The sequence below is a fragment of the Pseudoxanthomonas sp. 3HH-4 genome (assembly GCF_006716465.1).
Taxonomy (GTDB): domain Bacteria; phylum Pseudomonadota; class Gammaproteobacteria; order Xanthomonadales; family Xanthomonadaceae; genus Pseudoxanthomonas_A.
Window position 1 is genome coordinate 57,672 of record NZ_VFPB01000007.1, and the last position, 115,343, is coordinate 173,014.

Here is a 115,343-nt window from a genome sequence, read left to right on the forward strand (position 1 = left end):
GGCGATTCCATGCCGGCGATCGCGTTGCCGGGGCTGGACGGAAAGATCGTCGATCTGGCGGCCACCTACCGTGGCAAGCGCCTGCTGATCAACGTCTGGGCCAGCTGGTGCGGCCCGTGCATCGAGGAAATGCCGGAACTGCAGCGCTTCGCCACGACCCAAGGAACAGAGGGCGTCCAGGTGGTGGGTCTGGCGCTGGACACGCCTGAGGGCGTGCAGGACTTCCTGTCCCGCGTGCCGGTCGGCTATCCCATCGTGCTGGATACGCCCGGTCCGGCCGACGCCAGCGTATGGCTGGGCAACGCCAAGGGCGTACTGCCATACACCGTGCTGGTGGGAACTGACGGGAGGATCGAGCGCCAGAAGGTCGGGCCCTTCCAGCAAGGCGAGATCAGCAGGTGGGTAGACTAGGTTCGCGTGGGAAGTTCATCGAATCTGCTGCCATCATGGCGCGACCACGCTCCGACAAGCGCGCCGTCGCGGTGTGCTGCCCCTTGCAAGTCCTTGATCCGAGATGGGTCTCCCCGAAATCAAACAATCGCTTAAAACGAGCCAAACTTCGGCGAACTGGACAGCATCGCCGGCTTCAAGCAGACTGCCGCCCTTCCGCTGGAGACGCGAATGGCGAAGCTGCTGGTCCTGCATGGCCCCAACCTCAATCTGCTCGGCACCCGCGAGCCGGAGGTCTATGGCCATGCGACGCTGGCGGACATCGACCGGTCCCTGGCGGCACAGGCCCAGGCCGCCGGCCACCAGCTGGACAGCTTCCAGTCCAATGCCGAGCATGCCCTGGTCGACCGCATCCAGGCCGCGCGCACCGACGGCACGGCCTTCATCCTGATCAACCCGGCCGCCTTCACCCACACCTCGGTCGCCATCCGCGACGCACTGGCCGGCGTGGCGCTGCCCTTCATCGAAATCCACCTGTCCAACCCTCACAGCCGCGAGCCGTTCCGCCACACCAGCTATCTCAGCGACAAGGCGGTCGGCGTGGTCTGCGGCTTCGGCGCCGACAGCTACCGCTACGCTCTGGACGCCGCCCTGCAACGGCTGCCCGCCTGACCCCTCATTTATCTTGTTCCGCGCGCGGAACATCGTTCAACCACGAGGCTCCCATGGATCTCCGCAAAATCAAGAAACTGATCGACCTGCTGGAAGAGTCGAACCTGGCCGAAATCGAGATCAAGGAAGGCGAAGAATCCGTGCGCCTGGCGCGCACGCCCAAGGGCGGCTACGCCGTGCCGGCACCGGCCCCCGCCGCCTACGCCGAACCGCGCCCCGCCGCACCGATGCCGATGAGCTCGCCCACCGAAGCCTCAACCGGCGGCACGACCAAGGCCAGCAACGCCCTGCCGGACGGGCACGTGGTGCGTGCACCGATGGTCGGTACCTTCTATGCGTCGCCGTCGCCGGACAAGCCTGCGTTCGTCGCCGTCGGCCAGCCGGTGAAGGCCGGCGAGACGCTGGCGATCATCGAAGCCATGAAGATGTTCAACCCCATCGAAGCCGACGTCTCCGGCACCGTGCTGTCGATCCTGGCCGAAAGCGGCCAGCCGATCGAATTCGATCAGCCGCTGTTCGTGATCGGCTGAGGCCCGCACCATGCTGGACAAAGTCGTCATCGCCAACCGGGGTGAGATCGCGCTGCGCATCCTGCGCGCCTGCCACACCCTGGGCATCCGCACAGTCGCGGTGCATTCCACCGTCGACCGCAACCTCAAACACGTGGCCATGGCCGACGAGTCGGTCTGCATCGGCCCCGCCGCCTCGAAGGACAGCTACCTCAACATCCCGGCGATCATCGCCGCGGCCGAAGTGACCGACGCGCAGGCCATCCATCCGGGCTACGGCTTCCTGTCGGAGAACGCCGACTTCGCCGAGCGCGTGGAACAGTCCGGCTTCATCTTCATCGGCCCCAAGGCCGACACCATCCGCATGATGGGCGACAAGGTGGAGGCGATCCGCGCCATGCAGGCCGCCGGCGTGCCGTGCGTGCCCGGCAGCGGCGGGCCGCTGGGCGAGGACATCGTGGCCAACACCAAGATCGCGCGCGAGATCGGTTACCCGGTGATCATCAAGGCGGCGGGCGGCGGTGGCGGCCGCGGCATGCGCGTGGTGCATGTCGAGGGCGCGCTGAAGGCCGCCATCGAGACCACTAAGTCCGAAGCCAAGGCGGCGTTCGGCAATGGCGAGGTCTACATGGAGAAATTCCTGGAGAATCCGCGCCATGTGGAGATCCAGGTGCTGGCCGACGGCCAGGGCAACGCGATCCACCTGGGCGAGCGAGACTGCTCGATGCAGCGCCGCCACCAGAAGGTGGTGGAGGAAGCGCCCGCTCCCGGCATCACCGACGAACAGCGCGCGGAGATCGGCAAGGTCTGCGTGGAAGCCTGCATCCGCATCGGCTACCGCGGCGCGGGCACGTTCGAATTCCTGTATGAGGACGGCCGCTTCTACTTCATCGAGATGAACACCCGCATCCAGGTGGAGCATCCGGTCACCGAGCGCATCACCGGCATCGACCTGGTCTGCGAACAGTTGCGCATCGCGGCCGGGCAGAAGCTGACCATCAAGCAGTCCGACATCGTGCTGCGCGGGCATGCCATCGAGTGCCGCATCAATGCGGAGGATCCGGACACCTTCATGCCGCACCCGGGCCTGATCCAGCACTTCCATCCCCCGGGCGGTCCCGGCGTGCGGGTGGATACGCACATCTACGAAGGCTACCGCGTGCCGCCCAACTACGATTCGATGATCGCCAAGCTCATCGTGCACGGCCCGGACCGCGAAACCGCCATCGCCCGCATGCGTGTGGCGCTGAGCGAGATGGTCATCGATGGCATCAAGACGAACATCCCCTTGCAACAGCGCATCATGCGCGACCAGGGATTCCAGGCCGGCGGCCAGAACATCCACTACCTGGAAAAGCGCCTGGCCGAGCGCAAGAGCAAGACGATCTCGCTGGTCTGAGGCGGTGATGCATCGCCCCTCGCATCCGCACGGGGCGATGCATGTGGCGGAAGGCGGCTGCAGGACATCATCGACGACGGACGCCTTGCGTCCGCACAAGAAAGAAAGGCCGGGATGTCGCCATCCCGGCCTTTCATTGTCTGTGGCCATCGGTGGCCTGAGGCTCAGCGCTCTGCAGGCGCCCGCTGTGTGCCAGGCACCGTCCGCACGCCGAGTGGCGAGGATGGATCGGTGATCCGCACCAGTTCCGAAGAGCCGTCCGCCCATACCACCCGGATCGTGCTGCCTGGCGCCAGCGTGGAGAACGGTGTGCCGCTGCGCGCGCGATAGAGCGCAGCGACCTGGCTGGCGCCGAGCCGGCGCGCATCATCCGGCGCGTGGATCGTCATGTGGCCCACGCGCGTGAGATCCCGGTACTCCGGATCACGCGTCTCGATGACGATCGTGGCGGCAGCGGCGGCATATGCCACTACAACCAGACCCCAGACCAGAAGATTGGCTCCCGGCCGCGTGTGTTTGTATTTCATCCGTCAGCTCCCGCGTGGGACAACAACGTGCCCACCATCTCGTCAACATTGTCAGCTCCCTGTCGCGGCACGCCTGCGTCGCGCGCGAAGGAAGTGAAATCCTGTGATTCATCCTGCGAGCAGACGCCACCGTTCACGCAGTAGTTCGTCATCATCGAGCCATGCGGGCTGCAATCCATGCCCAGTTCGCATGAGGCGATGCGCCAGGCGATCTCGCTGAGTTCGCTACCCGATATCTCGCCCAGCGTGTCGCGCCGGCCACTCGCGCTCGTCCCCATGACCGGGGCGATGGCGAAGAAGGCGAACGGATCATCCGAATCGAGCACGCGCTGGACCAGTTCGCGCCGATAGTCATCGTCGTCGCGCAATGGCTGATCCATCGCCAGCAGTGCCGCCTCGGCTGCCAGACTGCCCGCGCGCGCCGCCTGCTGGCGCTGGGTGAGGATGGTCGGCAACGACAATCCGTCCTGCGGCACGAACCTGGCGCATCGCTGCTGCACGCGCTGGCGTGCGGAAAGCATCGCGTCGCCGTTGGACAATCCCAGCGTTGCGATGACGCGCGAGTCCTGCGCGTAACCGGCCGGGTCCGCGGCAAATCCCGCGCAGTAGTCCAGCACAAGGCTCAACAGCCACATGGCATCGGCATCGCCGGCGGCCGACAGCGCGAGCAACTCGCGCGAGTAGGCGAACAGATCGGTGCTGTCCTCGAACGCGCGCCGCAGCGGCGACAGCATGGGCGTCGAATGCGCAGCGACAGGGCGCAGGACAGCGGGCGTGGTGGACGGCGGGAGCGCTGTCGTCCCGGCCGGGGCGGGAGCCGCATCGTCCGTCGGCATCGCGAACGGCGCCAGCCCCGCCTGGCGCAGCGGCATCCACGCCAGCGCCACCAGCAGGCCCACCAGCATCATCGGCAGTAGCAGCTTCCGGGGCACCTCCGCATTATCCCGGTGCATCCCAAGCGGTTCAACGCGAAAACGCCGCGTTCAGCACGCCGGCCACGCCTTCCGTCGCCTGCCTTCCCGGGCCTTCGCCTGAACGCGTGAGACAATACCCGCCTTCTCCGCTTCCCGCGCCCCACGCCATGCCTTATCTGGAGCTCTCCCTGCGCTGCACCGAAATCGAGCAGCCGCGCTATGAGACCGCCCTCGAGGACGTCGGCGCACTCTCGGTCACGCTGCTGGACGCGGATGCGGACACCGGCCATGAACGGGCCATCCTGGAGCCCGGCGTAGGCGAGACTCCCCTGTGGAAATCGCTGGTGCTGACCGCATTGTTCGATGCGGATGCCAACGCGCTGACGCTGCTCGCCGCCCTGGAATCCTTCGATCCCGGGCTGGACTGGACACAGGTGGGGTTCCGCAAGGTCGAGGACGAGGACTGGGAACGCGCGTGGCTGGACCAGTTCAAGCCCATGCGCTTCGGCGCCCGTACCTTCATCGTGCCCTGGAACCACGAAGTGCCCGCGGAAGCCGGCGACGATGCCGCCATCGTGCGGCTCGATCCGGGCCTGGCGTTCGGATCCGGCACGCACCCCACCACGGCACTGTGCCTGCATTGGCTCGACGGGCTCGCCGATGACGGTGCGCTGGAGGGCCAGCGCGTGCTCGACTTCGGTTGTGGTTCCGGCATCCTCGCGCTCGCCGCCTTGAAACTCGGCGCCGCGCAGGCCGTGGGCGTGGACAACGATCCGCAAGCATTGCTTGCCAGCGCCGACAACGCGCAGCGCAACCAGGTGGATGCGAACTTCAGCGTCTACCTGCCCGAGGACGAGCCGGTGATGACCTATCCGGTGGTGGTGGCCAACATCCTGGCCTCGGCGCTGGACGCACTGGCCGACGTCCTCGCCGCGCGCGTCGCCCCTGGTGGCCGCATCGCACTGTCGGGCATCCTCAAGGGACAGGAAGACGAACTGCTGGCCCGCTACGCGACGTGGTTCGATGCCCTGGTGGCCACGCAGGACGGCGACTGGATGCGTATCGACGGCATCCGTCGCTGACGCCACCCTCCGCCGCGTCCGCGATCACAACACGCGCGCGGGCGTGCATGGTTGAATAGGAGCCATGTTCACGGCCTGTCCGCATTGCCAGTTCCTTGTCGCCCGCGACCGGCATACCGATGCCGTGCCCGCAGACTGTCCACGCTGCGGCAGACCATTGGCCACGGCGGACGAAGCTGCGGTACCTGCATCGCCAAGTCTCGCGACCTTCCTGAACCCTGCAGCAGCCGGCGCGGAAGCATCGTCAGGCGCGCGATCGGACGACACGCTCACGACAACACTGACGGCAGGGGAAGAGGCAGCTTCGCGAGATACCACGCCAGAAGCGCCAGACGTAGCAATACCCGCTGTTGACGCGCCCGACATCACCGCGCACGCGGCAGATGCGGCATCACTGGAAGGCGCGACGCCGATCAATGACGTCCCGGTCGATGCAATGCCAGAGGACGCAGCGCCCTCCACCATAGAGCCGGCACCCGTCACCGCCGGCGCACCCACGCGCAAGGCAACGGGTCCCAGGTTCCTGCAACGCACGCGCACCATGCCGGTGCACGCAGCCCGCGCACGCTGGCAATGGGTTGCCGTGGGTGCACTTGCCACACTGCTGTGTGTGCAGGTCGTACTGGCCGATCGCGCCCGCCTGGCGACACAGGCAGGATGGCGACCCCTGGTGATGGTGCTGTGCGCCGCGTTCCGCTGCGACGTACCGATGTGGCACGAACCCAGCGCCTTCACCATGCTGAGTCGTGATGTGCGGCCGATCACCGGCCAGGCGGGAACATTGCAGGCACAAGCGACGTTCCGCAACGAAGCACGCTGGGAACAGGGTTGGCCGGTGATCCTGCTGACACTGAAGGATGCCGATGGCCGCACCCTGGGCGCGCGTGCGCTGGAGCCGCGCGACTATCTGCCGCAGGATGAGGTGTCATCGTCCATCGGCCCCGGCCAGAGCGCCCAGATGGCCGTGCTTGTGCGCGAGCCGAGCGCGAACGTCGTCGCGTTCTCCTTCGACTTCCGTTAAGCGCGTCGGATTCATCAAAAAGCGGATGCGCGCGCCGCGCTCAGGCGCTAGACTCGTCCCCCCGCCGAATACCCACAAGCACATGGCGGGCATCCGCATCCGTTGCACCAGGGGATCCGATTGAACGCTGCCTCCACCCGTCAGGACACGCCACGCGCCACGTCGCGCCCGCCGCTGCGCGAGCATGTCGCCGTGTCCGTCCGCCGCTACCTGCGTGACCTGGATGGCTGCGAGGCGGACGACGTGTACGAGATCGTGCTGCGCGAGATGGAGATCCCGCTGTTCGTGGAAGTGCTCAACCATTGCGAAGGCAACCAGAGCCGCGCCGCGGCCATGCTGGGCATCCATCGCGCCACCCTGCGCAAGAAGCTCAAGGACTACGGACTGGCCTGACAGGCCGTCCGGCCGAGGGCCGGGCGTGATGGTGCGGCGCGTTATAATTCGCGCCCCGATCCGTACCGCCGTCCCCATGACCCTCGATTTCCAGCCCGTGCGCCGGGCGTTGCTGTCCGTATCCGACAAGACCGGCCTGCTCGACCTGGCCCGTGCCCTCGCCGCCCGCAATGTCGAACTGCTGTCCACCGGCGGCACTGCCAGGACATTGCGTGACGCCGGCCTGTCCGTGCGCGATGTGGCCGAGGTCACCGGATTCCCGGAAATGATGGACGGCCGCGTCAAGACGCTGCACCCCAAGGTGCACGGCGGCCTGCTGGGCCGTGCCGGTACCGACGACGCTGTGATGGCCGAGCACGGCATCGGTGCGATCGACCTGCTGGTGTTGAACCTGTATCCGTTCGAATCCGTGACGGCGAAGGCAGACTGCACGTTGGCGGACGCGGTGGAGAACATCGATATCGGCGGTCCCGCGATGCTGCGCTCGGCGGCGAAGAACTTCGCACGCGTCGCCGTCGCGACCGACCCGTCGCAGTACGCCGGCCTGGTGGCCGAACTCGATGCGAACGAGGGCGCGCTGTCGGCGAAGACACGCTTCGCGCTGTCGGTCGCCGCCTTCAACCGCGTGGCCCAGTATGACGCCGCGATCAGCAACTATCTGTCCGCCGTCACCGACACCTCGGGCGAGGTCCCAGTGCGCGCCACGTTCTCGGCGCAGGCCAACGGCAGCTTCGTCAAGGTCATGGATCTGCGCTACGGCGAGAACCCGCACCAGCAGGCTGCGTTCTACCGCGACCTTTATCCGGCGCCCGGTTCGCTGGCGACCTTCACGCAGCTGCAGGGCAAGGAACTGAGCTACAACAACATCGCCGACAGCGATGCGGCCTGGGAATGCGTGCGCCAGTTCGACGCGCCGGCCTGCGTGATCGTCAAGCACGCCAACCCCTGCGGCGTGGCGGTCGGCGTGGCTTGCGGCGATGCCTACGAACTCGCCTACGCCACCGACCCGACCAGCGCGTTCGGCGGCATCATCGCGTTCAACCGCACGCTGGATGCCGCGACGGCGAAGGTGATCCTCGACCGCCAGTTCGTCGAGGTGCTGATCGCGCCGGACTACGAGCCCGCCGCGCTCGACTACGCGGCGAAGAAGGCCAACGTGCGCGTACTGCGCATTCCGCTGGCGCCGGCATCGACCGGCTTCATCGATACCAAGCGCGTCGGCTCCGGCCTGCTGCTGCAGACCGCCGACGACCGCGTGGTAACGCGCGACGAGCTCAAGGTGGTCACGAAGCTCGCGCCGACCGATGCGCAGTTCACCGACCTGCTGTTCGCGTGGAAGGTGGCGAAGTTCGTGAAATCCAACGCCATCGTCTACGCGAAGGACCACCGCACCATCGGCGTCGGTGCCGGCCAGATGAGCCGCGTGTACTCCGCGCGCATCGCTGGCATCAAGGCGGCCGACGCGAATCTCGTGGTCGAAGGTTCGGTGATGGCCAGCGATGCGTTCTTCCCGTTCCGCGACGGCATCGACGCCGCGGCGGCCGCCGGCATCAAGGCGGTGATCCAGCCGGGCGGCTCCATGCGCGATGGCGAAGTCATTGCCGCCGCCGACGAGCACGGCATCGCGATGGTCTTCACCGGCGTGCGGCACTTCCGCCACTGAAGACAGGGCACGATGATGCCGCCCTGGCGGTCGTCATCGGCCCGGCAGCCTTCTCCGCTCGTTGACCAGTACGGAGCATCACCACGGCCATGAAGATCCTTCGCGCCCTTTCCGCCATGCCCGTCACGGCGCTCGTCGTCCTCGCGCTTGCCGGCTGCGCAGACACGCAGGCGAGTCTGCAAGAGGCGCGCACGAAGGTCGCGGCCACGTTGCCCGCGCCCTACTTCGAGGACCTGGTGACCGAATCGGTCGCCATCGAGGGTGACCGCCTGGTGCTGCTCATCCGCAGTCCGAAGGGGAGCGCCGCCAGAACCCGCGAGGCCCCCGGTTTCGACACGCTGAAGGAAAGCGAGCAGATCGCGCTGCGCGAGCTGTGCACGCAGCCGGCGATCATGCCGCTGACCGACACCGACGCCGTCCTGGTGCGTCGTTTCGTCGACCGTCACGACGCCGTTTTCTTCGATGTCGAACTCCCCGCGCGCGCATGCGCGACACCGCCGACGGATGCGCCGGCCCAACCATGAGGAATACCCCTTGAAAGTCCTGGTCATCGGTTCCGGCGGTCGCGAGCACGCGCTGGCGTGGAAGCTGGCGCAGTCGCCACGCGTGGACGAGGTGATCGTGGCACCCGGCAACGCGGGCACCGCGACGGAGGCGAAGTGCTGCAACGTCGCGGTCAAGGTCACCGACATCGACGGTCTGCTGGCCTTGGCGCAGGAGGCAGGCGTGGGCCTGACCGTGGTCGGTCCCGAAGTTCCGCTCGTGGCCGGCGTGGTGGACCGCTTCCGTCTGGCGGGATTGCGTGTTTTCGGTCCCACCGCCGCTGCGGCGCAGCTGGAGGGCAGCAAGGCATTCGCCAAGGATTTCCTGGCGCGCCACGGCATCCCGACCGCGTTCTACGCCGTGCATACCGAAGTGGACGCCGCGCTCGCGTACCTCCGCGAGAAAGGCGCGCCGATCGTGGTCAAGGCCGACGGCCTAGCCGCCGGCAAGGGCGTGATCGTGGCGATGACACTTGAGGAAGCCGAGGCGGCGGTGCGCGACATGCTGTCGGGCAATGCGTTCGGCGATGCCGGCGCGCGCGTGGTGATCGAGGAATTCCTGGAGGGTGAGGAGGCCAGCTTCATCTCGATGGTCGACGGCACCACCGCGCTGCCGATGGCCACCAGCCAGGACCACAAACGGGTCGGCGACGGCGACACGGGCCCCAACACCGGCGGCATGGGGGCGTATTCGCCCGCCCCGGTGGTCACGCCCGAGGTGCACGCACGCGTGATGCGCGAGGTGGTGAACCCCACCGTGCAGGGCATGATCGCCGATGGCGTGCCGTTCACCGGTTTCCTGTATGCCGGCCTGATGATCGACGCGCGCGGTGCGCCGAAAGTGATCGAGTTCAACGTGCGCTTCGGCGACCCCGAGACGCAGCCGGTGATGCTGCGCCTGCAGTCGGACCTGGTGGACTTGGTCGAAGCCGCCATCGACAGCCGGCTCGACGCTACCGAGGCACAGTGGGACCCGCGTCCCTCGCTCGGCGTGGTGATGGCCGCGTCGCCCTATCCGGACACACCGATGACCGGTGACGTGATCACCGGACTGGACGAAATCCCCGCGACGGCCAAGGTCTTCCATGCCGGGACCGCGCTGGATGCGGAGGGTCGCGTCGTCAGCGCGGGGGGCCGCGTGCTGTGCGTCGCCGCGCTCGGCGACTCGGTGTCCGATGCACAGCGCAACGCCTACGCCGGCGTGGACAAGGTGCGCTGGACCAACGAGTTCCACCGCTCCGACATCGGCTGGCGCGCGATCGCGCGCGAACACGCGAGCGCCTGACCGGCTATCGCGCCTGCACGAAGTTCGCCGCGTGCTCGCGTGGCGCGCTGCGCAGGTACTGCGGCGCGACCGCGATCTTCGCGCCCAGCGCCACCGCTGCATGCCATGGCCAGCGCGGGTCGTACAGGATGCCGCGTGCTAGCCCGATGGCATCGGCCCGGTCCTGCCGCAGGATGTCTTCGGCCTGTTGCGGCTCGGTGATCAGGCCTACCGCGATCACCGGCATCGCGACCTGCTGCCTGATCGCCGCCGCGAACGGCACCTGGTAACCCGGCTCAAGAGTGATCTTCTGCGCGGGATGGAGGCCGCCACTGGAGACATGGATGAAGTGGCAACCGCGTGCATCGAGCGCCTTCGCGAGCGCGATGCTCTGCGCCAGGTCCCAGCCGCCCTCCACCCAGTCGGTGGCGGAAACGCGGATGCCGACGGCCATCGTGTCGGGCACCGCCGCCTTGACCGCATCGAACACCTGCAGCACCAGCCGCATGCGGTTCTCCAGCGTGCCGCCATATGCATCCTCGCGCCGGTTGCTGAGCGGCGACAGGAATTGATGCAGCAGGTAGCCATGCGCGGCATGGATCTCGATCAGATCCAGACCCAGCCGTACCGCACGCAGCGCGCTGTTGGCGAACGCGGCAACGATGGCATCGATGCCCGCCTGGTCCAACGCCAGCGGCGGATGCTGGCCTTCGCTGTAGGCGAGCGGCGATGCGGACACCGTTTGCCAGCCATGCGGTGCATCAGGCGCGATCTGCGCGCCATGATCATCCCAGGGACGATGGGTGGACGCTTTTCGCCCGGCATGCGCCAGCTGCACGCCGATCGGCATGGAGGAGTAGCGGCGTGTCGCTGCCAGCGCCCTGGCGAATGCGGCTTCGGTCGTGTCATCCCACAAGCCGAGGTCGGCCCAGCTGATGCGCCCACGCGGTTCGACGGCGGTCGCTTCGATGATCGCCAGCCCGGCGCCGGACTGGGCCAGATTCGGCCAATGGAAAGCATGCCAGTCGGTGGCACGGCCATCTTCGGAGGAGTACTGGCACATCGGCGCGATGACGATGCGATTGGAAAGCGACAGCGGCCCCAGGGCGAGGGGCGAGAACAGGCGACTCATGGAGGAACAAGACCGGACGACGTGGGGCCGCCACTATCCCCCCGCCTCCACCACCCATCAACGCCACCGACGGAACACTGTCGGGCGCGACGGCACGCACCGCCATCGCGATTTGCTAGGCTGCGCGGCAACCCATGGAGGGCGCATGTCCAGCTACAGCCAGTTCTCGCTGCTGAAACAACGACGGTTCCTGCCGTATTTCACCGTCCAGGCGCTGGGCGCCTTCAACGACAACGTGTACCGGCAGGCGATCATCGCGCTGCTGTTCTTCCTGGGCGCCAGCGATGGCGAACTTTCGCTGTACGCCACGCTGGCGCCGGCGATCTTCATCCTCCCCTACTTCCTGTTCTCCGCCATCGCGGGCCAGTTCGCCGAGAAGCTCGAGAAGCATCGGCTGATCGTGATCACCACGACGATGGAAATCGTCATCATGTCGCTGGCGGCGATGGGCTTCCTGCTGCAGAACATGCCGGTCCTGCTGGTCGCGCTGTTCTGTACCGGCGTGCAGTCCACGCTGTTCGGGCCGGTGAAGTATTCCGTGCTGCCCTCGATCCTCAAACCAGAGGAACTGACTGGCGGCAACGGACTGGTCGAGATGGGCACGTCGATCTCGATCCTGTGCGGCATGATCGCCGGCGGCATGATCTTCCAGGTGGCCGGGGCGTACGGGCCGCAGGCGGCCGCCATCGCCATCGTGCTGCTCGCCGTGCTGGGCAACGTCGTATCGCGACTGATCCCGCGCATGGACGCGGGCGCGCCCGACCTGGTCATCCGCTGGAACCCAATTCCCGAATCGCTGGCCGTGCTGCGCATGGCGAAACAGCAGTTGGCCGTGCGAAACGCCATCCTCGGCGTGTCATGGTTCTGGTTCTTCGGCACGTTGCTGACCTCGCAGTTGCCGGCGTACGCGAAACTGCACCTCGGCGCCGCCGATGGTTCGTCGACGCTGTACGTGTTCGCGCTGGCGCTGTTCTCGGTGGGCACCGGCATCGGTTCACTGCTGTGCGAGAAGCTGTCCGGCCGCACCGTCGAAATCGGCCTGGTGCCGGTGGGCGCGTTCGGCATGACGGCGTTCCTGCTCGATCTCTACTTCGCCCGGCCGGGCACCGCACCCACCAACGGCCTTGGCGTGGCCGAGTTCGTCCGCCAGGCCGGCAGCGTGCGGATCATGATCGACCTGATCGGCATCGGCATGTTCGCCGGCATTTTCGTGGTGCCGCTGTTCGCGCTGATCCAGAGCCGCACGGCGAACTCGCGGATGGCGCGCGTGTTCGCCGCGCTCAACATCCAGAACTCGGGCTTCATCGTGTTGGCCGCGCTGGTCGGCCTGGGCCTGCATGCGCTGGGCTGGAGCGGTCCGCAGATTTTCCTGGCGCTGGCCATCGCGAACGCGCTGGTGGCGATCTGGATCTTCACCATCGTGCCCGAGTTCCTGATGCGGTTCCTCAGCTGGCTGTTCGTGCGCGCGTTGTATCGCCTGCGCCTGCACGGCATCGAGAAGCACGTACCCGATGAAGGCCCTGCGCTGATTGTCTGCAACCACGTCAGCTACATGGACGCGCTGATCCTGTCGGCGACGATTCCTCGACCGGTGCGTTTCGTCATGTACTACCGGATCTTCCAGATCCCGGTGATGAGCTGGATCTTCCGCACGGCCAAGGCCATCCCGATCGCCGGCGCGCGGGAGAACCCGGAACTGATGCGGCGTGCATTCGAGGAAATCGACGCTGCGTTGGCGGCGGGCGAGATCGTCGGCATCTTCCCCGAAGGCGCGTTGACGAAGGATGGCGAGATCGCCGCGTTCAAGTCCGGCGTGGAGAAGATCCTGGAGCGCCGCCCGGTGCCCGTCGTGCCCATGGCGCTGAAGGGGATGTGGACCAGCATGTGGAGCCATCGCGACAATCGGATGGGGCGCATGCGCGTGCCCCGCCGTTTCCGCGCGCACGTGGACGTGGTGGCCAGCGAGCCCCTGGACGGCGCCGCCGTGACCGCCGAGGTCCTGGAGGCGCGGGTGCGCGCGCTGCGCGGGGATGCGGCGTGATGGTTTCGCCGGCTCTGCCGCTCGGTTAGTCTATCGGGGGGACTGCGGGGGCATGACGTTGCCGCCTGCCGAGAACATCAACGACGTTTCACCTGCCTTCGGAAGACCACCATGAGTGCCACGCCGCCGCTGCCATCGCAGCACGCGCCCTATGTGCCCAACCATCTGGTGTGGGCCATCTTGAGCACGCTGTTCTGCTGCCTGCCGCTGGGCATCGTCTCCATCGTGTTCGCCGCGCAGGTGGATGGCAAGCGCGCCGCGGGCGATCTGGCGGGTGCGCTGGATGCGTCCAGCAAAGCCAAGCTATGGGCACTGGTGTCTGCGGCCTGCGCACTGGTGCCGTTGGTCCTGTATCTGTTGTTCGTTTTCTTCATTGGCGGTGTCAGTCTGCTGGGCGGACTGAGCGGCTGAAGCCCACAGGAATCTCCAGATGAATGCGATGCCTCCTCTTCCCGACGCCGCTCCCCAGAACATCCCGAACCATCTGGGCTGGTCGATTGCCGTCACCGTGATCGCCGCCTTCGCGACGTTCTGCACGTGCTGCGGTCTGGGCGCCATTCCGGGCGCCATTGCCATCTTTTTTTCCACGCAGGTCAACAGCAAGCTGCGTCAGGGCGATCTGGCCGGCGCGCGCAGCGCTGCCACGGTGGCAAAGATCCTTTGTTGGGTGACGGTGGGGCTTGCCCTGCTGTGCGTTGTGTATCTGGCCTGGAGCATCCACAGTGCCGGCGGCATCGACCAGTTCGAAGTGATGTTCCGGGAAGCTGTTGAGCAGGCACAGCGGCAGCGTTGACGCCATGACGAATGTGTCCCTACAACGTGCCGGCATCGCCATTGCCAGTCTGGCAGGCATGTCGGCATTGGTGGCTGGCGTCTGGCTGCTGCGTACATTCGACCCCAACGCGGTGGGCAATCCTTTTCCTGCCTGCCTGTTCAAGACTCTTACCGGCTTCTACTGCGCAGGCTGCGGCGCCACCCGCGCGCTCCACGCCCTGGTGCACGGCGATATAGGCAAGGCGTTCTCCATGAACCCCCTGCTGGTGTCCGTGCTGCCGCTCCTTCCGGTGCTGGCGGCCTGGTCGCTGGGCTGGCGTCCCGCGTGGCTCCATCCGTTCGTGCAGCGCGTCTCTTCCCCTATCCTGTGGCTGCTTTTGCTCTCGGGATTCTGGATTCTCCGCAACCTGCCCTGGATACCGTTCGCCTGGTTGGCGCCGGGCTGACGCCTGTTGCACGCTGCCCTTGCGATCACCGTCCACTTACGCTTCCACCCCCCCAAACCCTCAACATCCTCAAGGAGCCAAGCACATGAACACGAATTCGCAGTACGTCCCCAACCATCTGGTGTGGGCGATCCTCTCCACCCTGTTCTGCTGCCTGCCCCTCGGCATCGTTTCGATCGTGTTCGCCGCCCAAGTCAACGGCAAACTGGCCGTGGGCGACATGGCGGGCGCGCAAGAGGCATCGGACAAGGCGAAGAAGTGGGCCATGTGGTCCGCGATCGCGGGCGTGTCGCTGGCGGTGCTCTACATCATCTTCATTTTCGCGATGGGCGGCATGGCAGCAATGTCCCAGTAAGGGACACCGCGTCAAAGCGCAAAAAAGCCCGCTCCTGCGGGCTTTTTTCATTCGCGGCCGTCAGCTGACCCAGCCACCGATCACGAACACCGCGAGCAGTGCCAGCCACAGCAACAGGATGCGCCAGACCAGGCTCATCGCGTCGCGCAGCTCGGGCAGTTCGCGCATGGCCTGGACCATGCCTTCCTCGGCGTATTCCTCCGCTTCCTCGGCCAGTTCGCAGCGCACGCTGGCGCGCGCGACATAGCCCAGGAATCCGGTGCCCAGCTGGAAACGGGTGCCGCCGGCTTCGCGCCAAGCGGTGAACACCGTATCGAAGTTGCCGACCAGCGCCATCGCCAGCGTCATCAGCTGCGCGACAGGCCAGTCCAGTACGGTCTTCAACGCGCGCGCGCCAAGGCGATTCTCTTCGGGCAACGTCGAGGCGCATTCGTCCTGCGTCGCCAATACCGACAGGCGATAGAGCACCGCGCCGACCGGGCCCAGCAGCAGGAACCAGAACAGCACGCCGAACCAGCGCTGCATCGCGTTGACGAACACCGCCTCCACCAGCGCGGGCCCATCCAGCGTCGCTGCTTCGCCAGTCAGCCCGAGCCGGGCGATCGCGGCGCGACGGGTGGATGCATCGTGCGCATCGATGACCGCCTCGACATCCACATCCAGGTCCCGTGGACCCCAGGCATAGACCAGGACCACGATGTCGAACAGCAGGCCGGGCAACCCGTACAGGGGACCATCGAGCATCCATTGCAGCAGCGCGACCACCAGCAACACCGGCACCATGGCCAATACGATGCCGTAGCGCGCCTGCCAGACGCCCGCGCCGCCGGAGCGCTCGCCCAGCCAGCGTAACCATGCGCCATACCATGCGTACTGGCGGAACGATGCGACCAGCGCGGGTGCCACATGCCCCAGCACCAGCGCAAGCACGACGGCGACGAGCGTGATCGACATGCAATTCCTCCGAGCCGGGATTCTAGCGCGGCTGCCTGTTAATGCCCGGTCTTGTCGGGGATCTTCGAGTCGCGCGTCGCGCGCATGCCGGCATGCCAGTGTTCTATCAGCGCGCGCGCGATGGAGATGGACGGCGACAGCAGCAGCCCATCGCCCGTGTTGTCGTCTCCTCGCGCGAGTGCCGCATCGATCTCGTCGAACGTGAACCAGCGCGCGTCCTCGAGTTCGCCGTCCACCTGGGGCGGATCGGGTTCTGCATCGGCGCAGAAGCCCAGCATCAGCGCGCCCGGGAACGGCCACGGCTGTGCGCCGAGGTAGCGGCAATCGCGTACCCGCACCTGCGCTTCTTCGAGCACTTCGCGGGCAACGGTCTGCTCCAGCGTCTCGCCGGGCTCCACGAAGCCCGCGATGACCGAGTAGCGACGCGGCGGCCACGATGCCTGCCGGCCCAGCAGCAGGCGCTCGCCATCGCTGACCGCCACGATGACGGCAGGATCCACGCGCGGATAATGATCCTTCCCGCACTGCGTGCAATGGGCGATGTAACCCGCGCGGCGGAACGTGATGGCGCCGCCGCATGCGCTGCAGAATTGTGTCGACGACTGCCAGTGCAACAGGGCTCGCGCCATGGCGAACACGCCTGACGCGAAGGCAGGCCACGCCGCGGCTGCGGGCCGCAGATCCAGCCATGACGGCGCCTGCACTGCATGGTGCCGGGCATGCGCCGCGAACCATGCCACGCCGTCCTTCAGGCCCAGGAACAGGCTCGCGCCCGGCCCACCGCCGAGCGACGCACCTTCAGGTGCCAGCAGCTTGCCGTCCACGTCGACCATGGCGCGCCCGTCATCGTCCAGCAACATCACGCGGGCGGCCGGCCACAACGCGGTCAACGCCCCGGTGTCGTCGCGCAGCGCGTCGGCGCGATCCAGCGTATCGCCCGCGAAGGCGAAGCCGGTGAGCGGCGTGCCAGAGGAGACGGGACCTGTCACGGAACGCGGCAGGCCGGCATTCACATGCTGAAACTGCTGCCGCAGCCGCAGGTGGTCTTGGCGTTGGGGTTGCGGATGACGAACTGCGCACCCTGCAGGCTTTCGCTGTAATCCACTTCCGCGCCCATCAGGTACTGCAGGCTCAGCGGATCGACCAGCAGCGACACGCCATCGGTATCCACGGCAACATCGTCGTCGGCACGGTTCTCGTCGAACTCGAACCCGTACTGGAAGCCCGAACAGCCGCCGCCCTGGATATAGACGCGCAAGGCCAAGGCATCGTTGCCTTCTTCCTGGACCAGCTCGCGCACCTTGGCCGCCGCGGCAGGCGTGAAGTTCAGCGGCCGATCGATGGACTGGTAGTCCGGAGCGGCGGCTGCGGTCGGCAGGGAAACGACAGTGGTCATGGCGGAAGGATGGGGGCTGGCGGGAGGCAGTTCAAGCTCAACGTGTGCCGGTGCTGCCTTCGCCTGCGCCTTCCTTGGCCGCCGCCTGCGCCCACGGGAACGATTGCTCGACGGCTGCGCCGCTCTGCGGCACCACGCGGGCGATCACGCGGACGGGCTTGAAACCCGGCGGCAGCAGCAGATCGCCTTCGACCTGCTGGAAGTACTTGAACGAATACGGCACGCCGGGCGCATTGGGCTGCTGCCGCAGATCGGCCCACCCCAGGCGGCGCAGCTTGCCCGCCTCGGTGCCCTCCACCGATACCAGCAGGCGGCCGGCGTTGACGGCGCCGCGATTGAGGTTCTGCGTCAGCGTGGCGGTGAAGTGCCACGCCTGCTCGTCCTGCGGCTGCAGCGTGAGCTCGTGCACCGACAGGCCACGGCGCTGCGCGGTGGCACCGACGAAACGCTCGTAGAAGGCCACGTCGGCGCGCAGGCCGGCGATTTCCTCATCGCGTTCGGACAGCGTCGCCTGCAGGTCGCGGTTGGCGTCGCGGCTGATCTGGTCCGAGCGTGCCAGCGTGGCGCTTCGCTGCTCCAGCATCTCGATGCGCCGCTGCTGCTCGCGCGACTGCGCTGCCGTGGGGGCTTCGCCCGCATGGCGCGCGAATACTTCCCAGAGGCCCCAGCCGCCAAACGAAAGCGCCGCCACCAACACGGCGATCAACACCGGCCACCCCACCAGCCTGGGCGGCGGGACACTTGGCGGTACGGGCTGGGGATTCATGGTCGCAGGATAGCGCGACCGATCCCAGCGGGCTCTGAATGCCCCCCGTCAGGCGTCGGCCGTAGCCCACGCTTCCGGCAAGGCGGCACCATCATGCGACGGCGATCCCGCAGGCAGGGCATCCGCATGCACCAGGCGCCCAGTCAACTGCGCGCCCGCACTCATCTCGACGACCTTGTAATGCAGGTTGCCCTGCACGCGCGCCTTGGCGGCCAGCTCGATCCGGTCGAAGGCGTGCACATCGCCGGTCATGCGGCCGTTGATGACCACCACGGGCACCTGCACTTCGCCTTCGATGCTGCCCTGCTCGGCCAGCGTCAACACGGCGCGCTCCCCGGCTTCGGCGATGACCTTGCCCTGGATATGGCCTTCCACGTACAGGCCGCCACTGAACACCACGTCGCCACGGATGGTGACCTGCGGCCCGATGAGCGTGTCGATGGCGCCCACGTCGGGGCGGATGGGCTTGGTCTTGAACATTTCACTTGCCTCCTGCGGCTGTGGCGGTCTTCCAGTCGAAGGCCTGTTCCACCGCCGCGTCTCCGCCATTCAGCGTCACCTTGACGCGCTGAGGCGTGAACCCGGGCGGCAGCATCACGTTGCCATCCAACTGCTGGAAATATCGGAAAGAGTAGGTCTGTCCCGGCGCGCTGCGCTGCTGGTGCAGTTCGTCCCACTGCACCGCGGCCAGCTTGCCTTCGCGCACGCCTTCCACGGCGAAGCGCATCTGGCCCTGGCTGATCGCGCCACGGTTCAGCGTCTGCGTCAGCATGATCTGGTAACGCCAGGTTCCGCCCGCCTCAGGTGCGAATTCGGCCACATGCACGCTCAGGCCCTTGCGCTGGCTGGTCGAACCGACCAGCCGCTCATAGAACGCCACATCGGCCCGCAACGCAGCGATCTCCTCATCACGTTCGGCCAGCGCATCCTGCACTTCGGCGTTGGCCGCACGGCTGATCTGATCGGAGCGGGTGAGCGTCGACTCGCGCTGGCGCAGGTTGCGCAGTTCGCCGCGCACTATGGCCAGCTCACGTTCCGCCTGTACGCGATTGGCATCGGCCTTCGCCAATCGCGGTGCGGCGGTGTAGCTGGCGGCGAACCACATGGCCACCAGACTGCCTGCCCAAGCCAGGCCGAACAGCAAGGAGGCTCCACGACGACGCACAGCCGCGTCACGCGGCACAACCCTGAAGCGAGATGGAGCAGGTGCAGACATGACGGACATGCGGCATGCGGCGCTCAGCCGACAGCCAGACGGGACCCCTATACTCGCCGCAGTGGCGCGAGCCCATGAGTCTAACGGGAGTAGCCGGCATGTCCGAAGCGCATCTTTTCGTAATTGGGATCCTGTTGGCATGGATGGCCGGGATCCGCGTCTATCTCACCGTTTTCGGGCTGGGCCTCGCCGGGGCACTGGGCTGGCTGGATCTGCCGCCCGCCTTGCAGGTGACCGAATCCTGGTGGGTGCTGGGGACCTCCGGCGCGCTTGCGCTGACCGAGTTCTTCGCCGACAAGATCCCGGGCGTGGACTCCGGCTGGGACCTGCTGCAGACCCTGGCCCGCGTGCCGGCAGGCGCGTTCCTCGCCGCCGCCACCCTGTCCCCGGATGGCCAACTCAGTGGCGGGGCGCTGGCGGCGGGTGCCGGCGTGGCGCTCACCAGCCATCTGCTGAAGAGCGGCTCACGTGCCCTGATGAACACCTCGCCCGAGCCGGTCAGCAACTGGACCGCCTCGGTGGCGGAAGATGCCGTGGTCGTGGGCGGCCTCGCGATGGCCTTTGCGCACCCCTGGATTGCGTTGTTCCTTGTGATCGGAGTGTCGCTGCTCATCGCGCTGGCGGTCTGGTGGGTCTGGCGCAGCGTGTCGCGCGGACTGAAACGCTTGCTGCAGACAGCGCCTTCAGCTCCCGTGTCGCCCCCGACCTCCGGCCCGTGACAGGCGTCGGCGCATCGGGGATCATGGGTCTGCCTCACTCGTGAACTTCGTCGCATAATGAGGCTCAGCTTGGGGAAGCCTGATGTCCGCCATCGACTCCACATCCCGCCCGCAGGATGAGCCTTCACGCTCGCGCCTGCGTGCAGAAACCCCGCCGGCACATTATTGGCGCCGTTGGGTGGACGATGCCGCCCCCGAAGACGCGGCCGAACCCGGAGCCGGAGAGCCCGTCGAGATGACCAGCCAGTCCTCCATCCCCCCCGAGCCGCCGGCAACATCCACACCTCCACGAGCCGCGGTTGCCGCGACGCCTGCTGGACCACCCTCTGAACCCGTCGATCCGGAATCGCCCTACCGCGTGCTGATCGTCGAAGACGACCGCGGCCAAGCCCTGTTCGCCCAGAGCGTGCTGCATGGCGCTGGCATGCAGGCCGACGTGCAGATGCAGTCCGATGGCCTGCTCGACGCCATGCGCCGCTTCCGTCCCGACCTGGTGCTGATGGACCTGCACATGCCCGGCCGTGATGGCATGTCGCTGACCATGCTGCTGCGGCAACAGCCTGAATACCTGCACTTGCCGATCGTTTTCCTGACCGGCGATCCGGACCCGGAACGCCAGTTCGAAGTACTGGAAAGCGGCGCGGACGACTTCCTCAACAAGCCGATCCGGCCCCGCCACCTGATCGCGGCGGTGTCCAACCGCATCCAGCGCGCGCGCCAGCGCAGCCAGGCCCAGCAGGCGCCGCGGCCCTCGCTCAACACCGATACCGGCCTGCCCACCCGTACCTTCGTGCTGCAGCAGCTCGGCGAGTCGTTGCAGCGGCAGGGGCGCGGCGGGCTGTTCTTCGTCGAGGTCAACAGCGCGCTGAGCCTGCGTGAACGCTACGGCTATGCGGTGTTCGAGCACCTGATGAGCCAGGCCGGGCGCCAGTTGGCTGCCGCTGCGTCGCCGCACCCGGTGGCGCGATTGAACGACAACAGCTTCCTGATGCTGGCCGACAGCGTCGACGAGGCGACCCTGGCCGCCCTGGCACAGCAGTTGCGCGACGGACTTGCCGGGCATGACTTTGAAACCCGCCCCAACGAAGTGCTCAAGCTTCGCGGCTCGATCGGCTACACCGCGCTGTCCCTCGGCTTCGCCGACGCCGGCAGCGCGCTGGAGGCCATCGAACGCGCGGTGCTGCAGGCCCGCCTGAAGTCCGACAGCCTGGCCGAGTACATACCGGCCCAGGTCGACGACGACGCCCCGCGCATCTCGCTGGAGGATGGCCAGTTCGAGCTGGCCTACCAGCCGATCGTGGCGGTGGCTGGCAACGACCAGGCGCAATACCAGGTGCTGTTGCGCATGCGCCAACCCGACGGTTCCCTGTTGCCCGCGTCGCAGGTGATCCCGGCGGCCGAACTCGCGGGGGGTATCTCGCAGATCGACCACTGGGTGCTGGAACACGCGCTGTTCGTGCTGGCCGAGCGACAAGCGGCGGGACCGTCACTGCGCCTGTTCGTCTCGCAGTCGCCGCGCTCGCTGGCGCGCGAGTCGCATGCTCCGTGGCTGCTCGACGCGCTGCGTGCGCGCGGCATCGAGGGCACGTCGCTGGTCATCGACCTGCGCCTGTCCGACGCCCTGATCCATACCGTCACGCTGCGGCAGTTCTGCCAGCAACTGATGCCTGCAGGCGTGCAGTTCTGCCTCAGCCAGTTCGAGCCCGGAGTGGAAGCCGACGCCCTGCTGACGCAGCTGCCTCTGGGTTTCGTGCGTGTCTCCAGCAAGTACGCCAGCGCCCACGCCGATCCGGTCCTGCGCGACCAGTTGCGCGGGATCATCGACAACGCCCACCGCCAGGGCCTGCAGGTGATCGGGCAGCAGATCGAAGATCCCCAGGCCGCAGCAGCCATGTGGATGGGCGGTGTCGACTTCATCCAGGGCAATCTGGTGCAGGCGGTCGGCAGCGAACTCGGTTTCGACTTCCACAACGCGGTGCTGTAACGATGCCCACCACCGGACGGATGCCGGTGATGCCGTGGGTGACGGCGACGCTTGCCGCGTCGTCGGTCGCATCGATGGGCCTGCACTGGGCAGGCATCGCGGGGCCTTGGCTGCCCGTCGCGCTCGGAACAGGCGCGGCGGGGCTGGCAGCGGCCATCGCCACCGGACTGCAATCGCACAACGAAGCCCGCCAGCGCGCCGGTGTGCAGGCGCGCGCGGCGATGGCCGAATCCGAGCGCGACAGCCTGCAACGGGACCTCCATCGCCACGACAGGCTGGAGCAGGAGCTGATGCGCGCCAAGCAGGCCGCCGAATCGGCTGCGATGGCGAAGGGCGAATTCCTGGCCACTATGAGCCACGAGATCCGCACGCCGCTCAACGGCATTGTGCCGATGCTGGAGATGCTGTCGCGTGCGCCGCTGGCACCGGACCAGCGCGAGATGCTGAGCACGGCCACCGCCTCCTCGCACCAGCTGCTGCGGATCGTGGACGACATCCTCGACTACTCCAAACTCGAAGCGAACAAGCTGGAGTTGGAGATCACCGGGTTCAACCTGCGCGAGCTGCTCGACAGCGTGCTGCAGCTCATGTATCGCCCCGCCGAGAACAAGGGGCTGCGGTTGAGCCTCCAGTTGGATCCCGCGGTACGCCTGCCCGTCCGTGGCGACCCGGTGCGGTTGCGCCAGGTGCTGACCAACCTGGTCGGCAACGCGATCAAGTTCACCGAGCGCGGCTCGGTCACGCTGGTCGTGCGGCGGCTCGGCGAAACCGCCGCGCAGCACCTGCTGCGCTTCGAGGTACGGGACACCGGCATCGGCATCGAGGAAGATGCGCGCCACCGCCTGTTCCATTCCTTCAGCCAGGCCGATGCGTCCACCACCCGACTGTATGGTGGCACCGGGCTTGGCCTGGCGATCTGCCGGCGCATCGTCGACCTGATGGGCGGCCGCATCGACGTGGTTTCGGAGATCGGGCGCGGCTCCACGTTCTGGTTCGAAGTGCCGCTGATGAAGGTCATCGGCGACCTGCGCCAGCGCGACAACGGCGCGCTGGACCATGGCCGCGTACTGATCGTCTCGCCCGATGCCCGACTGCGGCAGCGCCTCACCCTGCTGGCCACCAACTGGGGCATGCAGCCGATGGCGGTGGAAACCACGCAGGAAGCGCTTGACCGGCTGCGCATGGTCAGTGAACAGGCGCAGCAGGATTATCTGGCGGTCCTGGCCGACATCAGTGGCATCCGCAGTACCGCATTGGCGCTGCACCGCGCCATCGCACGCCGCCCATCGCCCGATCCGCTGCGCCTGGTCTGGCTGTACGGCGACGAGACCGTCCCGACCGAACTGCACCCACGCAGCACGTTGCTGTCGCGGCAGTCGCCGGATGCGGACCTCCGCGCAGCGCTGACCGGTGCCGCGCCGGAACATGATCCGGACGTGGTTGCCATTGCCATGGAAGAGATATTTCCTGAAACCGGGAACGCAGCCCCGCTGCCTGACCCCGCGTTCCCGCGCACAACCGACGCCCGTGAGAGGCAAGCAGCGGTCGCTCCCGCAACGCATGAAGCGGAGGCGCCCACTCCGGGCCCGGAACCCGCCGTCGTCAGTGCCATGCGCACCGAGCCCCGCCTGCTGCTGGTGGAAGACAATCCGGTCAACCTGCTGGTGGCGCAGAAGCTGCTGTCCGCGCTGGGCTTCAATTGCGAGACCGCAGCCAATGGCGACATCGCCATCAAGCGCATGCAGGTGGAGCACTTCGACCTGATCCTGATGGACTGCCAGATGCCGGTACTGGACGGCTACGCCGCCACGCGGCGGTGGCGCGAGTCGGAGGCGCAGCGCACCGAAGGCGTCCCCCGCCTGCCCATTGTCGCGATGACGGCCAATGCGATGGCCGGGGATCGCCAGCGCTGCCTGGACGCCGGCATGGACGACTATCTCGCCAAGCCGGTGTCGCGCGAGCAACTGGAAAGCTGCCTGCACCGGTGGCTGCCGGACCGCATGAACTTCGTGTTGCGCAATGCCGCGCTCGTGCCCGCCGCAGAACCCGCGCCGCCGGCCCCGGCCGTCGCCACCGCGCGCGCGCCGGCGCCGAGCTTTCCGGTGCTGGACCAGACCATGCTGGAGGAACTGCGCGAGATTGCAGGTGACGAGACCACGCGCATCATCACCATCTTCCTGGAAGACGCGCCACGCCTGATCGGTACGCTGGAGAAGGCGGCTGCCGTGCCCGATCTGGATGCCATGCGCGATGCCGCGCATACGCTCAAATCATCCAGCGCCAACGTGGGCGCGATGGCCTTGTCGGCCGCTGCCAAACGCGTGGAACTGGGCGCACGCGCCCGCAAGCTGGAGCGCCCGGCCGTCGCCGTGGCACTGGTCATCGCCGAGTACGCGCGCGCGCGCATGGCGCTGCAGGGCTACGCGGCGCAACAGCTCGGCAGGCCGCTGTTGCCGCCGACGCCAGCGACCGGTCAGTCGTCGCCTTCGAGTTTGGTCAGCAGGTAATTCGGCTCGCCGATACGGTCGATCACCGACAGCTGCGTTTCCAGCCAGTCGATGTGCTCCTCTTCGGAATCGAGGATGTTCGCGAACAGCTGCCGGCTGACGTAGTCGGCCACCGATTCGCAGTACGCGATCGCCTCGCGCAGCAGCGGCAGCGCTTCCTGTTCCAGCGCCAGATCGCACTCCAGGATCTCGCGTGGGGTTTCGCCGATGCGCAGCTTGCCCAGCGCCTGGAAGTTGGGCAGCCCATCAAGGAACAGGATGCGCTCCGACAGCTTGTCGGCATGCTTCATCTCGTCGATGGATTCCTTGTACTCGTGCTCGGCCAGCTCCTTGAAGCCCCAGTTCTTCAGCATCTTGGCGTGCAGGAAGTACTGGTTGATCGCGGTGAGCTCGTTGTAGAGCGCCTTGTTGAGGTACTCGATGACCTTGGCGTCGCCTTTCATGGCCATGCTCCGTGGGCGGAAGAACGGCAAAGGTTAGCCCGTGCACGCGCGCCGTGACGGAACGCGAATCGTGATCATTCTGGAGGGATACCGTCCCCGCCGACAGGTGGTCGCGCGGACGTCAGGCTGCGTGCGAGAGCGTCAGGATGGGAAACAGCGGCTCACGCGACGCAGGTTGCGCGGCCTGCAGTACGTCCATCGCCATGTCCAGACAGCTGCCGCAGTTGGCGCCCGCGCCCGTGCGCATGGTCAGCTCGGCCACGGTGGCGCATCCCGCGGCGGCGGCTTCACGGATCTGGCGGTCGGTCACGCCGTTGCAGATGCAGACGTACACGGTGGCGGTGGCAGTGCGGCGGGCACGGGATGGCCCGACGCCATTTCACCCAAGATGAGAATGATTGTCAATTCTTGACGGGTTCGCCGGTACCGCCCCGTTTACGTGCCGGCCGGTCACGGCCACGCCAGCGGTTCCCGTCCACCGAAGCCCGGGGGGCGGGCAGTTGCGGGGGGATCGCTTGCGGGCCCGCGACCCCGCGGGCGAACGAGGCCAAGTGCCCCAGTGCGCTGGCGTACACGCGACGCTTGAACATGACCACGTGTTCGAGCGGATACCAGAAATCCACCCAGCGCCAATGATCGAATTCAGGGCTCTCGGTGAGGTCCAGGCGGACGTGGGCTTCGTCGCCGACCAGGCGCAGCAGGAACCAGACCTGCTTCTGGCCGATGCAGACCTGGCGTTCGTTGCGGCGGATGGCGCGGGACGGCAGGCGATAGCGCAGCCAGCCGGGCGTGACGCCCAGAACTTCCACATGTTCGGGCAACAGGCCGGTTTCTTCGCGCAACTCGCGGTACATGGCCTCGACCGGGGTCTCGTCCGTGTTCATGCCGCCCTGCGGGAACTGCCAGCCATCCCGGCGCACGCGCCGTGCCCAGAACACCCGGCCATCAGGCCGCATCAACACGATGCCGACATTGGGTCGGTAGCCGTCCGGATCGATCACGATGCGGACTCCTAAAATCTACTGTCCCCGACTCTGCCACGCCCCGCCGCAGGCGACAAGCGCGGCCGCCCGGCTTGACAGGCAGGGGGTCGAAATGAAGAATACGCGGTTCACGCGGCTATGTAGCTCAGCCGGTTAGAGCACAGCACTCATAATGCTGGGGTCGGTGGTTCGAGTCCACCCATAGCCACCACGTGATAGTACGAGCAAGTCCAACTAAGGCCGGAAAGCCCCGATATATCAAGGCTTCCGGCCTTTTTTGTGTCCCGAGTAGTCCGAGGACATCCGTTGCAAGCCGGCGGTAAGGGGCGGTAACTTTGGCGGTAGGCGGCATACCGCCAAAACTGTTACCGCCAAGGCCGTTACCGCATGCCGCTGACCGATACTGCCATCCGCAAAACGAAACCTGAACAAAAGCCGCTCAAGTTGCGCGACGGCGGCGGTCTTTACCTAATTCTCCGACCAGATGGCGCGCGCTGGTGGAGACTGGATTACCGGCGCCCTGTCTCAGGCAAGCGGAACACCCTTAGCCTGGGCACCTACCCTGACACAGGCCTCGCAGAAGCCCGCGCCGAGCGCGATCGGGCTCGCAAGCAGCTCGCCGCAGGGATCGACCCCGGCGAGCACCGGAAGGCAGAGCAATCTGCCGGCGTCGAGCGGGCCGGCAATAGCTTCGAAGTCATCTCACGTGAATGGCTGGCCGTGAAGGCGCACGGCTGGACCGACAGCCACCATGCCAAGCAAAAGGTGCGTCTTGAAGCTCATGTCTTTCCCTGGATTGGCAAAAAGCCGATTGCAGAAGTCGGAGTTTCGGATCTACGCCCCTTACTGACCCGTATGGTTGAGCGCAGTCATCATGAGCAGGCTCATCGGGTCATGGCAGCGATCAGCAGCGTGTTCAAGTACGCCGTAGCTACCGAGCGAGCCGACCGCAACCCAGCTGCGGACCTGGGTGCGGCCCTGCCATCACGTCGGAAGCGCAGCTTTCCCACGATCACAGATCCGAAAGAGGTCGGCGGACTTTTGAGGGCGATGGATCGATACCGGGGTGAGCCTGCTACCTCTGCGGCCTTGAAGTTGGCCCCAATGACCTTTGTACGTCCCGGCGAACTCCGGGGCGCCCGCTGGGCTGAGTTCGACCTTGATCATCCTGATGGCGCGCGCTGGGTAATTCCAGCTAGCCGAAGGAAGTTGCCAAAGGCCGACAAGGAGGATCCGAACACCGAGCCACACGTTGTGCCGCTCGCAGAGCAAGCGGTAGCCATCCTCCGAGATCTACAGCCACTCACGGGACATCGGGAGTACGTCTTCCCCGGGGTGCGCGACCCCAAGCGCTGCATGTCCGAGAACACGGTAAACGCTGCCTTGAGAAACCTTGGCTACGATGGCAACACCATTGTTGGCCATGGGTTTCGCCACATGGCCTCCACTCTGCTCAACGAACTCGGATTCAATCCGGACGCGATCGAGCGTCAGCTCGCCCATAAGGGGCAAGGCGTACGGGCGATCTATAACCTCGCCAAGCATATGCCTGAACGAAAGAAGATGATGCAGGCGTGGGCGGACTATTTGGACGCGTGCAAAGCGATGGGAATAGAAGCGCGGCTCGATTCCAAAGCAGCCTGATTTCATCAGAGGCAAGTCCGCTTCCGGCCAGAAGCGGACGTCGGGAGACATCAAAAAGACAAGCCGATCCGCGAATTAGGCTCCCTCAGAATGGAATATGAGGCTGCAGTGTGGCCAACATTCGTTCGACCCAAATCACTTTTTGATGTTGAAGCGTAGGAAGAGGATGGAAATACTTCCCCTCCTCCCCCGGCTTGCTCAAGCCTGTAACTCTCGAATGTGGAGCAAGTGCCGTAACTGCGCGACAGATCAGGGGAGTTAGATCATTGCTAACCCCCCAAGCGCAAACTATAGGCGCCCTGGACCCTCTCAATAAATGGCGTGCCAGCTGATGTGATCTGTCCGATGAGAATACAGAATGCGACGTGGTGCCGGTCTCCTCTTCAAAAGCTGTATAGCGATCCACAAATGATGCGCTTTGCGGATCCCGAAGGTCTGAAAGATTTATGACCCTAACGACCCTCCATTCCATGAAGTGCATGACACGCATCAACTGGTACTGTGTAGTATCCGGCGCTGTGGGAACCAGCGCGTCTGTCAATCCAGCGACGCCCTCTAAGGAGACTACGTAGTCTTGTTCTGAAAGAGGCTTAGATGATCCAGGATTCATCATGACGAAGACCGCGTCAGCTAGGTCGTACTGACTACAGTCACTTGTTCTAATCTCGAGAACGCTTCGGCACTTCACTGGCTCCTTTCCAAGTACCGCCAATGAATAGAAGTGACCAAGCACTTCAAACTTGCTTTTCAAGTCTCTTGCCGGGATGAAGGTAACTTTCATCTGTGACCTGACCTCTTAACCAAGCGAGACTTCGGCTTGAAAGATTGTTAGCCCTCATCCCTTACAGAAGAAGCCTAGCGCTAAGCACTTGGGTAGAGTTCCTCGGGAGCCCGAGCTTACGATCTCATACGAGTCAGTAACGCCATGACTGTAAATCGATTTTACGTTTCTGCTGTGCTCGTCATCCAGACAGTAGATCAATATTCGCTCTAGATCATCGATTCTCTTTTTGGTGACCTTGCCTGCGTCTACCTTGACGGTTCCATATCTCAGAAAAATGCGGTGCTTCGGGTGGTTCCTGACAATTCCAGCATACCTAGCGTGGTGATCGGGTTGTTTCAGGCGCTTTTGGACATACTGCTTGTAGGTCTTCCCGAGATAAATGAATTTGTGCTTCTTGTCGGAGAAGCGTGCCGTGATCATGTAAAGGTTAGCGGTTTCGTCATGTTCAGACCCTTCGTCACGTGCTCTCTCATAGGGGATCGGCTTACTCCACGCAATGCAAACGCGCCAGAAGTCATCTTCGAATACCGGATTCAATTTACGCTCCCCTTTAGCCTCAACCATCAATCGTCCGGATCCTGGTGCCCGGCTCTACGCTTCTCCACAGCAACCAGGATGTCCCTACATCGTCATTATTTCGCTCGACGTTAGGGTCGCAGAGTTGGCCTCACAAGCCAAGGCATCAATGGAAAGGAGAGTGGCGAGCCTCCGGATCACGGGCGCGCTGCGCGATACCGCTGGACAGCATACGATCGGGCCGGTCGGCGCGATCGCACTGCACTCGGGTTCGCGCACGCTGACCGTAGGTCCTGGCCCCGAAGAAAACGCTGGGATATTCCTGCAAGATCGCAACACGCTCGATTGCGTTGAGACGTCGAGTGGGCCCAAGCTGGTCTTGACCCTTTATTGCGACCGTCGGGCCTGCGCGCCCGTGGACTACCGCGTCATCGACCCCAGCAATGCACAGATCATCAGCAGGCAGGATACCTTCGACGAATGTGATGCCATGTGCGCAGAAAGCGCTCTAGGCACGAGCGTGCCCAGAGAGTAAGGGAGAGGTAAGTTCGACCTTCTTCTTACGTCTAGGATAGCGCCCGCCCCACTACTTGCGTCTGCGGGCACCTGCTCTGGTGCGATCACGATATTGTCTTTCTGTTGCGATACGGACACGTCAAGCGCTACTGTCGGTGAAGCAACCAATCCTTCACGGCCTTACTGCTCACCACCCTACTAGCCTTCGCGTGCGAACCAGCCCCCTCCCTTGAAGGCCAGAAGCGAGCCGACTCTTAAACAGCCGGCTCGCCAGTATCGACGCTCGGCCGGCTCGGCCTAGCCTTCGCCGATGTGCCACGCAGCGAGATCAAGAACGTCGCCAGAAGCTGGAATCTCGCGTATCTCGAGATGGGCAATGATGCTCGGAATTATGTGCCTGACGATCAAGCCCAAGGGAAGATCCGTAGCCGCACGCCAGTGAGACCCCATCCGAAGAGCGTTCGCGGACTCGAAGCCCAAGTGCTGAAGCGCTTCATGCATTTCGTTATGCGAAAGATCGATCGAAGTATTGAGAACGGGCTTGTCTGTTCGCCAAACATCAATCTTCTTGCCGGTAGCAACACCATTGGAAGCCAAGTCGGCACGCAAGATGAGGTTCTGGATGACCACAGCCCAGTCTTCTTTGCGGATAAGAAAATACCTCCACCACTCATGCACTTCTTTCGAAGTCAGCATCTCGAGACGTCTCTTCAATCGCTGCGCACGATCCGTCCTCGCCTTCTCATACCGAGCAAGCGCCAGCGGGTCTTCTGGTGGCGGGTTGAACGCAGTTTCCGCAAGTTCAATCTGGAATTCGACCGTCTTGCCTTGGATGGCATGCACAGCACAGCGCATGGCAAGGCTATCAATAGCCTCATCGGTTCCAAGGAACTTGTTCTCAACGCCAAGAACGATCTTCTCGATCGCATCACTGACAATAGGCGCAGGCACAGTTCCCACCGATTCTTGGCTTGCGGATATCTGCTGCCGTATCTGCTCAAGTATGTCCAAGACTTCACGGTGTGACACATGAAGCATCGCTTTAATGCTCACCGCGGTCGAAGCGTTTGATTCGAGAATTTTTACAACTTCCGCCTGCCTATGATCAGCAAGCCAGTCCTTGAACTCTTCAAGACTCGCCTCTTTGCCGGACTGGCGTTGCATCAGGAACTCAGCAGCAAGCGAAACTATCGACGCAAAACCTGAAATCGGATCCATATAAGTAACACTCCTGAATTATGGCGGCCGTGACGGATACTCGGCCGGCAACAGAACTTAAGACGCCCCATGCAGCGGTACGCACCCCCGCCAAGGCACGATTCTAGGACTGGGACAACCTGTCCAACAAGCATGTCCAACTATGGAATAGGACTACTACGCCTCGTAAGGATCGGCGCTCTTCCGTCGCTACCCAACGGGAGCCATCAAGTTAGCTGGATCTCCGCCCTCAAAGTGAGCATCTGCAACCGTCCTGACGCTACTGGATTGAACATAAGCGATCTCAGTTCACTCGCCACACCGGCGATTCCTGGATACATGTAGGAGTTGGAGATTCCCAGCACTCGAAGCCTTCTACGGATCTCCTCTTTCCACACTGCTTTCACGGAAAGACGCTTTAGACCCTTGAACGCCGGAGGTGTAAACGGATCCTTTGGGCAGGAGAACACAGACCGCTGATTAACATAGCGCTCGTCGGTGTATCGAGGCCTTACAAAAATAACGCTTCCTTGCTCTGGCTGGATTGCGATCCGTCCGCTAGGAGCTTTCGCAGCCTCACTCGTGTAACAAGCAACTCTATAGTCAAACAAGTGATACTGATCCGATACAGGGTGCCGCAAGTAGTAGACCACGCCGTCCCTATCGTCTTCTCGCTCGGTGGCGAAGAACAATGCCACCAGGGGATTGGACGACCAGTCGAGAAGTCGCGTGGGAAGACCATAGTGCTGCGCGAGGAACAACCACTCAAATTCTGATGATGGGGGCTGCTTAAGAATAGGGACTGTGAGCCTTTTGAACTCGGACAGCATATTGCTCTCCAACGTCGTACTGTCGCCGCACGTTCCCTCCCGTGTACCGCGACCAATAGACGGAATGAGTTCGTGCGCGATGTCCGTCACACCGCGGAACAACATCTCCGGACCACCCTGCGAAGTATGTGCAATGGCGAAGAACTCAGCCCAAAACTCTTCTAGACCCTTATCCGTCATACATTTCTCTCAAACCAACCAGGCAGATCGCTTTGCCCGTCGCCCCAACCGAGGTGGCAGTGGCCCGCCGGCTTTACAAGCCAGGACATATGGGAGAAGCCGCCCAATGGAGCTATTCTAAGGGCCGAGTCCATCGTGGGGAGGGACCTCCGCCATGCCATCTCCAGCCGTTTTTCAGAAGCCACGCTGGCTTCGCGATCTACTCCGATTCCTGCCTCTCAAGAGCCAGTTCATTCTTTCGGGGAATGTCGCTGACCTGCAGGCCAGCGAGGTCTCACCCGGCGTAGTTACTCCACAGGCCTTCATCCCCTGCCTGAGAGACGCCTTGCTTGAGGCCGGTTACGGGCAGGTCGTCGCATGGGATCCGCTGGCGGGCTTTACTTCGCTACCACCACTTGGCGCCGATCGCGCCGCCGGTGATGCCCTCCTCCGGGAGCTGGGCCTGACGCCTGTTGAGGGTGCCGCTGCCGCTGGAACTGACTTGCTTAGCCACACTTTGCCGCGACTTGTCGAGCACGACGGCGATCCGATAGCGCTGGTAATCGACTTTGCCTCTCGCTTGGTCGTGCGCACTGAGGGCTTGACGCAGATCGAGCATCAGTTGTTCACCCAGGCCCTCGTGCTCTCCCACCGAGCCAGGGCGCGGCCTGGAGGTCCGACGCGCAAGCCATTCTTCAACACCGTGCTGTGGATCGTAGACAAGGAAGGCGATCTGCCGGACTGGCTAATGGTCGATAACCCGCGTCTGCGCCACATTCCCGTATCCAAGCCAGACCTGCCATCACGCCACGCGGTCGCCGCGAGCCTGCTACGTGGGCTGGAAGGGGGGCGGGAAGCTAGTGCCCCGGCCTTGCAGCAGTCAACCAATGCCTTTGTCGAGAGTACCGAAGGCCTGTTGCTGCTGGATCTCAATGCGATTGCGCAACTCGCGCGCGTCGAGGGCGTGGGGATGGCCCACGTCGCCGACGCAGTGCGTCGCTACAAAGTTGGCGTAACTGAAGACCCTTGGCTGAAGATCGATCGCCGGAAGATCCGGGATGCTGACGACTTCATACGTCGCCGGGTCAAGGGGCAGACTCATGCCGTCACCCACATGTTGGACATCGTCAAGCGTGCGATGATCGGCGTGGGCGCCAGCCGCAAGGGCAACCGACCGCGGGGTGTGGCGTTTCTTGCCGGCCCCACCGGTGTAGGCAAGACCGAACTGGCCAAGACGATGACCAGCTTGTTGTTTGGTGATGAAAGTGCCTATATCCGCTTCGATATGTCCGAATTCAGCGCCGAGCACTCCGACCAGCGCTTGATCGGTGCACCACCAGGTTATGTCGGTTACGACGTTGGCGGCGAGCTCACCAACGCGATCCGCGAGAAGCCTTTCAGCGTGGTGCTGTTCGATGAAATCGAAAAAGCCCATCCACGCATACTCGACAAGTTCTTACAGATCTTGGACGACGGCGTGCTGACCTCGGGGCGTGGAGATCGGGTCTACTTCTCCGAAGCGCTCATCGTATTTACGTCCAACCTTGGAATTTATCGCCAGGACGAGAGCGGCGAACGAGTCGCCAACGTCCTGCCCTCCGACCTTTTCGAGACGGTCCAACGAAAGGTCGAAAGTGAGATCGAGCGTCATTTCAAAGCAGTTCTCAACAGGCCGGAGATCCTCAACCGTATCGGTGAGAACATCATCATCTTCGACTTTATCCGCCCCGAGATAGCGGCGGAAATTTTTGAGCAGATGGTGGAAGCCACCCTTAGCGACTTGGAAATGCAGAATTTGAGTGTGACGCTCGCAGGGTCAGCCAGAGACTCGCTTCGCGCTTTGTGCCTTGACGATCTCTCTAACGGAGGGCGCGGCATCCGTAATCAGCTTGAGGCATATCTGATCAATCCCCTGGCCCGTGCCCTATTTGATCAGGAGGCACAGCCTGGGCAGCGCTTCGACGTCCCCGAACTATCGGCCGAGAGGCTGCAGTTGGTGCCCCGTTGAGCGCCAAGCTCAACCTCTCACGCGTTCATTTCCCGGTGACTGCGCTGGGTCCGGGTCGCCGACTTGGCATTTGGTTTCAAGGCTGCAGTATTCGGTGCGAGGGCTGCATTTCCGCCGACACCTGGGGGCCAGGACGCCATTCCACGACTGTCGCGCAACTGCTCGAGTATGCAGAACCGTGGCTTGAGGAAGCCTCGGGTATCACCATCTCTGGTGGTGAGCCCTTTGATCAACCCGATGCCCTGATAGAGCTTCTGACAGAACTAACGCGTCATCCCGATCTCGACATTCTCATTTACAGCGGTTACTCAATCGAGCAGCTGACGCCATCTTTGAAACGAACTCACGGACTGATTGATGCGCTGATATCAGATCCGTTTGACCAGCAAAAGCCCCAGTCCATGGTGCTACGCGGCAGCGACAACCAGCGACTGACGCTATTGACCGTGCTCGGGCGCGAGAGGTTCATGGCCTTCGAGCGGCCCTTGCAGCCCGAGGATAAGACCCTGGATCTCATGCTGGATGAGGACGGCACCGTTTGGATGGCAGGCATCCCGCGGCGTGATGATCTAACCCGCCTTCGCGATCTGCTTCGAGAGCAAGGCCACCAACTACAGATCAGCGCTGACACTGCAGCGCATACTAGCCATGGGGCACCTACAACATGATGCGCTTCTGCCGCCACTGCAAAACCGAGCGTGCGATCGTTGAGCTCATCTGCGAAGGCACGGTGCTGAATCAGACCTGCGGTTGGGACCTGTCGAACGAACCGATCCGCCAGTTGGGGTGGCGCCCGCAACCGGTCACCACTCGCGAGGTCCTGCAAGTACATGCTGAGGACACTCAGGAGCCCGCCCTACTCTGCAGCGCCGGCCACCCCATGCAACCAGGGGATCTCATATGTCTGGAATGCGGCGCCGAACTCGCATCGCCCGAGACGCCCCAATCGCAGGCGTCACTCAATGAACCCGAGGCAGAAGCGGATCAGAGCGAAACTCAGATTGATGGGTGGCGCCTTTTGCGCGAGATCAGCCGCACCGATGGCGTGCGCGAGCGCTATCTGGCCCAGCACGATGACGGCAGACAAGCGATCTTGACCTTGTACCGGGCAGGCGCTGAGCCTGATCCAGCGGTCTACAGCGTGCTGCGCCGACTCCCACGCGACCACGTTCCGGAAATCATCGCCACTGGCCGCTGGAATGACCGCGCCTATGAGGTGGCCGAAGAGCTGACCGGGGGCACGCTTGCGGGGCTGGGCATCGTCATCCATGACCTAGAGGCCGTTCGACACATCGTCCGTGAACTCGGACATGCGCTCCATGCGTTCAGCGAGGCCGGGCTGCGCCACCGCGATCTACGGCCAGGCACGTTGTTGGTTCGGCAACGCGAGCCTCTAGATCTGGTGATCAGCGGATTCGGATCGGCGCGACTTTCCGAGTTCGATCTCGATATCGTCTCGCCGCTTGAAATCAGCCGCTATATGGCACCCGAAGCCATCGCCGGCGGCGTTGCCGCCGCTTCGGACTGGTGGAGCCTGGGCATGATCCTGCTCGAGCAGATCACACAAGGAGCGTGCTTTGAGGGCATTAATCCCAATGCGTATCTGATCCACGTGCTGGCCCATGGCGTGCAGCTCCCGCCAGCAATTGATCCACAGCTTGAACTGCTGCTCCGCGGGTTGCTCGCCCGTGATCGCCACCAACGTTGGCAATGGGCCCAGGTCTGCGCATGGCTGGATGTTGAAGCGGTGACGGCGCCTGCTGCTGTGCAGGTGGAACAAGACACCGAGGACGGCGCGACGATCATCTTGGCGGGGCGACGCTTCCATAGCCCAGGCCCCTTCGCATTGGCCGCCGCCGAAGAGCAGCACTGGGCTCAGGCGCTGGATCACCTGCTGCGTGGGGTGATCGCTACGTGGGGCGAGCAGATCGGCCTTGCACCCAAGACGCTCGCGGGCCTGCGACAAGTCGCCCAGTACGACGAGCTGGAAGACGACTTCCGCCTGATGCTGGCGTTGAAGATCCTCAATCCCGATGTCCCCCTGATCCAACGGGGGCATATCGTCACGCCGGGCTGGCTACTCGAACACCCCTTGGAAGGCTATCGGCTGATCACCGGCCCGGTGCCGGACCTACTGGAGACCTTGACCAGCGAGAACTGGCTATCACGTCTGAAGGTCCGGGCTGAGCAGGTGCGACAGCGCGCGCGGCACCAGGACATAGAGCTGGACGAGCCTCAGTTGCGGATCTATCTGCTGTCCACCTCCCGGGCACGGCTTGCCGCGCAATGGCAGGAGCGGCAACGACTGTTGCCTGATAGCGAACACCCAGGCATTCGCTCACTGACCGACCGGCGCGCAATAGGCGAGGAAGACCTGATCGTTCTGCTTAGTGCGGCGATCCACCAGTTTCGTTCCGTAAATGCGATTGTCGCCGAAGCGGAAAGACTGGCAACGGATGCGGGCGCAACCGCATTCGATAGTGATGCCGCGCGTGCTCTACTTCTGCTTGATCGCCCGACATTGTTTCGAAATGTGGACGAACGCATTGCGGGCTTCGCGCGCTGCGGCTTAGGGCGATTGGATGCCTGGGCTGACCAATTTCGCATTGAGCGGCGTATGCCGTTGGCCAATGCGCTCGTATTGCTTGCCGTGCCATCCGAGAACTGGCTGGAACCCCAGAAGCAGCAATACGTCACCCAGATCCTGGATTTCTTCGAGAAGAAGATCACCACGAGCGTGATGCGTGGACCACTGGTGAGGATGACCATTGGCAAGACCACGGGACGAGTCGACGTGCGCGAGCTCGACACCGCGCGTCGGCCAGCCGCAGCACTGCTTGACGCGCTACTGCAGCGCCAAGCCAAGGCCATTGAGGTGGATCCGGCAGCATTCTCCGGCAACCTCCAAATGGAGCAGCGCCTGCATGCTCTGCACCGGCAGAGCTCGCTTTACAAACGTGATACAGGTATCGACGGCTTGCACTTGGGTTTTCCCTTCCTGCTGACGCGCGATGCACGTGGAAACACCCGCACCCGTATTGCGCCACTACTGCTGTGGCCGGTAAAGCTGCATCTTGAATTGGGAACCCGCGGCCAAGTGTCCTTGGCGTTCGACAGTGAGCGTGAAGAGGTTCGCCTCAATCCTGCTCTTGAAGCGCTCGTGGGGGTGGACGCCTGCAAGGCTTGGCGCAGAACCGCCGACGAGCTATTGGGGCGTTCTTCCCTGAAAGCAGCCGACGTGATGGACGCGTTCGGCGTACTGGCCAGTTCCAGAGCACGAGTGCTCGAAGGATTGCCGTCGGCATCCACCGAAGTCCGAGTGCACGAGAACGAGCTGGCCTGCGCCGGCGTGCTATTCCATGTGACCTTCATGGGGCAAGCATTGGGCGAGGATCTGCGCCAGCTCAAATCGACCTCCCCGGCCGGTACCGGATTGGAAACCGCCCTTCGCCTGCGCACCACCCCTTCCGAGGCTACTGCACCTGTCCCAGAGCTCGAACGCTTCTTTACTGCTCCCAGCGATCCCTCCCAAGAAGAGGCGGTCATGCAGGCGCGCCAAGCGCCGGGCCTGTTAATCGAAGGACCGCCGGGTACGGGCAAGAGTCAGACCATCGTCAACATGGTGGCCGATGCAATCGGTCGGCATCAGAGCTTGTTGATTGTGTGTCAAAAGCACGCGGCGCTTGAAGTGGTGCATAAGCGGCTGGTGGCTGAAGGTCTCGGCAGTCGCGTGGTCATGCTCGACGATGTCAACCGTGACCGCGAGCGCGTCATCCGGGGCGTTCGCGAGCAACTTGAATCCCTCTTCGGCTCAACGGGGTCGTCCTCGCGCTCCTGGCAGGCCCAGCGAGAACGGCTGGCGGCTCGTATCGAGGCCTTGGAAGGCGAGCTTGATCGCTACCACAGCTGCCTGCATGCACTGGACGAGCGCACAGGACTGAGCTATCGGCAACTTCTGGGCGAGCTGATTGAGCTGGAACAGGGGGAACCGGTCTTGCAGTTTCCTGCCCTACGCCAGCGTTTGGGCAGCCTGGACATTACGGCCCTGGCTCACTTGGAGGAAGCCTGCGCGCCCCTCGTGCGCCTATGGCTACCCGCGCGTTTTGAAGGCAGCCCACTGGCACGCCTGAAAGCATTTCCAGCAGATGCCGCGACGCTTGAATCATTCAGAAGCGAATTCGCGCAGTTCGTCGAGGCGGAGGCATCTCGACTGACGATCCTCCAATCTAGGCCCGCGAGCTTCGACGTCGCAGAGCCTGAACCCTATCGCCACTGGCTTGAAGGGCCGGCACGGACGCTGCTTGATCTTGCGGATGATCGCCGGCAGCGCCTCACCCGTTGGCTGCCGCTGTTCGGAGAGCGCGCGGCCGGCTATGCCAATGCAGGCGCGCGCACGGTCGGCGAACTTGAGCACATTGAGAAACGGGCACGGCAGTCAGCACTGGGCGATTACTCTCCCCGCCTTTCTCCCGCGCTAAGTGCGCTACCAACCATAGAGCTCAATGGCCTGATTGACCACGCCAGCCGGGTGTTGGACGCCACGTCGTGGTTCTCAAAGCTCAACCCGACGCACTATCTGCGTCGGCGCACCGTATCGGCATTCCTGACGGCGCAAGGCGTGTCTACGTTGGGCGCTTCCGAGATATCCGAAGCCCTTGCTGCAGCGCGCCTTGAAGCGCACTGGCGCCCGCTGCGCGCCCAGTTCAGTGCAGTGCAGCAGTTGCTAAGCCTGCCCATCCCCGCTCCAGATGCGGGACTTCAACTGGCTTCCCAGGTGGGGGATACGCTGACCAAGCTGCGTGATGCGCAAGGCCTGTCTGCCTCGATCTCTACAGCGCCCCGCGCCTCGACGCTGGAGGCTTCCATCTTGGAGGGCACGAAACAGTCGCTCGAAGCGCTACTCACCGAGACCGAGGCGGCCTTGGCCCGGCAGGCGGCACGAGAGCGCAGCTTGAATCGGCTATCGCGCTTGGCGGATTGGGCTGAGGAGGACTGGGGGGGGCAGTTGCGCATCTCGATTGAGAAAGGACAAAGCAATACGGCCTCGCTGCACGAGGTGGATCAAGCGTTACCGCAGCTCGGCCATTACCAACAATTCCGTGTGCGCGCCAAACAGCTGAGCGCCGCAGACTTGGCGTTTCTTGCCTTGTTGCGGGAGCGCCAGACTGACTTGGACCACATCCCAAGCGAGCGGCTTGATGCTGCAGTGCGTCGCCTGATCAACCACGAGGCGCGCTTGGGCTGGAAGCAGCGCGTGGAACAGGAGCAGCCCGCGCTGCTATTGGATCAAGCCGAAGCCGCTACAAAGATTGAGGCGCTTGCCCAAGCCGATTCGCAGATGCGTCATCTCAACCGCGAACTCTTGGGCGCCGGGATCGAGACTGCCCGTCTTGGCTCACGCAAACAGTGGGAAGATGTAACGCGGCTGACTGGCCGCCGCTCCCGCCGCCTTCGTGAGTTTGTCGAACTGGGTGCCGACCTGGGCCTGATGCATCTGCGCCCGGTCTGGCTGATGAATCCGGATGTCGCCAGCCGCGTGCTGCCCTTGCGGCCAGGCTTGTTCGACGCCGTGATCTACGACGAGGCCTCACAGATGCCCGTCGAGTTCGCGTTGCCCACATTGTTCCGCGGCCGGGTGATGGTGGTCAGCGGCGATGAGAAGCAGATGCCACCCACCGCCTTTTTCTCAAGTCGTGTGGAAAGCGATGAGGCCGAGCTGTTCGATGGCCAATCTCCTGGCGATGACGCAGAGCAGGAAGAACACGATCAGTTTGAGGACACCTGGAACCGGCGAGAAATCAAGGATTGCCCGGACCTACTCCAGCTCGCCAAAAGCGTGCTACCAACAACCACCCTGGAGATCCACTATCGCTCGGCCTATCGAGAACTTATCGGATTCTCCAACGCTTCGTTCTACGGTGATCGCCTCAGCGTTCCCGTGCGCCACCCGCCAGATAAGATCCTGGCCGTCAGGCCGCTGGAGATGATCCGCGTGGATGGCCTGTATCAGGATCAGACCAACGTGCAGGAGGCCGAGCGTGTCGTGGAATATGTGGCACAGGTATGGCGCGAACCTGTACAGAAGCGGCCTTCTATAGGCGTGGTGACCTTCAACCGTAAGCAGGCGGACCTGATCGAAGAGCGCATGGAACAGCGAGCCGAGCACGACGACGCGTTCCGTGTGGCGTATGCCCAGGAGCGCGAACGCAGTGAGGACGGCGAAGACATGGCGGTATTCGTCAAGAACGTCGAGAACGTGCAGGGTGATGAGCGCGACGTCATCGTGTTCTCCTCGACCTTCGGCCGCAACGGCCAAGGCACTTTCCGCCGCAACTTCGGCGTGCTGGGTCAAACCGGTGGTGAGCGCCGCTTGAACGTTGCCGTTACCCGCGCGCGGAAGAAGGTGGTCATGGTTACCTCAATGCCCATCCCCGACATTTCGGACATGCTCAGCACCCAGCGGGCGCCCTCGATCCCACGCGACTATCTGCAAGGTTATCTTGAGTACGCGCGGGCATTGTCTGCAGGCGAGTTCGCGACCAGCCGGTCGCTACTTTGCCGATTGCATACCGACCGCAGCCATGTCCGTGGCGAGCGTAAGACATCCAGCGACGGCTTCACTGATGCCGTGGCCGCTTATATTCGGTCGCTGGGTTGGGAGCCCGTAGGGGCAGATGAGGGCGACACCTTTGGTCTGGACTTTGCGATTGAGGACCCTGCCACCGGCCTCTACGCGCTGGGTATCGAGTGCGATAGCCCACGCCATGCACTTTTGAAGCATGCCCGCGCACGCGAGATCTGGCGCCGCAAGGTGTTGGGGCGCTCCATCCCCTACATTCATCGCGTTTCATCCCAGGGCTGGCATCGCGATGGCGGCACAGAGCGCGAAGCGCTCAAACAGGCCATCGAGAAAGCCGTTGCCCTCGCTGCGAGTGTTCACACTTTGGCCGACACGGCGGAGCGCTCATGAGCGGACCAAAAGTTGTTCGTATCGTTACGCGCGAGGAGATCCTGGCGATCTGCGAAGGACACCTCCAACGGCTCGCCCAGGCGTTCGCCCACTGGCAGAGGCAAGCCACCCGCTTGGGGGAACTTGATGACGCATCATTGACCACCACGCTCGAACGCCACGACCGCCTGAGAAAACTGCTTCTGGAGGACCAGCTTGCGCAACTCCAAGCCGAGGTTCCTTTGGAGATAGGGTTTCTTGAGCGCGACCTGACGCAGCGCCAAGAGCGGGCGGTTGCTAAGGCGAGTTTGGCGCGCAACGCCAAACGTAATCTCCGCGAGAACGCTACCACGTTGCTTGGGGCGCTAGAGCACAGTGCAAGCACCGATGCTTCGTTGATGGAAGCACTACGATCTATCGCTCAGGGACGCGCCATGTCGGATGCGGCCGCGGTCGTGGCTAAAGGTTTCTCCAGCTTGGCCACTGCGGTGAACGATACCGAACTCAGTGAGTCGCAACGTCATCTTGCGCGCGCACTGCAAATCGAACGTCCCGATCGTTGGCAGTCTTCTCAAAACGAGGCTCGTGAGCCTCGCATGCAGCGTATAGATGAACATTTGGCTCAACTGCAAACCCTATATGGGGACTCTGCGGCAGCCCCCTACTTGCAGCGACTTGAAGTTATCGAAGCTCAGTCGGCATCTTCCCACCGCAACATGTTGCTCGACAGCCTTGTCCTCGACCTTGCCGCGGCAACTGCAGGCTACCAAGCTCAGAGCACCCGTATCGCGTCGTTGCGCACCCTGGTCGCTGAACTTGAAGCCTTGGTTGGGCACGAGGCGTCGGGCCTCCTGATGCAGACCGAAGACTGCCTGGCCAGCTCACAACCAGACAAGCAACGTGTGATGACATTGTCCGAGCAGTGTCGTGAAGCGATTGCCCAAGAGCTTGGCAGGCGCGCGGCGATCGCGCGACGTCGAGCTGTCCTGGATGGGTTGGCAAGCTTGGGATATGAAGTTCGAGAGGGTATGGAGACCGCTTGGGCACAGGCAGGCAATGTGGTCTTACGCAAAACTGCCACGCCGGGCTTTGGCGTGGAAGTGGGCGGACGCGCGGAAAGCGGCCGGTTGCAGGTGCGTGCTGTATCGCTCTCTGGAAGGCACGATCGAGCACGGGATCGGGACATCGAAACGATCTGGTGCGGCGAATTCTCGCGCCTGCGCTCACTGCTAGCAACGCAAGGCAATGAGCTGGCTATAGAGAAAGCACTCGGGGTAGGAGAAGTGCCGCTGAAGGTGATCAACCTGGAAGCCGACAGCGGGAGCTCTGCTACCCATTCTGTTTCCCGCAACAGCACTTAGCTCTGGAGAACGCAGGTCGAGATCGGCTGCCGAAGGCGTTAGGCGGCACCCCATCTATTGATACGTGCTGTCAGCTGCCTTTCTTGTGTTTGTGCGGCTTTAAAGAAGGCGTATTCCCAGGCGTTTCCTTGTTATCACGGCGCCGCTGATCCGGCTTCCCCGTGGACTTGGCGATCGGCTTTGGACCAGGCTTGATGGGCATGGGTAGTCTCCGGTGGGTAAAGATTTCTGGTGAAGTTACCTACGGTGCCGCCTAACGTCTTGATCAAGTCGCGCCACAGGGCGGGTAAGGCTCAGATAGGCGCTGGTCCGACAACGAGCCGGACCAGCGAGGAAGGGATTCGGACTACCTAAGTTTAAACCCGGCTTTCTTGAATGCATCCTTGAGCTGCTTCCCAACCACAGAAACCGCCTGCGCATTCGCTCCCGTAGCCACGAGCAGATCTACGGCACCGCCAAGTCGTGGGGCCTGGAGCCGGGCTACGGACTGAGCGACCGGAGCGAAGTGTTCCTCCAGGCGAGGGAGACCAGCGCCGACGATGGCCGCGTGCGTGTCGGAGCCGCCTACATGCCGGCGCTCGATACCGAGCTCGACGTCTTCGGCAGGTCCTCTGGCTATGACCCGTACACGTGGGAGGTGGGTTACCGGCACTTCTTCCGCGACGGTGGCCGGGTCAGGCCGTTCTTCGCGGCGAGACTGGGTGCGACCGAAACCGATATCATCCGGGCCACCTTCGAGATTCCCGACGCCGCGATCACGATTTCTAATGCGCCGTTCTACGAGAAGGGCTGGGCGCTGAGCGGCGGTCTCGAGGCCGGCGTGCAGATCCCGTTCACCGAGCGCTTCAGCATGAAGCTTGCCGCAGGGGTGAACTACATCGACAATCTTTCCTACGACGATTCGGCGATCGCCGGGCTCGGTCTGGCGACCATCAACGATACCGGCAGCCGCGTGTCGCTGCCGGTGTCCATCACCGGCCGCTGGAACTTCTGAGAACGTCCAACGGCGGGCGCAGGAACGTGCCCGCCGCCCACGCCTGACGTCGGCAGCCGTGACCAATCTGACGGATTCAACGCAATGGAGGTGCCCACCAAGCAGGCGTCTCCGTTCAACCGGATCGATTTCCGCTTCCGGCCTTGGATTCAATCGATCGACGCAACAGTTTGTCGATATCGCTCTGCGGGTGTTTCATAGCCGAGCGTCTTGCGTGGTCGTTCGTTGAGCTGGCGCGCCACGGCGTCCAGCTTGGCCAGCGAGACGTCCGCCAAGCTGATGCCCTTCGGGAAGTACTGACGCAACAAACCGTTGGTGTTCTCGTTGGAGCCACGTTGCCAGGGATGATGCGGATCGCAGAAGTAGACCTGGATGTCGGTGGCCAAGGTGAAGCGGCGGTGCGCCGCCATCTCCTTGCCCCGATCTTAGGTCAGCGATCGGTACAGCTGCTTCGGCATACGGCGTGCGTTCTTTATCAGTGCATTGACCACGGTCTCGGTGTCCTTGCCTGCCACCTTCACCAGCATCAGATACCGCGCCTGTCGCTCCACCAGCGTGGCGATCTGACTGTTCCGGTCACCGAACAGCAGGTCCCCTTCCCAATGCCCTGGCACGGCCCGATCTTCGGCGCTGGCCGGCCACTCGCTGATCGAGACGGTATCGGTGATTCGGCCGTGGTTCTCCGTCTTCTGGGTGTGGTGTCGTGAGCGACGCATCGCCCGCGTGCGTCTGAGGTGCGCGAGTAGCTCCTGTTTCAGGAGCTCCGCATGATTGGATGTAGAGCGTGCGATAGATGGTCTCGTGGGACACCTGACGGCTCGCATCATCGGAACAGGTGCATTTGAGCCAGCCTGCCACTTACTCCGGCGACCACTGCCGCTGGATCTTCTCTGCCACGCGAGCGGCCAACGCTCGATGCACCGCGAGCTTACAGGGCTTGGGGCGTCGAGCCCTGTCCCAGGCGGTCTGGTCGGCTTGGCTGGCACGGTAGCCTTCAGGGCCTTCGTTGCGACCGATCTCGCGACTGATCGTGGAAGGAACCCGCTCGAGCAACGCGGCGATCATGCGGATCGACCGCCCCGCCGCCAGTCCACGGCAAATCTCCTCGCGCTCAGCCAAGCTCAGCACCCTCGGAGACCGTCGCCTTATGGGCGGACGAATGGCGCCGTGCTCGGCCAGGATGTTCCGCACGGAGCTGTGGTGTGGGTCAAACAGAGACGCAATCTGATTGAACGCAACGGTAGTTGCAGATAATGGATTTTGGAAAGGATGGACCCTGCCCACAACAGCATCGCTGTTTGGCTCAAGTTCTCGGATCGGGAGAGGAACACGGAGTCCTTGACGTTGGCGGCGGCAAAAGATCGCGATGGAATACTTCTTCAACACGAGGCTCACGCGGCAGCTTTCTCACGCTTACGGTCAACTTCAATCCAGCCAGCATACGTGCACGATCAATATCGCCAACACCTTGGCGTGCGATCAGCTTCGAACCGCCCATATCATCTATGGTATCCATCAGACGCCCAAGTTCGACCTCCGCGTTCTGTTTTTGATCATGTGCAACGAGCAAGTCGATGGCCTCCCGTGGTTTGCAGAGCGTCTCCATCACGCCGCGGTTGACTGCTGCGACCAGGCCACGAGCAACCTCCGGGTGCTCACGCATCAGGTCGGGCGAGAGCATCAACGCGCTGCCATAAAGCTCCGGCACGGCGTCGCGGAACTTCAGGAAGCGCAGGCGCGAGGCCACCTCGCCACCCGCCGTGCGGATCGCAGCCGAGCTGGTCGACAGATAGCCAAACAGTGCGTCGGACTTGCGTTCATCCAGCAGACCAATTAGCACCCTCCAATTGCCATCGTTCGACACAATCTTGACCGACGCCGGATCCAGCCCAGTCCTCGATGCGTATTGCTCGAAGGTATTCAGTGCCACGTCGGTGGCATGGCCAGTGATCGTCAATCCAGTCAGTTGTTCAGCGGACGTCACCGGCGAGGCGGCCGACAGGATGATCACCGAGGGCGAGGTGTCCATTACCATGTACACACCAACCGGCGCCTTGCCGGGCACCTTCGCGGCCTGTTCGTAGGCGGCCTGGATGTCGCCATAGCCCACGTCGAAGCCCTCTTCGACCATGCGGCCCGCCGCGGTGAAAGCGCCGCGCCCGGGCACGAATTCGACCTCGATACCTTCATCACGGAAGTAGCCACGCTCATCGGCAACAAGGAACCAGGCGTTCGCGCCGGAGAATCCCGAGTTCAACAGGAACCGGACCTTGTGCAACGGCGCCGGCGCCGCCACGGCTTCCACGGGTGCCGCGGCAATCTCGCCCGCGGACCGGTCATTGCAGCCGGCTAGCAGCAGGATTGCGGCGAAGCAGGCCCAGGTGTTGCAGCGATGCTTCATGCCACGCTCCTTTCAACACGGTTGGCGGCCCCGTCACGGCCGTGCAGCGCCAGCGGGCGGGCGCGCAGCGCGACCGGAGGCAGGAAGGCGCGCGTGAATATCTGTTCCGGACGCGGCCTGTAGGGCAAGCGGCACGACTGCGCGAGCATCGCGATGGAGCGTGCGAGCCGGCCGTCGTCGATGTCGCCGATGCCGATCTCCCGTGCCTCCGGATGCGCCATCTCCACATGCAGCGTGCCCATCAGGCGCGGGCCGTCGACGTGGCGGGCGAACTTCGGCGCCATGCGCTCCGTGGCCCGAAGCGCGGCCTCGGGGTCCGCGAGCGTTTCGATGATGCCGCGGTTGACCGCCCCCACCAGCGCGCGCGCCGCATCGGGGTGCTGCTTAATGAAATCCGGCGTCAACATCAAGGCGTTGCCATACAGGTCGGGCACGACGTCGCGGTACTCGAGGAATCGCAGGCCGGCACGCCCATCGATGCCCTTGCCAGCCAGCGCGGCGATGATGGTGTGGACAAAGCCGAACACGCCGTCGGCATGACCATTGAGCACGTCTTCGGCTAGGGTCGCCATGCTGGTGGTCGAACGCAGGATTGACACCCGCGATTCATCGATGCCGGCCTTCAATGCGTAGGCGGGGAACGCCTCGATCGCCGCATCGATGGGATGGCCACCGATTACCTTGCCTTCCAGGTCCTTGGGCGCGCGGACCGGGCCGTCCATCCTCACGCCGATAGTCAATGGCGTCTGGTTGAAGGCCACGTGCACCGCCACCGGACAGTTGTCAGATCGCAGCCCAGCCAGCTTGATCAGCGCGCACAGGTCGCCGTAACCGCCGTCGAAGCCTTCCTGCGGTATCCGCGGGACCACCGACGCGGCGCCATCGCCGGCGGCGAACTCAACCTCCAGCCCCGCCTCGGCGAAGTAGCCGCGCTCGTGCGCGAGGCAGAAGAACGCATGTGGCCCAGAAATGGGCGAGTTCAGCAACAACCGGACCTTCGTGCGTGCGCCCGATGGCTTCGCCGTTCCGGACACTGACTCATCGGCGGGCATTCCCGCCGCAAGGGCCGGCGACAGGGCGGCAGCGGCCGACGATAGGATGGCCGTCGTCCCCAGTGCCGTACAGAAATCACGCCTGGATCTGTCCAATACAACTCTCCGATACGGGTTTTGCTACGGAACGACCGGGCGGGAGCTTGGCTCCCGCCTCCGCCATCAGAACGTTTGCTGGTACTGCAGATAAACGAAGCGTCCGAAATCGAAACCGCCGTAGTAGGCAAAGTCGCTACTGGGGCGCGAGTACAACGTCGGCCCTTCCTTGCCCAGCACGTTGTTCGCGCCCAACATCAGCAGGCCGTCGCCCGGCATCTTCACGCGGAACTGCACGTCGTTGAAGACCGTAGAGCCCACAGTGCGCAACGGCTGTCGTCCGGTGTAGGGCGAGACGAAGTTCGGCTTGTCGCACTCCGGCCCACCGGTCAGGTCGAATGAGCAGGGCTCCTTGATGCCGGAGAAGTAGCGCACCTTCCATGCCGCGCCGAAGATACCCTTGGACCAGTCCAGGTTGAGATTGGAGCGGGTGCGGAAGTTGGCGCCGAAGCTGGTCGTGTGGTTGACCGGCGTTTCCGGCAGGTCGTTGGCCTTGATGTTGCGGTAGGTGACGTAGCTGGTGTTCCACTCGACTTTGATGTCACCCAGCGGCAGCGTGGGCAGCCGGTAGTGAATGCCCAGGTCGTAGCCGGAAGTCTTCAGCCAGCCCGCGTTGGTGATGGCGTAATTCAGTGCGGTGATCTCGCCCGTCGCCGGATTGCGCGTGAACGCGGTGCAGGCGCTGGCGATGCCGCGCACATAGCAATCATTGAGGATCTCCGTCGGCGTGTTCTGAACGATGGCTTGCTGGATGTCGATCTTCCACCAGTCCAAAGTGATCCCCAGCCCTTCGGTCCAGTCGGGGCTGTAGACAAAGCCCACCGTCGTGGTGGTGGAGGTCTCCGGCTTCGTGTCAGGGTTTGAGCCGGAAAGGAACGGCAGGTTCGGCTGCACGTTCGGGCCACCCGACGGCACGCCTCCGGAAGCGATCTGCCGGTAGCCCGCCGGCACGTCCGCCAGGCAGGCCGCGGTCGTCCTAGCCACGCCATAGCGGCTGTCACAGGGGTCCGTGTAGACCGGGAAGAAGTCCTGCTCACCGCCGAACAGGTCGGCGATGGTCGGCGCGCGGAAACCTTCGCCCCAGTTGGCGCGCACAAGTAGTTCGTTGGTCGGACGCCATTCCAGCCCGATCTTGGAATTAGTGGTGCTTCCGAATACGTCGTAGTCCGAGTAGCGCGTGGCCACGTCCACGCTCAGCGTGCGAGCGAACGGCACGTCCTGCAGTAACGGGATGTTCAACTCGGCATACAATTCATTAGCGCGGTAGTCACCGCGCGTGGGCAACTTGCGGGTGTTGGTGGTCTCTCCGCGCTGCTTCTGCAGGCTAGGGGTGAAAGTGCCGCTCTCGCTGCGCGATTCCAGGCCCACGGCGAAGGCCAGGTCGCCGGCCGACATCTCGACCAAGGTGCCGGTCATGTTGGCGGTCAGGCTGCGAGTCTCCGTCTCGCCACGATCCAGGTTGTCCGGCACCAGGAAGGCGCGCAGCGTGGGATCGTCCAGTGTGCCTGGCCGGCCGCTACCGTAGGACGCCAGAGGATTCCACGGCACGCACTGGCCGGCACCGCTGCCATAGGCGATCGGTGCGGCTGCGCTGCCACACTCCGCGCGGCCCGTGGCGGGATTGAAGTACGACGGGCCTGACGCCAGTTGCAGGTTGCGCAGGTTCAGGTCGCCTGTTCCGGTCTTGTCGGTGCGCAGGCGGTTGAACAGGTAGCCCGCGTCCCAGTACATCGCCCTGCCACCCCATTCGAAGTTGCCTTCCAGGATGATGTTGGCACGGGTGGTAGCGACCTTGTTGTTGCCCGAACGCGGCACTTCCCACGTGCGGCGCTGGTAGTGCACCGCGCGCGGGTTGACGACACCGCTCTGGTTACCGACCGGGTTGTAGTAGCTGTCGATCGAGAGCGGCGCATTCATCGTGCCCCATACAGACGAGCGATACGGATAGCCCGGGATGTTGCGAAACGTGTCGCGCACGCTGTACAGCGCACTGCCGCGCAGCAGCAGGCGCTCGTTGATGTCGAAACCGCCGTCGATGAAGATCGACTTACGCTCCATCCCGGTCTTCAGTGTCTGTTGTTCGCGCTCGTTGCTGTAGTCGGCGACGGTGGTGCGGTGGTAATTGGCGATGTTGCGCGGATCCGCGCCAGCGTTAACCGTCATTTGGCCCAGGATCGGATCGATCAGCGTGCCGTTCTGGTTGACGGCGGACAGGCCGACGGTGGGATGACGTACCGAATTGGGGAAGGCGCTGTAGGGACGGTCGACCGCCCAGACAGGATCCTCATCGGTGTATTGCAGTGTGCCGCTCAACCAACCGCGGTCACGCTTCATACCCCAGGACAGGTCGAACGACGCCTGACGCCCGTCGCCTTCGCTGTACTGGCCCCAGTAGACATTGGCCAGACCGCCATCGAAGCCGCGGCGCGTAATGATGTTGATCACGCCGGCGATGGCGTCCGAACCGTAGATGGCAGACGCGCCGTCTTTGAGTATCTCGACGCGATCCACGGTGGACGAAGGGATCAGCGATACGTCCGCGAAACCGCCGGTGGTCGTACCAAGGCGCTGGCCGTTGACAAGAATCAGTGTGCGCTGTGCGCCGATATTGCGCAGGTCGACATAGGTGCCGCCCGCCTCTTCGCTATCCGATTGCACGCGGCTGCGACTGGCAGCGGGTGCGCCCGCCGTGGGTGAGGATTGCAGCAGGTCGCCTACCGACCGCAGGCCCGACCGGTCGACGTCCTCGCGCGATATCGTCTGGATGGGTTGGACGGTTTCCGTGTCCACGGCGCGCATGATGCGCGAACCAGTCACCTTGACGGCATCGAGTGTGCGGGCGTCGCCGGCTTGCGGTTGCGATTCGACCGAATCTGGTGTGGATTCTTGCCCTACCGGCACCGGAGTGTTTTCCTGCACCTCCCGACTCAGGGTTATAACCGTGCCATCGTCGCGCACCACCTTCAAACCCGTCCCGGCCAGCAGGCTCTGCAATGCGGTGCGCGCATCCTGGCGACCCTTGAGTTCTGCGGTGCGCACTCCGCTCAGTCCATCCGCGGGAGCGACGATCTGCACGTTGGCTTGACGTGCGTACTCGGGAAGCGATTCGGTTGCCGATTCGGCCGGAATGTTGAAATCCACTTCCTGCGCGGAAGCGGCGAAAACCGATAGCGATGTACCAGAGACAAGGGCGAAGGAGACGGCCTTGAAGAGCGTGCTTTTCCGACAGTTCATTGTTCACCTGACAGAGCGGCCGGCGTCCGGTGGGGCGGAATGACGGACACGGAGGATGGAAGGAATAGAGCGTGGCGCGATGTGGCCTTCCCCGGCGACGCGACGCTCGCAGCGATGGTGAGGGCTTGAAGATGGGATGCACCGGCGGACACGATCCGCCATTGCGCTAGTGATTTATTTTTCGCTCTTTTGTACGGATGACGATTTCACCGTCTCCCTGCGTGACGTCCAAGTTCATACTCTGCGCAGCGGCGCGAGAGAATCCGATCGGATCAGTCGCCGAGAACAGGCCGACAACCCGCAACTCGGCAGCCTCGGTATCGGCGATACGAATACGGATGGCGCTGTAGCGCGCGAACTCTTGTGCGACTTCGTCCATGGTCTCGCCGCTGAAGGCGATCATGCCGTCGCGCCACGCCAGCTCGCGATTCACTTCCGACTCGTCCACCTTCTGTACCAAGGCCTCGGCCCGTCGAGGTACCAGCGCCTTGTCGCCGGCGCGCAGTTGGATCGGCGGCGCAGCGCCCTCCTCAACCCTGACGATGCCTTCGCTTACCAGTACGTTCAACGCCGCTTGCGTACGTCGGACCTTAAAGCTGGTGCCCACCGCGACCACCCGCGTCTCGCCCGCCGACACCACGAACGGCCGTTGCTTGTCCTTGGCCACATCGAACATGGCCTCGCCGCGCAAAAGTTCGATGTTGCGCCGCCCATCGTCGAAGCTGACCCGCACGCGCGAATCGGTGTTCATCGTGATCACCGAGCCATCGTTCAGCGCCACCCGCGAGATTTCGCCTATCCGCGTGTTATGCATGCCGCTGCGCTGGTCGAAGAAATACAGCGACAACACGGCCGCCAACGCGACCGAAGCAGCCATCGCGGGAACGCGCCACCGGTGCGCGCGTTGCCAGAACGACAGCGGACGGGCCGCAACGCTGCTGGAGACGTGCGCCTCTCCGCGGTAGACCCGCTCGCAATGCAGCATGATCGCCTGCATCCTCGCATAGCCCCCCAGATGGCGGCTGTCGGCAGACAGCCAAGCCTGCAATGCTTGCCGCTCTTCCGCCGACAGCGGACCTGCGTCTTCGCGCGCCACCCATTCCGCAGCCTTAGCATCGATCTCATTCTTCATGGATTGCCTCCTTCTTTTCCTGGCGGCGCTTCCTGGCGCCGCCGTCTGAAGATCCACCCACCGCGAGCGCCTGGGCGAGATACTTCAGCGCCTTCACCATGTGCTTCTCCACGGTGTTCTCACTGATACCCAGTTCACGGGCAATGTCGCGCTGTGGCATGCCCTGCATCTTCCTCAGCAGAAACACGCGCCTGCACTTAGTTGGCAACTGGCCGATGCAGTGCTCTAGGTAACGCATTTCCTGCACGGCCGATGCATGCGATTCAGGCGAAGGGTTGTCGTCCGCCACATCCAAGCGCTCGATCTCGCCGACGCTTTCGATCTGCACCACCTTCGCGCGGCGCAAGCTCTGTAGGACCACCGATTTGGCTGCAGTGAACAAATAACTTCGGGCATGCTGAATGTGGTCCACGTCCTCCATCGACATCAGCAGCGCATAACACTCCTGGATGACGTCATCCACGCTGGCATGGTCGCGGACATGGCGGATCAGCCACGCCCGCAAGGCAGGCTCGTGAGGCAGGACATTCTGCGACAGCCAGATGGCACGTCTTTTCATCATCGGACCTGCCTTCCCCCTCGTCTTCCGAGTTTGCTTCAACGGCCTGTACGCCTGCAGGGCAGACCGTATCGCCGTGCCCCACCGCGCCTGTCTCTACTTAGGATGCGCGAATGCATGGAATCCGCCACTCTCGGCGCCACACACGAATTTCCTCAACCCAATCAATGCCTTGAAATGGTGTCATGGTGGCCCTAACCGCTCTCCGCGAACGATAGGGAGCGTCGATTGTTCGACGTTGCCCACTACCGTCCCTGGCCGGCGGACTACGAATACTTTTATCTGGCACCATGGCCAATCATGGTCTGGCCCTACGACCGAACCCTCGCCGCCAGCACGCTACGACATGCATCCAGACTTAGACGGAGAGGCGTTGTGCGCAATCAGGAACTGATCGAACGTCGGCAGGCGTGCATCCCGCGCGGAGTGGGAGCGGCCATGGGGATTTTCGTCGACCGCGCCGAGAACGCCGAGGTGTGGGACGTGGAAGGGCGGCGCTTCATCGACTTCGCCTCCGGCATCGCGGTGCTCAACGTGGGCCACCGTCATCCGCGGGTGATGGAGGCGGTCGAACGGCAGCTGCGCAGCTGCACGCATACCGCCTTCCAAGTGGCCGGCTACGAGGCCTATGTCGCGCTCGCCGAGCGCCTGAATGCCCTCGCGCCCATCGAAGGCGCCACCAAGACCATCCTCTTCTCCACCGGCGCCGAAGCCGTCGAGAACGCGGTCAAGATCGCGCGCGCAGCCACCCGCCGCCATGCCGTCATCGCTTTCTCCGGTGGTTTCCACGGTCGCAGCTTCATGGCCATGTCGCTGACCGGCAAAACCGCGCCCTACAAGCGCGGCTTCGGCCCGCTACCAGGCGGCGTGTACCACGTGCCGTTCCCTGCCGCGCACAAGGGCGTGACCGTGGCCGACAGCCTGGAAGCCATCGACGGGCTGTTCAAGGCCGACGTGGCGGCCGAGGATGTGGCCGCCATCATCATCGAGCCGGTCCAGGGCGAAGGTGGCTTTTTGCCCGCGCCGGCGGAACTGCTGAAGGCTCTGCGGCGCTTGGCCGACGAGCACGGCATCGTGCTAATCGCCGACGAGGTGCAGACCGGCTTCGGACGCACCGGGCGCATGTTCGGCATCGAGCACACCGGCGTGAAGCCGGACTTGGTCACCGTCGCCAAGTCGCTGGCGGGCGGATTCCCGCTCTCCGGCGTGATCGGCCGCGCGGCGCTGATGGACGCTGTCGAGCCGGGTGGACTGGGCGGCACGTACGCCGGTTCGCCGGTGGCATGTGCGGCGGCGCTCGCCGTGCTGGAGATCATCCGCGACGAGCGACTGTCCGAGCGTGCGGATGTGCTCGGCGCACGCGTGACCGCGCGCCTGCAGGCGCTGGAGCAGCGCGAGGACCTGTGCCCGCTCGGCCACGTACGCGGCCCGGGCTCGATGATCGCCTTCGACCTGCTGCGGCAGCGCGGCGGGGACGCCCCCGATCCCGCCGCCACCCGCGACGTGCTACAGCGCGCGCACGCCGACGGTCTGATGCTGCTCGGATGCGGCAGCCTGGGCGAATCGGTGCGGCTGCTGTACCCGCTGACCATCCCCGACGCCGTGCTCGACGAAGGGCTGGCGCTGCTGGAAGGCGCCTTGCGCCTGCCCGGCAGGTAGGCCGGCGCATGCGGCGCGGCGGTGGCCACCCCCGACACCGGATCCGCCGCGCGGAGTCGCGTGCCCGCCGATGAAACGCGAGCCGCGCGCCGCCGACAGTCTCCACCTGGTCCTGGATCCGTCGGACCCGTTGAGCCTGCAGCACCAGTTGCGGCAGAAGCTGGTCAACGCGATCCACCGAAGGGTGCTGCGGCCGGGCCAGCGCCTGCCGTCCTCACGCCAGTTGGCGACGCGCATCGGCGTGTCGCGCAACACCGTCAGCTTGGCCTACGACGCCCTGCTGGCGGAAGGGCACCTGGCCAGCCGCTCGCGCAGCGGCGTGTACGTGGCGTCGGCGGCGCCGGGCGCGCGCCTGGGTCGGATCCAGCGCACGCTGGACCCGGCGTCGCCGCTGGCCTCGCGGCTGGCGCCGATGGCCGACGACGACGGCTTCCGTTGCCCGCAGCACTGGCACCGCTACCCGTTCCCCTTCATCGACGGCCGGGTGGACGCCGAACTCACGCCGGTGCCGGAGTGGACCGAGGCGATCCGCCTGGCCGGCTCGCGGCACGAAGTCGTGCAGTGGCCGCTGGAAGGCGGCGAGGCCGACGACTCGATGCTGGCCGACGAGATGCGCGGCAAGGTGTTGCCAATGCGCGGCATCGAGGCCGGCGCCGACGAACTGCTGATGACGCTGTCCAGCCGCCACGCGCTGCAGATGGCGGGCGAACTGCTGGTGCGGCGCGGCACTGCGGTGGTGCTGGAGCAGCCCACCGATCCGGAGTTCGAACGGCGGCTGCGCGAGCGCCACGCCGAGGTCCGCTACCTCGACCCGGAACTGCGCGATCCGCTGCCGGCGGGCGTGGTGGTGGTGACCAGCGGGCGCCACGGCTTCGCCGCCGAGTCGGGTCACCCGCGGCGGCTGCTCGCGCACGTCGCCGCCGCCGACGGCGTGCTGATCGAGCACGACGTGCCCGCCGGCGTGCAGGACGGCGGCCGCGTCGCGCCGGCGCTGCGCGCGTTCGACCGCGACGGCCGCGTGGTCTACGTCGGCGGACTGGCGCCCACGGCATCCTGCGGCGAACCGCCCGGCGTGCTGGTCGCGCCCGCCGCCTTCATCGAGCGCGCGCGCCAGCTGCGCCGCGGCCAGGGCACCGCGCTGCCGCGCATCCTGCAGCGCGCGTGGGCCTACTTCATCGGCCTGGGCCACTACTCGTCCTGCCTGGTGCGCGCCGGGCGGGTGCTGGCCGAACGCCGCACCGCCCTGCGCGACGCGCTCAACCACTACCTGCACGAGCGCGTCAGCATCGAGACCTCGCCCGGCGCCAGCGCCTATTGGGTCAGCATGCCCGGCGGCATGGACGCGCGCGATCTCGCATACCGGGCGGCCGCACTCGGCATCCTGGTCGAGCCGACGCGCTGCGCCGACGGCCGAGAAGCGCTCTGCATGGGCGTCACCGGCATCTCCGCCGACCGCATCCGCGAAGGCGTGCGTACCCTCGCGCGGCTGGTGCGAGGCGACCTGTCGTCCGCCTCGCGCCGGATCGAGGACGACACCGTGCCGCCGCTACGCGGACGCGCCCTGCGGCAGACCCTGGCAGGTGCCGCGCTGCTCTATCGCACCGTCTACGGCGAGCCCTGCACGCTGGAGATTCGCGCCAACGGCGACCTTGTCGGCACCGCCGGCTACGCCGGCGAGGACTGCGACCGCGGCCACTGGTGGCTGCAGGGCGACCGCTGGTACCGGCAATGGCGCCAGTGGGCCTACGGTGAGGCGGCTGGCTACGCGATCGTGGTCGACGGCGACCAGGTCCGCATCTATGGCGAGGACGGCCTGATGGTCGATGCGGCGGTACTGGTGCGCCGCACGGCGCGCCGGCGCGCCGGCCTGGTTCCGCCGCCCTAACGTCTCGCCGGAGGGCTTGCGGCCCGCGGCCTCGCTGGCACCATCGATTCGCCCCCACTGGCTCTAAACGGGTCCGCGCGCAAGCACTACCGTCCGAGGGAACGACGCTTCGCAAGGACTTGCCTTGGAAAATCCAGGACACCCCGCTGCCCGCTTCGGCATCGCCGGGCTCCAACTCGCCTATGGTCCCGGCGACAACCTGGAGCGGATCGCGGCCGAGGTCGGGACGGTCGCGCGGCGCTTTCCGTGGGTGAAGATGGTGCTGCTCGGCGAACTGTGCGGCTTCGGCGCCAATCCCGAGCACGCGCAGTGCCTGCCTGGCGACGCCGAGGCCTTCCTGTGCGACCTGGCCCGCCGGCATGGCCTGTGGCTGGTGCCCGGCTCGCTTTACGAACAGCGCAACGGCGCCGTCTACAACACCACGCCGGTGATCGATCCGGCCGGCGGGGTGGTCACGCGCTACCGCAAGCTGTTTCCGTTCGCGCCGTACGAACGCGACATCGCCTCTGGCGACGAATGCGTGGTCTTCGACGTACCGGATGCGGGCCGCTTCGGCGTCTCGATCTGCTACGACATGTGGTTCCCGGAAACCACACGCTCGCTGGTCAGCCTGGGCGCGGAAGTCATCCTGCACCCGACCATGACCAACACCATTGATCGCGACGTGGAAATCGCCATCGCACGCGCCAGTGCGGCAACCAACCAGTGCTACTTCGTCGACGTCAACGTCGCCGGCGACTTGGGCGTGGGCCAGTCCGTGATCTGCGGACCGGGCGGCGAGGTGATCCACCAGGCTGGCGCAGGCCGCGAAGTGATCGCGTTTGAAGTCGACTTCGCCTACCTGCGCCGCTGCCGCGAACGCGGCTGGCACGGGCTCGGACAACCGCTGAAGAGTTTCCGGGACCACCCCATGGTGTTTCCGGCCTACGGCGCCGCCCGCGCGCCTTCCGCGGCGCTGGACGCGCTGGGGCCTCTGCGGCTTCCGGACGCCTGAGTCCCACCTCCATGCACCGCCATACCATCGCCACACGCCACGGGGAGAGCAACGCCATGAATCCGCATCACGGCCACACGACGCACCACCGCATGCCGCACCGTTCCCTGCTCGCGCGTGCCATCGTCGCCGGCCTCCTGGCTCAGGCCATGCCGGCGCTGGCGCAACAGGCCGAAGAAGGCGGCAACACCCCGACCGAACTGGACACCGTCGTGGTCACTGCGCAGGGCCGCGAGCAGGACATCGTCGCGGTGCCCTACAACATCAGCGCGGTCTCTGGCGAGACGATCGAGCAGCAGAACATCCTCGACACCGCCGAGCTGATGCGCGGCGTAGCCGGCGTGGCCGTGGTCGACCGTGGCGCACGCAACTCCAGCGTGGTCAGCGGCCTGCGCATCCGCGGCCTCAACGTCGACAGCTCGGCGCTGGGCGACTACGCGGTGTCGGCCACCTCGACGGTGGCCACCTACGTGGACAAGACGCCGCTGTTTGCCAACTTCCTGCTGTCGGACATCGACCGGGTCGAGGTGCTGCGCGGGCCGCAGGGCACGCTGTACGGCTCCGGCGCGCTGGGCGGCGCGGTGCGCTTCCTGCTGCGCCAGCCAGACCTGGGCGGTTGGGACGCACGCATGAGCGCCAGTGCCTCCAGTGTCGCCGAATCGGGCAGCATTGGCTGGTCAGGCTCAGGCACGCTCAACGTGCCGGTGTCGGACACCGTCGCCATGCGCTTCAACGTCACCATCAACGATTTCCCCGGCGCCACCGACTACCGCAACGTCTACAAGCTGGACGCCAACGGCCTGCCGACCGCGCCCAACGGTGTGCTGGACCCGGCAGCGGAATACGAGAAGGTCCGCGACGCCGACTTCGTCCGCCAGAACTACGGCCGCGCCTCGCTGCTGTGGAAGCCCAGCGACCGTTTCGACGCCACCCTCAGCTACATGGCACAGGCCGACCGCTTCGGCGGCCGCCGTGCCACCAGCCTCGGCAACGACGGCTGGGGCGTGCCGTACCGCGATCTGGAGGTCGGCTCGGTGCAATTGGAACCGGCCGCACGCCACGTCAACCTCGCCAGCCTGGAGGCCAACATCGACCTGGGCTTCGCCACCCTGACCTCCAGCACCTCCAGCTACAACCACGAAGGCGACATCACTAGCGAGAACACCGGCTTCTACGCGCAGAACGGCTGGCTGGGCTTCTACTACAACTACCCGCGGCCGCTGGCCTCGGCGGTGCGCGGCTACGGTGAGAAGGCGTTCACGCAGGAATTCCGCCTGACCTCCAAGTCGGTCGGCCGCTTCGACTACGTGCTCGGCGCGTACTACCAGGACCAGGACCGCTTCGCCACCCAGGTAAGCTACCTGCGCGGGTTCAAGCGCTGGTGGGACGCCGCCTTCCCCGGCTTTGAGGACTCAGTGATCAGCGACGTCGACTTCGACTACCGGCAGGACGAGCGATTCAAGGAGAAGGCGCTCTACGGTGAACTGACCTGGCACGCGACCGACCGCCTGCAGTTCACCGGCGGTTTCCGCCACTTCCGCCACGACGCCGACACCACCGTGGCGCAGACCACGAGCAACTGGGCCTCGCTGGTCGACAGTTCGCTCTCGCACGGCGACGAAAGCGATACCCGCACGCTGTTCAAGGGCAACCTGTCGTGGTTCTTCACCGATGACAGCCAACTCTACGCCACCGTCTCGGAAGGCTACCGCCGTGGCGGCACCAATGGCACGCCGACCACCGGCAACTTCGCCGAGGACCCGGCCTGGAGGACGTACCGCTCCGATACCGTGCGCAACCACGAGTTGGGCGTGAAGGGCCGCGTCGGCAAGGCGATGTACAACGCTAACGTGTTCTACGTTGACTGGAAGGATCCGCAGGTCAACAGCGCGACGACGTTCTGGGGCTTCTTCGCCGTGCAGAACGCGCAGAAGGCCAGCACCCGCGGCGTCGAGCTGGAACTGACCGGCAGCGTAGGGGCCGGCTTCACCTACAACCTGGGCTACACCTACACCAAGGCGCAACTGGAGGCCGACGCGCTCGCCGTCGATGGCGCCTACGTCTACGGCTACAAGGGCGACCCGCTGCCTGGCGTGCCGGAGCACCGCTTCAATGCGGCCGGCAGCTACGGCATCCCGATCGGCAACGGCTTGCTGACACTGCGCGGCGACGCCTACTACCAGTCCGAATCCGAGAACGCGCTCAGCCTCAACCCGAAATTCCAGCGCACGCTCGACGGTTTTCCGATCCTTAACGCCTCGGCGACCTACAGCATCGACAAGTGGGACGTGACGCTCTGGCTGAAGAACCTGACCAACGAGGAAGGCATCAGCGGCATCTACACCGAGCAGTACATGGGCACTGCGCCGGCGGAAGGCTACTTCGGCAACGGGTCCAAGGCGCTGGTGGCGCTGCCGCGCACGCTCGGCGTAACGGTCAGCTACCGTTTCTGACGTGCACATCACGGCCATGCCGGGCGATCTAAGGTCTGCCTCCGCCGACGCGCTGCGGCGGATCGACGGGCACCGCCAGTCAGGCGACGCAGCGGCCTGTGTCGCGGCGCTGCATGCATTGACGATCACCGCCGATGGCCAACCTGACCTGCTGCAGGAACTCGGCCTGCGCTACACCCTGCTCGGCCTGCATATGGAGGCCGAGCGCTGCTACGCGCAGGCCGCTGCGCTGCGCCCGCGGGATCCCGGCTGCCTGTACAACCATGCCACCGCGCTGACCGCCATGGGCGAACTGACAGCAGCTGAAACCCTGCTCGATCGCACCATCGAACTGGCACCGGATGACGATGCGGCCTGGTACAACCGCTCCACCTTACGCCGGCAGCGCGCGGGCGATAACCACGTCGCTGCGCTCGAACGGCAACTGGCCAGACTGACAAACGACCATCCAGCCCGAATCGGGCTGTGTTACGCGTTGGCCAAGGAACGCGAGGATTTGGGCCTGCACGCCGGCTCCTTCGCCGCGCTTCGCGAGGGCGCCGATGCGCGCAAGTCACGACTACGCTACCGCGTGGAAGATGACTTGGACACGCTGCGGTTAATACAGCGTAACTTCGATGAAAACTTCTTCGCACGCAAACACGACGGTTACGAAGACACGCGCCCGCTCTTTGTCGTCGGCTTGCCGCGCAGTGGTACCACGCTGGTCGATCGCATCCTCGGTTCGCATGCCGACGTGTCCAGTCGCGGCGAAAGCAGCGACCTCGCGCAGGCCGTCGTTCGCCTAGCTGGCCCCGCTCGCGACAAGGCCGAGCTGGTGCGACGCTCGGCGACGATGGATTTCCGCGCGCTGGGACGGGCCTATTGCGCCACGTTGCCGGCAGGACCGGCGCAGCGCGTGATCGACAAGACGCCGGGCAACTTCCTGTACCTGGCACTGGTCACCGCAGCGCTGCCTCAGGCACGCATCGTCCACTTGCGGCGCCATCCGATGGACGCGTGCTACGCGATGTACAAGACGCTGTTCCGCATGGCCTATCCGTTCTCCTACGACCTCGACGACCTGGGCCGCTACTGGCTGGGCTACGACGCGCTGATGACGCACTGGCGCCGCGTGCTACCGGCAGACCGGTTCCTAGAAGTGGACTATGAAGCGCTGGTCGCCGACCAGGAAGGTTCCAGCCGCCGGCTCATCGCCCATGCCGGGCTGCCGTGGGACGATGCGTGCCTGTACTTCGAGCAGAATCCGGAGCCCACCCTGACGGCCAGCGCGGCGCAGGTGCGGCTGCCGATCTACAGTTCCTCGGTAGGCCTATGGCGGCGCTACGAACACGAACTGAAGCCGCTTCGCCAGCACTTCGACCAGGCCGGCGTTCCTATCGACGAAGACTGGAAGCCTGCCGCATGAACACACCCGCGCACACCGTCGCCCCGGTTGCCAGCGACCGACTGTGGCTGTACGCGCTGCTGGCGCTGGTCGCCACCGCCGGTTTTTTCTACGTCAACATCATGGCCGCCATCGTCGACGGCCTGGTAACCGGGCTAGGTTTCAGCAACCCGCAGGCCGGCATGGTGGGCGCTGCCAACATCTACGGCGCCAGCGTCGGCAGCTTCATCGCGGTGCTGCTGGTGCGGCGGATCGCCTGGCGGCCGGCGCTGTTCACGCTGCTGGCGCTGCTGCTGCTGATCGACCTGTCCTCGACCGTCCTGCGCGACCCGGCCGTGCTTACCGCGGTACGCGCGCTGCATGGGCTGGTCGGCGGCATGGCGGTGGGAGTGACCTACGCAGTAATGGCTCGCACGCGTTCGCCCGATCGAGCCTTCGGCATGCTACTGCTGGTGCAGTTCGGGCTAGGCGGGCTGGGGGTGATGTTCCTGCCGACGCTGGTGCCTGACTATGGCGCGCGCATCCTGTTCCTGTCACTGGCGGCGCTGACCACCGTCGCGCTGGCGGCGTTGGCAACCATTCCGCGCTTCGACGGCGCGCGCCAGGCAGATGGTGCCGCGGTGACGAGGCTGCTCCCGCCCATGCGCGCCACCGCTGCGATGGTACTGCTGGCGCTGTTCCTGTTCCAAGGCGGCAACATGGCGCTGGGCGCCTTCATCATCCGGCTGGGCGAACACTTCCACCTCGACCGCGACTTCATCGGCCAGGCGTTGGGCTGGGCGACATGGATCGGCGCGGCCGGTGCGGGGCTGGTGATCTTCATGGGCGCGCGCTTCGGCCGTCTGCGCCCGTTGCTGGTGGCGCTGCTGCTGACGCTTGCTGGCACCGCCGGCTTCTTCTGGAGTGGCAGCCAGCCACTGTTCTTCATCGCCAACATCGGCACTGCCATCACTTGGTCGTTCGTCGTGCCATATCTGTTCGGCATGCTGTCGCGCCTGGACACCTCGGGCCGGCTGGCGACGCTGGGCGGCTTCGTCTCCAAGCTCGGCTTGGCGTCCGGCCCGATGCTGGCCGGACGCCTGCTGGCTAACGATGACTTCCCCCTCCTGATCGCAGTGGCGATCGTCGCGCTGGTGGCGTCCGGCGTGGCGATGTTGGCCGCCGCGCACCGCATCGATCGATTGGAACCCAACGCATGAACGCCCCCCTTTCCTCACCGTCCCCGTTGCCGCTCTCCGATCCCGACCTGCTGCGCACGAGCTGCCTGATCGGCGGGCAATGGCGCGACGCCGACGGGGGCGGCGCCTGCGAGGTGCTGAACCCGGCGACCGGCGCGGTGCTGGGCACGGTGCCGGACATGGGCGCAGCCGAGACCCGCTGCGCCATTGAGGCCGCCCACGCCGCCCAGCCCGCTTGGGCAAAGAAAACCGCGAAGGAGCGCGCGCAGGTGCTGCGCCGGCTGCACGAGCTGATGCTGCGGCACCAGGACGACTTGGCCATGCTGATGACCGCCGAACAGGGCAAGCCACTCGCGGAGGCCAAAGGCGAGGTCGGATACTCGGCCAGCTTCATCGAGTGGTTCGCCGAGGAAGCCAAGCGCATGTACGGCGACACCATCCCCGGCCACGCCGCCGACAAGCGCATCCTGGTGCTGCGCCAGCCGGTCGGCGTGGTCGCGGCGATCACGCCGTGGAATTTTCCTTCCGCGATGCTCGGCCGCAAGCTCGGCCCGGCACTGGCCGCCGGCTGCACCGTGGTCTGCAAGCCCGCCCTGCAAACACCGTACTCCGCGCTGGCCATCGCGGTATTGGCCGAACGCGCTGGCCTGCCGCCTGGCGTGCTGAACATCGTCACTGGTCACGACGCCGCCGCCATCGGCGGCGAGCTGACCGCCAACCCAAAGGTGCGCAAGCTCAGCTTCACCGGCTCCACTGGCGTGGGCAAGAAACTGATGGCGCAGTGTGCCGACGGCATGAAGCGGGTCTCGCTGGAGCTGGGCGGCAACGCACCGTTCATCGTGTTCGACGACGCCGACCTGGATGCCGCCGTGGAAGGTGCCATCGCAAGCAAGTTCCGCAACACCGGGCAGACCTGCGTCTGCGCCAACCGCCTGTTCGTGCAGGACGGCGTGTACGACGCGTTCGCGCGCAAGCTCACTGAGGCAGTGGCGAAGCTGTGCGTGGGCGACGGACTGGCCGGTACCACCGATCAGGGTCCGCTGATCGACGCCCAAGCGTTGGCGAAGGTGGAGGAGCATGTCGCCGATGCGCGCGCCAACGGCGCGACAATCGCCATCGGCGGCGAGCGGCACATCTTGGGCGGCACGTTCTATGCACCGACGGTGCTGCTTAACGTCGATTCCGGCATGCAGATCGCCCGCGAGGAAACCTTCGGCCCGGTCGCACCGCTGTTCCGCTTCCGTGACGAGGCCGACGCCATCGGGCTGGCCAACGACACCGAAGCGGGTCTGGCCGGCTACTTCTACACCCGCGATCTGGCGCGCGCCTTCCGTGTGGCCGAGGCGCTGGAGTGCGGCATCGTGGGCGTGAACACCGGGCTGATATCCACCGAGGTTGCGCCGTTCGGCGGCGTGAAACAGTCCGGCGTGGGCCGTGAAGGCTCTAAGTACGGCCTGCACGACTACACCGAACTCAAGTATGTCTGCCTGGGTGGCATCGCCTGACCACCGCGATGTGAAGTTCCGCGAGCGCGCTCCGCTGCGCGGCGGCCAGGATGGCCGGAAGCATCTCGAACCGAAGCTGCAGTTGCTCGTCACCCGTAACCGCTAGAGAGAGGAGACCCGGATGAACGTGATGCACAAGCTACTGGCGGCCTTCGCACTGTGGGCATGTTCCGTATGCGCGCCCGCGCGCGCGCAGACCACCACCCTGTTTAGCGACAACTTCCAGAGCGGGAACTATTCCACCTGGACCCTGAGCGGCACCGGCTACGACGCCGTCAACACTTACCAAGGCAATGTGTCGATGCGCCTGGATGGACTGCGGCAGGGCACGAAGGCGATGTCGTCGCAGGGGTATACCAATGTCTCGCTTTCGATGGACGTGGGCGCGCTGTACCTAGTCCAGGGCGACTACTGCCGCGCCGAGTATTCCACCAACGGCGGCACCACGTGGACCACACTGGTCCTGGTTGGTGATGGCGAGGACTCGGGCGCGCTCAAGCGCGGCACTGTCTCGACCGGCCTGGACAACAATGCCAACCTGCGCGTGCGCTTCCGCGCATACACGCTGTACGGCCACTACTGCTACGGCGACAACGCCGTGCTCACCGGTACGCCTGCCTCGGGCGGCACGATACCGGCCATCGCGGTGACCGGCTCGGGCACGTTCGGTGCGGTGGCCGTCGGCGGCAATGCGACCAGCACGCTTACAGTGCACAACGATGGCGACGCCAACCTCCTCGTCGGCACACTGGGCGGATTGGTCGCACCCTTCAGCCTAGTCGACAACACCTGCTCCAGCCAGGCACTCGCGCCGGCCGGCTCGTGCTCCATCGGCGTACGCTTCGCGCCGACCACCGCGGGCGGCTTCTCGAGCACGCTGAACATCCCCTCCAACGACCCGGACGACCCCACAGTCGCGGTCGCCGTAAGTGGAACGGGTACCCCCGCAGGCAGTGTCTACGATGCATTGTCCGGCAACGGCAGCGTCAGTCGCACCGCGCTGACGGCTAGTTTCCTGACTAGCAGTGGCACGCTGAACCTGATGAATTTCAGCCACTACACACTGCCAGCCGGCGCGGCCAACCCCACCAACACATTCCAGGGCCGGCTCACGCTCTACGGCGAGACCACCAGCGGCGGCGCGACGGAGGTCGGCGGCAACAATAACCTGCAGTACTACTCACAGGCTCAGTACCTCCCCGAGTTCGAGTTCGACTTCGTGCAACACGGGACCCACTTCATCCCGGTCACCCGCGGCAAGGTCGGCGGCACGCATCCGTCATGGACCTACATCCTGGAGCCAGGCCGGGTGTGGAACGAGAGCGGCGACGGCGGTTGGTCGCGTGTGGCGTTTCCGTTCGCGCTGCAGGAACGCGGCAGCGACTGCCTGTGGAACGGGGTGATGACCTTCCTGTTCAAGGACGACGGCTCGGTGTCCGACCTGGCCTATCAGATCGCCAGCGAGACCTGCTACTACCTCAAGGTCAACTTCTGGGGCCGGCTGGACGCGGGCTATACACCGGCGGCGATCAGCGGGGCGGCTACGATCCGCAGCGACTACGAGGCCGAGGTCTCGCGGCGCATGCCCACCAAGCCTCTGTCGGCGCTGACCACGGACTACCCGGGCAAGGGTGTAACCGTGGCCAACATCGGCAGCGACGTCACCGCCGCGCACATGAGCCTCTACGGCGTGGCCTACAACGGCGTGCATTATGTCGGCGGTTGCCAGACGCGCTACGGCACCTATCCGTTCTGCGAGGTGCTGGACGTACCGTCCTACTCCACCGCCAAGTCGGTATCCGGCGGCTACGGCCTGATGCGCCTGGAACAGAAGTACGCGGGCACGCAGCGCACCCTGGGCGTCGACGAGTGGGTGAGCGAATGCACCGGTTCGCAGTGGGATGCGCCCACCTTCGAGCAGGCGCTGGACATGGCTACGGGGAACTACACCTCCTCCGGCACAACCACCGACGAAGCCTCGCAGGCGATGGCCGACGGCTTCTTCAAGGTCGGCACGCACGCGCAGAAGGTGGGCTTCGCGTGCGGCTATCCGTACAAAGCCGCGCCGGGGACGAAGTTCGTCTATCACACCACCGACACCTACCTGCTCGGCCGCGCGATGAACCAGTACTACAAGTCGCAGGCCAGCAGTAGCGCGGACTTCTTCAACGACGTGATGGTCGAGGAGATCTACCGCCCTCTGGGCCTCAGCCCGACCAGCTACGTCACCTCGCGCACGCAGGACGCCGCCGCCCAGCCCTTCACCGGCTACGGCCTGGTGTACGTGCGCGACGACGTGGTGAAGCTGGGCGAATTCCTCAACAAGGCGCAGGGCAAGATCCAAGGCGTGCAGACGCTCGACGCCACCATGGTAGCGGCCACGCTGAACCTGGGCACTGGCGGGTTACAGGCGGGCTCGGCCGCCGACCGCTACAACAATGGCTTCTGGTACTACGACCTCAAGCAGGACAGCCACAACTACGGCTGCAGCGCGGCGAAATGGGTGCCCTACATGTCCGGTTACGGCGGCATCAGCGTGGTACTGTTACCCAACGGCATGGTGTACTACCAGTTCAGCGACAATGGCCAGCTCACCTGGGGCAAGAGCGCCATCGAGTTGAACAAGATCGCCCCGATGTGCTCTTGATGCACTAGGTTCGACTAGCGACTTGTCGACGAAACCCCGCCTGCTATCTCGCAGGCGGGGGCTTCATGCAGAAGCTATCCCTTGTCGGATCCCGACTTCGGAGTGGGAGAACCCCGAGCTCATTGATCCATGGAACTATGGCTGGCATCCCAGACCAATGAGACATATGGGGATGGCGGCTACAGCATCCGCGTTTCGAGCTATGCCAACTGGATCGACAGGATTCTCGCAGCTGACGCACTTCCGTATACCGCCTGTCCCCCGGTATTGATCCGCGCACGCGATTGAGCAGACCACATGGGGCAGACGCGCGGACGCGGCGGGCATCACATCGCTCAGATCTCTCGAAGATGCGACATTGGTGCATCTCGACTCACTGGACTCCTCTCCGCGCCGTAAGGTGTCTCGGTGGTGGCTACTCCGGTTCGCATAGTTCGTTCGATTTCCATATCTCGCGCCAGCAAATCTAGTAGCGCTCTAACTAGAACCGAGGAGCGTCTCTTTGTGCATATGCCTTGCCGATGGGCGACCTTCCTCTCACCTACGAACACGGATGACATTCTTCACCTCTTCGTATCGCTACAACGAACATCGAGCAAAGGACATGGGGCACGAACATCGCAGAAATAGCCAATACGAGCGACCCCATGTTCGGGCCATACCTTCTAGGCCAAGCGTGACTGACTAGCCCTTGCTGAAAGCACCTCGATCGTTGTCGTGGTCCCGGAGCCCAGCAGGCTTTCCGCCGAGACATGCCCACCCGCACCAACCACCAAATCCCTCACGACAGATGGACCCAAACCGGCTCCTGTACCCGCCGACTTTGTTGTAAACAATGGGCCGAAGATCGGACCATCGCCCATCAGTTCGTCGGCGTGTTCTCGATGAGACTACGGATCAGAGAGTGTCGGGTCCCGGGTTTCGCCGCATACCGCATCACACCGGGAACGGATCTCCGCCACTCAAAGTCCCTGTCTTAACCAAAGGTGGCGCTGCTTATCGGGATCACAGGAGCATCTTGCCTCCTCCCAGCGCTTTCCAACCAACCGTGGTCATTCAGCTCCTGCAAGCACCCTGGGTCTTGGGGCAACGGGGGACAGCTGGATTCCACCAGACACGGAAACACGAGCCCAAACAGGGCGGCGCGCATATTCACTTGATTCCCCCCTGGCCGAAGCAGGGCTAACACACCTTCCAGCCGCCCAACGGGTCGCCGCCCAGTCTCGCATTCCGATGCTCGCGCACTAGGCGGCTCGGCCCGACCACACACTTCCAGTGAACGCGTCTTGTAATTGATAATCACCATGCCCCCGAATCGACCCACCTGCTCATTCAGGAAGCGCGATGTCACCGCGGCCGGTTGCCAGCCATTCGACCGAGACGTCTGTTGTGCTCGCAACCTCAACCAAGTTGCTTACACTGGGTTTGGGACTCTCACTGACCTCCCAGTTAGCAACCGCACCGCGCGGCACACCGACCCGGCCCGCCAACTGGCTTTGTGTCATCACCGCACGCTGACGCGCCACGTGTACACGCGTTGCCATGTCCATTTTTCTGCCAGCTCCGCCAACTTCTCTTACGAGTTCAACGCAATCCCACCCCTGCCTCCCTACCTCCACTCACGACCGGCATGGATGAATCATTCATGGAGCGGTTGTTGGCTTCGGTGCAGGCGAAGGCCCCTGAAAACGAATCAAGGGTTAGGAGTACAACGCCGATTACATCCACCCGACGTCCATGACTGGACCGGTCCGCCTTTCGTAGATCGCCAGGAGCCATGATTCATCACGGACAAGGGTGACGCGATGGAGATTTCTCAGCTCAGCGGGTGGCCGAGGGTCGCGTCACCGCAAGAGATCTGTCGCGAACCGCGCCGATGCGTGGAAGCGAAGACGCCCCCCAGCTATCGAGAGATCATGTTGGGCCTCCGCGAATCCGGCAGGCGTCGCAGCCGCGACCAAGTGCGATGGCTGATGAAGATGGCGTATCTGCCAGCGCAGATCGGCTACGCTGGCAAGTCACCGCCATCGCGGTGACAGTGGAATTTTTCTAACGTCCCGTCCAATGACTGGGGATCAATGAGCTTTCACACCTTCAATCAAGTAGGCGATGTTTCCATGACCGGTAGCTATCCGCTCAAACGAGACACCCGTTTCGATCGCGATTGAAATCAGATTGATGATGTTCGGTTTTTGGCGCATCCTGATTTCCCAGTTCGCAACAACGCTGCGTGTCACCCCGATCCAGTCCGCCAACTGACTTTGCGTCATTTCCGCCCGTAGGCGCGCCATGCGGATGCGCGCCGCTATGTCCTCCATCGTCTCTGCCCCGGATCAACGCTCCCTCCATAAACGCAGAATCAGCCCCCCCTCCCTACCTCCGTAGGTGACGACGGGCAGTGTCCTGTGCGGACATCGTTCTCTCGGCACATTCAAGGGCATGCATCATTCAGCCAGGTGCTTGGGGCTCCCGCAACCACCCAATAGCGCGCGCTCAGCAGCTGTCAAAGATCGCCTCGGCCATCACGATGTGTGATTGATACCCACAATTCTGCCCAAACACCTTCACCGTCTGCTGGAGGCAGACTACCTCCCCTTCCCCTTGGAAACGCAGAACAGCCCTCACCTCCCTACCGTCCATCCAGCCAACACAGCAGAAGGAACGGATTTCCGGAGACGGGTGAATACGGGGGTGCTGCTATCCGGCAAGCCATCACCAACAGCCGGATTCACTTGAAAAGCCGCATTTGGACGCGCTATGGCTGCCGCTTTCACCCATCACCGCCGGATGATCGCCGCCCCCGCCAAGCTCGAATCCGCAGCGGCTGCCAGCCCCTGCGGCTAGTGAAATTGCTTTGGGGGCTGGTTAAAATCAGTCACAAAGGCGACTTCCTTCTGCGAGCGGGGCAAATGAGTGCCACTTTGGACGCGAGGATCAGCCACCAGCTCTTCGAGCGATTTCTGGGCGAGCAACGCTCGTTGCTGATCAGTTTTTTGCGCGGCCGCGGGATTTCGCTTGACGATGCCCAGGACATTGCGCAGGAAAGCCTCTACAAGCTGACACGCTATCGCGATTTGCCGATCGAAGCCCTGAAGCCGCTGCTGTACCGGATTGCACTCAACGCGCTCCACGATTCCCGGCGGCGGCAATCCGGTTTTTGTCAGACATCCCTGTCCGATATGGGTCTCCAGGCGCATGACATCCAGGACGAGATGCCGCGGCCAGAACAATGGGCGGAAAGCCGGGAAGAACTTGCGCGTGTCCGAGCCGCCATAGACCTCCTTCCGGAACGCTGCAGGGAGATCTACCTACTCAACCGTATCGAAGGGATGAGTTACAGCCAAATCTCCAGGCATTGCGGCATCTCCGTCAAGGCGGTCGAGAAGCACATCGGGAGGGCACTTTCCTCACTAAGGAAGCTGCTCTCCAATCAAACACGCCCCCTGGGCGTACCCGGGCAGCTCCCATGAACACCGCGACACCTTCTCTCCAGAACTTTCCCGATTCGGCTGAAGGTTGGCTGGCACGCTTGCTATCACCCGATTGCGACGCGTCTGACCACGCCGCCTTCGAGGACTGGCTGGCCGCGTCTTCCCAGAATGCGCTCGACTACGCCGAGGTTGAACGCATTCACCAGTTGGCCGGCGCACTAGGGGTAGATTCGGCGCTGCGTAGTGCGGAACCTCGCCCGACCGCCCGCATGCCGACTACGCGACGCAAGCGCACCTGGCATCGTCCCCTGGCCTGGGCCGCCGCCCTGGTGTTGGCCGTGGGCGGCGGGCTCTGGCTTATTGCTGATTTCCGGCACGTCCCGCTCACCCCGTATGCGACCGAAATAGGGAAACAGCGCCATGTCGATCTGCCGGACGGGTCCGCGTTGGTTCTGGATACCAACACGCTAGTTCAGGTGGCTTACGAACCTTCGCAGCGCCGCATCATTCTATTAAGGGGTCGTGTGCAAGCCAGCGTCGCGCACGACGGTAATCGGCCGTTCGTGGTGACCTCGGGGATCGGTAGCATTCGTGCGCTGGGCACCGTTTTCCAAGTGGAACGACAGGATGGGAGTACTGTCGTTGCCCTGCTGGAAGGGCGTGTCATCGTGAATACGAAAGGCAATCACCCCCGTCATGCCATTGAGCTGCATCCATTGCAACAACTGGCCTATGACGTAGATGGCAAGCTCGGATCCCCCAAAAGCATTGAACGCAATGTCGCGGAGAGCTGGACGCAGGGGCGGCTGGTGTTCAAAGAAGAACGCCTTGCGGATTTGATAGCCGAGTTCAATCGATACTCCAATAGCCAATTGGTTCTATCCCAGAGCGAGCTGGGAGAGATCCGGGTCAGCGGCGTATTCAATGCAGGCGACCAGTCGGCGCTGCTGGCCACCTTACGCCAGGGTTGGGGTCTAGAGGCGAAATCCGTCGACGGAAATCAAATCGAGTTGTCCGCATCTAAACAATAGGTGCTGGGGAGCACTGTCGACTATGCCGATCAGGCCCTGCGGCAAGCGCCGCGTCACGACTGTGTATCGTGAGTTCCTCAAATTCAGCCTGGCGCGCCTGTTCGTTCTGACGTTCCTGGCTATTACCATTCAAAGCGCCATCGCGGGACCGGTCAATTCTCCCGCGTCATCCCGCTATGAGATCGGTGCGGGCACGCTGGACGAAGCCCTGCAGACTTTTGCCAATCAATCGAGTATCCAGTTGCTTTACTCGCCCATGCTTGTACGCGGCAAGTACAGCGCCGGCTTGCGGGGTAATCACACCTTGGTCGTCGGGCTCGCCCGACTGCTTTCGGAGCACGGCCTGGCGGCGGTCGCGGTGAACGCTAACACCTACCTTCTGCGAAGCGCGAAGAATCAAGTTCGTGAAGCCAGCGCTCTTGTTGGGCAGACGGAAGCGACTGTTGAAGCCAGCGTGACCGAGCTCGCCACGGTCGACGTCACCGGTACGCGCATTCCGCAACCCTCCCTGGAATTGTCCGTCCCTGTGACCTTGATAACGGCGGACGAAATTGAGCGTAGTGGGCAGCAAACGCTCTACGCTCTATTGAGCGAGCGCCCCGGCCTCGTGAGCCATCACCCCATCACCGTGGCCAGCGAAGGAAGGTACTATCCAACGGTAGTTGCATCTGGCGCCAGTCTTTATTCTCTCGGGCCGAGGGCAACGCTTTATTTGCTGAACGGCAAGCGCATGTCCTCATTCGGACTCGCATCCAGCGATCTCGGCGGACTCGTCGATCTGAATAGTATTCCTTTGAGTTTCATTGATCGCATTGAAATTCTGCGCGGCGGTGCCTCTGCGATTTATGGGGCAGACGCAATGGCCGGCACCATCAATATCATCCTGAAGAAGGACTATGAGGGGGGAGAAATTTCATCACGCCTTGGCGTCTCCCAGCGGGCAGATGCCCAAGCCCGCCAAACCTCCGTGATCTTCGGAACGCGGACACGATCAGGTGGAAATCTGTTGCTCGCGGCGAACTTGCTTTCGCAAGGCGAGCTCGAAGGCGGTCGCCGCAGATGGCACACCAACGATCGCTCCCGATTCGGATTGCCGGACGACCGCGTATTTATTGGGTTCGCGACCCCAATGGGCGTTCCCCTACTTCCACTTCCGCAATGCCAAGCGACAGGGAACGACCCAGACTCTCCTCATTGTCGCTTGGACTCCGCAAGATATCGAACCCTGCAGCCCGGAGTGCACAACAAGTCCCTGTATGTCCGGTGGGACCAGGAGCTGGGCAGTTCACTATCACTGTATTTTTCTGGCCTGCGCACTCAGAGCGAACAGACACTTCAGTACTCGCCTATTTTCGGCGTTTTCAGCATACAGCCGTCCCATCCGGACTACGCAACTTCTCCCATCCCAAACTCGGATATCTACTACGCCTTCTATGAATTTGGGATTCCTCGAAACCACACCACCAGCATCACCAATGATCTGTCGATTGGCCTAGAGGGTTTTGCTCACGGATGGAACTGGAACGTCGCACTATCCCACAGCGAGAGCCGGGTTCACAGCACCATCAACAATGTTTTCCTGCGGGATAAGGTCGACGAGAACATCAATCGTGTCCGCATCGATGGGTCGGACAATACGGAGGTCATGAGCGCAATGCGCGGGTCTCTCCATCCCGCCGGATACTATTCAGTCGACACGCTTGAAACCACATCGAATCGCTCGCTGTTTGACGCCTTTGGCACGACCGCACAGGTGGTAGTTGGAATTACGCATCACTCCGTCCGACGGCGGAGCATTCCAGATCCACTGCAAGTCAACGGCGGTCTTGCTCTCGGTTCGCATGGCATTGAGCCGTACAATCTTCATGCTCGCGATTCCGCTGTCTTCACCGAACTCAACTTGCCACTGCACCAGACGCTACAGGCTGACTTTGCCGTTCGTCTCGACCATCATCGCGGTTTCCGGTCCAACACGTCTCCACGACTCGGCTTCAAGTGGACCCCGAGCCGGTCGTTTCTAGCGCGCGCCAGTCTCGGCAAAGGCTATCGAGCGCCCGGTCTGAACGACGTGCGTGTGCCGTTTGACGAAGTTACCGACATCACGACCATGCGCGCCACGCCACAGCTATTGCCCTGCATCCGGGTTGGCTCGGATCGATGTCGGGTGGAGTATGGCGTGGGCGACAACCCTCATCTGCGCGCGGAGTTTTCACGCAGCCTGACCCTCGGCGTGGCGTGGGCCCCGACACATGCCTTCAGTGCTAGTTTAGATCGCTACCAAATTTCGCGCACCGACGAGTTCGGCATTGCGGATGCTTTCCGCTACCCCTCCCTTTTCCCGGAAGGCCTGATCCGCGACGCCAATGGCGTGCTTTATCGCGCCAATCGGTACTTGGCCAACATCGGAAAGTCCGAAACCCGAGGATGGGAGCTCGAATCAAACTATCTGCTTCGGCACGATGAGTTGGGAGAGCTAAGCTTCCACTTGGCGGCACACTATCTCAGTCGACATGCCACTTCGAGCATTATCCAACCCAACGCCGTCGATCACGCCGGCCATGACACACCCAAGCTGACCTTATTGGGCAACGTGCAATGGCGATATGGCCACTGGACTACGGCGTTGACCATGCGCCATTTTGGCTCTTTGCACGCCTATCCCGCCGGAAAGGCATGCCCCAAGGAAAATCGTGATTCTGACAAATGCGCGAATCCGGCAGCGACACTCTGGGGCCTCAATACCCGCTACACAGGCCCGGGAGGCTGGTCATACTCACTTGGCGTCAGCAATCTGCTTGATAGACGTCCCGTGGATTATCGTTTCTACACCGGCGGCTACAACATTGCGGTCGACGACGTTTACGGGCGCTACTTCACCTTGGCCGCGACATATCGATTCTGATATTGGTCTTTCCGAACCGTGATCAACGCTGATCAAGAACGCACACCGCCTGCCAAAGCACTTGTACCGATCACTGACTTGGGATCAAGGCAAGGAGAAGGAGATAGCGGGGCACCGCTTCACCTTGTCCACGAACATCCAGGTCTACTTTTGCGATTCGCATCATCTTTGGCAACGCGGCACCAAGGAGAACACCAACGGCCTATTTCAGCAGTACTTCCCCAAGGGCATCAGTCTTGCCGATGTCTCGCAGGCCGAGCTGGATGCGTGGAACGCCAGCTCAACGAACGGCCACGCAAGATGCTCGGCTACGAAACACCGGCAGAGCGATATTGACAAACTGTTGCGTCGATCGGTTGAATCCAAAGTCGGCGGCAGATACGAGCTTCCTGGCGCATCCTCCGATTGCCCTCAGTTCGCCGCTATCAAGCCTTTGGCGTAAATCTGAATCTGTCCGCGAATGTTTGCCCACAACGATCGCTGCCATGCGAAGGCGAGCAGCATCGCGAGCATGAAGCCGACAGCCAGCGTGGGCAGCGCGAAGACGAACATGCCGAACGCCAGATCTACCGCTGTACCCGCGGCCGCCACCGCAAGACCCCAGAATGCCGCCCGAAGCAGGGAGAACCGCGAGGCGATGCCTCTTGCCCGCAGGGTGTCGACGGCCACATCGCGCGTGTCCATATTCACCACCGCGACCGCCACGCCCAAGCGCGAACGCGTGTCGCCGCCATAGACGATGGCAACACGGTTGCCGGATCTGACGGCGAGCGGGAGATCGACAAAGCTCTCCTGCAGTTCCCTGCCGTCGTCGGTCCTGACAAACAGGGTCAGATGATCCGTGGTGCTTACCGTCGTGGTCGTCGAGGGCGTCCGCGATTGGTAGCTGTCGGGATGGACATAGACGTTGTCGGTCGTCGTGGTGACGTGCGTCCTGGTGTGGCGCTGGACGTCCATCAGCCGACCGGATGTCGCGAACAAATGCAGGTCATCTATCGAGGTGATCCTGGTCAACGTAGTGGCATTGCGTCGCCGGTAGCTTCGGGCGCGCCAGATCAGGAGCGCGAGAATCGTCAGGGGAACCAGCAACAGGACCAGGAGGCCCCCGGCGACGAGGCGACGCGCCATGGCCTCCTTCTGCGCCAGTGCGCGGCTCGCATCGGCCGCGCGCTGTCGAGCCTCCTGCTCCTGTAAGGCCCTGGTTCTGGCGTCAGCCAAGCTTTTGGCAAGCGAATGCGCGACGAAGTCATCCTGGTATTTCGCTGGAAAATAGCGCTCGGCGACCTGACTGACCTCGGCGAAATCGTGTTGCTGCCTGTTCTCGGCTTCCATGAAATTCACCCGGGCACAGATGCGCTTGGCGACCTGCTCGTCGATCGTGCGGCCGACGCACTCGGGTTGCGCCGCGGGCCAGTGGCCGCCGCGGACGGCGGCGTAAGCCTGCAGATATCCGTCACGCAACTGCCTGGCGCGGGCGGGTGCGCGATGCTCGAAGCTTTTCGGACCGTACTTGCCACCCCAGGAGGCTTCCAGCACGCCGGCCAGCAGCAGGTAACGGCCGGCGGTGCGTCCATCGATCTCTCCCGGCGGGCTGCCGTGGTAAGCCGCTTCCACGTCCACCCGCACCTGCCCTGCCGCGGGGTAGTAACGCAGACTGGCCTGGTCGGGCCCGGCGGCCCACGCCTGGCCGACGGCCAGAAAAAGCAGAAGGGAAAGGACGACCGGCATGCGCGAGGACACGCCGCACGCCACAGACGCTTTCATCCCGGTCACCGCGGCACGTAGCCCACGGCGTCATCGGCATACAGCACGATCTGGTCCCAGACGCGGCCGGCATGTTCGACCACGCCACTGCGACGGTAGCGCACGCCCGGCGGCAGGGTTTCCTGCACGTGCGCTTCCATGTCCGGGAACTCCCGCACCTGCACGGTCGCCGGCGCCTGCCATTGCCCGCCCTGCGGCTTGACGCGGTAATCCAGCATCGCCATCCGCGCCATCAGCGGGTCGTGCACGTAGGCCTTGCGCTTGTCCAGGCCCCACGGCGCGACTTCGATCCAGCCGGTCGTGCCGACGATGCCGCTGACCGGCACCAGGAAATCCTTATCCAGGTCGTCGATGGGCGGTGCCTGCGGCGACGGTGCCGCGCGGAAGATCATCGGCATGTCGTTGCGGTGCGCCCACTTGGACAGGTTGCGGCTGCGCAGCAGCGACGGCGGCTGTGCCGACAGGGCGATGCCGGCCGGCACCAGCGAAGCGGTGCGCGGCTCGTTCAGCACCTCGGCAGACAGCGCGGCGAGATTGCGCGGATTGCCGGCGACCACCTTGACGCTCTTGCCGCTGCGGTAGACCAGCGTGGGGAATGCGAAGGTCTTGGAGCGGTCGTAAGGCCGCAACTGGTAGGTGATGCTGTCCATCACGCCGTGGTTGTAGACCAGGCCGCGCTGCGCACTGGCATCGCCCGCGCGCGACGCACGGCCGCTGAACGCGCCGGCGACGCTGGCACTGTCGCGTCCCGCCACCACCGACCCAGCCGCGCTGCCCGCCACCGGGATCCAGCGCAGCTGCACGTTGCCGGCCAGCGCGCGGGTATCGTCGAACAGGCGCTTGCTCCACGCGCAATCGGTGCTGTAGACCACGTACACGGCCTTGGAGGCCGGCTTGCCGTCGGCCGCCCAGATCGCGTTTTCCACGGCATCCATCAGCCGTGCCGCATCGTCGGCTTTGGTGACGACGACCTGCCGGCCCCGGTCCACGGCAAGGCCGGGCTGCGGCAGCACGAGCAGCAGCGACAGCGCCATCAGGCACCGCGCCAGCCGCATCGCCCGCCTTGCAGGCATGCCCTGTGCTGACAAAGAGGGTCTTGTACGTCGATACACGATGCTTGCCGTCATGGCCTTGTCCCCTGTGAATGAAGATGGCGGCAGCGGACGCCGCGTCCGCTGCCGGATCGCAGTGCACGCCTTACTTGCGGCGGATGTCCTGCAGCGCTTCGTTGATCTTGAACAGCACGATCATGATTTCGCAGTAGATGCGCGCCATCAGGGCGGACAGCACCGCCAGGATCGGGGCGGCCACGATCATGCCGAACCCCGCGAATCCCGAGTAACGCATCAGGCCGAAGCCCTTGACCATCAGGACCAGGCCGGAGACGGCGGCGCCGGCCAGCAGGATCCAGTAGATGAAGGTGATGATCTTGGGCGTCACCATCGCGTCGAAGTACAGCCAGTCCCGCATCGTCGTTTCTCCTCGTTGGATTGCAGGGTGTGCGGCGCGCTTCGCGCAGCACGGTTTCCGCGTGGCCTCAGTCGGCCACGCGGCGGTATGTCACGCCCATCGGGCCGGACAGCGTGTCGTCGTCGACGCGGGTGAGCACCAGGGTCGCGCCGTCGACATCGGGATGGCGTAGGCGGATGCGGTCACCGTCCACGGCGTAGCGCATCTGCCTTTCCACGCCGCCGAGGTCCGACGACTGCACCACCGCGCCGCCCCGCTCGAAGCGCAGCCGCGTCAGCCCCATCGAGTCTTCGTAGGTGCCCGTCACCGCGTCGCCGCACGCGGTGATCAGCAGCGCCAGGACCGCCACCATCGCCTTGCGCCAGCAGGCCATGTCAGTCCGCTCCCTTGCCGTCGAACCGCAACTCGCCGAAGGTCGCGGGCTTGTTGTAGTGATCGCTGCCGATCGCGTAGCCGGCCAGGCGCGCGCTGATGACCCGCCCGTCGTTGCGCCGGCTGATGCCGGTGATGACGAAGCGGCTGTCCAGCACCACGCTGCGCATGCCGCTGTTGCGTGTCAGCACGTCCTGCGCCGCCGTCGCGTCCAACGGCCAGAAGTTCAGCTCCTCCGGGTTGTCCACCTGCAGGCTGATCTGCTGGGTGCCGGCCGATGGCGAGGGCTGCACGCTGAAGTTGAACGCACTGCCCGGCATGAACGCATCCAGGTAGTAGCCGCCGCGGCTGGCGTCGTACTCGCCGAAGCGCGCGTTGACGTTCATGCGCAGGCGGCCGACATCGGCCGTGCCGTCATAGATGCCCTGCAGTCGCTCCTGTTCCTCCTTCAGCAGCGCGGGCCGCGTGAACTCGTCGGCGTAGGCCACGCGCGACTGCGCCGCGGCCCACTCGTCGATCGGCGGCGTGCGCCCTTCCAGGCGGTAGGCCAGCATCAGGATCTGCAGGTCGTCGGGGTGGTCGAGCTGGCGATCGCCGAAACGGGCCGCCGCCAGCGCGTCCGATGCAGCAGTGGCCTTGTCCGACGCTGTCCGCGCATCGGTCGATGCAGCCGAAGGCGATGCTCCGGCCGCCTGCGCCGTCGACGCCGACGTCGGTGCGGTCTCGCCCTCCGGTTGTCCGCCTTCGCAGGCGATGAGCGCGACGGTTAGTGCGAGGACCAGGCAGACGCGCGCGCGCCTGCGTGCTTCAGAGGCGGACATCGCTGGCATCGCCGGCCTCCTTCACTTCGGCATCGCGCCGTTGCTGGCCGATGCGCTGCAATTCCGCCTGCAGGCCTTCGACATGCGCGTAGGTGTCGCTCTGCTGGATCATCGCGGTGTGCAGTTCCATCGCCAGACCGGGGTTGCTCCCGCTCAGCACCACGCGTGCGCTGATGTTCAGGCCGCAGCCCTCCGTCCAGCGCGCGCGTGCGTTGTCGGCGCCGCCGGACACGCCGTTGCGGCATCGGTCGAACAACGGGTTGGCTTCCGACAGGGGATTGCCTGCGCGGTCGTAGATCCACTGCAGGTCGCGCGTGCCCGCTGCGTACCCGTTGGGCGAGTCCATGCTCTCGCGCACCTGCGGCTGCCCGTACTTGGCGGTCAGCGCCTGCAGCGTGGCGTCTACCGACGGCATCTGGCCGTCGCGGAACTTCTGCGTGCGCCACAGCACCTGCGCCGTTTCCTTGCCCGGCACGCCTGGCGTGGCCACGCTGACGATCTCGTCGGTGTGTTCCCACTTCAGCTTGCCCCGGCATTCCTGCCACTCGCGGGCGAAGTTGCACGGCCGGTAGCTGCCTTTCTCTACCGTGAAGAACTGCGTGCCCAGCGCCACGCCATGCGTATCCAGGCGATCGAGCCAGCGCTTTTCTTCGGTGACCACCGCCTCCTCGCCCAGGCTGCAGCGCGTGGTGGCCATCGCTTCCTGCAGCGTCATGCCCAACCGCAGCCCGATGATGTCGGGGCCGGCGAGCTCCTTGCGCACCTTGGCCGGACAGCGCAGCGGCGCCGGCCCGTCGGGCCCGGCCAAGGCGGCTTCCTCCAGTTCGTCCAGCGGCACGCCGACTTCTTCCTGGCCGTCGGCCAGCTCGTTACCGCCGCCACAGGCGGACAGCAGCAGCACGGACAACGCCAGCATCGGGATCGGGGTTTTCTTCGACATCATTCCTCTCCAGGTGGACCACGCCCTGCGCAACCGCGGCGCACGGCACGGCGGTTCAATCCAGCAACACGATCGAGACGCGGCGGTTGGCGTCCGCGTCGGGCGCATCGGGCCTTTTCAGCCGGCTTTCGCCGAAGCCCTGCACGTCCAGGCGCGACGGCGCGATGCCGAACGTGCGGCCCAGGTACTCGGCCACGGCGGCCGCGCGCTGCCGCGACAGGCGCAGATTGGCGTCGGCCTCGCCGACGGCGTCGGTATGGCCATGGATGCCGATGCGGCGCGCGGCTAGCGCGGGGGTCTGCAGTACGCGACCCAGTTCGTCCAGCTGCGGCAGGCTCTCCGGACGCAGCGTGGCGCGCGCGAAATCGAACAGGATGTTGAGGTCGATGCGACCATCGCCGGCCAGCGCATCGCCGATGCGGCCGGCATCGTGAAGATCGGCCTGGATCGTCGGCATGGCGACGGCGCACGCCGCGGGCGGTGTCGCCGGTGGGGCCGTCCGGCCGAGATCGAACTGTTTGCACGACGTGCCACCGCTGACCTTGCCGGTGAAGGACCGGCCTTCGGCATCGACATAGCCATCGAAATGCACCACCCGGTAACCGCCTGGCTTGAGCAGCCAGTCCTTCCCTTTCAGCTGCAGTCGGCCGCTGGCGGGGTCGTAGGTACCGGTCATGTTGAAGCAGCCGGTCGGCACGCGCGGGTTGCGCGGGTCGGCATGGAAGTGGAACAGTGCGCTGGCCCGGGTGGGCGTGGCCTCGGTGATGCTGAGCGTCAGGCCGGTCAATCCCTGCGAGCAGACATAGGTGCCCACCCAGGGGCCCAGCACGCTGCGGGTGGGCGGCGCCGGCTGCGCGGCCGCCGTGGCCGCCAACCCCCACGCCAGCGCCGCCACCAGCATTTGCAAAACCTGCCTTCCTTCTTGCCCCCTGGCCTTCACGTCCATCCCCTGTCCCCGGCCGACGCCGGGCATGGGGGGAGACTGGCTGCGCCGCCCGCCGCGCGTCCTCATGGAGGTTTCAAGAAACCTTCAAGCGCGCCGTGATGGGGCTTCCGGCGGCACGAACGGCCGTGTAACCGGCGTTATTATCGGTCGCATGCCTCCCTCCCCATCACCCGATGTCCGGCTCTACCGTTGGCGTTTCGGCACCGTCGAGTTCGACGAGGCCCGCCATGAGCTGCGCGTGGCCGGGCTGGCGGTGGACATCGAGCACAAGCCGCTGCAGGTGCTGTCGGTGCTGCTGCGCCATGTAGGCGAGGTGGTGACCAAGGAGGAACTGTTCGACCAGGTGTGGACCGGCCGGATCACCGTCGATCATGTGCTGGCCACGGCCGTGGGCAAGCTGCGCAAGGCCCTGGACGCGGCCGATGAGGACCGCATCGCCACCGTCCCACGCGTGGGCTATCGCCTGGAGGGGCCGGTCGAACGGGTGGCGCAGGGTCAGCGGCGGGAGACCTCGCTGGACTTCGCCGCCGGCCAGGCCGTGCCCGGCCGCGAACACTTCGTGCTCGAGCGTCCACTGGGCCGCACGCTGGGCAGCGAAGTCTGGCTCGCGCGGCAGCCGCGCACGCGCGATGCGCGCGTGTTCAAGTTCAGCCTGGGTGGCGAGCGGCTGGCGGCGATCAAGCGTGAGGCCACGCTGATGCGCGTGCTGCGCGACACGCTGGGCGAGCGCGACGACTTCGTCCGCGTGCTGGACTGGAACTTCGAGAGCGAACCGTTCTTCCTGGAGTGCGAGTACGGCGGCCAGGCCCTGCCCGACTGGGCGGACGAACACGGCGCGCTCGCCGGCTGGGACCGCGCACGCAAGCTCGCATTCTTCCTGCGCATCGCCGCGGCGGTCGATGCCGCGCATGGCGTGGGCGTGCTGCACAAGGACATCAAGCCTGCCAACGTGCTGGTGCGCGCGCGCGGCGACGAGGCGTGGCAGCCCTGTCTGACCGATTTCGGCAACAGTCGCCTGCTGCAGCCGGAACGCCTGGCCGAGCTGGGCATCACCGGCATGGGCATGACCGTGACCACCGCCCACAGCGGCGACGGCTCCGGCACGCCGCTGTACCTGGCACCGGAACTGATCACCGGGCAACCGGCCACGGTCCGTAGTGACGTGTATGCACTGGGCGTGCTGCTGTACCAATGGTTGATCGGGGACCTGCGCCGGCCGATGGCACCGGGCTGGGAACGCGACATCGACGATCCACTGCTGGTGGACGACATCCGCCGCGCCACCGATGGCGATCCCGCGCAACGCCTGGGCAGCGTGGCCGAACTCATCGATCGGCTGTCCTCGCTGGCGCAGCGCGGCGCGCAGGCGGACCAGCAGGCCGCCGCGGCAGACGCCGCCCGGCGCGTGCAGCGCGCGCTGGAACATACGCGCGCGCGCAGGCCGTGGGTCGTCGCCACCATCGCCATGTTGAGCGTCGGCCTGCTGGCCAGTTCGGCGCTGTGGTGGCGCAGCGAACAGCAGCGCAAGAGTGCGGCGATGCAGGCCGCGCGCGCGGAGGCGGTGACGCGCTTCCTCAGCGACGACCTGATCGGCGCGCTGAGTCCGGGCGGCGCAGGCTTCGAAGGCGATCCCACGGTGCGGCAGATGCTGGAGAAGGCGGGCAAGCCGCTGGCGCAGCGCTTCGACCAGGATCCTGCCGTGCGTGGTGGCATCCACGCGGCGCTCGGTGACGCGTGGCGCACGCTGGGTGATCGCGAACGAGCCGCCAGCCATCTTAGGCAGGCAGTCCAGGACTATGGCCGCGCATTCGGCGTGGATGATCCGCAGACCCTGATCACGCGCTATGGCCTGATCAGGACGCTCGCGTATGCCGGCACCCCCGAGTCCTTCGCTGAAGGAACGCGCCAGCTGGAGGAGGCCGACAGGCTTGCAGGCAAGACGCGGCTGCAAGGCGAGAATGAGGTCGCTCTATATGCGGCCATCGCACGTGGACAGCTTCACTTCCAGCAGTTGCAGATAGAGCCCTCACTGGTGGCGCACCGGCGGGCCGATCTCCTGCAGCGGGCGCTGCGACCCGACGACGCCTCGATGGCGGCGTTGATCCGCTCCAACATCGCCGATGGCCTGCTGCGCTCAGATAGGGCGGACGAGGCGATTCCTCTTCTGCAGAACCTGTTGGCTGATCCTCTGTTGGACCCCAAGCGTATCGGCGAATCAACGGTTGCTGGCTACCGTGTGATGCTGGCTCGCGCGCTGCGCAACCTGGGGCGCTATTCCGAGGCACTGCCCATCGCCGAGACTGCAGCGACAACGACCGAGCGCATCCTTGGTCCCGACGATTACACCACTCTTGTGCAAATGTCGCTGGTGGCAAGCATCCACGACTACGCGGGAGATTGCGCCAAGGCCTTGCCCATCGCACGCACGGTGCGCGAGCGCATGGCAAAGCGCTATGGCGAAGAACGCCAGGCTACTCTGATCGAGACGGGCAACCTGGGCTTCAAGGAATACGACTGCGGCGATCGAGCGGCGGGTCTGGCCTACCTGCGCCGGGCAGAAAGCGGCCTTCGTCGGCATTTCGGCGAGGACAACGTCGCCGCGCACAGCTTCCGCTATGCCCTCGCTGGCCACCTGGTCACTGAAGGCCAGTACACGGAAGCTCTCGAATTGGTCGAGGGTCTCAGCGTGCCGGCGTTGACCGCGGGCGATTCCACCCCCGGCTGGGGGCATCGGCTGCAGGCACTGCGTGGCCAGATCCTGATGCAATCAGGTCGCGTGCAGGAAGGCCGTCCTCTGTTGGTCTCCGCCATGGCCGCACTGGGCGAAACAGGTGCAGCAGAGGAAGACGACATGCGCGAATGGCAGCGCCTTCTGCAAAGCCCTTGAGACACGGAGAACTGATGCTTCGCCCTGAGCACCGCTTCAGTACGGACAGATATCCGCTCCGGCAGTAGTGAGCATAGAAAGCTCGGATCAAGCCTTTTGGCAAAGAAATTTGCTCGACTCAAGTATTGGGTTAAGCCATCAAGCAAAGCCAAGCTCTGGGTGACGATGACATGAATTTTTTAAGCGTCCGGGGCGGCATCACTCACAGGGGGAGAGCATGAAAAAGACCATAGCATTGATGATCGCCCTGCTCGGGGCGCAAGCGATGTCGGCGCATGCCACCGTTGAAGACACCGCCGCCCTGGCACACTACCCTCAGCCAGATCAAGTACGGTCCGATGTTCTGGCAAGCGCAGGCAACGCTGAGCCCGAGGAGATCGCCGGGCGCCAGGCAGGCCGGCTGATGATGCTACATGGCGCCTTGGCTCATACGTGGAGCAGCAGCGGCAACGTATCGCAGGCCCCACCGCCAGCCCGGGAACTGCTTGAGGCATACAGCCAGGCATACCGCTCGATCGATGAAAAGGAACGAGCCGAGCCCTACTGGCGTGAGAAGTGTGGCTACCTCGCCAATCTATTCGATACCTGCCGCCGCAAGCGCTTCACATACGAATTTCAGCACTTCAAAACCAGCGTGCAAGCGGCAAACGACACGGCCCAGCTCTACTTTCCTTCTGAGTACCAAGATCGCTTCGTGGACCTGACCGGCGTTGGTGGTAGTCGACAGCGATTCGCGGAGTATCAGAGTGAGCGTCGTGAGGCCGGGCGCGCGGATGAACATCGATCATTTCGGAAGAAGTTGCCTGCACTGCTCGGCGGACTATCGCTCATCCCCTTATGCATGGGCTTCGCCCTGTTTGGCATGGCACGCAGGATAGGCACCTCACTGAAGCGCTACGAGTTCGACAACACCACCGCGGGTGGCGTCGTGGAGTTTTCGAGCTTCGAGGCATCACAGGCCCACGAGCGAAAGCAGGCGCTGCAAAAGGTGATCGCCAACATCGGCTACTTGGTGTTCGTAGTTGGCGTGCTGGGGCTAGGCGGGGCTGTAGGCGTGCTGATAGCCAACTCTCAATAAGGGTCACGCAGCACTAAGCGACTATGGAAAGGCATCCGCATCGTCACTAACAGCAGTTGCGAGTTCAATTTCTGAGGCATTTCCGCTTCCGGCCTTGGATTCAACCGATCAACGCAACAGTTTGTCGATATCGCTCTGCCGGTGTTTCGTCGTCTTGCGTCGCCGTTCATTGAGCTGGCGTGCCATGGCATCCAGCTTAGCCTGTGATACATCTTCCAGGCTGATGCACTGATACGCCTCCCACTCTCTCAGCATCGCCGCAGGCGAACGCATCCAGCGTAGTCGGCCCCTTGAAGCCGTTGGCCTTGAGGTAAGGACAAAGCGGACCGTATTCGATGGCACAACCGACTACGCAGCAATCAGATTAGCTATGTAGCTACAGGCAACGACCCATTCACTTGCGTGCCCCCACCAAGTCACGGCAAAGCTAGAATTGCGGACGCTCAAGCTTACGGAAGAACTCAAAAATGGCCAAAAAAAGTATGGACATCCATGACCTCCTTGATCGCGCACAACTCTCAGCAGATCAGTCACCCAAGACGCATATTCTGTATGAATACGAGGGTGAGCGCTCTATCGACGTAGATGTGATGATCGAGAATGGAATCTTCCTTTGGCACGATCTGATTCACGCTAGCGAACTAGACGACATCAGCCCCTTGTGGAATCTAGCCAGCTCCTTGCTGGAATCGACGCCACGCACGACGCCTCAGTCCACGGTTGATGCCCTTCGACAGCAGATCATTCTGGAAGCAATCGTCCCTGATGGCTGGGACTTCAAGAAATTCCGTGCTTACAAAGGAACCTTGATATCGGCGATCTACTTCCACGAGGCAAGGCGACTCTATGCGAAGGGCGAGATCGATAGAGCATGGCATGTGACCACAACCGCTTACTACTACCTTGGCACGAGCACCACGATGTCTGCATCACGCTTCTTGGCGAAAGCATCGGCGCGTAACCACGACGAGGATACGGAGTATCAAAGGTCTCTCGTGCTCTGGATCCTTGATCAGCTCAAGAGCGATAGGCATGTAACGAGCATTGAGAAGGCAAAGGATGCCGTCATAGCGTTTATAAGGAAGAGGGAAAAGCTCCAATCAGAGTTCACCAAGCTGGACAGGTTGTCCTCGAGCCCAAAGCACAAGACTGAACATGATGCACTCGATCGTCTTCGGAACACGCTCGATGATTGGGCGAAACCCAAGGGTCCCTACCCTGAGATGGCCCACGCCTTCGCCGCGTTCAAACGGAAAGCCAAAACCGAACAGCAGGCCACTGACAGCGTCCAACCCATGGGAACCGCCGAAGATATCGAGTTCTGCAAGCCGGACTATTACCTTCGCATCCTCAACGTCTTGGAGAACGGAGACTTCCTGACGCTGAAGCTGTCTAGGGACGAGCGGGAGGAAGAATCCACCTAGCACATCCGACTTCAATCTGCAAGACCGTCTACGCTATACGGTATATCCCGAGGATCTGGACGCTTTCAGACTTTCCTGGCCGCTGACGCAATCCCGCGCCGCGGAAAAGGAGATACGTTCATGCCTCACCTTGCCTCTACCCGTAAAGCTTCTTCCTCCTACGCCATCCACCAAGCTTCACCGCAAGCGATCAAAGCGACAGCGACCGCGAGTGCAGCTCCCGACCTCGCCGTGATTGAGCGACTCGATGCAATCTACAAGGCTATCCAACCTGCACCCGTCCTAGACCGAGCGATTCGCCTGCCTGAGGTGTTGGACATCGTCGGCGTCAGCAAGAGCACTTGGTACGCCCGCCTCAACCCCAATTCGCCTTCTTATGACCCTCGAGCGCCGCAGCCTTTCAAGCTTGGCGCGACTGCGGGCTCGCCCTCGGCTTGGTGGCTCTCGGCCACGGTGGGGTATGTCCAGGCTTGCGCCAATGCGCAGGCGAGCAACTAAGGAGCGCCGCATGAAGACGAATGACACGATCCAGCGCACCACCGGCGAGACCTTGGAAACCCAGGTCGATCGCTACACCGAGGCGTTGCTGACTCTCCAACCACAAGCAAAGCACCAGAAGAACGAGCTCTTTACCCGACTGTATCCCACAATCGTTGCCCTGTTGAGCAAGCACGTCAGCCAAAAGGCCATCCTGGACATGCTTCAGACCCAAGGTCTGAAGCTGCATCCCAGTCGCTTCAAGGCGCTCATGGCAGCTCACGCTGAGGCCGCGCGCACCAAGGTTAGCGGCTCGATCGAGGAGGACGCGGCATGAGTACGCTTCTCCCTCCCGCCTATCCTGTCGATGCCATGTACTCCCTGGTGCGCGATGCCGTCTGGGAAGTCCGCGATCAGATCCAAGCGCCTGACGCGCTGGTCGCCGGCTCGGTCCTCACTGCAATGTCGATGGCTTGCCAGGGCAACATAGATGTACTCCTTCCTACCGGCCTGATCCGCCCACCCAGCCTATTCTTCGCCATGTTCGGACAATCAGGTGAGCGCAAGACCACCGTCGACAGCCTGGTCTGCACGCCCATCCATGAACATGACAAGGCATATTCAGCCGCCAACGCTGACGCCCTCGCGCACTACGAAGCCACTCTACGCATGTGGCAGGCAGAGGATGCAGCCCTGCAGCGCAAGCTTGGCAAGGCGGTGCAGCAGTGTGAGGATCTGGAACAGTACCGTGACAACTTGGTGGCACATGCGCGCCTAAAGCCCCGCAAACCCGCGCCGATGCGCATCGTCCACCAGAACATCACCGAGCGCCCGCTGATGGAAGCACTGCAGGGCGATGGCAAGTCGATAGCGATCGTGAGCGATGAAGGCGAGATCGTGCTCAAGGGCGGCGTGATGTCCAAGATGGGGCTCTTGAACAAAGCTTGGGACGGCGCTGCCAGCCTGAGCCTGGATCGCATGGACGGTCATGTGCAGGTGACCAATCCCCGAATGACAGTCAGCTTCATGATCCAAGAGGAGGTGTTCCAGGAGTTCTGGGACAAACGGGGCCACACGGCGCGCGGCTCAGGCCACATGGCCCGATACCTCGTCGCGTTTCCTGCATCGACGGTGGGCTTTCGTCGTATGACACTCCAGGACCACACGTGGACCTGCTTGCCGCCCTTTCATGATCGACTCAACGAACTTCTAGTCACAGCTGATCAACGACGCGCCAATAACGATTCACGCACGCTGCTGGAATTCTCCATCGAAGCCAAGGAACTGTGGGTCCGCAGCCAAAACCGGGTAGAGAGCCTGATGCGCCCCGGTGAGTGCTACTTCGGTATCAAGGACTTCGCCTCCAAGTTCCTGGAGATTGCCGGCCGGGTCGCGGCGATCTTCCACTACTTCAATGGGCTGCAGGGGCAGATCAGCCGAGAGACTCTTGAGCGCGCGCTGGATGTCGTCGACTGGCACCTGGACGAGTTTAACCGGATCTTCGGCGATTCCAACCGCGTTTCTCAGCTCCAGCAAGACGTTCAGTACTTGGGCTACTACCTACTCAACCGCTACTGGAACGAAGGGCATGACAAGGCATCGTGGAACGAGGTCCGTACCCGCAACGGCAGTGTTCGTGACCAGAAGCGCTTCGAAGCCGCAATGCGGGAACTGTGGCGCGAGGGATCGGTGCGGTTCGATACAGAAAGCAGTGGTCGGGGGAAAGGTAAGCGCTACATCTACCTTAACCCTCAACAGTTCCAGGCGATCGCGAGTACCTGATCCGCCCCCCCCTCCAAGGCCGCCCTAGGGCGGCCTTTTCTTGTTGCACGACATGCACGATGTAATAAATGAGCAGAAAGCGGGTTGTGCAGCCCGATCGGTGCCCCCCCCTGCGGCCCTGGAAGGACTACAGCCTCGCCTCGCTCGATCCGCCATCTGAGGCGCCGGCGCCCCTCGGCTGCCAACCTTCCCTCCTCCGAACGTAGTCTTCCTTCTCTTGGGGCGACATCGACCTGATCCGTCCGGGGCCGAGGTGATGCTCAGGTGCGCGCGATATGCCCTGATCTCGCAGACTCCGGTGATCGACGCGCACGCTATGGCCATGCTTTGCCAGATGCGCGTTCTGGATGTCTGCGGCAAGCTTCCGCATGGCAATCAGGTCGTCACGTAGCTGCATGGCAGTGCGTCCACCACTCATCTTCCTGCAACCGCCCCGCCACGGAGAGACCGGATTGAAGCGGGCGAACGTCTGCGCAGGTGAGCGCGTGAATCCGTCAGGCATGCGGTCCGAGTACATCAGGTGCATATGCAGATTCTGCTCGCCCTGCAAGGAGGACTTCGGTGAGTGCACCGCATACTGGTATGGGCGATCACCGATCAGTTTGCAGATGAGATCTTCCACAAGCGGACGCAACGGCGTGCCGATCAGGACATTCGGAAGTGCCACGATCAGCTCTCTATAGGTGGCGCCATTGATACGCTCGTGCTCATCGGCTGCCCGCCAGAACTGTTCCGGGTCTGCGTCCGCCCATGCGGGTAGATTGCCGTATCCGGACAGGACCAGATCCCCTCTGGCACTGTGATACCCCCGACGCGCCACGTACCTTGAGTGCCCGAGAGCATCCCCTTTTCTACCACTCTTGATTTGAAAGCTGAAGCTCGCCATCTGTGCACTACCCTTTCTGATCCAGGTAAAAGAAAGCCGACGAGATCACTCTCGCCGGCGCGCTTCGGACAGACATTGGCATTGTGAGTAAGTGTCGATGGAGAGAAACGGTTAGTGCGCGTGGGGCTTTGCCCCCCACTACTAACGCCCACTACTACCTTCGGCTCTCATCAGCTGACCTACCAGAACTCAACATGCCTGTCTCATATAGGTAGGTGTACTGGCGTAAAGATTTACTTGCAGGACGGCGCAAGGTTGGAACACATAGCCTTGCCTCCCCAAGACTCCAGCCACGATACTCATGTCCGAAGCTCCGCGAACGCTTCTCAGCTGAGTACGATCGCCCCACGATCTTGATCCTGACATCAAACGCCTGGACACCGTCTCGCTGTTGATCCGCATGAGGTCATTTCGCCGAACTAGCTTTTCAGTTGTGGGTCGATAATCGTCACGATGGCATGAGCATCAGCGATGAGCGTTCATTTGCTGCGGCAGCGTGGTACATGTAGCCGCTTCTTCCGTGCTCCTGAATCATTCTCTCTCCGACGTCCCCCCTATTTTGAGTAGCGATGCGATGTGGAGTCCAATCCCGCCAGACCAGCGAATTGGACGTGAAGAAGCGTTTTTCAGAAGAACGGACATTGGCTTCCTGCGGGAAGCCGACGCCGTCATGGATCAAACGTGGGCGGATGGCGCGACTGCAGACCCAGGCAGAGACACAACGTCCCGGCACGCGGCTCCACGACGCTGCGCTTCCAAGGCAGCGTCACCCCTCTCTCAGCGCAAGCACGGCGGGATCGTGGTGCTGCTCCCGCAGGAGTTGGTCCACTTCGGCCAACGACGGCATGGCGGCGAATGCGCCCTTGCGTGTCACCGCCAACGCGCCCACTGCGGCGCCGAAGCGGATGGCGTCTGCGAGGCCTTCCTGATTCTGGCAGAAGGCGTGGAAGCCCCGGCCATCGCCACCCAACTCTCCCAGGCGGAACAACAATCCGCCAACGAAGGCATCACCGGCCGCCGTAGTATCGCGCGCCTCGACGCGGAAGCTCGGCGCGTGTCCGGATGCCTGCCGTGTGTACCACCGGATCTGGGCCGCCCCATCCGTGATGATCAGCCATTGCGCCTTGCCTTCGAAGATGCGCGTTCGCACGGCCGCCTCACCTTCGGTACCGCCACCCAGCGGCTGCGCCAGGTAATCCAGTTCCTCCTGCGAGAGCTTGACCAGGTCGGCCGCCGACAATGCCTGCCACAAGCGGGGGCTCGGATCCGTGTCCTGCGGCCACAGCGCTGGACGCAGGTTGAGATCCAGGCTGACCATTGCCCCGGCATCCCGCGCACGCGCCATGCCGTCAAGGGTTGCATCGGCGATGGCGGCTTCCGTCAGGCTGTTGGAGCAGACATGGAAACTGCCGGTGCCACCGAAGCAGGCAGGCACGAAATGCGCGCTGCGGAACAGCAGGTCGGCGGCGGGTGGGCGGTAGAAACTGAAGCTGCGCTCGCCCCGTTCGTCCAGCGCGACGAAGGCGAGTGCGGTCTTGGCCGCACCGGTGCGCACGATGCAATCCGTCGCCACGCCGGCTGAGATGAAACTCTGCAGCAGGAAGTCGCCGAACATGTCGTTACCCAGCATGCCGGCGAAATGCGTGTCCGCGCCCAGCCGCGCGGCGGCCACGGCCACGTTGGCGGGCGCACCGCCGGCGTACTGGAGGAACGCGCGCGGCGTGTCGGGCGTAGCCGGCGGCTGGGCGAGCAGGTCGATCAGGGCTTCGCCGAAACAGACGATCTTCGACATGGCTTACGCTCCCTGCGCCTGCGTGGCCGGCGCCGGGCGCGAACCCGACAGGCCGTAGAACACGATGTAGCCATAACAGACCAGCGGCAGCAGGAAGGACGCCTGCACGCCGATGCCATCTGCGAGAACACCCTGCAAGTAGGGCACCAAGGCACCGCCGACGATGGCCATGATCAGCAGACTGGAGGCCTTGTTGGTCAGTGGCCCCAGCCGCTCGATGCTGAGCGCGAAGATGGTCGGGAACATGATCGAATTGAACAGGCCCACGGCCACTACGCTGTACAGCGATACCTTGCCGCTGCCCAGCAACGTTGTCGCCAGCAGCACCACATTGGCCATCGCGAACAGCGCCAGCAGCTTGCGCGGCGAGAAGCGGACCATGATCGCCGAACCGGCGAAGCGCCCGATCATCGCCAGCGTCCAGTACGCCGCCACGTAGCGCGATGCCTCCTGTTCGCTGAAACCGCCGATGGCCGGCATCGACAGGTAGTTGACCAGGAAGCTGCCGATGGCCACTTCCGCACCGACGTAGAAGAAGATGGCCAACACACCGAAGCGCACGTGGCGATGGCGCAGGGCGTCGCCCAGCGTGTGCCGCACCGGATCGGCGGACTCGGTGGTCTCGCTCAGCGCGGGCAGGCGGAACAGGAACACGAACAGCGCCAACAGGAACAGCACCACGGCCAGTCCGACGTAAGGCCCTTGTACCGACTGTGCCTCCTGCACTCGGTAGGCGACCTGCTCGGCGACAGGCAGCGCGGCGATCTGGTCGGCGCTCTTCACCGTGTTGCCGAGGATCAGCAGGCCACCGATGAGCGGCGCGATGGCGGTGCCCAGCGAGTTCAGCGCCTGCGCCAGCGTGAGCCGGCTGGAACTGGTCTGTTCAGGCCCCAGCAGCGCCACGTATGGATTGGCCGCCACCTGCAACACGGTGATGCCGGTCGCCAACACGAACAGCGCGCCGAGGAAGGCTTCATACACGCGCAGTTCCGCTGCCGGCCAGAAGCCCAATGCACCCACGCCGGCAATGGCCAGGCCAGCCACGATGCCCTTCTTGTAGCCCAGGTGCGCGACCAGCCGGCCGGCCGGCAGCGACATCAGGAAGTACGCGCCGAAGAAGGTGAACTGCACCAGCATGGCGCGTGCGAAATTCAGTTCGAACACCGCTTTCAGATGCGGGATCAGGATGTCGTTGAGGCAGGTCAGGAAGCCCCACATGAAGAAGATCGTGGTCACCACGGCCAACGCCGCACGCGGCGTGACGGCCGAGGCGGACCCGCGGGAGGTCACTGAGGGTGGGGATGATGCGATCGGCATGCGGTCGTAGACCTCAACGGGCAAATGGGGAAGAAGAATTGGGAAGGGTCATGGGCGCGGTACGCCGCTGCTTTCGCGGATGCACAGGCGCACCGGCGCGATCGTGCGCATCGGGGCAGCGTCGGGATCGGCCACGCGCTGCAACAGCATGCGCGCCGCCTGCCGGCCGCGCTCACGCGGATCGACCGACAGCGTGGTCAGCGGCGGCGTGGTCATCGCCGCTTCGGGAATGTCATCGAAGCCGGTGACGGCAAAGCCCCGGCCCGGCTGGATGCCGCGCGAAGCCAAGCCCAGCATCAGGCCCAGCGCCACCGTGTCGTTGTAGCAGACCGCCGCGGTCGGACTGGCGCGCTCACCGAACAGCGCACCGGTGCGCGTGGCCGCTTCCAGCCGGTTGGGCGCCGATTCGATCAGCCATTGCGGCTCCACCGGCAAACCCGCCGCGGCCATCGCCTGTGCGAAACCCGCGCGTCGTTGCCGGCACGAACTGGAATCGGCATGGCCGCCGAAGAACGCGATGCGGCGGTGGCCCAGGCCGATGAGGTGTTCGGCCGCCATGCGCGCGCCTCGCTCGTTGTCCAGCGCCAGGAAGTCCCATGCGTCCGCACCTGCCAGTTCGCGGTTGAACAGCAGCACATGGCTCCGTGCATCCAGCACGGTACGGAGTTCGGCAGCATCACTGCCTTCGGCGGGCGACAGGATCACGCCCGCAGGCGTGTGCTCCATCAGCGACGCCAGCACCGCCTGCTGGCGCTGCGGCGATTCACCGGTGCTGCCCAGCAGGGTGACGTAGCCCTGTGTGCCCAGCGCTTCATCCACGCCCGCGGCGAATTCCGCGAAGAACGGGTTGGACAGGTCATTGATCACCAGCGCGACGCTGGAAGACGTGCGCCTGCGCAGGTTGGCCGCGCTGCGGTTGTAGACGTAGCGCTGGCGCTTCAGTTCGGCCTCCACCCTGGCGCGCGTATCGGCATGCACCAGTGGACTGCCACGCAATACCAGCGACACGGTCGCGCGCGACACACCAATGGCATTGGCGATATCGGTGACCGTGACCACACGTTGACTGTCGCGCTTGCGCTCGGGCGTGGCCGACTTCGCTTCCCGGGCCTTCTTCGCCACGTTACTGACCGGCTTGGCGGTCCGCGGCGAGGCGGACTTGGCCTTGCCGGTCGCACCGGCGCGAGGGGGACGCTTCTGGCTCATCTGGATCGATCCATTCCCGTGGAGGCGCCCAGCGTAAACCATGGCACCAGTACGCTAGCCAGGGCGGGACGCAGACTCATCGACCCTCCCCATACAGGGAGGCGGCATCCGCGGCGCACGGCGATGCGGGCAGGTCGTCCGGCCGCGTACCCCAGCCCTGCTGCGGCGGCGTCCCGGTCAATTCCACGTGCAGGCGACCGCCCTGCTGCAGGCTTTCCCAATCCAGCCACACGGACGGATGCGCGCGTCCCCGCAACGACACGTTGCCGATGTACTGCAGCTTGTCGCCGTCCGCCTGCGGCGCGTCGATGCGCAGCGTGCGGCCCTGCCCGAGATCGATGTCGATACGCGCGAAACGCGGGGGATGCAGCACGAACTGGCCCGTGCCCGGCACCACCGGATACAGGCCCATGGCGCTGAAGAGGTACCACGCCGACATCGTGCCCAGGTCATCGTTGCCGGTGACGCCGTTAGGCGCATTGGTGAACAGCCGCTGCGCCGCATGCAGCACCGTGGCGGTCTTCCACGGCTGGCCGATCAGCGTGTACATCCACGGCGCGTGCAGGTCGGGTTCGTTGTTGGGGTTGTAGCGGAACTGGTTGTAGTAGCTGTAAGGCCCCACCACCCATTCCTTGCGTGCGGCGCCGGCAGGATCGGCCAGCAGCGCGTCGTAGGCGAAGAAGGTGTCCAGGCGGCGCCCCGCCTGCTCGCGGCCGTGCATGGCCTCGACGAGCCCCGTCACATCCTGCTGCGCCAGCCACTGGTACTGCCAGGCCGTACCCTCGTGGAAGCCGTGGTGCGAACGCGGCCCATAGCGGCCATCCGCCGGCGTGTACCACTGGCCATCCTCGGTGCGCGGACGCGGGAAACCACTGAAGCCGGCTTCTTCATCACGGATGTCTGCATCCCAGAGCGTGCGCCAGTTGCGACCACGCCGCTTGAGCACGGCCGCGTCATCGCCATGGCCCAGCGCATCGGCCATCAGCGAAAGCGAGCAGTCGGCCAGCGCGTACTCCAGCGTCGCCGAGCCGCCGTGGTGCGGATCCACATCCATTCCCTTGGACGGAAACGCGCGGTCGTACTGCACGAAGCCGTGCTGGAGATAATGGGGGTTGCCGGAACGCCCGGCATGCCGCGAGTTCAAAGGGGGTACGCCGAAAGCGTTCTCGCGCAACGCGGCATACGCATCCGCTTCGCGCCCCTTCATCGCACCGAAACGCCACAGGTCGACGAGGAACGGGGTCACCGGGTCGCCCGTCATGATGTTCGTTTCGAAGCTCGCGTAGCCCCAGCGCGGCAGCCAGCCGCCCTGTTCGCGGATAGCCAGCAGCGATCGACCGATGTCGGCGGCGCGTTGCGGTCGCAGCAGCGCCACCAGCTGGTTCTGCGAGCGGTAGGTATCCCACAACGAGAAGTACTCGTAGTAGGTCCAGCCCTCGGCGCGATGGATGCGGTCGTCGTAACCACGATAGCGCCCGTCGGCATCGCTGCCCGTCAGCGGTTGCAGCAGCGCGTGATACAGCGCGGTATAGAACACGGCGCGATCATCCGCACTGCCGCCCTGCACGCGCACGCTGGCCAGCTCCTTGTCCCATGCCGACTGCGCGCGCCCACGCATCGCATCGAAGCCGAGCAGACGTCCGCCCTGCATGCCTTCGCTGCGCAGGTTGTTCCGCGCACCCTCCGCGTCGACGTGCGAGATGGCCGAGATGGCCGTGACGGAAGGATTGCCTTCCAGGTCGAAGGTCAGCCATGCACCGTTGGGCTTGCCCTCGCCTTCCATGCTGTGCCGTGCATTCGCCACGCCGCCCGCCTCGCCCCAGGTGCCGAAGGCCTTGAACGGGCGATCGAACTCCAGGCGGAACCACGTGGTGTACTGGTGGCCACCGCAGAAACTCTTGGTGACCAGCTTGCCTTCCACCACGCGGTCGCCCACCACGTTGATAAGACTACCGGTCACCGCATGGCGCTCATTCGCCTGCCCCACGTTGACCAGCACGTGGCCTTCGCCGCGGCTGGAAAAGGTATAGCGCTCGGCGGCGGCGCGGGTCAGTGCCGTGGTTTCGGCATCGATGCCGCCGTAGTCGGTCAACCGCACCTTGTAGTAGCCGGCCTGGCCGTTCTCGCCGTCATGCCGGTAGCGCGAGCCATAGCGCTTGTGATCGAAGGTCTTGGCGTCGGCCGTGTCGAATTCACCACCGGGACCGATGCGACCAGTGACAGGGAGTACCGATACCTGGCCCCCTTGTTCCCAGCAGCCCGCACCGGAAACGAAAGAGTGGCCAAAGCCGCGGATCTGCGGGTCGTCGTAGCGCCAACCCGAGTAATGGGACCCGATGGGACTGACCTGGATCTGCCCGAATGGCGCCGACGCACCCGGAAAGGTGTTGCCGTCATCCTTGCTGCCGATGAAGGTGTTGACCTCCGCTGCCAGTCGCAGCGGCGCGGCTTCGATCGCGGGCACCACCAGCGCCAGAAGCATGCACAGGGAGCCCAGCATCGTCAGGGTCTTTTCTCGTTTCATGCGCTCACAGGTCATCGCAGTTCACCGAAGGCTTGCGTGGAATCCCTGCGCAGGCCGGAATAGGGTTGGCGGCATCCCTGCCACCGCAACGAATGGAAAGTGGCCCGGCCGTAGCCGGGCCGTCCACCCCACGCCGCTTGTCGCCAAGCGGGAGAGAAAGCATGGGGGGAAAACGCGGAGGACGTCCTCAGAACTTGTACGTCAGGCCCAGGTAAGCGACGCGGCCTGCATAACCATTGGTGTAGAAGCGATCCTTGGTGTCGTTGCCCAGGTGCGAGCGCGTCTCTTCCTCGGTCAGGTTCAGCACCGATGCGCTGATGCTGAGTGCCGGGGTGAAGTTGTATGCCGCATTCAGGTCGATCTGATAGTACGGCTCTTCGTAGACGTTCAGGCCATTGACCAGACCTTGCACCACTTCGCCACGCCGGTTGTACGAGGCGCGCAGCAACAGATTCTGCGCTTCGTAGAACACGGTGAAGTTGGTCTGGTTCTTGGCGCTGCCCGGCATCGAGGTCTTGCCGAGCTCGGTACCGTCCTCGAGGGTCACGGCCGCCTCGCTGGCATCGTTGTAGGTGTAGTTGAACTGGAAGCCGAGGCCGAAATCCAGCGTGTGCTGGGCATACAGTTCGACGCCCTGCGAAACCGCGTCGCGACCGCCGGCCTGGGTGCTGTAGTTCTGCACCGTGACGGTCTGGCCGTCGACGACCATGTCCACGTCGTTGATCACGCCCACCGCGAAGTTCTTGACGTTCTTGCGGAACAGGCCCACGCCCGCAACCGAACCCGGCTGGAAGTACCATTCCAGGCCCAAGTCGAACTGGGTCGCCTTGTAGGGTTCCAGATTCTTGTTACTGCCCGAACCGTACCAACCCTGCTCGCCTGCACCGCCCGTCAGGCGGCGATCAGCGACATATTCCGGGCTGAAGTACTCCAGGCTGCCGGGAGCAGCGATGTCGCTGTAGCTCGGACGCGAAATCACCTTGGACGCCGCTGCACGCAACACCAGGTTATCGGTCAGGTCGTAGGCGAGGTTGAAGCTCGGCAGCACATCGGTGTAGTTGCGGTCGAGCGCGCTTACGACAAACGATTCGGCTCGCTGCTGGCTGTCCGAAAGCCTCCAGTACCCTTCGGTGCCGCAGTACGTGTCAGCCGGCGCGCCGGTGGGTGCCGCGGCGCCTTGTTGGCATGCCAGAGGATTGCCATCGGCACCATCGAAGAAGTAGTCGTTGTACGAAGTGACCTTGTCCGTGGAGTCTGCATGCTGCTTGGTGCGCGCGATGCGCACGCCCACATTGCCGCGCAAGCGATCGGTCCGGAAGTTGGCCTGCAGATAGGTCGAATAGATCTTCTCATCGACGTTGTAGACGAAGTTATCTTCCTCGCGGGTCAGCATCGGCCCGTAGGTGCTGTTCAGATAGGCGATGTAAGCCGGATAGTTGATCGCCGGGTAGGCGCTGGCATTGATGCCGCCCGCTAGGTTGCCCAGGGAGCGTAGGAAACCCGGCGAGAACTGGGTGGCGACATCGTTGCAGCGCCCATTCCAGTAGCGATTGTTGTAGTCGCTCGGGTCGGTGCCCGGGCACACCCAGTAGCTGTTGCCGGTACTGCGGTGGATGCCGCCGTCGCGGCCCTTGATGCCAAACTGGAGCGATTCGAAGACGTCGCCGTCGAAGTGCCACGTGCCGTCGACCTGCGCATACTTCTGCTCGGTGTCGTTGCGGGTCCAGGATGAGCCGGTCGAGCCGAGGTCAACCTGCAGGATGCCGTTCTGCAGGTTCTGCATCAGTTCCGGCGAGAACGTCATCGTCGGCGTCCCGGTCAGGTCCCACGAGCTGGCGAAGTTGCCGTTCGTCCAGCTGCCGTCCGCGTTCTGGCGGCGCGGCTTGAGCGGAACCGCGAACTGCAGTTCCGGACCACCCTCGGCCCACGTGCGGCCACCCTTGAAGCTGATGTCCAGCTTCTCACCGCGCCACTCGCCGCCGAAATCGACGGTCTGCGACAGCGACTTCTCAATGTTGTAGCTGCCGGTGATCTGCGGTGTCGGCACGGTGCAGTCGTCCGAACCCCAACCGCCCGGCGCCATGCCGGCGGCGGCCGCCTCGTCCTCGCTGCAGTAGTACGTCTTGCCCGGATGCAGGCTGTAATCCGCACCGGTAACGATGGTGCCGCTCGGATCGAAGCTCAGTCCGTCGAGCAGGCGCCCACCCCGCCAATTGCCGTCACCGAAGTAACGCGCGATGTTCCATTCCGGCACCTTTAGCGTATTGGTCTGCGAGTTCTGCGACAGGTCAAAGCGGAAGTAATTCGCGGTCAGGGTCAGGTTGTCAGTGGGTTTGAACTGCAACGTCAGCTGGCCGCCCTTGCGCTCGCGCTCCTCTTCCTTGACGTTGAGGTTGACCGAGGTCGGCATCATGAAGCCGGTGTAGTAGTTGCCGTTCTGGTCCCAGAAGCCCGTGCCTCCCCACCAGTTCGAGTTGAAGTCGGAGGGTTGGCCATTGACGTCGACGGCGGTGCCGCCTTCATCGCGGCCGTACCACTGCCAGCCTTCTGTGCTGGCGCCCATGGTGCGCGTGGTGCGCTTCTGCTGCGTGTAACCGACAAAGACGCCGAAGCGGTCATCCTTGTCGTGCCAGGAATACGAGCCGGAGAACTGGCCGTCAGTCTTCTTGCTGGTGTCGGCCCAGGTACCTTCGATGGAGGCGAAGCCGGAGTTCGGCTCCAGTTCCAGCGGCCGGCGCGTGTGCAGGATCACGGTGCCGCCGATGCCGCCTTCGTCGATGCGGGCTTCCGGCGTCTTGAACAGCTCGGCGCTGCCCAGCATGTTCGATGGCAGCAGCGTGTAGTTGAACGAACGGGTCGGGTCGCCATTGGATTCGGCGCTTGCAATGTAGTTGCCGTTCAATTGGGTCAGGACCAGTTCCGAAGACAGGCCACGGACGCTGACGTTCTTGCCCTCGCCGCCGTCGCGGCTGACGATCACGCCCGGCACGCGCTGCAGCGCGTCGGCCACGTTCTTGTCGGGGAACTTGCCGACATCCTCGGCAGTGATCACCTCGACGATGGCGTTCGCGTTGCGCTTCTGGTCCAGGCTCTGCTCGATCGAGTAGCGGTAGCCGGTGACGGTGACCTTGTCCAGATCCGTGGCGGTGGAACCGCCCTGCTCCGCCGTCGGCTGTTGCGCGAGCGCGATGCCCGGCAGTACGGCGGTAGCCAGCGCGACGGCGATGGCGGTAGATAGAGAATTGCGGATGCGTACGTGTGGCGTGCCTTTCATTTCAATCACCCTCTCCCAAGATTGATTAGCTGCTGACGCAAAATTGTTTGGATCGATCCAAATTTCCGATGCGATGAATCTGTTTTCAATGGAAGGCAGTACGTCCACACGATCCGGCAAGCGCACCCTTCCGCTGCGCCTCCCCTCCCACTTGCCAGTAATCCCAGAATTAGATCGGTCTAATTCCGCCGCGTGAATAATTACCATAATGTTTCAGTGCATGCATGCTGCCGCGCAGCATGCTGTTCCCCTCGTGGATGGCGCATGCAGGGCGCGCAGTGCACAACGCTGGCACCGCGCCCTTTCCGCCCCTCATCGACGTACGACAAGGAGCGGAGACGCATGCTGCCCGGGGCATCTTCAGGGCCGCATGGTCGGCGTCAGCAGTTCCAACTCCGCAATGTCGATCACCGCACTGTTCGTGAACTGCACTCGGTACTCCCGATAGGCGCCGGGCTCGCCGATACGGAACGGCCGCAGCTGCTGCGCCCACTTGAAGTCCTCGGCACGCCGTTCGTCCAGCGTCACCCACGAACCTGCCCCGTCGCGCCCTTGCAGCTTCCAGCCCAGCCCCGCCAACGGCGCGTCGCCGCTGGTGATGGTGTAGTGACTCACGCGCGTCGCCGCACGGAACCGGACATCGACCGCCGCCTTTGCGGGCAATGGCAGCGCAGTGGCGGCATCGTCGTCGAACAATCTCGGCGATGGTTTCCCGACCAGCGCGATGGCCTCCGCGTTGCGCGACGCATCCATCAGACTCGCAGGCGCCGCACCTGGCGCAGTCATGGAGGGAGGAAGCGCGTCGGCGGCGCTTCCCCACCTGGACGGCATGCTGCCCATGACGAATTCAAGCACGCCACCGTTGGCGATGTCCTCGTGACGTAGCCAGGCCCGGTCCCACGGGCGACCATTGAGCTTCAGCGATTGCACATAGACATTGCGGTCGTCGTTGCCATGGGCAATGACGGTGAGCGTGCGCCCATTCTCGAGCTTCACGTCGACCCGCTCGAACGCGGGCGATCCGATGACGTACTCCGGCGCTCCCATCCGCAACGGGTACAGCCCCAGCATGCCGAACAGGTACCATGCCGACATCTCGCCATTGTCCTCGTCGCCGGGATACCCCTGGCCGATCTCGCTACCCAGATACAGCCGACGCAGCACGTCGCGGGTGATGCGCTGCGTCTTCCAGGGCTGGCCGACGGCGGCGTACATCCAGGGAATGTGGTGCGAGGGCTGGTTGCTGTGCGCGTACATGCCCATCCGCACGTCACGCGCCTCGGTCATCTCGTGGATGACGTTGCCGTAGGTGCCTGCGAACTCGCGGCCCGCGGTTTCCGGTGTGGCGAAGAATTCATCAAGCCGATCCGCCAGCGCCTTCTCCCCGCCCAGCAGCGTTGCCAGCCCCGCGGCGTCGTGCGGCACGGTGAACGCGAAGGTCCATGCGTTGGCCTCGGTATAGTCGCCGCCCCACACGCGCGGATCGAAGTCTGTCGCCGACTGCCCCCATGCGCCCTTCGCATCGCGCCCACGGAAGAACCGGGTTGCGGGGTCGAACAAGTGGGCATAGTCGCTGGCGCGGGCCTGGAAGTACTCGGCCTCCTCGCGATAACGCCGCGCCAGCACCGGGTCGTCCTCGCCGGCGACCAACGCCCGGCCGAACTGGGCCAGGCCGAAGTCGTTGATCGCACCTTCCAGGGTCCATGAAAGGCCCTCGTGCACGGTGTTGTCCGCGTAGCCGCGATACATCGAATGCGCGAGTCCCTTGCGCCCGACGTTGGAGACAGGTGCGACGACCGTGGCGTTGCGAAGCGCAGCCTCGTACGCTTCCGCGGCATCGAAGCCCCGCACGCCCTTGAGCCAGGCGTCGGTGAACGCGACATCGGAGCTCGTGCCGACCATCAGGTCCGCATAGCCGGGCGACGACCAGCGGGCGATCCAGCCGCCGTCGCGGTACTGTTGCAGGAATCCGTCGATCATCTCGCCCGCGCGTCCCGGCGCGAACAGTGCGTACGCGGGCCAGCTGGTGCGGAACGTGTCCCAGAAGCCATTGTTGACGTAGATCCTGCCGGCACGGATCGGTGCCGACGTGCGCAGCGCGTCGCCGCCGGCATTGTCCTTCGACCAGCTGTTCTGGTCGGCGTGCCGCCAGTCGGGCCGTTCGATGCTGCCGACGTTCTCATGCGCGATGTTGGGGTAAAGGAACAGGCGGTAGAGATTGGAATAGACGGTCGTCAGCTGATCTTCGTTCGCACCGTCCACCGTCACCCGCCCGAGCAGCGCATCCCATGCCGTCTGCGCGCGCTCGCGCACGGTGTCGAAGCCCGCCGTGCCGATCTCCTGTTCAAGGTTGCGCCGCGCCTGTTCCACCGAGATCAACGACGTGGCGATACGCATGTTCAGCTCATCGCCGTCGCCACGCGCGAACTTGATGTAGTGCGTGGGGCGTCCGGTATCGATCGCACCGCTGCCGATCCACGGCCGGTCGAAGACCGCGTAGACGAACATCCGGGTGGCGCCATTGGACAGGCCGCTGCGGGTTTCGGTGTAGCCGTGCAGCGTCTGCGTGCCGGGATCCAGCGTCAGGCCGCCCCGCGCATCGACGTTGTCGAACAGGAGATTCGCATCCCCGCCCTGCGGGAACCGGAACCGGAAGATCGCCGCGCGCTCGGTCGGCGCGATCTCGGCCCGGATGCCGTTGTCGAAGTCGACCCGGTAGGCATGCGGTCTGGCGAGCTCATTGTCGTGCGAGAACGACAGCGCCCGGCGCTCGCGGTCGGCTTCAGGCACCCCGCGCGTAGAGGACGGCATGACCTGGAAGGTCTGGCGGTCGCCCATCCACGGGCTCGGCTGGTGACTGATCGACAGCGCCTGCAGGCGAGGCCGGTTGTCGGCACCGTTGTGCTCGCTCCAGCGATAGAGCCATGCCAGCGTTCCGGCGTCCGTGACGGGCACCCAGAAATTGAAGCCATGCGGCATCGCGGTCGCGGGAATGTTGTTGCCGCGCGAGAACGTGCTGTTGGACTGCGTTCCGCGGTTGGTCAGCACCCGGTCGCTTGGACGCTTGGTCGACGTGCGAGGTGCGTCTGCGATGGCGATGTCGTCGATCCAGCCGCTCGCACCGGCACGGGAGCCGGGGGCCAGTTCCAGCTCGATGGCCTTGATGCGTCGCCCGAGCAGCGCGGGCATGTCGCCCAGGCGAACCTGTTTCCGAGCCCATTGCTGGGGGTACAGCGTCATGGACGCCGCCTGGCTGGCTGCACCGATGGTGGCTCCGTGCTGGTCACGTGCACCGGTGTCCGTCAACCGTGTGCCGTCGTCGAGGACCAGGTCCAGCGATACACCCGTGGAAGTGGAGACATCACCGTCGATGATCTCGGGCAGCACCATCCATGACAGCGTGGTTTCCTCGCCGATCTCGACATCGACCGCGTATAGACGCACGCGCGCCGCCGCACTGCCGCGGTACTGCAAGGCATGCATGCCGCTGTAGCCCATGCCGCGTTTTGCCGCGTAGGGCTGTTCCGGGCCGTTGCCCACGGCCAGGCGCAGGCCGCCCGCTTCCGTCGTCAGGGGCACAGGCTGGCCCGGTTCGAACGATGTAGAGAAATGCGCCTCGCGTGCGCCGGCGCCGCTGGAGGCCAGGAGCAGCAGGGTGGCGAGGAGCCTTGCGGATGCGCCGCGGCGGCGGGCGGTGTCAGACATCGCTGCGCAGCACTGACAGGACGTCATGACAGGCTCCCATGGTGTGGTAGTCCGTTTTTCCGGCAGGACTCTTGTCGTCGTCGTACTTGTGGTTCTCGCGATCCAGGATGCGGAACCACGCGCCATGTTCGTGGTCGATCATGTGCCGCCACGCGTAGTCCCACAGGCGGTCGTACCACTGCCAGTAGCGTTCCTCGCCGGTGGCCGTGGCCAAGCGCGCAGCACAGGCCAGCGATTCGGCCTGTACCCAGAAGTACTTGTCGTCGTCGCAGATGAAATGGCGGCCATCGGGCAGCGACGGGCCCGCGATGTCCTTGCGCAGCGACTCCGGGGCGAAGCCATAGAACAGGCCGCCGAACTCCGGGTCCCATGAGGCTTCCATCGAGCGGTCGAACAACTCCGCGGCGCGCGGCACCAGCCAGTCGGTCGGCGTTCCTGCACGGCGCAGATGACCATCGAGGATCAGCAGCAGCTTGGCCCATTCGGTCTGGTGCCCGGGCTGGAAACCCCACGGACGGAACAGATGCCGGGGATCGTCGCGATGGTAGTCGGTGTCTACCTGCCAGTCCGCGTCATAGTGCTCCCAGACCAGGCCCTCGCTCTGCGCAGCCTGGCGGCGGGTCATGTGGTCCGCCAGCTGCTGTGCGCGCTCCAGGTAGCGGCGCTCGTGGCTGGCCTCGTATGCGGCCAGCATGGCCTCGCACATGTGCATGTTGGCGTTCTGTCCTCGGTAGGGGCTGAACTGCCAGTCGCGCGTGGCTTCGTCACGGTACAGGCCGTGCTCCGGTTCCCAGTAGCGTGTTTCCAGCAGGTCCCAGTGGGCGTCCATCCACATCCGGCACTCTTCCACCCCTGCGCGCAGCGCGATGGAATACGCCAGCAGGACGAAAGCGGCACCGTAGCAATGCTGCGTGGTGTCTTCCGGCACGCTATCCCGCAATGTCCAGAAATAACCGCCGCTCTGCGGATCGAGATGCCGCTCGCGCAGGAAGGCAAGCCCGTGATGCACGGCCTCCATGTACACATCGCGCAGCGCAGGATCTTCCTCGCCAAACTCGCGTGCCGCGGTGGCGTAGTTGAAGACGAACCGGGTGCTGCTGACCAGATGGCGATGGGAGGCGTCGTAGACGCGTCCGTCGTCCTTGAAATAATGGAAGAAGCCACCCGCCGGATCGATGCAGCCGGGATGGTAGAACGCCATCGTCCTGCGGATGTGGTCGCGCAGGAAGGCTTCGCTACGGAAGTCGTCGTGCATGGGAACGGGCTGCGTCATGGCGTCGGAAGGCTCCGGGGAAGGGGGTAATCGGAGGGAAGCGCATCGGCAAGCGTACGTATACGCAGGGCCGCGCGCAGGGTGTCGGGATCCGCATCGGAGGCGACCCGCAGCGAGATGCGTTCGCCGGGAAGCAGGATCAGTGCGTTGTCGGAAACGTCGGCGTCGATCTCGTCGAAGTCGACCCACACCGCCCGGGCCAGTGCTGTGGCGGTGAGGTCGAGTACGGGATGGTCGCCTTCCTGGCGCAGGCGCGTGCGCAGGCCCGGATCGGGCCAACGCATGTCCTTGGCCGCGGCAAAATAGACGACCTCGCGCGCGGCGGGCTCGCCGACGGAAGCCAGGTCGAACACCGCGACCGTCGTCGATGGCGATGCGCCTTTGAGCAGATCGGCATCGACGTAGGTGGCTATGCGCGACGCCGACAGCGGTGCGATTTCGACACGCCGTGTCTCATCCCGCAGCACGCGCCCGTCCAGGGTCATGACGCGCAGGCGGAGGGTGCCGACGCGTGGCGTGGTCCGGTCCGAGACGATGCTGACGCTGGTCCGTCCTTCCTTGCGCAGGGCAGCGACGGTCACCGGCGCGAAGAACCGGCGTGCATGGAACTGCAGCGCCTTCCAGCGCCCGAACCAGTCGATGCCCGACCAAGACGCACCCGGCCACACATCGTTGAGCTGCCAGTACAGCGAACCCATCGTGTACGGCCGGCTGGCGCGATGGTGCCGCGCCGCCAGCCCGATGCCTTCGGCCTGCATCACCTGGCTGAGGTAGACGAAATCGGTGAAGTCGCGCGGCTCGCCGAATTCCATGCGCACGTAGTGCAACAGGCGCTCGTTGCCCTTGCCGGCCATGAACTTCTGGTGGGCCTCGATCACCGGTGCATCGACGCGCTGCTCGTCGCGCGCCGCGAAATGATCTATCGTGCGCTGCACCGGCCACGCCTGCAGGCCGTACTCCGACATGAAGCGCGGCGTCACGTCCAGGTACGCCGATGGCGGACGCGCCGGATTGCCCCACACCTCCCAGTAGTGCATGTCGCCGCTGGACGGCGTGTTGGCCGCCTCGGCCATGTCGTCGCTGGGCGAGCTCGGCCAGTAGGCGATGCCGCCGGCCTCTTCCTCCACCACCTTGCGCAGGTCATGGCCGAACAGTTGCGCATAGCCGTCCCAGACGCGTTGCGCGAACACCGGATCGGCTTCCTTCAACGTCTTGCCGTGGCCCCAGTATTTCCAGGCGATCTCTTCCTCGTTGTTGCCGCACCACAACACGATGCTGGGATGATTGCGCAGCCGCCGCACCTGGTCGCGCGCCTCGGCCACCACGTTGGCGCGGAACGCGGGGTCATAGGCGGGCTGCATGCCGCCGCCGAACATGAAGTCCTGCCAGACCAGCAGGCCGAGTTCATCCGCGATGTCGAAGAACGCATCGCTTTCGTAGTAGCCGCCGCCCCAGCTGCGGATCATGTTCATGTTCGCGTCGACCGCCGACTGCAGCACGCGCCGCAACTGCGCGTTGGTCACCCGCGGCTGGAACATGTCGAACGGGATCGCGTTGGCGCCCTTGGCGAAGATCGCGATGCCGTTGACGGTGAAGGCGAACCCCCTGCCCTGCGCGTCCGGGTCGCGACGCAGCGCAACGCTGCGCAGTCCGGTCCGTTCGCCCCGTGCATCGATCACCTGCGTGCCGTCGAGCAGCTCCAGATCGAAGCGGTACAGCGGCTGCGAGCCGTAGCCCACCGGAAACCAGCGCTGCGGCTTTTCGATGCGGATCGCCTGCGAGATGCGATTGACGCCGGACGCAAGCGACACGCGTTGCGTCGCCGCGAGCACGCGCTCGCCATCGGGCGCGGTCCGCCACAGGCGCGCGAGATAGCGGCCCGCGCGCACGGCGTCGACCGTCGCCACTGCGGTCACGTCCGCGCGCTCTTCCGTCACATGGTCCTGGCGCAGCTGCAGGTTGTCGATCCGCGCGCGGCCCCAGCTCTGCAGGCGCACCGGCTTCCAGATGCCCGCCGTGACATAGCGCGGCCCCCAGTCCCAGCCGTAGTGGTAACCCGGCTTGCGCACGAAGTTCGCGGTCATCGCGTCCTTCGGTTCGTCGCCGTAGGGGGAGGGGTAATTGCCGGCGATCCGGTGCGGCATCGCCTGCACCTGGGGCAGCAGCTTCGCAATCGGCGAGCGCAGGATCACGCGCAGTTCATTCCTGCCCACGCGCAGCCGTTGCTGCACGGGCACGCGCCATGTCCGGAACGCGTTGTCGGCGTCGAGCACCTTCTCACCGTTGAGGAAGACCTCAGCGAAGGTATCCAGCCCTTCGAACACCAGGTCACTGCGCGGGGCGTCGCGTGTGTCGCGGGATACGTCGAACGTCGTCCTGTACTCCCAGTCGGCCAGGCCGATCCACTGCAGGCCTGCCTCCGGCGCACCCTTGTAGGGATTGGCGATCAGGCCGTTGTCGAACAGGTCCGTGTGCACGGTGCCTGGCGTCGTGGCGCGATGCCATTGCCGTGTTCCGGCGGGACCGGCGTCGGGCGCGGCCGTGCCATCGTGCAGTTGCCGGAATTCCCAGCCGGCGTCCAGCGTGCGTTCGCTCACTGCCTGCGCCATGGCCGGGACCGACGCAACGATCAACGCGAGAACGCAGAGGACATGCACCTGCCATCCGCGACACCGGATGCGACCCGTCTGGAGCGTGCTGAAGCGCGGCATGTGGACTCCCCGATTGATGGTCGATGCGTGCATTGTTCGACACCTGCGCGGCCACCCGCGCATGCGGGTGCTTTCCCTTGAACGGTGATCCAGCGACCCGACGGTTGTGCACGGCGCGCCTGCCGCCCCGATGGCACTACCTTGCAAATACTCCGGACTTGGATCGATCCAATTACGTGACTAAGATGTAGCATGCCGAACGCGGCGACGCATGCTGCTGCGCAACAGGAAGCGATCAGCGCCCCTGCTCAGCGCGCATCGCACTCCTGTCGACAGACACCGGGAACCCCGAGTCACCGGTCCCGCGGGCGTGTGCTAGCTTCGACGAATTCGACCGATCCAAAAGGGTGCAGGATGAACACGCGTTACGCGACGAAGGTCATGGTGCTGGCGGGTTTCGCTGCATGTGCGATGGCGGTGGCCGGCAGCGCATGGGCGGCAGCCACAGACGTCGGCGAGGCCGCGTACAAGGCCGTGGATCCCTTCATCGGGACGGGTGGCGAGGGCCATACCTACCCCGGCGCCACCGTGCCGTACGGCATGGTGCAGCTGTCGCCCGACACCCGCATCCAGCCACGCAAGGATGGGTATGGCTGGGCCGCCGGCTACCGCTACGACGACACCACCATCGTCGGCTTCTCGCACACGCATTTTTCCGGCACCGGTCATTCCGACCTGGGCGATCTGTTGCTGATGCCCACCACCGGCGAACTGAAACTCGAACGCGGTGACCCCGACAAGCCCGGCAGTGGCTACACCTCGCGCTTCCGCCACGCCACCGAGACCGCCCAGCCCGGCTACTACGCCGTCACCCTGGACGACCACGACGTGCGCGCCGAACTTACCGCCAGTCCGCGCGTGGGTATGCACCGCTATCACTTCCCCGCCGGCAAGCCCGCGCAAGTGGTGCTGGACCTGCGCACCAGCATGTACGACTACCCCGGCAAAGTGTCGTGGTCGCGCGTGCGCGTGCGCACCGACGGCACGATCACCGGCTTCCGCGAAACGCGCGGCTGGGCGCCGGGCCGCCAGTTGTATTTCGCCCTGCGCTTCTCCCAGCCGGTCACCGGCCATGCGCTGCACAACACCGAACAGGACATTTCGTACAAGGGGTTTCCGCCGCCCGGCGAGAAAGACCCGCGCCAGCGCGCGCAGATCGAAGGCCGGCAGCTGGTCGCGGCGTTCGACCTCGCCCCGGGTGCCGGCAAACCCGTGCTGGTCAAAGTGGCCATTTCACCGGTCAGCGAAGACAACGCCATCGCCAACCTCGATGCCGAATCGCCCGGCTGGGATTTCGATGGCATGCGCGCCGCCGCGAGACAGCAGTGGAGTGAAGCGCTCGGTGCGGTGGATGCGCAGGGCGACGCGGCGCAGCGTACCCGCTTCTACACCGCCCTCTACCACACGCTGCTCGGCCCAACGCTTTTCATGGACAGCGACGGCCGTTACCGCGGCCCGGACAATGCCGTGCACCAGGCGAAGGGCTGGACCAACTACTCCACGTTCTCGCTGTGGGACACCTATCGCGCCCTGCACCCGCTGGCCACGCTGGTGCAACCGCCGCAACGCACGAACGACTTCATCAATTCGCTGCTGGCCGCGCGTCGCGAGAGTCCGTACGGCGTGCTGCCGGTGTGGTCGTTCCACGGGCTGGAGACGTGGTGCATGATCGGTTACCACGCGGTGCCGGTGATCGCCGATGCCTACATGAAGGGCATCCGCGGCTACGACGCCGAGGAAGCACTGCAGGCGATGGTGGCCAGCGCCAGCTATGGGCCGTATGACGGCATCGCGCAGTACCGCGAGCTGGGCTACGTGCCCATCGACGAGGAAGGCGAAGCGGCCAGCAAGACGCTGGAGTACGCCTTCGACGACTGGACCGTGGCGCAGATGGCGCGGGCGATGGGCAAGGCCGATGTCGCTACGACCTTCGAGAAGCGCGCCGCCAACTGGAAGCATGCGTTCGACCCCGACACCGGCTTCATGCGCGCACGTAAGCGCGATGGCAGTTTCCGCACGCCGTTCGACCCCAGCGCCAGTGGCTACGGCACCGACTACACCGAGGGCAACGCGTGGCAGTACTCGTGGTACGTGCCGCAGGACGTCGCCGGCCTGGCGGCGGCGCACGGCGGCGACGAGGCGCTGCTGGCGCGGCTGGACGCAGTCTTCGATGCGAAGGTGGATGCGTCGGTGTTCGCGCACATGGAAGACATCACGGGCCTGATCGGCTGGTACGCGCACGGCAACGAACCCAGCCACCACGTGGCCTACCTGTACGCCTACGCGGGCCAACCATGGCGTACGCAGGCGCGGTTGCAGCAGATCATGTCCAGCCAGTACGCGGCGCGTCCGGATGGCCTGGCCGGCAACGACGACCTGGGCCAGATGTCGGCGTGGTACGTGTTCACCGCACTCGGGTTCTATCCGGTCACGCCCGGCAGCAACCAGTACATCATCGGCCGTCCGTTCCTGCCGCGCGCGACGCTGCACCTGCCCAACGGCAAGCGCTTCACCATCATCGCCGACGGCCTGGACGACGCGCATGCCTACATCGGGAGTGCCAGCCTCAACGACAAACCACTGACGCGCGCGTACCTGACGCATGACGAGATTCTCGCCGGGGGCGAACTGCGCTTCGTGATGCAGGCGGAACCGGACACCACCTGGGCCACCGATCCGACCCAGCGGCCATACTCGATGTCCCGCTAGCGCGGGTTCACGGCATCTAGCGCGGCGCGAAGCGCGCTGACGCGCGCCGGATCGGTTTCCGACCAGTCCGGCGCCAGCGATTGCAACACCGGATTGAGGAACCCCATCGAGGAAATGCGGGGCGCTTTTGCCGAGGCATGGAACTCGCGTGCACCGGTCAACGTCGCCAACGTGGCGACATTGCCGGCATCGATGCCGGCGCCCGGCATCAGCGTCACGCGGCCCGCGGCCTGCCTTGCCAGCATCGCGATGCGGTCAGCGCCTTCCATCGCCGTAGCCTGCCCGCCTGACGTCAGTATGCGCCGGCAACCCAATGCGATCACCTGTTCCAGCGCTTGCACCGGGTCACGCGCCGCATCGAAGGCGCGGTGGAACGTCACCTGCAACGGACCCGCCGCCGCGACGAGTCGTCCGCACAACGGCAGGTCGATGTCGCCATCGGCCTGCAGCGCGCCGATCACCACGCCATCGCAGCCCAACCGTACGCACATCTCGATGTCGCGCAGCATCACCTCGGTTTCGCGCGCGTCGTAAAGGAAATCCCCTGCGCGTGGCCGCACCAGCACGAACAATGGAATCCGCACGCGTTCGCGCGCCAGCGCCAGCGTGCCGTAGGACGGCGTGGTACCGCCGGAAGCCAGGCCCTCGCACAGTTCCACCCGGTCGGCGCCGGCGTCCTGCGCCGCCAGTGCGGAGCCGAGCGAACCGGCCGCGATCTCCAGCGCCAACGACGGGGATGCACTCACGCGCCTTCACCGTAGACGGCGTCGGAGGCGAGCAATGCGTCCTGCCGCTGCGCGTCGCAGACCGCGTAGACGAAGCCCTGGTGCAGCGCGAACGCGCCCACTTCGCCGTGCCTGTTCAACGCCAGGAAGCAGACCTGCAATGACTTGCTGGCTTCCGGCCGCTTGCGCACCACCCGCGCGATGGCTTCGCGGCACGCCTCCATGGGCGAACGGCCCTGCCGCATCAGTTCCACCACCAGGAAGCTCGCCGCGTTGCGGATCATTTCCTCGCCAACGCCCGAGGCCGTGGCGGCGCCGACGTCGTTGTCCACGTACAGGCCCGCGCCGATGATGGGACTGTCGCCCACCCGACCGTGCAGCTTCCACGCCATGCCGCTGGTGGTGCAGGCACCTGCCAGGCGCCCGTGGCGGTCGATCGCCAGCATCCCGAGCGTATCGTGGTTGTCGCGGTCGCCCGGCCGCTGCCTGCGTTCGGCATTGATTTCGGGCTTGTATTCGGCGCGTGCACGCCACTCACGCCATGCCTGTTCCGCCTGCGGCGTCAGCAGGCGTTGCTTGTTGAAGCCTTGTTCCACCGCGAACTGCTGCGCGCCGTCCCCGACCAGCATCACGTGCGGCGTCTTTTCCATCACGCGCCGCGCCACGCTGATGGGGTGGTCGATATCCTCCAGCGCCGCTACCGCGCCACAGCGGCCATCGCCATCCATGATGCTGGCGTCCAGGGTCAGGATGCCGTCGCGATCGGGATTGCCGCAGCGCCCGACAGTGGGGTTGCACAGGTCCGTTTCGGCCCAGCGGGCGCCCTGCTCCACTGCATCCAGTGCACCACCACCCGTCGCCAGAACCTTCCATGCCGGCTGGTTGGCCTGCACGCCGAAATCCCAGGTGGACACCACGCGCGCGCCCACCGGCGTACTGCTGGCCGGCTGTCCCGCCAGCCGGCCGGACAACGCCAGCGCACTGGCCGACAACGCCGCCTGGCCCAGGAACTTCCTTCTGCCGTTCATGCCTGCTCCTCATGTGTTGGTTCAGCGCACGCGGGCCGATGCGCGCGCGCATGCATCGCGGCACCCACCAGACCCAGCTGCCCATGGTCGATGCGCCACAGCGGCGGCGGCATGCGCGCGCTGGTGAATTTTTCGGCATACCGTCGCGCAAAGGCACCCTGGTGCAGGAACGGCGCGATGTGGCGGGTCACGCCGCCGGCCAGGTAGGCCTGGCGCGCGCCGACGGTCAGCACCAGATCGCCGACCAGGCTGCCGAGCCAGCCGCAGAATACCTGCAGCGTTTCCCGCGCCAGCGGATCGTCGCCACGGGCGGCTTCCACCAGCGGTGCGACCTGCTTCCAGCGCGGCGGGGCGCCGCGCACATCGGCCAGCGCGTCGTACAGATGCATCAATCCGTTGCCGGACAACACGCGTTCGTTGTCCACGTGCGACCAGCGTCGCGACAGACGCTGCAACACATCCAGTTCGATGTCGGTGTTGGCCGCCAGCGCCGCGTGGCCGGCTTCGCTCAGCAAGACCTCGCTGCCCTGTGCATCCAGGCACAGCGCTGCGCCCAGCCCGGTCCCCGGTCCCAGCACAAGCGCCGGAGAGTGCATGCCGGGGTCGTCCTGCGCCACCAGCGCCACCAGCGCGGTGCGCTGCAAACCGGGAATGGCGCGTGCGACGGCTTCGAAATCGTTGATCACCTGCAGCGAACCCAGCCCCGCTTCCTGCGCCGTGCCGCGCACCGACACCTTCCACGGCAGGTTGGCGTTGACCAGGCGGTCGCCATCGAGAAAACCGGCGATCGCGACCACGCCGGACGTCACCCGGACCCCCGGCTGGGTCGAGCAGAGGCTCAGCAGATAGTTTTCCAGGATGGCGGCAAGCGACGCGTGCTCCGCACAGCGATACATCGCCATGTCCCGCACGTTGATCGGATCGCCCGGGGCGCACCAGCCCAACCGGGCGTGGGTGCCCCCAACGTCGGCCACGAGGCAAGCGTTCCGGTGCTGCGAAGAATCCATGGGGAAAACCCGGCCGATGCCAGGATCACGTTCAGAGACGCAGCACTATACGTTCGATTTGGATCGTTTCAAAAGGCTGGAGGGTTGCGCCGCGATCCAACCGACCAGGCGGAAACATGCTCATCTGTAAAGACCGGGGCAGGCGGTCAACGCCGAAGATGTCCATGCATGCCATCTGCATGGCGCTCGAGCTGCTCCCAGACTTCGCCGCAACCCTCACCACACCGGTCCGGCGATAGCGCTCGCCCGGCTTCCGCGTTTCCAGCACGTGCGCTTCTGCATCGGGGAACGCGCGCACCTGCATCAGCCGTGGCGCCTGCCATTGCCCGCCACGGAGATCCAGCCCAGCTGCATGTTGTTCGCCAGCGCGCGCTTAATCGAAGCGACGTTTGCTCCAGGCACAACCGGTTCCGTAAACCACGTACACGCGGATTGAGCGCGCCGTGAAGCGGCGTCGGCATCGCTGGATTGTTGGATATCAGCTCGCAGGGCATCAACTGAAGTTATGCATTTGGCGATGAATTCGTTCTCCAGTGGCGCATACGCAAGCTCCGATGTCCCCGGTTCCGAGTAGCGCGAACGGCCGGATCAAGACGCCAGGGGCGCCGCGCCGCAGCTTCAGCCTCACACGTTGATCTCCCCCTTCACGTCGGCATCCCGAGGCGCATGCAAGGATGGGTTCCACGTCGGTCGCCCGCCCCACAGGATTTCCGATGCCCCAGGTCTGGAGGGTCTTCAGCCACTGGTTGCGCCTGCGTCGACGCTTGTGGCGCTGGCGTCGCGCGGCCACCAAGAAGCCCCTGGGTGCGGAAGCACCTTTGCGCTCACAGCTGTTCAATGTCGAGCAGATGGAAATGCACGGCCGCGCGCTTGCGCGCGCGCACCGGATACACACGCGTCCGGGACCGGAGCGGCTGCTCGACCGCCTGGGCGAGAACGAAGGCCTGCTGGACGACGTCTGCGCACTGCTCACGCGGATGGTCCAGGACGACATGCGCATCACGCCGGCCGGCGAGTGGTTGCTGGACAACTACTACCTGGTGGAAGAACAGGTACTCACCGCGCGGCGGCATCTGCCCAAGGGCTACAGCCGCCAGCTTCCCTCGCTGAGCCACGGTCCCTCATCCGGCCTGCCACGCGTCTACGACCTCTCGCAGGAAGCGATCGCGCATGGCGACGGCCGCATCGATGCGGACACCCTCAGCCGCTTCTTCGCGGCCTACCAGTCCATTACCCCATTGAAGCTCGGCGAGCTGTGGGCCATCCCGATCATGCTGCGGCTGGCACTGATCGACAATCTGCGCCGGATGGCGGTGCGCGTGATGCGCGATGGCGCCGACCACAGGTTGGCCAGCGAGTGGGCCGGGCAGCTCAACCGCACCGCAGCGGAGAGCCCCAAGGACGTCGTACTGGTGATCGCCGACATGGCGCGCTCGGATCCACCGCTGACAGGTGCGTTCGTTTCCGAACTGATGCGCGGCCTGCAGGGGCGTGGCGGCGTGTCGTCCATGCCGATCACCTGGCTTGAACAGTGGGTCGCCGACGGCGGCCAGCGCATCGAGGAACTGGTCCACCTGGAAAGCCAGCAGCAGGCGGCGGACCAGGTGTCCATCAGCAACAGCATCGGCAGCCTGCGCTTCCTGGCGAACATGGACTGGCGGGAGTTCGTGGAGGACATGAGCGTGGTCGAGCGCACCCTGCGCGAGGACCCGGCCCGCACCTATGCGCTGATGGATTTCAGCACGCGCGACAGCTATCGGCATGTGGTCGAGAAGATCGCCCGCCTGGCCGACGTCGGCGAGAAGGAGGTGGCGGACATCGCCCTGCAACTGGCGCAGTCCGCCGCCGCGTCCGATCCGATGGGCTACCAGGCCCACGTCGGCTTCTATCTCGTGGATGACGGCGTTGCCCATACACAGGCAGCGGTGGCGGAGCTGCTCGCCGATGGGCGGCGCGTACGCCTGCGTCCGCGCCGCGTTCCCCTGCTGGCCTATCTGGCGCCCATCGCCGCGATCATCGGACTGTTCACCTACGGTCTGCTGACGGCCGGATCCCCCATCCAGGGCGTGCCGGTCTGGCTGTTGACCGCACTCGCCCTGCTCGCTTTCAGCGAACTGGGCATCGTCCTGGTGAACTGGGCGGCGACCTTGCTCGTACCGCCAAGGCCATTGCCCAGGATGGATTTCTCCAAAGGCATCCCGGCGACATCGCGCACGCTGGTGGTGGTGCCCAGCATGCTGGGCAGTGCCGAAGGCGTGGACAGCCTGGTCGAGGCGCTGGAAGTGCGCTTCCTCGCCAATCGCGACCGCAACCTGCATTTCGCGCTGCTCACCGATTTCCTGGATGCGGACGATGCCTCGCTGCCGGGCGATGCCGCCCTCGTCGCGCGTGCGGCGGAACGGATCGAACAACTCAACCGGCGCTATGCGCCGGAGCGGGCGGAGGATGGCGGCGGCGACCTGTTCTTCCTGTTCCACCGGCCACGCCAGTGGAATGCGCGCGAGCGGCGCTGGATGGGCTACGAACGCAAGCGCGGCAAGCTGGCGGCCTTGAACCGGCTCCTGCGCGGTGGAAACACGGACGAGTTCCTGCAGGTGACCGGCAACACCGGCGTACTGTCGCAGGTGCGCTACGTGATCACCCTGGACACGGACACGCGCTTGCCGCGCGATGCGGCGCGCGAGTTCGCCGGCACGTTGTCGCACCCGCTCAACCAGGCGGCATTCGACCAGCATCACCGCCGCGTCGTGCGCGGCTACGGCATCCTCCAGCCCAGCGTCGGCACCAGCCTCAGCGGCCGGCCGAACTCGCGCTACGCGCGCATGTTCGGCAGCGAGCCCGGCATCGATCCGTACACGCGCACGGTCTCGGATGTGTATCAGGACCTGTTCGGCGAAGGTTCCTTCGTCGGCAAGGGCATCTACGACGTGGATGCGTTCGAGCACGCACTCGCCGACCGCTTCCCCGACAACCGCATCCTCAGCCATGACCTGCTCGAAGGCTGCTATGCGCGTGCCGGCCTGGTCAGCGACGTGCGGCTGTTCGAGGACTATCCGTCGCGCTACGCGGCCGATGTGAAACGGCGCTATCGCTGGATCCGCGGCGACTGGCAGTTGTTGCCATGGTTGCTGCCGTGGGTGCCGCGCCACGGGGGCGGGCGTGAGCGCAACCCGCTGTCGTGGCTGTCGCGCGGCAAGCTGCTCGACAACCTGCGCCGGAGCCTGGTCCCGGCGGCAACCACGGTGCTGCTGGTGCTGGGCTGGCTGTTCTCGCCCGATCCCCTCGTGTGGACGGCATGGTTGCTGAGTCTCTGGGCGCTGCCCGTGCTGGTTCCCGCACTCCGCGATGTCTTCGCCATCCCGGTGGACATGCCGCTGGAAACGCATCTGCTGCAGGTGGGCCGATCGAGCCTGCGGCAACTGCTGCGCGCCGCGGTGAACGTAGCCTGCCTGCCTTACGAAGCCTTCTTCAGCCTGGGCGCCATCGTACGCACGCTGTGGCGTCTGCTGGTCACGCGCAGGCATCTGCTGCAGTGGAATCCGTCCAGCGAGGTGGAGCGCAGCCTGGGCAGCGGCATCAAGGCCGAACTACTGAGCATGGCGCCAGCCCCCCTGATCGCCGCCGCCATCGCCGCGTTGCTGGCGTTGAAGCAGCCGACGGCGCTGTGGGTCGCAGCCCCTCTGCTGGCGCTCTGGCTGGTGTCGCCGGCCATCATGGCGTGGCTGGGGCGCCCGCCCGGCCAGCGCGACGGGAAGCTGTCCGCCACGCAGCTGGCGTTCCTCGGCAAGCTGTCGCGCCGCACCTGGGCGTTCTTCGAGACCTATGTGCGCGCGGAGGATCACTGGCTCCCGCCCGACAACGTGCAGGAGCATCCCACGCTGGTGGTGGCGCGGCGCACGTCACCCACCAACATTGGACTGTCGCTGCTGGCCAACCTGGCCGCCCACGATTTGGGCTACCTGCAGACCGGCGGCGTGATGGCGCGCACTCGCCTGGTGTTCGACACGCTGGATGCACTGCCACGCCATCGCGGGCACTTCTACAACTGGTACGACACCGCGACGCTGCAGCCCCTGCCGCCGGCGTACATTTCCACCGTCGACAGCGGCAACCTGGCAGGCCACCTGCTGACGCTGCGCCAGGGCCTGCTGGCCCTGGTCGACGCGCCCGTGCTGGCACCCAGTACGCTCACCGGACTGGCCGATACGCTGGCCGTGCTGGAAGACGCCCGCCAGGGCGTGCGTGCGGAAGGCGACACGCTGTCTGGTGCACTGGATGCATTCCGTACGTCACTGGCGCAGGCGCAACGGGAACCGCCCGCGACCGTCGAGGACGCCGAACGCGCGCTGGCCCGGCTGGCGGCGCATGCCGATGACATCGCGCTGGCATGGCCCACGCCCGACACCGACGGTGGACATCCCCACCATTGGCCGACGGCACTGGTCGAGGGCTGCCGGTCCGCGCATGCTGAGCTGCAGTTCCTGCTTCCCGACGCCGCTGCCCGCGATGGCCAGCGCATTCCGACCTTGCGCGAGCTGCAGGACGGATCGGCCAGCCCGCTGGCAGGCCGGCGCGCGCGCGAACGGATTCACCAGCTGGAACGCCTGGCGCATATCGCCGGGCAGTTCT

Annotated in this window: 85 protein-coding genes, 1 tRNA gene and 2 pseudogenes (2 of these 88 cut by a window edge); 45 read left to right on the forward strand and 43 right to left on the reverse strand. The window is 64.6% G+C overall.

The annotated features are described in order from the left end of the window. From FB548_RS17890 to accC, 4 genes are all read left to right on the forward strand, one after another. Positions 1-411, forward strand: the 3' portion of a protein-coding gene (locus FB548_RS17890) for a TlpA disulfide reductase family protein (protein WP_142126170.1). Its footprint begins 183 nt before the window's first position; only the last 411 of its 594 coding nucleotides appear in the window; its start codon lies beyond the left edge, outside the window; it ends in the stop codon at positions 409-411. Between the two features lie 210 nt (positions 412-621). After that, positions 622-1,062, forward strand: coding sequence for a type II 3-dehydroquinate dehydratase (aroQ, locus tag FB548_RS17895; protein WP_142126171.1), 441 nt, complete (start codon positions 622-624; stop codon positions 1,060-1,062). Positions 1,063-1,115: 53 nt separating this feature from the next. After that, positions 1,116-1,592: an acetyl-CoA carboxylase biotin carboxyl carrier protein gene (gene accB, locus FB548_RS17900; RefSeq protein WP_142126172.1), complete on the forward strand. Its 477-nt coding sequence runs from the start codon at positions 1,116-1,118 to the stop codon at positions 1,590-1,592. 10 nt (positions 1,593-1,602) lie between these two features. Continuing rightward, positions 1,603-2,970 carry an acetyl-CoA carboxylase biotin carboxylase subunit gene (gene accC / locus FB548_RS17905; protein ID WP_142126173.1) on the forward strand — a complete coding sequence of 456 codons (1,368 nt, stop codon included), beginning with the start codon at positions 1,603-1,605 and terminating at the stop codon, positions 2,968-2,970. A gap of 164 nt (positions 2,971-3,134) precedes the next feature. Here accC and FB548_RS17910 read toward each other — a convergent pair whose 3' ends face one another. Both FB548_RS17910 and FB548_RS17915 read right to left on the reverse strand, forming a co-directional pair. Next, complete coding sequence (locus FB548_RS17910) at positions 3,135-3,497, reverse strand: hypothetical protein (protein WP_142126174.1); 363 nt, start codon at positions 3,495-3,497, stop codon at positions 3,135-3,137. Beyond that, positions 3,494-4,429 carry a hypothetical protein gene (locus FB548_RS17915; RefSeq protein ID WP_255470618.1) on the reverse strand — a complete coding sequence of 312 codons (936 nt, stop codon included), beginning with the start codon at positions 4,427-4,429 and terminating at the stop codon, positions 3,494-3,496. The genes FB548_RS17910 and FB548_RS17915 overlap by 4 nt, the downstream gene beginning before the upstream one ends. Positions 4,430-4,578: 149 nt before the next feature. On the opposite strand from FB548_RS17915, the gene prmA reads away from it, so the two are divergent. The 6 genes from prmA (at position 4,579) to purD (ending at position 10,397) form a co-directional block, all read left to right on the forward strand. Continuing rightward, complete coding sequence (prmA, locus tag FB548_RS17920; protein ID WP_142126175.1) at positions 4,579-5,493, forward strand: 50S ribosomal protein L11 methyltransferase; 915 nt, start codon at positions 4,579-4,581, stop codon at positions 5,491-5,493. 436 nt (positions 5,494-5,929) lie between these two features. Then, on the forward strand, positions 5,930-6,514 hold the full coding sequence (locus FB548_RS18845; RefSeq protein WP_185742164.1) for a DUF3426 domain-containing protein: 585 nt from the start codon (positions 5,930-5,932) through the stop codon (positions 6,512-6,514). A 120-nt stretch (positions 6,515-6,634) separates the two neighbouring features. Further along, the gene (gene fis, locus FB548_RS17930) at positions 6,635-6,907 is read left to right on the forward strand and encodes a DNA-binding transcriptional regulator Fis (protein WP_142126177.1); all 273 of its coding nucleotides are present in this window, start codon (positions 6,635-6,637) and stop codon (positions 6,905-6,907) included. 76 nt (positions 6,908-6,983) lie between these two features. Then, the gene (gene purH / locus FB548_RS17935; protein ID WP_142126178.1) at positions 6,984-8,570 is read left to right on the forward strand and encodes a bifunctional phosphoribosylaminoimidazolecarboxamide formyltransferase/IMP cyclohydrolase; all 1,587 of its coding nucleotides are present in this window, start codon (positions 6,984-6,986) and stop codon (positions 8,568-8,570) included. Between the two features lie 89 nt (positions 8,571-8,659). Beyond that, on the forward strand, positions 8,660-9,094 hold the full coding sequence (locus FB548_RS17940; RefSeq protein WP_142126179.1) for a hypothetical protein: 435 nt from the start codon (positions 8,660-8,662) through the stop codon (positions 9,092-9,094). A gap of 10 nt (positions 9,095-9,104) precedes the next feature. Beyond that, positions 9,105-10,397, forward strand: coding sequence for a phosphoribosylamine--glycine ligase (purD, locus tag FB548_RS17945; RefSeq protein WP_142126180.1), 1,293 nt, complete (start codon positions 9,105-9,107; stop codon positions 10,395-10,397). Positions 10,398-10,401: 4 nt separating this feature from the next. Here purD and FB548_RS17950 read toward each other — a convergent pair whose 3' ends face one another. Next, complete coding sequence (locus FB548_RS17950) at positions 10,402-11,508, reverse strand: NADH:flavin oxidoreductase/NADH oxidase (RefSeq protein WP_142126181.1); 1,107 nt, start codon at positions 11,506-11,508, stop codon at positions 10,402-10,404. Between the two features lie 145 nt (positions 11,509-11,653). Here FB548_RS17950 and FB548_RS17955 point away from each other — a divergent pair, with 145 nt between their 5' ends. From FB548_RS17955 to FB548_RS17975, 5 genes are all read left to right on the forward strand, one after another. Beyond that, positions 11,654-13,549 (forward strand): MFS transporter, encoded by a 1,896-nt coding sequence (locus FB548_RS17955; RefSeq protein ID WP_142126182.1) that lies wholly within the window; start codon positions 11,654-11,656, stop codon positions 13,547-13,549. Positions 13,550-13,660: 111 nt separating this feature from the next. Next, positions 13,661-13,960 carry a CD225/dispanin family protein gene (locus tag FB548_RS17960; RefSeq protein ID WP_142126183.1) on the forward strand — a complete coding sequence of 100 codons (300 nt, stop codon included), beginning with the start codon at positions 13,661-13,663 and terminating at the stop codon, positions 13,958-13,960. Between the two features lie 19 nt (positions 13,961-13,979). Further along, positions 13,980-14,342 carry a CD225/dispanin family protein gene (locus FB548_RS17965; protein ID WP_142126184.1) on the forward strand — a complete coding sequence of 121 codons (363 nt, stop codon included), beginning with the start codon at positions 13,980-13,982 and terminating at the stop codon, positions 14,340-14,342. Between the two features lie 4 nt (positions 14,343-14,346). Next, on the forward strand, positions 14,347-14,769 hold the full coding sequence (locus FB548_RS17970; RefSeq protein WP_142126185.1) for a DUF2752 domain-containing protein: 423 nt from the start codon (positions 14,347-14,349) through the stop codon (positions 14,767-14,769). A gap of 85 nt (positions 14,770-14,854) precedes the next feature. Beyond that, positions 14,855-15,124 carry a CD225/dispanin family protein gene (locus FB548_RS17975; protein ID WP_142126186.1) on the forward strand — a complete coding sequence of 90 codons (270 nt, stop codon included), beginning with the start codon at positions 14,855-14,857 and terminating at the stop codon, positions 15,122-15,124. 60 nt (positions 15,125-15,184) lie between these two features. On the opposite strand, the gene ampE is transcribed toward FB548_RS17975, so the two are convergent. From ampE to FB548_RS18005, 6 genes are read right to left on the reverse strand one after another with little or no spacing between them, the layout of a single operon-like run. Continuing rightward, positions 15,185-16,078 carry a regulatory signaling modulator protein AmpE gene (gene ampE, locus FB548_RS17980; RefSeq protein WP_142126187.1) on the reverse strand — a complete coding sequence of 298 codons (894 nt, stop codon included), beginning with the start codon at positions 16,076-16,078 and terminating at the stop codon, positions 15,185-15,187. 38 nt (positions 16,079-16,116) lie between these two features. Continuing rightward, on the reverse strand, positions 16,117-17,067 hold the full coding sequence (gene nudC, locus FB548_RS17985; protein WP_142126188.1) for an NAD(+) diphosphatase: 951 nt from the start codon (positions 17,065-17,067) through the stop codon (positions 16,117-16,119). A 20-nt stretch (positions 17,068-17,087) separates the two neighbouring features. Beyond that, positions 17,088-17,474, reverse strand: coding sequence for an iron-sulfur cluster insertion protein ErpA (gene erpA / locus FB548_RS17990; protein ID WP_142126189.1), 387 nt, complete (start codon positions 17,472-17,474; stop codon positions 17,088-17,090). 37 nt (positions 17,475-17,511) lie between these two features. Next, positions 17,512-18,240 carry a DUF6776 family protein gene (locus tag FB548_RS17995; protein WP_255470619.1) on the reverse strand — a complete coding sequence of 243 codons (729 nt, stop codon included), beginning with the start codon at positions 18,238-18,240 and terminating at the stop codon, positions 17,512-17,514. Positions 18,241-18,288: 48 nt separating this feature from the next. Beyond that, the gene (locus FB548_RS18000) at positions 18,289-18,720 is read right to left on the reverse strand and encodes a polymer-forming cytoskeletal protein (RefSeq protein WP_142126190.1); all 432 of its coding nucleotides are present in this window, start codon (positions 18,718-18,720) and stop codon (positions 18,289-18,291) included. Between the two features lies 1 nt (position 18,721). After that, positions 18,722-19,456 (reverse strand): DUF6776 family protein, encoded by a 735-nt coding sequence (locus tag FB548_RS18005; protein WP_142126191.1) that lies wholly within the window; start codon positions 19,454-19,456, stop codon positions 18,722-18,724. Between the two features lie 98 nt (positions 19,457-19,554). On the opposite strand from FB548_RS18005, the gene FB548_RS18010 reads away from it, so the two are divergent. The 3 genes from FB548_RS18010 to FB548_RS18020 all read left to right on the forward strand — a co-directional run bounded on the left by FB548_RS18010 (position 19,555) and on the right by FB548_RS18020 (position 24,666). Next, entirely contained in the window at positions 19,555-20,175 is a 621-nt protein-coding gene (locus FB548_RS18010) for a DUF4126 domain-containing protein (RefSeq protein ID WP_142126192.1), read from the forward strand. Positions 20,176-20,257: 82 nt separating this feature from the next. Then, positions 20,258-22,159, forward strand: a complete 1,902-nt coding sequence (locus FB548_RS18015; RefSeq protein WP_142126193.1) for an EAL domain-containing response regulator — start codon at positions 20,258-20,260, stop codon at positions 22,157-22,159. A gap of 2 nt (positions 22,160-22,161) precedes the next feature. After that, positions 22,162-24,666, forward strand: a complete 2,505-nt coding sequence (locus tag FB548_RS18020; protein ID WP_255470620.1) for a hybrid sensor histidine kinase/response regulator — start codon at positions 22,162-22,164, stop codon at positions 24,664-24,666. Here FB548_RS18020 and bfr read toward each other — a convergent pair. From bfr to FB548_RS18035, 3 genes are all read right to left on the reverse strand, one after another. Beyond that, positions 24,633-25,109, reverse strand: coding sequence for a bacterioferritin (bfr, locus tag FB548_RS18025; protein ID WP_142126194.1), 477 nt, complete (start codon positions 25,107-25,109; stop codon positions 24,633-24,635). The genes FB548_RS18020 and bfr overlap by 34 nt on opposite strands. Before the next feature lie 121 nt (positions 25,110-25,230). Further along, on the reverse strand, positions 25,231-25,443 hold the full coding sequence (locus tag FB548_RS18030; protein WP_142126195.1) for a (2Fe-2S)-binding protein: 213 nt from the start codon (positions 25,441-25,443) through the stop codon (positions 25,231-25,233). 67 nt (positions 25,444-25,510) lie between these two features. Next, positions 25,511-26,110, reverse strand: a complete 600-nt coding sequence (locus FB548_RS18035) for an RNA pyrophosphohydrolase (protein WP_142126196.1) — start codon at positions 26,108-26,110, stop codon at positions 25,511-25,513. A 116-nt stretch (positions 26,111-26,226) separates the two neighbouring features. Here FB548_RS18035 and FB548_RS18040 point away from each other — a divergent pair. Together FB548_RS18040 and FB548_RS18045 are read left to right on the forward strand one after the other, a co-directional pair. Beyond that, positions 26,227-26,303, forward strand: a tRNA-Met gene (locus tag FB548_RS18040). A gap of 176 nt (positions 26,304-26,479) precedes the next feature. Beyond that, the gene (locus FB548_RS18045) at positions 26,480-27,736 is read left to right on the forward strand and encodes an integrase arm-type DNA-binding domain-containing protein (RefSeq protein WP_142126197.1); all 1,257 of its coding nucleotides are present in this window, start codon (positions 26,480-26,482) and stop codon (positions 27,734-27,736) included. 835 nt (positions 27,737-28,571) lie between these two features. Here FB548_RS18045 and FB548_RS18055 read toward each other — a convergent pair. After that, the gene (locus FB548_RS18055) at positions 28,572-29,084 is read right to left on the reverse strand and encodes a hypothetical protein (RefSeq protein ID WP_142126199.1); all 513 of its coding nucleotides are present in this window, start codon (positions 29,082-29,084) and stop codon (positions 28,572-28,574) included. A gap of 97 nt (positions 29,085-29,181) precedes the next feature. On the opposite strand from FB548_RS18055, the gene FB548_RS18060 reads away from it, so the two are divergent. Further along, a complete protein-coding gene (locus FB548_RS18060; protein WP_142126200.1) occupies positions 29,182-29,571 on the forward strand; it encodes a hypothetical protein in 390 nt (129 codons plus the stop codon). Positions 29,572-29,849: 278 nt separating this feature from the next. Here FB548_RS18060 and FB548_RS18065 read toward each other — a convergent pair whose 3' ends face one another. Next, positions 29,850-30,770, reverse strand: a complete 921-nt coding sequence (locus FB548_RS18065; protein ID WP_142126201.1) for a hypothetical protein — start codon at positions 30,768-30,770, stop codon at positions 29,850-29,852. Positions 30,771-30,976: 206 nt separating this feature from the next. Beyond that, positions 30,977-31,759 (reverse strand): FRG domain-containing protein, encoded by a 783-nt coding sequence (locus tag FB548_RS18070; RefSeq protein ID WP_255470621.1) that lies wholly within the window; start codon positions 31,757-31,759, stop codon positions 30,977-30,979. A 154-nt stretch (positions 31,760-31,913) separates the two neighbouring features. Between FB548_RS18070 and FB548_RS18075 the strand changes: the two genes are divergently transcribed. From FB548_RS18075 to FB548_RS18090, 4 genes are read left to right on the forward strand one after another with little or no spacing between them, the layout of a single operon-like run. After that, positions 31,914-33,746: an AAA family ATPase gene (locus FB548_RS18075; protein WP_142126202.1), complete on the forward strand. Its 1,833-nt coding sequence runs from the start codon at positions 31,914-31,916 to the stop codon at positions 33,744-33,746. After that, entirely contained in the window at positions 33,743-34,414 is a 672-nt protein-coding gene (locus FB548_RS18080; protein ID WP_142126203.1) for a 4Fe-4S single cluster domain-containing protein, read from the forward strand. The genes FB548_RS18075 and FB548_RS18080 overlap by 4 nt, the downstream gene beginning before the upstream one ends. Further along, a complete protein-coding gene (locus FB548_RS18085; RefSeq protein ID WP_142126204.1) occupies positions 34,411-40,716 on the forward strand; it encodes an AAA domain-containing protein in 6,306 nt (2,101 codons plus the stop codon). The genes FB548_RS18080 and FB548_RS18085 overlap by 4 nt, the downstream gene beginning before the upstream one ends. After that, positions 40,713-42,056, forward strand: coding sequence for a hypothetical protein (locus FB548_RS18090; RefSeq protein WP_142126205.1), 1,344 nt, complete (start codon positions 40,713-40,715; stop codon positions 42,054-42,056). The genes FB548_RS18085 and FB548_RS18090 overlap by 4 nt, the downstream gene beginning before the upstream one ends. Before the next feature lie 70 nt (positions 42,057-42,126). Here FB548_RS18090 and FB548_RS19085 read toward each other — a convergent pair whose 3' ends face one another. Further along, the gene (locus FB548_RS19085) at positions 42,127-42,258 is read right to left on the reverse strand and encodes a hypothetical protein (protein WP_255470622.1); all 132 of its coding nucleotides are present in this window, start codon (positions 42,256-42,258) and stop codon (positions 42,127-42,129) included. Positions 42,259-42,624: 366 nt separating this feature from the next. On the opposite strand from FB548_RS19085, the gene FB548_RS18095 reads away from it, so the two are divergent. Continuing rightward, entirely contained in the window at positions 42,625-43,050 is a 426-nt protein-coding gene (locus FB548_RS18095) for a DUF3575 domain-containing protein (protein WP_142126206.1), read from the forward strand. A gap of 149 nt (positions 43,051-43,199) precedes the next feature. Here the strand turns inward: FB548_RS18095 and FB548_RS18100 are convergent. From FB548_RS18100 to FB548_RS18125, 6 genes and pseudogenes are all read right to left on the reverse strand, one after another. Further along, positions 43,200-44,334: pseudogene (locus FB548_RS18100) on the reverse strand (IS30 family transposase). 19 nt (positions 44,335-44,353) lie between these two features. Next, a complete protein-coding gene (locus tag FB548_RS18105; protein WP_142126207.1) occupies positions 44,354-45,451 on the reverse strand; it encodes an ABC transporter substrate-binding protein in 1,098 nt (365 codons plus the stop codon). Next, positions 45,448-46,485 carry an ABC transporter substrate-binding protein gene (locus FB548_RS18110; RefSeq protein WP_185742167.1) on the reverse strand — a complete coding sequence of 346 codons (1,038 nt, stop codon included), beginning with the start codon at positions 46,483-46,485 and terminating at the stop codon, positions 45,448-45,450. Before FB548_RS18110 ends, FB548_RS18105 begins: the two co-directional genes overlap by 4 nt. A gap of 180 nt (positions 46,486-46,665) precedes the next feature. Further along, positions 46,666-49,833, reverse strand: a complete 3,168-nt coding sequence (locus tag FB548_RS18115) for a TonB-dependent receptor (protein ID WP_142126209.1) — start codon at positions 49,831-49,833, stop codon at positions 46,666-46,668. A 166-nt stretch (positions 49,834-49,999) separates the two neighbouring features. After that, the gene (locus FB548_RS18120; protein WP_142126210.1) at positions 50,000-50,965 is read right to left on the reverse strand and encodes a FecR domain-containing protein; all 966 of its coding nucleotides are present in this window, start codon (positions 50,963-50,965) and stop codon (positions 50,000-50,002) included. Beyond that, positions 50,955-51,524 (reverse strand): sigma-70 family RNA polymerase sigma factor, encoded by a 570-nt coding sequence (locus FB548_RS18125; RefSeq protein ID WP_221625993.1) that lies wholly within the window; start codon positions 51,522-51,524, stop codon positions 50,955-50,957. The genes FB548_RS18120 and FB548_RS18125 overlap by 11 nt, the downstream gene beginning before the upstream one ends. A gap of 375 nt (positions 51,525-51,899) precedes the next feature. Here FB548_RS18125 and gabT point away from each other — a divergent pair, with 375 nt between their 5' ends. The 8 genes from gabT (at position 51,900) to FB548_RS18165 (ending at position 65,232) form a co-directional block, all read left to right on the forward strand. Beyond that, positions 51,900-53,183: a 4-aminobutyrate--2-oxoglutarate transaminase gene (gene gabT, locus FB548_RS18130; protein WP_255470623.1), complete on the forward strand. Its 1,284-nt coding sequence runs from the start codon at positions 51,900-51,902 to the stop codon at positions 53,181-53,183. Positions 53,184-53,253: 70 nt separating this feature from the next. Next, positions 53,254-55,068 (forward strand): PLP-dependent aminotransferase family protein, encoded by a 1,815-nt coding sequence (locus tag FB548_RS18135; RefSeq protein WP_142126213.1) that lies wholly within the window; start codon positions 53,254-53,256, stop codon positions 55,066-55,068. Positions 55,069-55,192: 124 nt separating this feature from the next. Further along, the gene (locus FB548_RS18140; protein WP_142126214.1) at positions 55,193-56,062 is read left to right on the forward strand and encodes a carbon-nitrogen hydrolase family protein; all 870 of its coding nucleotides are present in this window, start codon (positions 55,193-55,195) and stop codon (positions 56,060-56,062) included. Positions 56,063-56,118: 56 nt separating this feature from the next. Next, positions 56,119-58,515, forward strand: a complete 2,397-nt coding sequence (locus FB548_RS18145; protein WP_221625994.1) for a TonB-dependent receptor — start codon at positions 56,119-56,121, stop codon at positions 58,513-58,515. A gap of 1 nt (position 58,516) precedes the next feature. Then, complete coding sequence (locus tag FB548_RS18150; protein ID WP_142126216.1) at positions 58,517-59,923, forward strand: sulfotransferase; 1,407 nt, start codon at positions 58,517-58,519, stop codon at positions 59,921-59,923. Beyond that, positions 59,920-61,101 carry an MFS transporter gene (locus FB548_RS18155; protein ID WP_142126217.1) on the forward strand — a complete coding sequence of 394 codons (1,182 nt, stop codon included), beginning with the start codon at positions 59,920-59,922 and terminating at the stop codon, positions 61,099-61,101. Before FB548_RS18150 ends, FB548_RS18155 begins: the two co-directional genes overlap by 4 nt. Then, positions 61,098-62,585 carry an NAD-dependent succinate-semialdehyde dehydrogenase gene (locus tag FB548_RS18160; protein WP_142126218.1) on the forward strand — a complete coding sequence of 496 codons (1,488 nt, stop codon included), beginning with the start codon at positions 61,098-61,100 and terminating at the stop codon, positions 62,583-62,585. The genes FB548_RS18155 and FB548_RS18160 overlap by 4 nt, the downstream gene beginning before the upstream one ends. 121 nt (positions 62,586-62,706) lie before the next feature. Continuing rightward, on the forward strand, positions 62,707-65,232 hold the full coding sequence (locus FB548_RS18165; RefSeq protein WP_142126219.1) for a choice-of-anchor D domain-containing protein: 2,526 nt from the start codon (positions 62,707-62,709) through the stop codon (positions 65,230-65,232). A 2,075-nt stretch (positions 65,233-67,307) separates the two neighbouring features. On the opposite strand, the gene FB548_RS18175 is transcribed toward FB548_RS18165, so the two are convergent. Further along, on the reverse strand, positions 67,308-67,550 hold the full coding sequence (locus FB548_RS18175) for a helix-turn-helix transcriptional regulator (protein WP_142126221.1): 243 nt from the start codon (positions 67,548-67,550) through the stop codon (positions 67,308-67,310). Between the two features lie 591 nt (positions 67,551-68,141). Here FB548_RS18175 and FB548_RS18180 point away from each other — a divergent pair. The 4 genes and pseudogenes from FB548_RS18180 to FB548_RS18195 form a co-directional block, all read left to right on the forward strand. Beyond that, positions 68,142-68,702: an RNA polymerase sigma factor gene (locus tag FB548_RS18180; RefSeq protein WP_142126289.1), complete on the forward strand. Its 561-nt coding sequence runs from the start codon at positions 68,142-68,144 to the stop codon at positions 68,700-68,702. Then, the gene (locus FB548_RS18185; protein ID WP_142126222.1) at positions 68,699-69,694 is read left to right on the forward strand and encodes a FecR family protein; all 996 of its coding nucleotides are present in this window, start codon (positions 68,699-68,701) and stop codon (positions 69,692-69,694) included. Before FB548_RS18180 ends, FB548_RS18185 begins: the two co-directional genes overlap by 4 nt. A gap of 22 nt (positions 69,695-69,716) precedes the next feature. Next, complete coding sequence (locus FB548_RS18190) at positions 69,717-72,596, forward strand: TonB-dependent receptor (protein WP_142126223.1); 2,880 nt, start codon at positions 69,717-69,719, stop codon at positions 72,594-72,596. A gap of 28 nt (positions 72,597-72,624) precedes the next feature. Beyond that, positions 72,625-72,932: pseudogene (locus FB548_RS18195) on the forward strand (IS30 family transposase); the annotation flags it as partial. Positions 72,933-73,007: 75 nt separating this feature from the next. Here the strand turns inward: FB548_RS18195 and FB548_RS18200 are convergent. The 7 genes from FB548_RS18200 to FB548_RS18230 all read right to left on the reverse strand — a co-directional run bounded on the left by FB548_RS18200 (position 73,008) and on the right by FB548_RS18230 (position 78,864). Then, the gene (locus FB548_RS18200; protein ID WP_142126224.1) at positions 73,008-74,336 is read right to left on the reverse strand and encodes a hypothetical protein; all 1,329 of its coding nucleotides are present in this window, start codon (positions 74,334-74,336) and stop codon (positions 73,008-73,010) included. A 29-nt stretch (positions 74,337-74,365) separates the two neighbouring features. Next, positions 74,366-75,433: a hypothetical protein gene (locus FB548_RS18205; RefSeq protein WP_142126225.1), complete on the reverse strand. Its 1,068-nt coding sequence runs from the start codon at positions 75,431-75,433 to the stop codon at positions 74,366-74,368. 124 nt (positions 75,434-75,557) lie between these two features. Further along, positions 75,558-75,830, reverse strand: coding sequence for a DUF4282 domain-containing protein (locus FB548_RS18210; protein ID WP_142126226.1), 273 nt, complete (start codon positions 75,828-75,830; stop codon positions 75,558-75,560). Between the two features lie 67 nt (positions 75,831-75,897). After that, positions 75,898-76,203, reverse strand: a complete 306-nt coding sequence (locus tag FB548_RS18215; protein WP_142126227.1) for a hypothetical protein — start codon at positions 76,201-76,203, stop codon at positions 75,898-75,900. A gap of 1 nt (position 76,204) precedes the next feature. Further along, a complete protein-coding gene (locus FB548_RS18220; RefSeq protein ID WP_221625996.1) occupies positions 76,205-77,023 on the reverse strand; it encodes a hypothetical protein in 819 nt (272 codons plus the stop codon). Beyond that, the gene (locus tag FB548_RS18225; protein ID WP_142126229.1) at positions 77,010-77,963 is read right to left on the reverse strand and encodes a hypothetical protein; all 954 of its coding nucleotides are present in this window, start codon (positions 77,961-77,963) and stop codon (positions 77,010-77,012) included. The genes FB548_RS18220 and FB548_RS18225 overlap by 14 nt, the downstream gene beginning before the upstream one ends. 55 nt (positions 77,964-78,018) lie before the next feature. Beyond that, on the reverse strand, positions 78,019-78,864 hold the full coding sequence (locus FB548_RS18230; protein ID WP_221625997.1) for an OmpA family protein: 846 nt from the start codon (positions 78,862-78,864) through the stop codon (positions 78,019-78,021). Between the two features lie 196 nt (positions 78,865-79,060). Here FB548_RS18230 and FB548_RS18235 point away from each other — a divergent pair, with 196 nt between their 5' ends. From FB548_RS18235 to FB548_RS18260, 5 genes are all read left to right on the forward strand, one after another. Further along, positions 79,061-81,796, forward strand: a complete 2,736-nt coding sequence (locus FB548_RS18235; protein WP_185742171.1) for a winged helix-turn-helix domain-containing protein — start codon at positions 79,061-79,063, stop codon at positions 81,794-81,796. Between the two features lie 217 nt (positions 81,797-82,013). Continuing rightward, positions 82,014-82,874, forward strand: coding sequence for a hypothetical protein (locus FB548_RS18240; RefSeq protein WP_142126232.1), 861 nt, complete (start codon positions 82,014-82,016; stop codon positions 82,872-82,874). 482 nt (positions 82,875-83,356) lie between these two features. Next, positions 83,357-84,298: a hypothetical protein gene (locus FB548_RS18245; protein ID WP_142126233.1), complete on the forward strand. Its 942-nt coding sequence runs from the start codon at positions 83,357-83,359 to the stop codon at positions 84,296-84,298. 508 nt (positions 84,299-84,806) lie between these two features. Continuing rightward, positions 84,807-85,112 (forward strand): hypothetical protein, encoded by a 306-nt coding sequence (locus FB548_RS18255; protein ID WP_142126235.1) that lies wholly within the window; start codon positions 84,807-84,809, stop codon positions 85,110-85,112. After that, positions 85,109-86,557, forward strand: a complete 1,449-nt coding sequence (locus tag FB548_RS18260) for a YfjI family protein (protein WP_142126236.1) — start codon at positions 85,109-85,111, stop codon at positions 86,555-86,557. The genes FB548_RS18255 and FB548_RS18260 overlap by 4 nt, the downstream gene beginning before the upstream one ends. A gap of 127 nt (positions 86,558-86,684) precedes the next feature. Here the strand turns inward: FB548_RS18260 and FB548_RS18265 are convergent, their stop codons facing one another. From FB548_RS18265 to FB548_RS18305, 9 genes are all read right to left on the reverse strand, one after another. Beyond that, the gene (locus FB548_RS18265) at positions 86,685-87,443 is read right to left on the reverse strand and encodes a MobA/MobL family protein (protein WP_142126237.1); all 759 of its coding nucleotides are present in this window, start codon (positions 87,441-87,443) and stop codon (positions 86,685-86,687) included. A 766-nt stretch (positions 87,444-88,209) separates the two neighbouring features. Beyond that, on the reverse strand, positions 88,210-89,235 hold the full coding sequence (locus tag FB548_RS18270; RefSeq protein ID WP_142126238.1) for a carbohydrate kinase: 1,026 nt from the start codon (positions 89,233-89,235) through the stop codon (positions 88,210-88,212). 3 nt (positions 89,236-89,238) lie between these two features. Beyond that, positions 89,239-90,474, reverse strand: coding sequence for an L-fucose:H+ symporter permease (fucP, locus tag FB548_RS18275; RefSeq protein ID WP_255470624.1), 1,236 nt, complete (start codon positions 90,472-90,474; stop codon positions 89,239-89,241). Between the two features lie 126 nt (positions 90,475-90,600). Continuing rightward, positions 90,601-91,758, reverse strand: coding sequence for a LacI family DNA-binding transcriptional regulator (locus tag FB548_RS18280; RefSeq protein WP_142126240.1), 1,158 nt, complete (start codon positions 91,756-91,758; stop codon positions 90,601-90,603). Between the two features lie 76 nt (positions 91,759-91,834). Next, positions 91,835-94,282 carry a GH92 family glycosyl hydrolase gene (locus FB548_RS18285; protein ID WP_185742173.1) on the reverse strand — a complete coding sequence of 816 codons (2,448 nt, stop codon included), beginning with the start codon at positions 94,280-94,282 and terminating at the stop codon, positions 91,835-91,837. A 187-nt stretch (positions 94,283-94,469) separates the two neighbouring features. After that, positions 94,470-97,556, reverse strand: a complete 3,087-nt coding sequence (locus FB548_RS18290) for a TonB-dependent receptor (protein ID WP_142126242.1) — start codon at positions 97,554-97,556, stop codon at positions 94,470-94,472. 360 nt (positions 97,557-97,916) lie between these two features. Next, on the reverse strand, positions 97,917-101,261 hold the full coding sequence (locus FB548_RS18295; RefSeq protein WP_142126243.1) for a GH92 family glycosyl hydrolase: 3,345 nt from the start codon (positions 101,259-101,261) through the stop codon (positions 97,917-97,919). Next, positions 101,254-102,534 carry an AGE family epimerase/isomerase gene (locus FB548_RS18300; protein WP_142126244.1) on the reverse strand — a complete coding sequence of 427 codons (1,281 nt, stop codon included), beginning with the start codon at positions 102,532-102,534 and terminating at the stop codon, positions 101,254-101,256. Before FB548_RS18300 ends, FB548_RS18295 begins: the two co-directional genes overlap by 8 nt. After that, the gene (locus FB548_RS18305; RefSeq protein ID WP_142126245.1) at positions 102,531-105,143 is read right to left on the reverse strand and encodes a glycoside hydrolase family 2 protein; all 2,613 of its coding nucleotides are present in this window, start codon (positions 105,141-105,143) and stop codon (positions 102,531-102,533) included. Before FB548_RS18305 ends, FB548_RS18300 begins: the two co-directional genes overlap by 4 nt. A gap of 456 nt (positions 105,144-105,599) precedes the next feature. Between FB548_RS18305 and FB548_RS18310 the strand changes: the two genes are divergently transcribed. Then, positions 105,600-107,954 carry a GH92 family glycosyl hydrolase gene (locus tag FB548_RS18310; RefSeq protein ID WP_255470625.1) on the forward strand — a complete coding sequence of 785 codons (2,355 nt, stop codon included), beginning with the start codon at positions 105,600-105,602 and terminating at the stop codon, positions 107,952-107,954. Here FB548_RS18310 and FB548_RS18315 read toward each other — a convergent pair. The 4 genes from FB548_RS18315 to FB548_RS18330 are packed head-to-tail and all read right to left on the reverse strand — an operon-like array spanning position 107,951 to position 111,018. Then, complete coding sequence (locus tag FB548_RS18315) at positions 107,951-108,700, reverse strand: copper homeostasis protein CutC (protein WP_255470626.1); 750 nt, start codon at positions 108,698-108,700, stop codon at positions 107,951-107,953. The genes FB548_RS18310 and FB548_RS18315 overlap by 4 nt on opposite strands. Further along, positions 108,697-109,707, reverse strand: a complete 1,011-nt coding sequence (locus FB548_RS18320; RefSeq protein WP_142126246.1) for a N(4)-(beta-N-acetylglucosaminyl)-L-asparaginase — start codon at positions 109,705-109,707, stop codon at positions 108,697-108,699. The genes FB548_RS18315 and FB548_RS18320 overlap by 4 nt, the downstream gene beginning before the upstream one ends. Beyond that, the gene (locus FB548_RS18325; RefSeq protein WP_142126247.1) at positions 109,704-110,714 is read right to left on the reverse strand and encodes a glucokinase; all 1,011 of its coding nucleotides are present in this window, start codon (positions 110,712-110,714) and stop codon (positions 109,704-109,706) included. The genes FB548_RS18320 and FB548_RS18325 overlap by 4 nt, the downstream gene beginning before the upstream one ends. 31 nt (positions 110,715-110,745) lie before the next feature. Beyond that, complete coding sequence (locus FB548_RS18330; RefSeq protein ID WP_142126248.1) at positions 110,746-111,018, reverse strand: hypothetical protein; 273 nt, start codon at positions 111,016-111,018, stop codon at positions 110,746-110,748. A gap of 409 nt (positions 111,019-111,427) precedes the next feature. Between FB548_RS18330 and FB548_RS18335 the strand changes: the two genes are divergently transcribed. Then, positions 111,428-115,343 carry the beginning of a glycoside hydrolase family 94 protein gene (locus FB548_RS18335; protein WP_142126249.1) on the forward strand. 4,787 nt of this gene lie beyond the right edge of the window, so 3,916 of the gene's 8,703 nt are visible here — the first part of the coding sequence; it begins with the start codon at positions 111,428-111,430; its stop codon lies beyond the right edge, outside the window.

Excerpts from the sequence above, each read along its gene's own strand:
- FB548_RS18305 (WP_142126245.1), bottom strand. The coding sequence starts at position 105,143 with ATGGCGCAGGCAGTGAGCGAACGCACGCTGGACGCCGGCTGGGAATTC.
- FB548_RS18255 (WP_142126235.1), top strand. The coding sequence starts at position 84,807 with ATGAAGACGAATGACACGATCCAGCGCACCACCGGCGAGACCTTGGAA.
- FB548_RS18270 (WP_142126238.1), bottom strand. The coding sequence starts at position 89,235 with ATGTCGAAGATCGTCTGTTTCGGCGAAGCCCTGATCGACCTGCTCGCC.
- FB548_RS18220 (WP_221625996.1), bottom strand. The coding sequence starts at position 77,023 with ATGTCCGCCTCTGAAGCACGCAGGCGCGCGCGCGTCTGCCTGGTCCTC.
- FB548_RS18230 (WP_221625997.1), bottom strand. The coding sequence starts at position 78,864 with ATGCTGGTGGCGGCGCTGGCGTGGGGGTTGGCGGCCACGGCGGCCGCG.
- FB548_RS18225 (WP_142126229.1), bottom strand. The coding sequence starts at position 77,963 with ATGTCGAAGAAAACCCCGATCCCGATGCTGGCGTTGTCCGTGCTGCTG.
- FB548_RS17995 (WP_255470619.1), bottom strand. The coding sequence starts at position 18,240 with ATGAATCCCCAGCCCGTACCGCCAAGTGTCCCGCCGCCCAGGCTGGTG.
- FB548_RS17910 (WP_142126174.1), bottom strand. The coding sequence starts at position 3,497 with ATGAAATACAAACACACGCGGCCGGGAGCCAATCTTCTGGTCTGGGGT.
- FB548_RS18240 (WP_142126232.1), top strand. The coding sequence starts at position 82,014 with ATGAAAAAGACCATAGCATTGATGATCGCCCTGCTCGGGGCGCAAGCG.
- FB548_RS18245 (WP_142126233.1), top strand. The coding sequence starts at position 83,357 with ATGGACATCCATGACCTCCTTGATCGCGCACAACTCTCAGCAGATCAG.
- FB548_RS17950 (WP_142126181.1), bottom strand. The coding sequence starts at position 11,508 with ATGAGTCGCCTGTTCTCGCCCCTCGCCCTGGGGCCGCTGTCGCTTTCC.
- FB548_RS18180 (WP_142126289.1), top strand. The coding sequence starts at position 68,142 with ATGAGTGCCACTTTGGACGCGAGGATCAGCCACCAGCTCTTCGAGCGA.
- FB548_RS18325 (WP_142126247.1), bottom strand. The coding sequence starts at position 110,714 with ATGGATTCTTCGCAGCACCGGAACGCTTGCCTCGTGGCCGACGTTGGG.
- FB548_RS18010 (WP_142126192.1), top strand. The coding sequence starts at position 19,555 with ATGTCCGAAGCGCATCTTTTCGTAATTGGGATCCTGTTGGCATGGATG.
- FB548_RS18135 (WP_142126213.1), top strand. The coding sequence starts at position 53,254 with ATGAAACGCGAGCCGCGCGCCGCCGACAGTCTCCACCTGGTCCTGGAT.
- FB548_RS18260 (WP_142126236.1), top strand. The coding sequence starts at position 85,109 with ATGAGTACGCTTCTCCCTCCCGCCTATCCTGTCGATGCCATGTACTCC.
- FB548_RS18330 (WP_142126248.1), bottom strand. The coding sequence starts at position 111,018 with ATGCAGGTGCGCGCGTTCCCCGATGCAGAAGCGCACGTGCTGGAAACG.
- FB548_RS18075 (WP_142126202.1), top strand. The coding sequence starts at position 31,914 with ATGCCATCTCCAGCCGTTTTTCAGAAGCCACGCTGGCTTCGCGATCTA.
- FB548_RS18155 (WP_142126217.1), top strand. The coding sequence starts at position 59,920 with ATGAACACACCCGCGCACACCGTCGCCCCGGTTGCCAGCGACCGACTG.
- FB548_RS18185 (WP_142126222.1), top strand. The coding sequence starts at position 68,699 with ATGAACACCGCGACACCTTCTCTCCAGAACTTTCCCGATTCGGCTGAA.
- FB548_RS18055 (WP_142126199.1), bottom strand. The coding sequence starts at position 29,084 with ATGGTTGAGGCTAAAGGGGAGCGTAAATTGAATCCGGTATTCGAAGAT.
- FB548_RS18020 (WP_255470620.1), top strand. The coding sequence starts at position 22,162 with ATGCCCACCACCGGACGGATGCCGGTGATGCCGTGGGTGACGGCGACG.
- FB548_RS18095 (WP_142126206.1), top strand. The coding sequence starts at position 42,625 with ATGCCGGCGCTCGATACCGAGCTCGACGTCTTCGGCAGGTCCTCTGGC.
- FB548_RS18235 (WP_185742171.1), top strand. The coding sequence starts at position 79,061 with ATGCCTCCCTCCCCATCACCCGATGTCCGGCTCTACCGTTGGCGTTTC.
- bfr (WP_142126194.1), bottom strand. The coding sequence starts at position 25,109 with ATGAAAGGCGACGCCAAGGTCATCGAGTACCTCAACAAGGCGCTCTAC.
- FB548_RS17940 (WP_142126179.1), top strand. The coding sequence starts at position 8,660 with ATGAAGATCCTTCGCGCCCTTTCCGCCATGCCCGTCACGGCGCTCGTC.
- FB548_RS18160 (WP_142126218.1), top strand. The coding sequence starts at position 61,098 with ATGAACGCCCCCCTTTCCTCACCGTCCCCGTTGCCGCTCTCCGATCCC.
- FB548_RS18065 (WP_142126201.1), bottom strand. The coding sequence starts at position 30,770 with ATGGATCCGATTTCAGGTTTTGCGTCGATAGTTTCGCTTGCTGCTGAG.
- FB548_RS19085 (WP_255470622.1), bottom strand. The coding sequence starts at position 42,258 with ATGCCCATCAAGCCTGGTCCAAAGCCGATCGCCAAGTCCACGGGGAAG.
- FB548_RS18000 (WP_142126190.1), bottom strand. The coding sequence starts at position 18,720 with ATGTTCAAGACCAAGCCCATCCGCCCCGACGTGGGCGCCATCGACACG.
- FB548_RS18125 (WP_221625993.1), bottom strand. The coding sequence starts at position 51,524 with ATGAAAAGACGTGCCATCTGGCTGTCGCAGAATGTCCTGCCTCACGAG.
- FB548_RS17975 (WP_142126186.1), top strand. The coding sequence starts at position 14,855 with ATGAACACGAATTCGCAGTACGTCCCCAACCATCTGGTGTGGGCGATC.
- FB548_RS18210 (WP_142126226.1), bottom strand. The coding sequence starts at position 75,830 with ATGCGGGACTGGCTGTACTTCGACGCGATGGTGACGCCCAAGATCATC.
- FB548_RS18265 (WP_142126237.1), bottom strand. The coding sequence starts at position 87,443 with ATGGCGAGCTTCAGCTTTCAAATCAAGAGTGGTAGAAAAGGGGATGCT.
- FB548_RS18300 (WP_142126244.1), bottom strand. The coding sequence starts at position 102,534 with ATGACGCAGCCCGTTCCCATGCACGACGACTTCCGTAGCGAAGCCTTC.
- ampE (WP_142126187.1), bottom strand. The coding sequence starts at position 16,078 with ATGTCGATCACGCTCGTCGCCGTCGTGCTTGCGCTGGTGCTGGGGCAT.
- FB548_RS18015 (WP_142126193.1), top strand. The coding sequence starts at position 20,258 with ATGTCCGCCATCGACTCCACATCCCGCCCGCAGGATGAGCCTTCACGC.
- FB548_RS18165 (WP_142126219.1), top strand. The coding sequence starts at position 62,707 with ATGAACGTGATGCACAAGCTACTGGCGGCCTTCGCACTGTGGGCATGT.
- FB548_RS18120 (WP_142126210.1), bottom strand. The coding sequence starts at position 50,965 with ATGAAGAATGAGATCGATGCTAAGGCTGCGGAATGGGTGGCGCGCGAA.
- FB548_RS17955 (WP_142126182.1), top strand. The coding sequence starts at position 11,654 with ATGTCCAGCTACAGCCAGTTCTCGCTGCTGAAACAACGACGGTTCCTG.
- FB548_RS18190 (WP_142126223.1), top strand. The coding sequence starts at position 69,717 with ATGCCGATCAGGCCCTGCGGCAAGCGCCGCGTCACGACTGTGTATCGT.
- FB548_RS18115 (WP_142126209.1), bottom strand. The coding sequence starts at position 49,833 with ATGAACTGTCGGAAAAGCACGCTCTTCAAGGCCGTCTCCTTCGCCCTT.
- FB548_RS18290 (WP_142126242.1), bottom strand. The coding sequence starts at position 97,556 with ATGAAAGGCACGCCACACGTACGCATCCGCAATTCTCTATCTACCGCC.
- FB548_RS18215 (WP_142126227.1), bottom strand. The coding sequence starts at position 76,203 with ATGGCCTGCTGGCGCAAGGCGATGGTGGCGGTCCTGGCGCTGCTGATC.
- FB548_RS18105 (WP_142126207.1), bottom strand. The coding sequence starts at position 45,451 with ATGAAGCATCGCTGCAACACCTGGGCCTGCTTCGCCGCAATCCTGCTG.
- FB548_RS17965 (WP_142126184.1), top strand. The coding sequence starts at position 13,980 with ATGAATGCGATGCCTCCTCTTCCCGACGCCGCTCCCCAGAACATCCCG.
- FB548_RS18845 (WP_185742164.1), top strand. The coding sequence starts at position 5,930 with ATGCCAGAGGACGCAGCGCCCTCCACCATAGAGCCGGCACCCGTCACC.
- FB548_RS18145 (WP_221625994.1), top strand. The coding sequence starts at position 56,119 with ATGAATCCGCATCACGGCCACACGACGCACCACCGCATGCCGCACCGT.
- accB (WP_142126172.1), top strand. The coding sequence starts at position 1,116 with ATGGATCTCCGCAAAATCAAGAAACTGATCGACCTGCTGGAAGAGTCG.
- FB548_RS18320 (WP_142126246.1), bottom strand. The coding sequence starts at position 109,707 with ATGAACGGCAGAAGGAAGTTCCTGGGCCAGGCGGCGTTGTCGGCCAGT.
- purH (WP_142126178.1), top strand. The coding sequence starts at position 6,984 with ATGACCCTCGATTTCCAGCCCGTGCGCCGGGCGTTGCTGTCCGTATCC.
- FB548_RS18045 (WP_142126197.1), top strand. The coding sequence starts at position 26,480 with ATGCCGCTGACCGATACTGCCATCCGCAAAACGAAACCTGAACAAAAG.
- FB548_RS18005 (WP_142126191.1), bottom strand. The coding sequence starts at position 19,456 with ATGTCTGCACCTGCTCCATCTCGCTTCAGGGTTGTGCCGCGTGACGCG.
- FB548_RS17960 (WP_142126183.1), top strand. The coding sequence starts at position 13,661 with ATGAGTGCCACGCCGCCGCTGCCATCGCAGCACGCGCCCTATGTGCCC.
- FB548_RS18070 (WP_255470621.1), bottom strand. The coding sequence starts at position 31,759 with ATGACGGATAAGGGTCTAGAAGAGTTTTGGGCTGAGTTCTTCGCCATT.
- FB548_RS18205 (WP_142126225.1), bottom strand. The coding sequence starts at position 75,433 with ATGCCTGCAAGGCGGGCGATGCGGCTGGCGCGGTGCCTGATGGCGCTG.
- prmA (WP_142126175.1), top strand. The coding sequence starts at position 4,579 with ATGCCTTATCTGGAGCTCTCCCTGCGCTGCACCGAAATCGAGCAGCCG.
- FB548_RS18285 (WP_185742173.1), bottom strand. The coding sequence starts at position 94,282 with ATGAAACGAGAAAAGACCCTGACGATGCTGGGCTCCCTGTGCATGCTT.
- FB548_RS18085 (WP_142126204.1), top strand. The coding sequence starts at position 34,411 with ATGATGCGCTTCTGCCGCCACTGCAAAACCGAGCGTGCGATCGTTGAG.
- FB548_RS18175 (WP_142126221.1), bottom strand. The coding sequence starts at position 67,550 with ATGGAGGACATAGCGGCGCGCATCCGCATGGCGCGCCTACGGGCGGAA.
- FB548_RS17970 (WP_142126185.1), top strand. The coding sequence starts at position 14,347 with ATGACGAATGTGTCCCTACAACGTGCCGGCATCGCCATTGCCAGTCTG.
- accC (WP_142126173.1), top strand. The coding sequence starts at position 1,603 with ATGCTGGACAAAGTCGTCATCGCCAACCGGGGTGAGATCGCGCTGCGC.
- FB548_RS18090 (WP_142126205.1), top strand. The coding sequence starts at position 40,713 with ATGAGCGGACCAAAAGTTGTTCGTATCGTTACGCGCGAGGAGATCCTG.
- FB548_RS18310 (WP_255470625.1), top strand. The coding sequence starts at position 105,600 with ATGAACACGCGTTACGCGACGAAGGTCATGGTGCTGGCGGGTTTCGCT.
- erpA (WP_142126189.1), bottom strand. The coding sequence starts at position 17,474 with ATGACCACTGTCGTTTCCCTGCCGACCGCAGCCGCCGCTCCGGACTAC.
- FB548_RS18280 (WP_142126240.1), bottom strand. The coding sequence starts at position 91,758 with ATGAGCCAGAAGCGTCCCCCTCGCGCCGGTGCGACCGGCAAGGCCAAG.
- FB548_RS18295 (WP_142126243.1), bottom strand. The coding sequence starts at position 101,261 with ATGTCTGACACCGCCCGCCGCCGCGGCGCATCCGCAAGGCTCCTCGCC.
- aroQ (WP_142126171.1), top strand. The coding sequence starts at position 622 with ATGGCGAAGCTGCTGGTCCTGCATGGCCCCAACCTCAATCTGCTCGGC.